General features: G+C 55.0%; 92 protein-coding genes, 7 tRNA genes, 1 pseudogene and 1 riboswitch (1 of these 101 running past the window's edge). Of the genes and pseudogenes, 13 read left to right on the forward strand and 87 right to left on the reverse strand.

What is annotated here, in order from left to right:
• From tuf to HZA73_10595, 36 genes are all read right to left on the reverse strand, one after another.
• Positions 1-129, reverse strand: a 129-nt coding sequence (tuf, locus tag HZA73_10420; protein MBI5806442.1) for an elongation factor Tu, incomplete at its 3' end; no start/stop codon positions are given.
• A gap of 136 nt (positions 130-265) precedes the next feature.
• Positions 266-341: transfer RNA gene (locus tag HZA73_10425), tRNA-Thr, on the reverse strand.
• Positions 342-686: 345 nt separating this feature from the next.
• Positions 687-3,476 carry a T9SS type A sorting domain-containing protein gene (locus HZA73_10430; GenBank protein ID MBI5806443.1) on the reverse strand — a complete coding sequence of 930 codons (2,790 nt, stop codon included), beginning with the start codon at positions 3,474-3,476 and terminating at the stop codon, positions 687-689.
• A 22-nt stretch (positions 3,477-3,498) separates the two neighbouring features.
• The gene (locus tag HZA73_10435; protein ID MBI5806444.1) at positions 3,499-4,467 is read right to left on the reverse strand and encodes a hypothetical protein; all 969 of its coding nucleotides are present in this window, start codon (positions 4,465-4,467) and stop codon (positions 3,499-3,501) included.
• 141 nt (positions 4,468-4,608) lie between these two features.
• A tRNA-Arg gene (locus HZA73_10440) sits at positions 4,609-4,685 on the reverse strand.
• Between the two features lie 138 nt (positions 4,686-4,823).
• The gene (locus tag HZA73_10445) at positions 4,824-6,017 is read right to left on the reverse strand and encodes an aminotransferase class I/II-fold pyridoxal phosphate-dependent enzyme (GenBank protein ID MBI5806445.1); all 1,194 of its coding nucleotides are present in this window, start codon (positions 6,015-6,017) and stop codon (positions 4,824-4,826) included.
• A gap of 222 nt (positions 6,018-6,239) precedes the next feature.
• Entirely contained in the window at positions 6,240-7,364 is a 1,125-nt protein-coding gene (locus HZA73_10450; protein ID MBI5806446.1) for a sodium ion-translocating decarboxylase subunit beta, read from the reverse strand.
• Positions 7,361-7,726, reverse strand: a complete 366-nt coding sequence (locus HZA73_10455; protein MBI5806447.1) for an OadG family protein — start codon at positions 7,724-7,726, stop codon at positions 7,361-7,363. The genes HZA73_10450 and HZA73_10455 overlap by 4 nt, the downstream gene beginning before the upstream one ends.
• Positions 7,727-7,738: 12 nt before the next feature.
• Positions 7,739-8,938: a 4Fe-4S binding protein gene (locus HZA73_10460; protein MBI5806448.1), complete on the reverse strand. Its 1,200-nt coding sequence runs from the start codon at positions 8,936-8,938 to the stop codon at positions 7,739-7,741.
• A 101-nt stretch (positions 8,939-9,039) separates the two neighbouring features.
• Positions 9,040-9,825: an electron transfer flavoprotein subunit beta/FixA family protein gene (locus HZA73_10465; protein ID MBI5806449.1), complete on the reverse strand. Its 786-nt coding sequence runs from the start codon at positions 9,823-9,825 to the stop codon at positions 9,040-9,042.
• 268 nt (positions 9,826-10,093) lie between these two features.
• Positions 10,094-10,219: a type II toxin-antitoxin system RelE/ParE family toxin gene (locus HZA73_10470; protein ID MBI5806450.1), complete on the reverse strand. Its 126-nt coding sequence runs from the start codon at positions 10,217-10,219 to the stop codon at positions 10,094-10,096.
• A gap of 116 nt (positions 10,220-10,335) precedes the next feature.
• Positions 10,336-10,602: a hypothetical protein gene (locus HZA73_10475; protein ID MBI5806451.1), complete on the reverse strand. Its 267-nt coding sequence runs from the start codon at positions 10,600-10,602 to the stop codon at positions 10,336-10,338.
• 69 nt (positions 10,603-10,671) lie between these two features.
• Positions 10,672-12,135 carry an MATE family efflux transporter gene (locus tag HZA73_10480; GenBank protein ID MBI5806452.1) on the reverse strand — a complete coding sequence of 488 codons (1,464 nt, stop codon included), beginning with the start codon at positions 12,133-12,135 and terminating at the stop codon, positions 10,672-10,674.
• A 73-nt stretch (positions 12,136-12,208) separates the two neighbouring features.
• Positions 12,209-13,381, reverse strand: a complete 1,173-nt coding sequence (locus HZA73_10485) for a class I SAM-dependent rRNA methyltransferase (protein ID MBI5806453.1) — start codon at positions 13,379-13,381, stop codon at positions 12,209-12,211.
• Positions 13,382-13,522: 141 nt separating this feature from the next.
• Positions 13,523-14,383, reverse strand: a complete 861-nt coding sequence (locus tag HZA73_10490) for a cation transporter (protein MBI5806454.1) — start codon at positions 14,381-14,383, stop codon at positions 13,523-13,525.
• A gap of 34 nt (positions 14,384-14,417) precedes the next feature.
• Positions 14,418-15,446, reverse strand: coding sequence for a radical SAM protein (locus HZA73_10495; GenBank protein MBI5806455.1), 1,029 nt, complete (start codon positions 15,444-15,446; stop codon positions 14,418-14,420).
• Between the two features lie 138 nt (positions 15,447-15,584).
• Entirely contained in the window at positions 15,585-17,234 is a 1,650-nt protein-coding gene (locus HZA73_10500) for a hypothetical protein (protein MBI5806456.1), read from the reverse strand.
• A gap of 56 nt (positions 17,235-17,290) precedes the next feature.
• Positions 17,291-19,129, reverse strand: coding sequence for a translational GTPase TypA (typA, locus tag HZA73_10505; protein ID MBI5806457.1), 1,839 nt, complete (start codon positions 19,127-19,129; stop codon positions 17,291-17,293).
• 150 nt (positions 19,130-19,279) lie between these two features.
• Positions 19,280-19,729: a DUF559 domain-containing protein gene (locus HZA73_10510; protein MBI5806458.1), complete on the reverse strand. Its 450-nt coding sequence runs from the start codon at positions 19,727-19,729 to the stop codon at positions 19,280-19,282.
• Positions 19,730-19,838: 109 nt separating this feature from the next.
• A complete protein-coding gene (locus HZA73_10515) occupies positions 19,839-20,825 on the reverse strand; it encodes a HEAT repeat domain-containing protein (GenBank protein MBI5806459.1) in 987 nt (328 codons plus the stop codon).
• Between the two features lie 104 nt (positions 20,826-20,929).
• Positions 20,930-22,159, reverse strand: a complete 1,230-nt coding sequence (locus HZA73_10520; protein ID MBI5806460.1) for a lipoprotein-releasing ABC transporter permease subunit — start codon at positions 22,157-22,159, stop codon at positions 20,930-20,932.
• A 45-nt stretch (positions 22,160-22,204) separates the two neighbouring features.
• The gene (gene lysS / locus HZA73_10525) at positions 22,205-23,677 is read right to left on the reverse strand and encodes a lysine--tRNA ligase (protein ID MBI5806461.1); all 1,473 of its coding nucleotides are present in this window, start codon (positions 23,675-23,677) and stop codon (positions 22,205-22,207) included.
• A gap of 34 nt (positions 23,678-23,711) precedes the next feature.
• Positions 23,712-24,485, reverse strand: coding sequence for a nucleoside phosphorylase (locus tag HZA73_10530; protein MBI5806462.1), 774 nt, complete (start codon positions 24,483-24,485; stop codon positions 23,712-23,714).
• A gap of 59 nt (positions 24,486-24,544) precedes the next feature.
• The gene (locus HZA73_10535) at positions 24,545-25,639 is read right to left on the reverse strand and encodes a M23 family metallopeptidase (GenBank protein ID MBI5806463.1); all 1,095 of its coding nucleotides are present in this window, start codon (positions 25,637-25,639) and stop codon (positions 24,545-24,547) included.
• Between the two features lie 137 nt (positions 25,640-25,776).
• On the reverse strand, positions 25,777-26,226 hold the full coding sequence (locus HZA73_10540; GenBank protein MBI5806464.1) for a hypothetical protein: 450 nt from the start codon (positions 26,224-26,226) through the stop codon (positions 25,777-25,779).
• A 184-nt stretch (positions 26,227-26,410) separates the two neighbouring features.
• The gene (locus HZA73_10545; protein ID MBI5806465.1) at positions 26,411-28,915 is read right to left on the reverse strand and encodes an NTP transferase domain-containing protein; all 2,505 of its coding nucleotides are present in this window, start codon (positions 28,913-28,915) and stop codon (positions 26,411-26,413) included.
• Positions 28,912-30,165, reverse strand: a complete 1,254-nt coding sequence (locus tag HZA73_10550; GenBank protein MBI5806466.1) for a hypothetical protein — start codon at positions 30,163-30,165, stop codon at positions 28,912-28,914. The genes HZA73_10545 and HZA73_10550 overlap by 4 nt, the downstream gene beginning before the upstream one ends.
• A 166-nt stretch (positions 30,166-30,331) precedes the next feature.
• Entirely contained in the window at positions 30,332-32,314 is a 1,983-nt protein-coding gene (locus HZA73_10555) for an OmpA family protein (GenBank protein MBI5806467.1), read from the reverse strand.
• 99 nt (positions 32,315-32,413) lie between these two features.
• The gene (locus tag HZA73_10560) at positions 32,414-33,394 is read right to left on the reverse strand and encodes an RluA family pseudouridine synthase (protein ID MBI5806468.1); all 981 of its coding nucleotides are present in this window, start codon (positions 33,392-33,394) and stop codon (positions 32,414-32,416) included.
• A gap of 66 nt (positions 33,395-33,460) precedes the next feature.
• Complete coding sequence (locus HZA73_10565) at positions 33,461-36,811, reverse strand: hypothetical protein (GenBank protein MBI5806469.1); 3,351 nt, start codon at positions 36,809-36,811, stop codon at positions 33,461-33,463.
• Between the two features lie 182 nt (positions 36,812-36,993).
• Complete coding sequence (murI, locus tag HZA73_10570; protein MBI5806470.1) at positions 36,994-37,818, reverse strand: glutamate racemase; 825 nt, start codon at positions 37,816-37,818, stop codon at positions 36,994-36,996.
• A 51-nt stretch (positions 37,819-37,869) separates the two neighbouring features.
• Entirely contained in the window at positions 37,870-38,670 is an 801-nt protein-coding gene (locus HZA73_10575) for a GNAT family N-acetyltransferase (GenBank protein ID MBI5806471.1), read from the reverse strand.
• Between the two features lie 525 nt (positions 38,671-39,195).
• Positions 39,196-40,389: an N-acetylmuramoyl-L-alanine amidase gene (locus HZA73_10580; protein MBI5806472.1), complete on the reverse strand. Its 1,194-nt coding sequence runs from the start codon at positions 40,387-40,389 to the stop codon at positions 39,196-39,198.
• Between the two features lie 22 nt (positions 40,390-40,411).
• A complete protein-coding gene (locus tag HZA73_10585) occupies positions 40,412-41,479 on the reverse strand; it encodes a glycosyltransferase family 4 protein (GenBank protein ID MBI5806473.1) in 1,068 nt (355 codons plus the stop codon).
• A complete protein-coding gene (locus HZA73_10590) occupies positions 41,476-42,453 on the reverse strand; it encodes a GNAT family N-acetyltransferase (GenBank protein ID MBI5806474.1) in 978 nt (325 codons plus the stop codon). The genes HZA73_10585 and HZA73_10590 overlap by 4 nt, the downstream gene beginning before the upstream one ends.
• A gap of 294 nt (positions 42,454-42,747) precedes the next feature.
• Positions 42,748-43,020 (reverse strand): zinc-ribbon domain containing protein, encoded by a 273-nt coding sequence (locus HZA73_10595; protein MBI5806475.1) that lies wholly within the window; start codon positions 43,018-43,020, stop codon positions 42,748-42,750.
• Between the two features lie 388 nt (positions 43,021-43,408).
• A riboswitch (cobalamin riboswitch) is annotated at positions 43,409-43,649 on the forward strand.
• 192 nt (positions 43,650-43,841) lie between these two features.
• Between HZA73_10595 and HZA73_10600 the strand changes: the two genes are divergently transcribed.
• The 8 genes from HZA73_10600 (at position 43,842) to HZA73_10635 (ending at position 51,899) form a co-directional block, all read left to right on the forward strand.
• Positions 43,842-44,732, forward strand: coding sequence for a cobalamin-binding protein (locus tag HZA73_10600; GenBank protein MBI5806476.1), 891 nt, complete (start codon positions 43,842-43,844; stop codon positions 44,730-44,732).
• Positions 44,722-45,690 carry an iron ABC transporter permease gene (locus tag HZA73_10605; protein ID MBI5806477.1) on the forward strand — a complete coding sequence of 323 codons (969 nt, stop codon included), beginning with the start codon at positions 44,722-44,724 and terminating at the stop codon, positions 45,688-45,690. The genes HZA73_10600 and HZA73_10605 overlap by 11 nt, the downstream gene beginning before the upstream one ends.
• Complete coding sequence (locus tag HZA73_10610; GenBank protein ID MBI5806478.1) at positions 45,687-46,457, forward strand: heme ABC transporter ATP-binding protein; 771 nt, start codon at positions 45,687-45,689, stop codon at positions 46,455-46,457. Before HZA73_10605 ends, HZA73_10610 begins: the two co-directional genes overlap by 4 nt.
• Positions 46,458-46,473: 16 nt before the next feature.
• Positions 46,474-46,641 (forward strand): YezD family protein, encoded by a 168-nt coding sequence (locus tag HZA73_10615; GenBank protein MBI5806479.1) that lies wholly within the window; start codon positions 46,474-46,476, stop codon positions 46,639-46,641.
• Positions 46,642-46,783: 142 nt separating this feature from the next.
• Positions 46,784-48,682, forward strand: a complete 1,899-nt coding sequence (locus HZA73_10620) for a TonB-dependent receptor (protein ID MBI5806480.1) — start codon at positions 46,784-46,786, stop codon at positions 48,680-48,682.
• 99 nt (positions 48,683-48,781) lie between these two features.
• On the forward strand, positions 48,782-49,411 hold the full coding sequence (locus HZA73_10625) for a phosphoribosylglycinamide formyltransferase (GenBank protein MBI5806481.1): 630 nt from the start codon (positions 48,782-48,784) through the stop codon (positions 49,409-49,411).
• On the forward strand, positions 49,408-50,970 hold the full coding sequence (gene lnt / locus HZA73_10630) for an apolipoprotein N-acyltransferase (GenBank protein MBI5806482.1): 1,563 nt from the start codon (positions 49,408-49,410) through the stop codon (positions 50,968-50,970). The genes HZA73_10625 and lnt overlap by 4 nt, the downstream gene beginning before the upstream one ends.
• A 122-nt stretch (positions 50,971-51,092) precedes the next feature.
• Entirely contained in the window at positions 51,093-51,899 is an 807-nt protein-coding gene (locus HZA73_10635; protein ID MBI5806483.1) for a TonB family protein, read from the forward strand.
• A gap of 221 nt (positions 51,900-52,120) precedes the next feature.
• Here the strand turns inward: HZA73_10635 and HZA73_10640 are convergent.
• The 16 genes and pseudogenes from HZA73_10640 to HZA73_10715 form a co-directional block, all read right to left on the reverse strand.
• Positions 52,121-52,365: pseudogene (locus HZA73_10640) on the reverse strand (GIY-YIG nuclease family protein).
• A gap of 89 nt (positions 52,366-52,454) precedes the next feature.
• Positions 52,455-52,548, reverse strand: a tRNA-Ser gene (locus HZA73_10645).
• A gap of 104 nt (positions 52,549-52,652) precedes the next feature.
• Positions 52,653-52,740 (reverse strand) — tRNA-Ser (locus tag HZA73_10650).
• Positions 52,741-52,814: 74 nt separating this feature from the next.
• Positions 52,815-55,628, reverse strand: coding sequence for a PD-(D/E)XK nuclease family protein (locus tag HZA73_10655; GenBank protein ID MBI5806484.1), 2,814 nt, complete (start codon positions 55,626-55,628; stop codon positions 52,815-52,817).
• The gene (locus HZA73_10660) at positions 55,625-58,810 is read right to left on the reverse strand and encodes a UvrD-helicase domain-containing protein (GenBank protein MBI5806485.1); all 3,186 of its coding nucleotides are present in this window, start codon (positions 58,808-58,810) and stop codon (positions 55,625-55,627) included. Before HZA73_10660 ends, HZA73_10655 begins: the two co-directional genes overlap by 4 nt.
• Before the next feature lie 248 nt (positions 58,811-59,058).
• Positions 59,059-59,559 carry a flavin reductase gene (locus tag HZA73_10665; protein ID MBI5806486.1) on the reverse strand — a complete coding sequence of 167 codons (501 nt, stop codon included), beginning with the start codon at positions 59,557-59,559 and terminating at the stop codon, positions 59,059-59,061.
• Positions 59,560-59,608: 49 nt separating this feature from the next.
• Positions 59,609-59,974: a hypothetical protein gene (locus HZA73_10670; protein ID MBI5806487.1), complete on the reverse strand. Its 366-nt coding sequence runs from the start codon at positions 59,972-59,974 to the stop codon at positions 59,609-59,611.
• A gap of 10 nt (positions 59,975-59,984) precedes the next feature.
• Positions 59,985-60,839 (reverse strand): 2-oxoacid:ferredoxin oxidoreductase subunit beta, encoded by an 855-nt coding sequence (locus HZA73_10675; protein MBI5806488.1) that lies wholly within the window; start codon positions 60,837-60,839, stop codon positions 59,985-59,987.
• A gap of 35 nt (positions 60,840-60,874) precedes the next feature.
• Positions 60,875-61,246, reverse strand: coding sequence for a GxxExxY protein (locus HZA73_10680; GenBank protein MBI5806489.1), 372 nt, complete (start codon positions 61,244-61,246; stop codon positions 60,875-60,877).
• Positions 61,247-61,288: 42 nt separating this feature from the next.
• Positions 61,289-63,070: a 2-oxoacid:acceptor oxidoreductase subunit alpha gene (locus tag HZA73_10685; GenBank protein ID MBI5806490.1), complete on the reverse strand. Its 1,782-nt coding sequence runs from the start codon at positions 63,068-63,070 to the stop codon at positions 61,289-61,291.
• A gap of 64 nt (positions 63,071-63,134) precedes the next feature.
• Positions 63,135-64,448, reverse strand: a complete 1,314-nt coding sequence (locus HZA73_10690) for a T9SS type A sorting domain-containing protein (protein MBI5806491.1) — start codon at positions 64,446-64,448, stop codon at positions 63,135-63,137.
• Positions 64,449-64,486: 38 nt separating this feature from the next.
• Entirely contained in the window at positions 64,487-66,850 is a 2,364-nt protein-coding gene (locus tag HZA73_10695; protein MBI5806492.1) for a T9SS type A sorting domain-containing protein, read from the reverse strand.
• A 400-nt stretch (positions 66,851-67,250) separates the two neighbouring features.
• Positions 67,251-68,078, reverse strand: coding sequence for an MBL fold metallo-hydrolase (locus tag HZA73_10700; GenBank protein MBI5806493.1), 828 nt, complete (start codon positions 68,076-68,078; stop codon positions 67,251-67,253).
• A 136-nt stretch (positions 68,079-68,214) separates the two neighbouring features.
• Positions 68,215-69,381: an HD domain-containing protein gene (locus tag HZA73_10705; protein ID MBI5806494.1), complete on the reverse strand. Its 1,167-nt coding sequence runs from the start codon at positions 69,379-69,381 to the stop codon at positions 68,215-68,217.
• A 174-nt stretch (positions 69,382-69,555) separates the two neighbouring features.
• On the reverse strand, positions 69,556-69,756 hold the full coding sequence (locus tag HZA73_10710; GenBank protein MBI5806495.1) for a rubredoxin: 201 nt from the start codon (positions 69,754-69,756) through the stop codon (positions 69,556-69,558).
• A gap of 35 nt (positions 69,757-69,791) precedes the next feature.
• On the reverse strand, positions 69,792-70,970 hold the full coding sequence (locus HZA73_10715) for a PD40 domain-containing protein (protein ID MBI5806496.1): 1,179 nt from the start codon (positions 70,968-70,970) through the stop codon (positions 69,792-69,794).
• Positions 70,971-71,123: 153 nt separating this feature from the next.
• Here HZA73_10715 and HZA73_10720 point away from each other — a divergent pair, with 153 nt between their 5' ends.
• The 3 genes from HZA73_10720 to HZA73_10730 all read left to right on the forward strand — a co-directional run bounded on the left by HZA73_10720 (position 71,124) and on the right by HZA73_10730 (position 73,620).
• Positions 71,124-71,852: a UDP-2,3-diacylglucosamine diphosphatase gene (locus HZA73_10720; GenBank protein ID MBI5806497.1), complete on the forward strand. Its 729-nt coding sequence runs from the start codon at positions 71,124-71,126 to the stop codon at positions 71,850-71,852.
• Positions 71,853-71,895: 43 nt separating this feature from the next.
• The gene (gene eno, locus HZA73_10725; GenBank protein ID MBI5806498.1) at positions 71,896-73,167 is read left to right on the forward strand and encodes a phosphopyruvate hydratase; all 1,272 of its coding nucleotides are present in this window, start codon (positions 71,896-71,898) and stop codon (positions 73,165-73,167) included.
• A gap of 126 nt (positions 73,168-73,293) precedes the next feature.
• Positions 73,294-73,620 (forward strand): septum formation initiator family protein, encoded by a 327-nt coding sequence (locus tag HZA73_10730; GenBank protein MBI5806499.1) that lies wholly within the window; start codon positions 73,294-73,296, stop codon positions 73,618-73,620.
• A 90-nt stretch (positions 73,621-73,710) separates the two neighbouring features.
• On the opposite strand, the gene HZA73_10735 is transcribed toward HZA73_10730, so the two are convergent.
• Together HZA73_10735 and HZA73_10740 are read right to left on the reverse strand one after the other, a co-directional pair.
• The gene (locus HZA73_10735) at positions 73,711-73,947 is read right to left on the reverse strand and encodes a hypothetical protein (protein ID MBI5806500.1); all 237 of its coding nucleotides are present in this window, start codon (positions 73,945-73,947) and stop codon (positions 73,711-73,713) included.
• Between the two features lie 10 nt (positions 73,948-73,957).
• Positions 73,958-74,791 carry a HAMP domain-containing protein gene (locus tag HZA73_10740; protein MBI5806501.1) on the reverse strand — a complete coding sequence of 278 codons (834 nt, stop codon included), beginning with the start codon at positions 74,789-74,791 and terminating at the stop codon, positions 73,958-73,960.
• Between the two features lie 129 nt (positions 74,792-74,920).
• On the opposite strand from HZA73_10740, the gene HZA73_10745 reads away from it, so the two are divergent.
• Together HZA73_10745 and HZA73_10750 are read left to right on the forward strand one after the other, a co-directional pair.
• Positions 74,921-74,997 (forward strand) — tRNA-Met (locus HZA73_10745).
• Between the two features lie 116 nt (positions 74,998-75,113).
• A tRNA-Met gene (locus tag HZA73_10750) sits at positions 75,114-75,190 on the forward strand.
• A gap of 152 nt (positions 75,191-75,342) precedes the next feature.
• On the opposite strand, the gene HZA73_10755 is transcribed toward HZA73_10750, so the two are convergent.
• The 33 genes from HZA73_10755 to HZA73_10915 form a co-directional block, all read right to left on the reverse strand.
• Positions 75,343-77,157, reverse strand: a complete 1,815-nt coding sequence (locus tag HZA73_10755) for a peptidylprolyl isomerase (GenBank protein ID MBI5806502.1) — start codon at positions 77,155-77,157, stop codon at positions 75,343-75,345.
• 167 nt (positions 77,158-77,324) lie between these two features.
• Entirely contained in the window at positions 77,325-78,731 is a 1,407-nt protein-coding gene (locus HZA73_10760; protein ID MBI5806503.1) for an aminopeptidase, read from the reverse strand.
• Positions 78,732-78,977: 246 nt separating this feature from the next.
• Complete coding sequence (locus HZA73_10765) at positions 78,978-80,495, reverse strand: hypothetical protein (GenBank protein ID MBI5806504.1); 1,518 nt, start codon at positions 80,493-80,495, stop codon at positions 78,978-78,980.
• A 191-nt stretch (positions 80,496-80,686) separates the two neighbouring features.
• Positions 80,687-83,962, reverse strand: coding sequence for a hypothetical protein (locus tag HZA73_10770; GenBank protein ID MBI5806505.1), 3,276 nt, complete (start codon positions 83,960-83,962; stop codon positions 80,687-80,689).
• 14 nt (positions 83,963-83,976) lie between these two features.
• Complete coding sequence (locus HZA73_10775) at positions 83,977-85,152, reverse strand: MFS transporter (protein MBI5806506.1); 1,176 nt, start codon at positions 85,150-85,152, stop codon at positions 83,977-83,979.
• A gap of 469 nt (positions 85,153-85,621) precedes the next feature.
• On the reverse strand, positions 85,622-86,272 hold the full coding sequence (locus HZA73_10780; protein MBI5806507.1) for a DUF4159 domain-containing protein: 651 nt from the start codon (positions 86,270-86,272) through the stop codon (positions 85,622-85,624).
• 97 nt (positions 86,273-86,369) lie between these two features.
• The gene (gene clpP, locus HZA73_10785; protein MBI5806508.1) at positions 86,370-86,981 is read right to left on the reverse strand and encodes an ATP-dependent Clp endopeptidase proteolytic subunit ClpP; all 612 of its coding nucleotides are present in this window, start codon (positions 86,979-86,981) and stop codon (positions 86,370-86,372) included.
• A 78-nt stretch (positions 86,982-87,059) separates the two neighbouring features.
• Entirely contained in the window at positions 87,060-88,370 is a 1,311-nt protein-coding gene (gene tig, locus HZA73_10790) for a trigger factor (GenBank protein MBI5806509.1), read from the reverse strand.
• Between the two features lie 143 nt (positions 88,371-88,513).
• Positions 88,514-88,600 (reverse strand) — tRNA-Leu (locus HZA73_10795).
• 58 nt (positions 88,601-88,658) lie between these two features.
• Positions 88,659-90,068, reverse strand: coding sequence for an HD domain-containing protein (locus HZA73_10800; GenBank protein ID MBI5806510.1), 1,410 nt, complete (start codon positions 90,066-90,068; stop codon positions 88,659-88,661).
• Positions 90,069-90,155: 87 nt separating this feature from the next.
• Complete coding sequence (locus HZA73_10805) at positions 90,156-91,631, reverse strand: DUF4070 domain-containing protein (GenBank protein MBI5806511.1); 1,476 nt, start codon at positions 91,629-91,631, stop codon at positions 90,156-90,158.
• 156 nt (positions 91,632-91,787) lie between these two features.
• Complete coding sequence (locus HZA73_10810; GenBank protein MBI5806512.1) at positions 91,788-93,038, reverse strand: MFS transporter; 1,251 nt, start codon at positions 93,036-93,038, stop codon at positions 91,788-91,790.
• A 27-nt stretch (positions 93,039-93,065) separates the two neighbouring features.
• Entirely contained in the window at positions 93,066-95,090 is a 2,025-nt protein-coding gene (locus tag HZA73_10815) for a carbohydrate binding family 9 domain-containing protein (protein ID MBI5806513.1), read from the reverse strand.
• An 87-nt stretch (positions 95,091-95,177) separates the two neighbouring features.
• Positions 95,178-96,128 carry a methyltransferase domain-containing protein gene (locus HZA73_10820; GenBank protein ID MBI5806514.1) on the reverse strand — a complete coding sequence of 317 codons (951 nt, stop codon included), beginning with the start codon at positions 96,126-96,128 and terminating at the stop codon, positions 95,178-95,180.
• The gene (locus HZA73_10825; protein ID MBI5806515.1) at positions 96,125-97,909 is read right to left on the reverse strand and encodes a YgiQ family radical SAM protein; all 1,785 of its coding nucleotides are present in this window, start codon (positions 97,907-97,909) and stop codon (positions 96,125-96,127) included. The genes HZA73_10820 and HZA73_10825 overlap by 4 nt, the downstream gene beginning before the upstream one ends.
• Before the next feature lie 81 nt (positions 97,910-97,990).
• Positions 97,991-98,461: a C_GCAxxG_C_C family protein gene (locus tag HZA73_10830; protein MBI5806516.1), complete on the reverse strand. Its 471-nt coding sequence runs from the start codon at positions 98,459-98,461 to the stop codon at positions 97,991-97,993.
• Positions 98,462-98,465: 4 nt separating this feature from the next.
• Positions 98,466-98,828, reverse strand: coding sequence for a hypothetical protein (locus HZA73_10835; GenBank protein MBI5806517.1), 363 nt, complete (start codon positions 98,826-98,828; stop codon positions 98,466-98,468).
• A 54-nt stretch (positions 98,829-98,882) separates the two neighbouring features.
• Complete coding sequence (locus HZA73_10840; protein MBI5806518.1) at positions 98,883-100,118, reverse strand: Nramp family divalent metal transporter; 1,236 nt, start codon at positions 100,116-100,118, stop codon at positions 98,883-98,885.
• Between the two features lies 1 nt (position 100,119).
• Positions 100,120-101,343, reverse strand: coding sequence for a magnesium transporter (locus HZA73_10845; protein ID MBI5806519.1), 1,224 nt, complete (start codon positions 101,341-101,343; stop codon positions 100,120-100,122).
• Positions 101,340-101,966 (reverse strand): hypothetical protein, encoded by a 627-nt coding sequence (locus HZA73_10850; GenBank protein ID MBI5806520.1) that lies wholly within the window; start codon positions 101,964-101,966, stop codon positions 101,340-101,342. The genes HZA73_10845 and HZA73_10850 overlap by 4 nt, the downstream gene beginning before the upstream one ends.
• Before the next feature lie 178 nt (positions 101,967-102,144).
• Positions 102,145-102,651 carry a zinc ribbon domain-containing protein gene (locus tag HZA73_10855; GenBank protein ID MBI5806521.1) on the reverse strand — a complete coding sequence of 169 codons (507 nt, stop codon included), beginning with the start codon at positions 102,649-102,651 and terminating at the stop codon, positions 102,145-102,147.
• On the reverse strand, positions 102,648-102,950 hold the full coding sequence (locus tag HZA73_10860; protein ID MBI5806522.1) for a hypothetical protein: 303 nt from the start codon (positions 102,948-102,950) through the stop codon (positions 102,648-102,650). Before HZA73_10860 ends, HZA73_10855 begins: the two co-directional genes overlap by 4 nt.
• Positions 102,951-102,976: 26 nt before the next feature.
• Positions 102,977-103,528, reverse strand: coding sequence for a transposase (locus HZA73_10865; GenBank protein MBI5806523.1), 552 nt, complete (start codon positions 103,526-103,528; stop codon positions 102,977-102,979).
• A gap of 4 nt (positions 103,529-103,532) precedes the next feature.
• The gene (gene amrA / locus HZA73_10870) at positions 103,533-104,087 is read right to left on the reverse strand and encodes an AmmeMemoRadiSam system protein A (GenBank protein MBI5806524.1); all 555 of its coding nucleotides are present in this window, start codon (positions 104,085-104,087) and stop codon (positions 103,533-103,535) included.
• Positions 104,088-104,149: 62 nt separating this feature from the next.
• Positions 104,150-104,983 carry an AmmeMemoRadiSam system protein B gene (amrB, locus tag HZA73_10875; protein ID MBI5806525.1) on the reverse strand — a complete coding sequence of 278 codons (834 nt, stop codon included), beginning with the start codon at positions 104,981-104,983 and terminating at the stop codon, positions 104,150-104,152.
• 37 nt (positions 104,984-105,020) lie between these two features.
• Positions 105,021-105,971 (reverse strand): UbiA family prenyltransferase, encoded by a 951-nt coding sequence (locus HZA73_10880; protein ID MBI5806526.1) that lies wholly within the window; start codon positions 105,969-105,971, stop codon positions 105,021-105,023.
• A gap of 174 nt (positions 105,972-106,145) precedes the next feature.
• Positions 106,146-106,352 carry a hypothetical protein gene (locus HZA73_10885; protein ID MBI5806527.1) on the reverse strand — a complete coding sequence of 69 codons (207 nt, stop codon included), beginning with the start codon at positions 106,350-106,352 and terminating at the stop codon, positions 106,146-106,148.
• 9 nt (positions 106,353-106,361) lie between these two features.
• Entirely contained in the window at positions 106,362-108,344 is a 1,983-nt protein-coding gene (locus tag HZA73_10890; protein ID MBI5806528.1) for a choice-of-anchor J domain-containing protein, read from the reverse strand.
• A gap of 54 nt (positions 108,345-108,398) precedes the next feature.
• Positions 108,399-109,913, reverse strand: a complete 1,515-nt coding sequence (locus tag HZA73_10895) for a hypothetical protein (GenBank protein ID MBI5806529.1) — start codon at positions 109,911-109,913, stop codon at positions 108,399-108,401.
• Complete coding sequence (locus tag HZA73_10900; protein ID MBI5806530.1) at positions 109,910-111,997, reverse strand: hypothetical protein; 2,088 nt, start codon at positions 111,995-111,997, stop codon at positions 109,910-109,912. The genes HZA73_10895 and HZA73_10900 overlap by 4 nt, the downstream gene beginning before the upstream one ends.
• Positions 111,994-112,569 carry a TlpA family protein disulfide reductase gene (locus tag HZA73_10905; GenBank protein ID MBI5806531.1) on the reverse strand — a complete coding sequence of 192 codons (576 nt, stop codon included), beginning with the start codon at positions 112,567-112,569 and terminating at the stop codon, positions 111,994-111,996. The genes HZA73_10900 and HZA73_10905 overlap by 4 nt, the downstream gene beginning before the upstream one ends.
• A gap of 23 nt (positions 112,570-112,592) precedes the next feature.
• Positions 112,593-114,806: a T9SS type A sorting domain-containing protein gene (locus HZA73_10910; protein MBI5806532.1), complete on the reverse strand. Its 2,214-nt coding sequence runs from the start codon at positions 114,804-114,806 to the stop codon at positions 112,593-112,595.
• Positions 114,807-114,863: 57 nt separating this feature from the next.
• Positions 114,864-115,343: the 3' portion of a T9SS type A sorting domain-containing protein gene (locus HZA73_10915; GenBank protein ID MBI5806533.1), read on the reverse strand. 1,785 nt of this gene lie beyond the right edge of the window; 480 of the gene's 2,265 nt are visible here — the last part of the coding sequence; its start codon lies beyond the right edge, outside the window; the stop codon is at positions 114,864-114,866.

Below are 115,343 nucleotides of genomic sequence, written 5' to 3' on the forward strand. Positions count from 1 at the left end.
CTGGGCCAGACCCTGCTCCGACAGGTACTTCGTGATCGCGCTGGTCAGGGTCGTCTTGCCGTGGTCCACGTGACCGATCGTCCCGATATTCACGTGAGGCTTCTTACGCTCAAATTTTGCTTTGGCCATGATGGTTTCTCCTATGATGATCTTTGGATTATTTTCTTTTCCCACTAAAACTTGTCCTGAGTTAGCCATGGCGGATCGAAGGAAACGCTAAATGTCAGTTTAGCGCTTTTCGTGCGTTTCGTGGGCGGTAATTATCTGGAGCCCACCACCAGGATTGAACTGGTGACCTCGTCCTTACCAAGGACGCGCTCTACCGACTGAGCTAGGTGGGCTTTTATCCGTAAAAACAATAATAGACCCCTGCCCCCAAGGCTTTAATTTTTTACTTGGGGGCTAATTTTGAGGCAAAGAATATCTATTATATCAAAAAATCTGTAAAAGTCAATACAAAAATTGGATTTACCACCATTTTTTCTACCGGCTAAACCGCCAAAACCGTACCTGAGTCATCTGGAACTTTATGTATCTCCCGTTCCCCGTTCTGAAACAACCATCTGTTCCCTATCATCTAACCCCAATGATCCGTTCCCTGTTATCTATTCCCAAGTCTTGGTGCGCCTGGCCCGAGTCGAACGGGCGACCTGCGCCGGATACGCACTATTCAACTATTTACAGCGTTATTTTACAACAACCAGTTTCTTTATCGCCTGGTAATCTCCAGCATTTAATTTATAGAAATATACGCCACTGGCAGCTTTGGCGGCATCCCAAGCAATTGTATAATGACCCGGCTTCTGATTACCCATTTCGAATTGTTTTACCACCTGACCTGAAATATTATAAATATTTAGTTTCACGTTGGATGATTTTGGCAATTGGTATTTAAATGATGTGAGCCTATTCGTCGGGTTAGGATAACTTGGCGAAAGGGCATACTGCAAAGGTATGTTATTAATAATATGCTGTTCGACATTTTTGGGTTCTTTCTCGTTTCCTCCAGTTACACCATTGTTAACATAAGGAAAAGAAAAACTGGGGTAATTATAAATATCCAAATGTTCAACGGCCTCAGCAGTAAACGTGCTACCCAACTCTACATTAAAACCGCCGAGTAGATCTATATACCCGCTTGTTTTTTCCGTTGTGAATTTTATGCGACTACTGCCAGTAATATTAGTATTACTTGCCGAAACATAATTAACACCATATAATTCATCATATACTGTTTGATAGTTATTTATTGTTGTGTCAATAGCTGATTGATAGTAAGGAACAATCTTATAAAACCTACCTTCACCCGGGTTCAGTGTAACTGTCAAGCTATACGATGTATCGCGCGAAGGGAATATTTTACCGTTACCCCACGCATAAGTGCAATTGCAGAAAGTGTCAGCTTCTGCAGTATCGGCAATTATGTGTTTCAAACGGAATGGATAGGGATAGTTGAATTTTAATGATATGCTGCTTGTATCGATAACTGTTGCACAGTTTGTTGTTCTTCTGTTAACAAGCATGAAATACTTCTCATTATTGTCTGTAAAAAGACCTACATCCATATACAAAGTACTGCCTGGGGCTTTCACGGCCTTAATAAAACCATTTGGATATTGGATCTCAGAGCCATTTCTCAGGCTATCAATACCATAAACAATGTCACTTGTTCCGCGTTTTAGAATACCACCGATTTTCTTCAATAAGAGATGCGCTGTATCAACTGCATACATCTGTGGAGTACAATACCAGCCACCACTATCAGGATTATATTGTTTTAAACCTTTCACTACAACATTAGCAGTGCTATCACTGCCCCAGTATTCATAGGTTAAGCCTTTTGCCCCATAGCATAATGCTTCGTAAATCTGTAGTTTTACTTCTTCACTCGTCGGGAAACGTGCCCCACCAATGTCACCAGTCTGAACCCAACCATATGTCTGTATACTGTTAATAAAATTTCTCTGTCTACTTTTACATAAAGTTCTCGCAGACTGTAATTGAAAAGATATTTGTCTTACAATCCACTGATAGTCCTCTTCGGTGCTTACTCCGGCAGTATTAACTCCAATATTATGCAAAGAGTCTCGTGGATTTATGCCAAACGGCATTATATGTGTAGCCAAATTTGGTGTATAGGCAGAATCATCGTTTGCATTTAAAAAATATCTGTAGCTGTGTACTTTATAAATATTCGTGTCCGGTGGGTAACCAATTTTTTCACACATATAGGGATAGTTTCTCCACACCATGTTTGAATAATTAATTCCGCCAAGGCTGTCCACAAAAAATTTATTGATACGATTATATGTACCATACGAATACGCTCGGATTTCATCAGAAATATAAATACCACCATAAGCAGTGATTGACGAACCTGCCATTTGTTTAATTTTTTCTTTCATCCTATTTAACGTAGCATAAATAGTATTATCATTAAGGCGTAAAGCCCGACCGAAAGTATCTTCAACACAAATTCTATCTACTACAATTTTGGTATCGCCAATCCATGACAATGAATAACGAAAGGCATGATGCGTAAATGGTCTTTCATAGTATTGATTTCCCATACTCCAACCATCAATATCATAAACAATCGCACTATCTTTTTGGAATCGAACAGTTTTTTCCACAAAAGCATTTAATGGCAAGCTATCCAAAGTTAAAATACTATACCAATGTGTTGTATCTGTATGATTTATATGCACGTACGGCACTAACAACGTGTCGGCTTGGTCATCAATAACTTCTACATTTAAAGTACAAACGACAGCCGTCCCATTTTGTGCACCAGACAATCTCATTAGCCTAAACGTAGCATAGTATGGCATAAAAACACTTTGGGCCCCAAAATTAACTGTATTCCCACATTGAGGTATTTCTTGTTCCTTAATATCATGGTCGAACCATGTAGTATCACGGCACGGATATTCATATTTATATGCTGGATACCTAGCTTTTACTCCATTAATTACACGGCAAGCTTGTGATTGTCCTGGTTCGATGTACTGGGCATTAAAATACACACCCGACACACTGTCGGAAGCTCCTTCGACATTTGTATCTCTGACTGCGGTGGGGCATTTTACATAATAGTAGTTTGGGGCCGTTAAATTATTGTCTGCGTCTTGGGTGTCAACTTCACATTCATATATATTAGAATGACCTGCACCAATTATGGGTAAAATAATACCAGTAACTGGATCTTTTAGTGAATTGATCATAACCTTAATACTACATGAAGCTGCTTCCTGAAATACTTGCCCTATTGTTGATTCTTCGTAATTGACCCATATAGAATTGAATCCATGATGTTTTGCTGTATCAGGATGCTCATGCCAATCTGGATCATAACCTACACCAGGGCTACCTAAGCCACATGGAAAAAAAAATGTGCCAATATAAAATGTCGTATCTTGTGCACTACATAAAGTTGTAATGCACCAGCAAGAAAGAAGAAATATTATTCTTTTCATTATCACACCTAACTATCTTCTTTTATGGTGTTTTGGTTGCATTTGTGTCCAAACCCTTCCAATAACCATTGGTGTAACACCATAAATGTTTATCGGCAGAATCATAATATATCCAGCCATTACTTGGGCTCGTCGGCTTTGTCGATCTAGGTGTTAATTTTAAAATATCAGTAATTGTCGTTACACCGCTGGTATCTACAGAGAATCTTGCTTTACCCCCAGAGTGCAATCTAAAACTTATGGCATTAACATCAGCATTCCACGTAGGATATGTGCCTGCACCTTTAAAATTGATCTCACCACCTTCAGTTGAAGTATTTTGTGGGTCAAGAATTAATGTATCAAATTGGGCTGAGCCGTTTACCTCAAGTTTAGAAGATGGTGTTGCTGTCCCTATACCAACCTTACCATCGCTCAGAATATTAAATCTTTCAAAACCAGGATTGAATATTCTAAATCTATTTTGATAAACATCCAAGCACCATGATTTATAGGAAGTACTTGAACTATCAAACAATATTTGTCCACCTTCAATTCCAGCATAAGTAGAATCTTCTGCGGTTAGCCTTAAAACACGCGTTCTGACATCGCCTTTCACGTCAAGCTTATAAAGTGGTATTGGTTCTCCAAGACCAACCCTACCACTTGTTGTAATACTCATACCATGTGTAAATGAAACGCCATTGTTACCGGTATAGCCAATATAAAAATTATTTGGTTCAGAGCCAAAACCATAGCCTCTTTTTTGGATAAACCAAAAGACACCGGGGTATAATAAATCATTCAGCCGTAATTCAACGGCACTAGTAGTTCCACTACCATTTAAACGCATCACACAACCATCAGTAGTATTTGAATCAACTACATCTAATTTTACAATTTGCGATTTTGTCCCAATACCAACACGCCCATTAGCATTTACATTGAGCTGGGTATATGCAATAGTGCTGAAGAAGTAACTTATTGTTAAGAGCATCATTATTTTTTTCATTTTAACCTCATTATTATAAATTGTTAATTTTCTTTTTTTATTATACTATATTGTGCGTCAATTGTCAAATATTATATTTTTGTGAACGACCGGTATAAAAAAGTCTTCTCTTTATTGTAAAAGAGAAGACTTTTTTATACTTGGTGCGCCTGGCCCGAGTCGAACGGGCGACCTGCGGATTCGAAGTCCGACGCTCTATCCAGCTGAGCTACAGGCGCACTTGAATTGCTACCTTGATGCCGGGCTTCCTTGCGTCCAGTCCTGAGCGGCTCGACTTAGCTCGCAGAAGTCCTGTCGAAGGAAGCTACAGGCGCGGCTCAATTTACAGTTTACAATTTGCAATTTAAATTTTGCAATCAGCAATTGGAGAGAGCCTGGTCCAGATCCTCGATCACATCCTGGGGGTCCTCTATGCCCACCGCGATCCGCACAAAACCCGGGGTCATCCCCAGCGCCGCCAGGTCGGCCTCGGAATAGGACAGGTGGGTGGTGGAGGCCGGGTGGGTGACCAGGGTGTCCACGCTGCCCAGGCTGACCGCCAGCTTGCAGAGTTTGAGGTTGTTCTGGAACTTCCGGCCAGCCTCGCGCCCGCCCTTGATGTCGATGGCCAGCACCCCGCCGTAACCGCCGCTCATCTGCTTCTTGGCCACGGCGTGGGAAGGACAGGACTCCAGGCCGGGATAGCAGGTCTTTTCCACCTTGGGATGCTTCTCCAGGAACCGGGCGATGATCATGGCATTCTGGGAATGGCGCTCCACACGCAGGGGCAGGGTTTGCAGGCCCCGGGACATCAGCCAGGCGGTGAAGGGCGCCATGCTGCCGCCCAGGTTCTTGTAGGCGATGGGCTTCATCTTGTCGATCTCGGCCTTGGAGGCCACCACCACTCCGCCGGTGGTGTCGCCGTGACCGCAGATGTACTTGGTGGCCGAGTGCATCACGATGTCGGCTCCCATCTGGATCGGCTTCTGCAGACAGGGGGTGGCGAAGGTGTTGTCCACCGCTACGGTTATCTGGCGGGCCTTGGCCGCCTTGATGGTCTCGGCCAGGTCAACTATATCTAAAGTGGGATTGGCCGGAGTCTCCAGGTAGACCAGCTTGGTCCGGTCGTTGATCTTCTTGTCCAGCAGGTTGTGGATGTCGTTGGCCGGGACGTAGATGATCTCGATATTCATCTTGGGCAGCAGGTCCTTGAACAGCCCGAAGGTGCCGCCGTAGATGGGGGCCGAGGAGATGATGTTGTCTCCGGGGCGGCAGTAAGTGAAGACGATGGCCGCGATGGCCGCCATGCCCGAGGCGAAGGAAAGGCCGTCGTCGGTGCCTTCCAGCAGGGCCAGCCGCTTTTCAAAATCCTGGCAGGTGGGGTTGCCCAGCCGGGAATAAACGAAGCCCGGCTCCTGGCCGGACATCACCGCCGCGCCGTGCTCGGCCGAATTGAAGACGAACTCCGAGGACTGGTAGATCGGCATGGAGACCGGCTTGATCTTGCTCAGGTCCTGCATCCCGCCCCCGTGCACCGCCAGGGTGTTGAACCGTACTTTTCCGTGAGACATTTTTTCGCCCTTCTATGAATTTGTTTTAAAAAAAGATTGCATCCGTAAGGAAACCAGCCATTGCGCCGAAGCGAAGCATGGCAGTAAAATGCAGGAATTATTTTTTGGGCAAATGACACTATTTCATGTTAAACTGAACATTTCCCAAAATAATCTTTCTGATCTGCGTGAATCAGCGTCTGTAAAAGTTTCGTTTCATCCCGACCAGTGGAGGATATCAGATTACTTTAACAGGGAGATCAGCACCCCGGCCGCCATGGCCGTGCCCAGCACCCCGGCCACGTTTGGTCCCATGGCATGCATCAAAAGAAAGTTGTGCTTGTTCTCCCGCTGCCCCTCCACCTGTGTCACCCGGGCCGCCATCGGAACCGCCGAGACCCCGGCCGAGCCGATCAGGGGGTTGATCTTTCCTCCGCTGAGGACGTAGAACAGTTTCCCCAGCAGCATCCCCCCGAAGGTGCTGAACCCGAAGGCGATCAGCCCCAGGGCCACGATCTTCAGGGTTGATAGGCTGAGGAAATTGGCGGCTTCCATGGTGGACCCCACCGAGGCCCCCAGCAGGATGGTGACTATGTTGCACATTTCATTCTGCAGGGTCTTGGAAAGCCGCTCGGTCACCCCGCTCTCCCGGATGATGTTCCCCAGCATCATGGTCCCGATCAGGGCTATGGCCTGGGGCAGCAGCAGGGCGGTGATGATGGAAATGGCGATGGGAAACGCGATCCGCTCCCGGTGGCTGACCTGCCGCAGCTGCTTCATCTCGGTGGTCCGTTCCTTTTTGGTGGTCATCAGCCGCATGATGGGCGGCTGGATCAGAGGAACCAGCGACATGTAGGTGTAAGCCGCCACCGCGATCGGGCCCAGCAGGTGCGGGGCCAGCTTGCCGGCGGTGAAGATGGCGGTGGGGCCGTCGGCCCCGCCGATGATGCCGATGGCGGCCGCCTCGGGCAAACTGAAACCCAGCGACACCGCGATCAGCAGGGCGGCGAACACTCCGAACTGGGCGGCCGCACCCAGCAGGAAAGTGATGGGATTGGCCAGCAGCGGCCCGAAATCCGTCAAAGCGCCTATGACCATGAACATCATGGTGGGCAGCACCTCGGTATTGACCCCCACGTTGTAGACCATGGTCAGCAGGCCCTCGGTCCCCACCACGTTGGACAGCGGCAGGTTGGCCAAAAAGGCCCCGAAACCGATGGGCAGCAGCAGCAGCGGTTCGAAGCCCTTGAAGATCGCCAGGTACACCAGCACCAGCGAGACCAGGATCATGATGCCGCTGCCCAGGGAGAGATTCGCCATCCCGGACATCTGGACCAGCTTTGACAGATGTTCAAAAATGATGCTCATTTCAGGTTGCTCCTCTGGGCCGCTTCCTGCAGGGAGACTATCCTCCACGAGCTTTCCGGGCCGGAGGCATTCCTGTCCGGCTGGGAGATGGCTACGGATCCGGGTTCAACGCCAAGCTCCGACGTCAATGCTCCCATTACTATGGCAGTCAGCTCCTCCTCTTCCCCGTTCTCATTCACGTGGACTGCCGGGATCTCAGGCGAAGGACCACCCAGGAGATGGACCACCGGCTTGTCGTTCCGGCCAGCTGCGGTGCCCACTACATATATCACCCCGGCCATTATGGCCAGGGCGATGAAGACTATGCTCTGGGAAATCACGCAGACGGTCAGGGCTCCGCCCATTCCGGTAAAATCTGCCATTTTTCCTTTCTTTTATTTGCCGCAGGTTTCCTGCAACTTTTTAGTAAGGGCCGGCACCACTTCAAAAACATCGCCCACGATCCCGAAATTGGCCACCTTGAAGATGGGGGCGTCGGGGTCCTTGTTGATGGCGATGATGCAGTCGGATGACTGCATGCCCACCAGGTGCTGGATGGCACCGCTGATGCCGCAGGCCACGTAGAGCTTGGGAGCCACCGTCTTCCCGGTCTGCCCCACCTGGTGGGAATAGGGGATCCATCCGGAATCCACCGCCGCCCGGGAAGCGCCCACCGCCCCGCCCAGGGATTTGGCCAAGTTCTCTATCAGCTTGAAGTTCTCCGGGCCCTTCATCCCCCGGCCGCCGGAGACGATGATGTCGGCCTCGGTCAGCTTGACCATGCTGGTGATCTCCTCCACCACTTTCAGCACCGAGGTGCGGGAAGCCGGCATCTTCTGGTTATAGGGTACATTGATCACCTTGCCCTGCCGGGTACTGTCGGGAACAGCCTCCTTCATCACCTTGTGGCGGACGGTGGCCATCTGGGGCCGGTGGTTGGGGCAGATGATGGTGGCCATGATGTTCCCGCCGAAGGCCGGCCGGGTCTGGAGCAGTATCCTCTTCTCCTCATCGATGGCCAAAGCTGTGCAGTCGGCGGTCAGCCCGGTGTGGGCCTTGATGGCCACCCGGGGGATCAGGGCCCGGCCGATGGTGGAAGCCCCGCAGAGCACTATCTCCGGTTTATGCTGGTTTATCAGATCGGCCAGAATGGCGGCGTAGGGCTCGTCGCAGAAGTTCTCCAGCAAGGGATGGGACACCGCATAGACCTTGTCGGCCCCGCGCCAGACCAGCTCCCGGCAGGCCTGCTCGATGTCTTTGCCTAAGATCACGGCCGAAAGTTCCGCGCCCAACGTGTCGGCCAGCTTGCGCCCCTCGCCCAGCAGCTCGTAGGCTATGCTCTGGACCGCCCCGGCCTTCTGCTCGGCAAAGACCCAGACCCCTTGGTAGCCGCTGATGTCGGCCTGCTCCGCCTGGTCCTTGCGAAGCATGATGGCGTCGAACCCGCAGGAGGCCACGCAAGCCCCGCACAGGGTGCACTTGTCGTCGTCGATGACGGCCAGGTTGTCCTTCAGGCTGATGGCCCCGTAGGGGCAAGATGACAGGCAGGCTCCGCAGCCCACGCATTTGTCCTGGATGATCTCTATATCGCTCACTTTTTACTCCTGTATGAATATGGAAGACAGAATATTGAATTCACAATATGGCATTCTGTATCCCGTCTCCAGTATTCTGTATTCAGTATTTAGAATTCTGGTCAGATGATCTGCTGTTCCTTAAGCCCGTTGACCACTACGGCCACCGCTTCGTTGACATCGCCCTGCAGTAGTACTCCCCCGGTCCGGGCCGGCGGGGTGAAGATCTTGACCACATTGGTGGGCGAGCCGTTAAGCCCGATGTTCTTCTCGTCGGCCCCGATGTCGGCCGCCTTCCAGATTGTGGTCTGGTAGGACTTGGCCCGCATCTTGCCTTTAAGCGAGGGCAGCCGGGGCTCGTTGATCTCCTTGACCACGGTGAACACCACCGGCAGGCTGGTCTCCACCACGTCGTAACCGTCCTCGGTCATCCGCCAGACTTTGGCTTTCTTATCGTCTATCTCCTCGATTTTTTTGACGTAGGTCACCTGGGGGATATCCAGGAACTCGGCCACCCCTGGACCGACCTGGGCGGTGTCGCCGTCGATGGCCTGCTTGCCGCAAAGGATCACCCCGTAATCCCCGATCTTTTTGATTCCCATGGACAGAGCGTAGCTGGTGGCCCAGGTGTCGGCCCCGGCAAAGGCCCGGTCGGAGAGCAGCACCGCTTCGTCCGCCCCCATGGACACCGCCTCCTTGAGGGCCTCTATCACCTGGGGCGGCCCCATGGAGATGACGGTGACCCTGCCCCCCAGTTTCTCCCGGATCCTCAAGGCCTCTTCGATGGCGTACATGTCGAAGGGGTTGATGATGGACGGCACGCCCTCCCGGATCAGGGTGTTGGTGGCCGGGTCTATCCGGACATCGGTGGTGTCCGGCACCTGTTTGATGCAGACTATGATGTTCATTTTCTACCTGTAATGTTGATTGCTGATTTACCTGCTCCCGCAAAATACGCAAAAAAAGCAAAAAAAGTTTTTCCTTTTTCCCCAAGGGAGACAGAGCAGAACCAGTTCCATATTTTCGATTATTTTGCGTGTTTCGCGGGTATCCCTTCGTAACTAAAAAAGAAGATTACACAATAAACATTGTGTAATCTTAAGAACAGAATTTTTATTTTACCATAAAATTTTATGAGTGTCAAATCAAATGAACCCATCCTGACAACCATTTTCTTTACCGGTAAATGTCCTTCCGATGCCTTACCGCCCAAATAATAACTTCTTTTTCTTTTTGGTCAATCGAATAAACAACCCGGTAATTCCCCTGTCGTATCCTGCATATACCATCTTTTCCAGACAACTTTTAAAAACCAGGCGGGAAGGGATTGGTTTTCAATGTTTCAATTTGTTTTGCAATCCGCTCTACCTCATTATCCGGCAGGTTATCAAGGTCTTTAAAAACCTTTTTATGGAACCTTATTTTGAACAACTGCTTTTCGTCCGGCGTTTTTTAAGATACGCATTGAACGACGTTTCCGCCACCAAGTGTCCTTCATTTTTCCTTTCGACCGCCAGCCTCAGATCCCCGGCATCATCGGCAATTTCCTCCAGCTTTTCCCTGATGGCCTGGGTTACCAGGTAGCTTAGCTTTATGCCGCTTTTTTCGCAATACCCGGCCAACTTTCCCTTAAGCTCAGCCGGAATCCGGACCCCCAGCATCACCTGTGTTTCTCCTGTTTTCATGGTTTTCCCCTTTGTTAACATTTGTTAACAAATTATAACATTAGTTAACGCTTTTGTCAATAGCCGGCCTCACTCCACCGCCGGCGATTCCGGGTGAATGATCAGCGACGGGGCCAGCGGCTCTATCACCCGCATCCCCTTCCATTTGCCTCCCCGGAACCGGAAATAGAAGGCCAGGCCCAGTATCACCACATAGGCCGAGGCGATGGTCCAGGCGGTATATATCCCGGCCCCAAAGACGGCCAGGGCCAGGTAGCTGGGGACAACCAGGGCAAAAAGGGACAGGATCAGCAGCATGTACATCACGAATTTGGTGTCTCCGGCCCCCTTGATGGCCGAGGAAAAGATGATGTTGAAGCCGTCGAACAGCGAATAGACCGCCACGAAGCGCAGCAGGACGATGGTGGTCCGGCGGATGGCCTCGAACCGGGCGGGATCGGCATGGGCGGCATAGGGCATCAGGAAGACTTGGGGCCAGAAGAAATACAGCAGGGCCACCGCCGTCATGTAGACGAAGGTCATGTGGAACCCGGAATAGACGCTGTACTGGGCGGTCTCCGGGTCGTCCTGGCCCAGGTACTGGCCCACCAGCACCGAGGCGGTGATGCCGAACCCGATCATCGGCATGAAGGCCAGGGTGTTGACGTTGAAAGCGATGTTGGTGGCCGCCAGGTTGTCGCTGCCCAGCCGTCCCACCAGCAGGATGAAAAAGGTGAAGCCGCTCATGTCCAAAAAGAACTGGACCCCGTTGGGGAAACCGTATTTGAGCAGGGCGGAGAGCTTGGTCCGGTCCAGCCGCCAGCCGCTTAAGGTATGGAAGACCCGGTTGTATACCGGCCGGAAGATCAGCACCGAATAAGCGATGACGGAGAACACCGCCGAGAAGACCGTGGCCCAGGCGGCCCCGGCCATGCCCATCTCGGGGAAACCGCCGTGGCCGAAGATCATCAGATAATCGAAGACCACGTTGACCGCGGTGGCTCCCAGGTTGATCCACATCACCGGCATGGTCTTTCCCAGCCCGGAATAGAACCCGGACAGAGCCGAGGACACCAGGGCCGGAAAGGCCCCGGCGCAGAGGATGGCAAAATATGTGGTCTCGTACCTTTGCACCAGCGGGTCGTGCCCCACCGCTTGGAAGATGGCTCCGGCCCAGGGGATCAGCAGCATCACCGCCACCGACCCGGCCGCCGCCACATAGACCGCCTGCCAGATCACCGGGCCGATCTGCTTGTTCTGTTTGGCCCCGTAATACTGGGCCACGAAGGTGCCGGCGTAACCCACCGTTCCCAGGAAGATGGTCATCACCGCAAAGTTCAGCATCCCGGCCGGCATGGCCGCCGCCAGGGCCTCCGGCGAATACCAGGCCAGGTACATCCGGTCCACGAAATGCTGGACCGCCCAGGAGCCGGTGGACAGGATCAGGGGAAAGGCGATAAGAAGCACCTGGCGGTATCCGCCGGGTGCCTGCCAACGGGTTTTTAGATAACCCTGGGGATTTTTAAAAAATGAAACGATCTCCGGTGTCCTCATGTAAAAAAGTTCAAAGCGCTGGACCTCTCCCTTTCTCCCTCTCCTAAGGCATTAGAAGAGGGACGGGGTGAGGTCACTCCACCACCATGATGGCGCACTTCAGATACTGGGTCTCCCGGCAGGCTAAAAGCACCGGGTGGTCCTTGGACTGGTGCCGGAACTCCAGCAGTTTCAGGGTCCGGTTAGCATCCCGGGCCGCGTCCACCAGCATCACCTTGAACTGCTCGTCGTCCACGTGGTAGGAGCAGGAGCAGGAAAGCAGGATCCCGCCGGGGGAAAGCAGTTTCATGGCCCTTAAGTTTATCTCCTTGTAGCCCTTTAGGGCCGACTCGATAGATTTCTTGTTCTTGGCGAAGGCCGGCGGATCCAGGATTACCACGTCGTATTTTTCCCCGCTCTCCACCCGCTCCTTTAAGGTGTGCAGCACGTCGGCCGACTCGAACTGGCAGAGGCCGGAAAGATTGTTCAGCCCGGCGCTTTTGATGGCCTGCTCGATCGCCCGGTCCGAGATGTCCAGCCCCAGGACGGATTTGGCCCCGGCGGCCGCGGCGTTAAGGGCAAAGCCCCCGGTGTGGCAGAAACAGTCCAGCACGCTCTTGCCCTTGACATACTGGCGCAAGGCCAGCCGGTTGTCGCGCTGGTCGTAGAACCACCCTGTCTTCTGGCCGTGCTTGATGTTGACGGCGAATTTTAGCCCGTTCTCCTCTATCACCACCTCGGGCTTAAGCGCCCCCAGCAGCACGCTCTCGGTCTCCCTTAAGCCTTCCAGCACCCGGGAGTAGCTGTCGCTCCGCTCGTAGATGCAGGCCGGGTGCAGCACTTCGGTCAGTGCTTCGACAATGAGATCGCGCCGGATGTCCATGCCCAAGGACATGATCTCCATCACCAGCTGGTCGCCGTAGCGGTCGACCAGCAGGCCGGGCAGGCCGTCGGACTCGCCGTACAACAGGCGGTAGTCCGAGCTTCCGGGATAAACGGACTGCCTGAGCCGGGCGGCGGCGGAGATCTTGGTGACCATCAACTCCAGGTCCAGCTCCAGGGCGCCCCTGGCATACAGCCGGACGGCGATCAGCGATTTGGGATTGTAGAACCCGGAGCCAACTATGTAGCCCCGGCTGTCGTAGACCTGGGCGGTCTGCCCCGGCGTCAGGTTGTCCGGCAGTTTGTCTATCTCGTTGGAGAATACCCATGGATGCCCGGACTTGATCCGACGTTCCTGGTTTTTGCGTAAAGTGATCTTTTGCATTTCTTCTTTCTTTGCCGGGACATGGAATGCCATGTCCTTGCGTTGGGGCAATACACCTGTCCGACGTAGCCGCTAACGGTGGCGTAGTAGGATGAATTGCCCTTTCTTATAGGGAGCGGACAGCTGCCTGCCCTTACTTTATTAGTGCTGGGGCGGCTCCACGTGGATGGTCAGACTGACCTCGGGCAGCTCCTGGCCCAGTTCTTCCTCCAGATGGTCCGTCAGGTTATGGGCCTCCTCCACCGTTTTTTCGCCCTTCACCGAAAGGTGGAACTCGGCAAAGACCCGGCTGCCGCTGCGCCTGGTCTTGATGTCGTGATAATCCACGAACAGCTGGTCGTGCCGCTTCAGCACCTCGATGATCCGGGCCTCCTCCTCCGGGCAGGACTGGTCCATCAATCCGGTGGAGGACTTTTTCATCAGTTCGATGGCCATCTTGATCAGCAGACCGGACACGGCCAGGGCCAGGACCGAATCCAGAAAATGCCAGCCGGTAAACTTGGCCAGAAACAGCCCGGCCGCCACCGCCGCAGAGGAAAGCACATCGGAAAGCAGGTGTTTGGAATCCCCCTCCAGGGCCAGGGACCCGAATTTGCGGGCGGTTCGAAAAAGCAGCCAGGAAAGCAGGCCGTTCAGGGAGGTGGCGGCCAGGGAGATGATCAGCGCAAAGTTGATGTTGGTAAGCTCCGCCGGGTTGATCAGCCGGCCCACCGCCTTTTCCGCTATCATCACCGCGGCCACCAGGATCAGTATCCCTTCTATCAGGCTGGAGATGTTCTCCACCTTCTGGTGTCCATAATTGTGGGTGCGGTCGGCCGGTTCCCCGGAAAGGTAGACGGCGTAGATCATCATCCCCGAAGCCAACAGATTTACGATGGATTCCAAGGCGTCGGAAAGCAGGGCCACCGAGCCCGAGAGATAATAGGCCGCCAACTTCAGCACGAAAATTACCAGGCCGCCGGCCAGTGTCATCCAGGCCACGTTCTTTTTGGTGATGCTCATAAAGGCTCGTTATGGATGTTTCACGATATTTTGTCTACCCTTTGTTGGAAGGGAAAGCATGACAACCTTGCTGCTTCATGGCCGCTATGGCCGTTTCAAAAGAATCCTTAAGGGCATTGCCCTTTTTCCCCAGGCAAAACGGACAGGCGTGGAAATCGCCCCGGGAGTCTATATACAGGTAGCGGTCCCCGGCCCCAAAACAGCCGGTCCGGCGCTGATAATAGCCGGGATAGGAAACGATGGGATGCAGCAGACGGGCTGAGCCCGAATTGGTGTTTATATAAAATGAATCCAGCAGATCCGTTTCCGGCTTGGTAAGCTCCACCTCCTGCCCAATAAAGCGGCCGGCCTGTCTGGGTTCCAGGATCCTGATGAAATCAACCTGCCATTCTTTGGACAGAGCCAAATATCTGTCAAGATTCTCCTGGGTGACGAAGGACCTGGTGGCGCAAAGCGAAAGGCTGACCGCCAGTCCGGCCCTGCGGCAGTTGGCGGCCGCTTCCTTGGCCCAGTAAAATGACTGTTGATGGTTCCTGAAAGTATTGTGCTGAACCGGGTCCCAATGGTCCAGGCTGATATTGGCCCCGGTCAATCCGGCTTTTGACAAAGCCTCCGCTTTTTCGGCGGTCAAACCGAAACCGGAAGTAAGGATCCAAATATCCATGTCCCGGCCGTATCTATTCGTCAGATGAAGCAGGTCATCAAAACGGATCAACGGCTCTCCCCCGCTCAGCTGGACATGGCGGATGCCCTGTCCCCGGATCTTGTCCATAATGGTTACCAGATCCGCCGGCGACAGGTGCTCCCCGGCGACCAGGTTGTCCCATTCGTAGCAATGCCGGCACTGCAGGGGACAGCGGCTGGTGATGGCGAATATCACCGTCTGCAGGGGTATCCCCTCCGGCCGATCCGGCAGATAGCGTCCCAACTCGTTATCTATATACTTGTCAAAGGCGGCGGAGGGCCAGCCCGGCGCGTCGGACTCCCAAAAATAGCGGCCTTGGGAATGGACATACCGGCTGCCCTTGGGCGAATCAAGGATCGCCCGCCTTCTTTTCAGCATCCGGGCAAGCAGGGACAAGGCGCGTAACGGGTTCGGTTCGCGGCGGAGAATGCGCTTCAACATCCCCCACAACAGGCCGCACAGGACATTATTGTTTTTCGAAGTTGAGCTTATCAGCATAATGTATTGGTTGCCGGACTAATTCTTGATCCCTTGCAGCCCTGAGCTCAGCAATTCCAGGGAGAACCGGTTCAATCTGCCCGGCTGAAGAAAAGCCTCCAGATACTTGCGGTCCGGCCTGCCTTTGGGATCCTGCAGTATCTTGTAATGGCCTTTGCTGTGCAAGAATACCGACCGGCTCATGCCCGCTTCCGCCGGGGCGGCGAAGGTCAGCACCGCCTCATCGCCGATCTGGGGCTGGGAATAATATTTCCCGTCATCTGCAGCCAATAGCGGGGCGACATCTATTCCCTTGTCCGTGATGGCCTGCGTAATGGGAACCACTGTTGTCTTTACATCCGTATTGGAAGAAAAATCGATCCCGGCGTAATCCAGTTCCCAGAACAGGGTCCCGGCTTCCAGTTTTACTTCCAGCGGCCCGGGATCGGCGCCAGAGATGTCCAGCGCCAGCACATCCTCCCGGTAGGCCATGGGACCCGGCAGGTTGAACTGGTCCACCCGTTCCCAAACCCCGTTCTTTTTAAGAAACACCTGCAGAAATACTCCCTGGGCGGCCATCCAACTGCTGATCGAATCCCCGGAAACCTTTAACTGCCTGTCCTCCCACTTGTGGTAATAGCTGCCGAACAGTTCGTGAAAACGCTTGAAGGTGTAGTCTATCCAAAGATTGTTCTTGGCTCTAAGCAGCAGTTTGGCGCTACCAGCCCCGGCCGGGCGGTCAAAAGTAAGAACTACACCGTCGGTCTCAGTTTGACTCTCGATGGCCCCTTCTCCGCTGTAGCTAATGGTATCCTGGTTTGACAATTCCAGGCGCACATCCTTGCCCCTGAGATTCACTGCCTGGACCGGAGCTTGGATTTTGCTCATCGTCTGGCAGGCCCCGTTCTTGTCCATTACGACTTTTGTGTCCCGTGGATGATCGACCACCACCAGCTCGGCCAGGTTGGTGTGCTGTATCTCCTTTACCTTATTGGCGATCTTGATCCGGTACTGGCCGTCAGTGGGTTGCAGGCCGCCCAGTGCCAGGTAATCGTGCCGCTCCAGCGAAGGATAGGTGGCTCCGCTGTATATCTCGCCGATGAATTTGTATTGGCCGTTTTCGTAAGCATAGATAAAAGGACAGGATTCACCTTTAGCAGATAATGCGATCAGCACAAAAATACAGAGTCCTATCCCGGCTCCTGCAACAATACTTGACGCTATATCTATCTCGCTGACCGAATATAAGACCTTCCTGACATCGCTGAACTTAAAACTGATGTTCCCCAAACTATCCTTATCATATTTTGTAACGTATATATCCACCATGTTGGGATCGGGAATATTAACATGGGTCGAAGACCCGTCACGGTTCGTCACCAGATAATAACCGACAAAATTATCAGCCGTACCTATCGCCTTTGCCGAGAACACACTATCTTTGGCCGTAACCCATGAAAGATGAAGGATGTCATCATTGGTGTGCAGGTAAACGCTTTTTCCCTGATTAATAACCATGCTTTGCACCTCACTGTCCACCTCGTTTCGTCTTACATAACTTGGATTGCCTGTGCATCCCAGGGTCAGGTTCAGCAGGGCCGCCACCAATACCAGGGCCAAGGCATTGAAGACCGGCCGGGATATCTTGGACCCGGCTAAGGAAACGGTTTGTTTCTTCTCGTCGTTCATGGCTTCTCCTATATTTGTTGGGGCAATTCATGAATTGCCCTTACGGTTATCGCCCGTTACTCCATTTCCTCCGGCTTCACCCTTCTGGCCCTTCTGCGGTCTATGTCGGCCAGGATCTTCTTGCGCAGCCGGATGGACTTGGGGGTCACCTCCACCAGCTCGTCGTCGGCAATGAACTCCAGCGCCTCCTCCAGGGTCATGATCTTGGGCGGGGTCAGCCGGATGGCCTCCTCCGAGCCGGAGGACCGCTGGTTGCCAAGCTTTTTTTGCTTGGTCAGGTTGACCACCAGGTCGTTCTCCTTGGGCCGCTCGCCCACTATCATGCCCTCGTAGACCCTGTCGCCCGGCCCCACGAACATCATCCCCCGCTCCTGGATGCCGTCCAGAGAATAGGAGGCGGCCACCCCGGTCTCCATGGCCACCAGCACCCCGTTCTGGGTGGTGTTGATCTCGCCCTTGTAGGGCTGGTAGCTTTCGAAATTGTGGTGCATGATCCCGGTGCCCCGGGTGTCGGTCAAAAACTGGCCCCTGAATCCTATCAGTCCCCGGGCCGGTATGATGAATTCCAGCCGGGTGCGGCCCTTGCCGTCGGCCTTCATGTTCTGCATCTCGGCCTTGCGTCCGCCCAGCCGCTCCATCACCGGGCCCACGTAGGCGTCGTCCACATCTATCACCAGGTATTCAAATGGCTCGCACAGCTTGCCCTCGATCTCCCGCATGATCACCTCGGGCCGGGAGACCGCCAGCTCGTAGCCCTCGCGCCGCATGGTCTCTATCAGGATGGAGAGGTGCAGCTCGCCCCGCCCCGAGACCTTCATGGAATCGGGCGAGCCGGTGTCGTCGATCTTGAGTCCCACGTTGGATTTCAGCTCACGGTACAGCCGGTCCCGCAGCTGGCGGGAGGTCACGTACTGGCCCTCCTGCCCGGCAAAGGGGCTGGTGTTGACCGAGAACAGCATGGCGATGGTGGGCAGGTCTATGTCCACATAGTGCAAAGCCTCGGGCTTCTCGGGGTCGGCTATGGTCTCGCCGATGTCCACGTCCTCGAAGCCCGCCATGGCCACGATGTCGCCGGAGCCGGCCTCCTCGATCTCGATCCGTTTCAGGCCTTCAAAACCGTAGAGCTTGGTGATCTTGCCGGTCTCGATGCTGCCGTCGCGCCTGATCCTGGAGGCCTTGCCCGCCACCCTGATGGAGCCGTGCAGGATGCGGCCGATGGCCATCCGGCCCACGTAATCATTGTAGTCGATGGAGGTCACCAGCATCTGGAAAGGCTCTCCGGGATTGCCCTGGGGCTCCGGCACCTTGTCCACTATGGTGTCCAACAGCGGCAGGATGTTCTTCTGGGGATGCTGCAGGTCGTTGGTGGCGGTGCCGTTCTTGCCCGAGGAATAGACCACCGGAAAATCCAGCTGCTCGTCGCTGGCGTCCAGCGAGACGAACAGATCGAAGATCTGGTCAAGCGCCCAGTGGGGCCGGGACTCGGTCCGGTCCACCTTGTTGATCACCACGATGGGCTTGAGGTTCAGCTTCAGCGACTTGGAAAGCACGAAGCGGGTCTGGGGCATGGGGCCGTCCACCGCGTCCACCAGTAGCAGCACTCCGTCCACCATGGAAAGCACCCGCTCCACCTCGGAGCCGAAGTCGGCATGGCCCGGTGTGTCCACGATGTTGATCTTGTATCCCCGGTAATGAATGGAGGCGTTCTTGGAGAAGATGGTGATCCCCCGCTCCCGTTCCAGGGGGTTGGAGTCCATCACCAGTTCCGGCACTTCTTCGTTGTCGCGGAATGTGCCGCTCTGCCGGAGCAGGGCGTCCACCAGGGTGGTCTTGCCGTGGTCCACGTGGGCAATGATGGCTATGTTCCGGATCATTTTGTCGTTGTTATTTGACATGGGTTCCAATTACATTTATATTGTGGTTTTTTGTTTATAAAGCCCCATGGGCATAGCCCGTGGTACCAAGACCTAAGTTACCCCGCCGTGAGCTGGGCTGTTCGCTATATTTTATCGGCGACATCCGCCGAAGCATCTTTTCTATCGCATTCATCCACCCCGATAAATCGGGGTGGTGTTCTGCGTAGGCGGATAAAATAATGCCCGTTGCCTGGTTAATATTTCCCTGACATATATTTTCAATTTTTGAATGACCAGATCGATGTTGTTGATCACTTCTTGGTTTGAGAACCGGATAATCCTCAATCCGTTTTTCTTTAAAGCATTTTCTCTCATGTTGTCGTAGTCTTTCTGGGTTTCATGGATCCCGCCGTCTATCTCCACCACCAGCCTCTGGTCGCCGCAATAAAAGTCGGCAATGAATCCATCTATGACCTGCTGACGGTGGAAATGCATACCATCGATTTTGTTGGCCCTGACTGCATTCCAAAAACAGCATTCGGCCAAGGTCATATTGCGACGCAACGCCTTGGCCAGGGCCAGCTTTTCCGGGTTCACTCTCTGAAAACGGGTTACGCTTTGTTTAGGTTTAATTGGCATAGCAAGGGGTAATGTGTGATATTATTTTGACCTCTCTCCTGCCTCTCCCCTGGAAGGGGAGAGATCACAGTATTCCCTCCCCTCCCAGGGGAGGGATAAAAGGGAGAGGTCACTTTTGGGGCTCCCCGGTTATCTTGTACCTCCCGCCCTCTTTCTTCTCTATCTTAAAACCCTGCTTCAGCAAGGCCTCATAGGCCGCCAGGCGCACGTAATCGTCCTCGTCCTCCAGGGCTTTCTTCAGGGATTTCACCGCCTTCTTGTCGTTCCAGCCGTCCAGGCCCCGGGCGGCGCAGGCCCTTATCTCGAAATCATCGTCCTTCAGCGATTTCAGCAGGTGCTTGAAAACCTGTTCCTGGCGGATGGGGGCGATGACCTTCAGGAGATTGATCTTCACTATCCGGGCCTTGGATCTTTTGTGAACCATCAGGCTGTCCAAGTGCAGGGACAGGGAGTCCGGGGAATAGTTCTGCAGATTCTGAAAGGCCAGCGAGGAAAGATTGGAGTCTCCCAATATTTTGATCAGGGCCGGCTCGGCCGGATAATAGACGGTTCCCAAAAGTTCCGACAAAGCGCTTTCCCTTATCCCTGCCGGTTCCTGCCCCAGCAGGGCAGCCCATTTGGCCGGGCGCTGTTTGGGTTTGGCTTTTTTGGCATTACTGTATCCGGTAATGGCCTTGGCATAAGCAGGCAGTGCGGTATCGGACAGGATCACTGCGCCCTGCTTGCCGCCGAAAAGGCTGTAACAGCTTTTGGGGTTGATCTTGTTCTTGGACAGATAGCTGGCGGATGAAGTGCCTTGCGACAAGAAGAACAAAACCTTTTGCCCTTCGGTCAAAATGCGCTTGGCGCTCTTATACTCGTCGGTCTGCAGGAGGTAAATGATCCTGTCCTTGGCCTTGGGATTTAACGGGCCTTTTAGGGACTGTTCCCATTCCACCTTATAAAGGTAATCGCTGGTGATCACGCTGTCCCGGGACTTGGCGTTGACCTTGGCTGCTATCGGCCGGATCTCTTTGACTGTGCCGTAAACTATCAGCTTGACCCGGTCGATCTTCTCGCCCAGCAGGTACTCCTGGTTCAGCGCAGCATTGCACATAGAAGAGAAGTGAAGTATGAAACCGAGCGTTATAAAATATATTTTGGCTCTGTGGTTTTGCATACTAAAGTATTTTGTTTTTGATTTTTGATTTTTTATTTGTTTCATTCGTACCTGATCGCCTCTATCGGATCCAGCCGCGAAGCCTTGTAGGCCGGATAAAGGGCCGCCAGGAAAGTTATCAGTATGGTGGAAACCGAGACCAGGACAAAATCCCCGGCCTGCATCTGCACCGGCAGTTTGTTGATGAAATAAACGTCTGCCGGCAGGGTCACGAACTGGTATTTGGCCAAAAGCAGGCACAGAGAGTATCCCAGCCCCATGCCCAGGACTGTGCCGATGCCGCCCACCAGCAGCCCCTGGAACATGAATATCTTCATGATGCTTCTGGAGGTGGCCCCCATGGATTTAAGTATCCCGATCTCCCGGGTCTTCTCGATCACGGTCATGATCAGACTGCTGATGATGTTCAGCGCCGCCACGATGATGATCAGGGCCAGGATCAGGAACATGGCCGTCTTCTCCAGCTTTAGGGCCGAGAACAGGCTCCAGTTCAGGTGGATCCAGTCATTATAGCGGTATTGCGGGCCCAGCAGTGTTGTGATCTTCTTGCCAACCTCAGGGGCCTGATAGATGTCCTTGATCCTGACCTCGATCCCGGTGACCGCCGGGCCCATCTCCAGAAAACTTTGGGCCTGGTCCAGCCCGATGTATCCCATGGTGGAGTTGTACTCGTACATCCCGGCGTCGAAGATGCCGGTCAAAATGAAGCGCCTGGTCTTGGGGATCAGCCCGAAGGGAGTGGCTTTCATGGACTGGGACGAGGTTACCGTCAGGGTGTCGCCCAGATAGGCCCCCAGCCGGTCAGCCAGGTCCAAACCAAGGATGATCCCCGGCAGGCCGGAGGACATGGTATCGAACTTCAGCTCCCCGGCCACCATGTTCCTGGAAATGTCGGTGACACCGTGCTCCAGCTCCGGGTCCACCCCCCTCAGCACCAGCCCGTCCACTTTGTCCCGTTTGGCCACCATGCACTTGGTGTAGATGAAGGGTGAACTGCTGATCACTTCGGGCAGTGCGTTGATCTTAGGCACCAGTTCCCGGTATCCGGTGATGGACTGGTTCTGGTATTTCAGGATTATGACGTGGGCGGTGGTGCCCAGGATCTTGTTGCGCAGCTCGGTCTGGGCCCCGTTCATCACCGAAAGCACCGTCAGCAGGGCGGCCACGCCCACCGTCACCCCGGCAAACGACAGCACGCTCATCACCGAGATGAACCCGGTCCGCCGTTTGGCCTTGAAATACCTTTTGGCTATGAAAAACTCGTAGGACATTTAACCGACTGTAAATTGTAAACTGTGAATTGTTAATTGTCCGGGTCACTCCGGTTTCATGGTCGGGAAGAATACCACCTCGCGCACCGTCTCCGAGTTGCTGACGATGGCAAAGAACCTGTCTATCCCCACCCCAAACCCGCCGCAGGGGGGCATGCCGTGTTCCAAAGCTTCCACAAAGTCGGCGTCGTACATCTGGGCCTCGGCGTCGCCCTTTTCCCTTAGCCTGGCCTGCTCCTCGAACCTGATCCGCTGGTCCAGCGGGTCGTTCAGCTCCGAGAAGGCGTTGCCGATCTCGGCCCCGGCGAAGATGGGCTGGAAGCGCTGGGTGTAATTGGGGCGATCGGCGTGCTTCTTGGCTAGGGGCGAGATGTCCAGGGGATGATCTATCAGGAAACAGGGCTGGATCAGGCTGGGCCGGATCATCTTCTTGTAGAGCTGGTCTATCAGCCGGCCCCGGCCCAGCTTGGGGTCGGGCTTGATGCCGTGCTTCTCCAGCTCCGGTTTAAGTGACTCGGCGGTGGGGAATTTGTCCAGGTCTATCCCGGCCTTGTCTATCAGCAGCTGGCGGTAATCGTAGCGGGGCCAGGGACGGTTGAAGTTCAATACTTGGTCCTGGTATTTTATCTCCAGCGTCCCAAATGTCTCTTTTATGATATGGCAGTACATCTCCTCAGTGAAGTCCATCAGCGTCTGGTAATCCACGTAGGCCCAGTAGAACTCCATTAAGGTGAACTCCTGCAGATGCTGGGTGCTCATCCCCTCGTTGCGGAAAACCCGCCCTATCTCGTAGACCTTGGGGTAACCGCCCACGATCAGGCGCTTAAGGTGCAGTTCCAGCGAGATCCGCAGGAACAGGTCCAGGTCCAAAGTGTTGTGATGGGTGATGAAGGGCTGGGCGTCGGCCCCGCCGGGAACCAGCTCCATCACCGGGGTCTCCACTTCCATGAAGCCCCTGGAGTCCAGAAAATCCCGCAGGGATTTGACGAATTTTGTCCTTTTGATGAACAGCTCCTTAACCTCGGGGTTGGCTATCAGGTCCAGGTAGCGTTTGCGGAACCGGGTGTCCACGTTCTGCAGGCCGTGGTATTTTTCCGGCAGGGGCAGCAGCGATTTGGAGAGCAGGGTCAGCTTCTGGGCCTGGACGGTGAACTCGCCGGTGTGGGTCTTGAACACCGGGCCCTGGACGCCCACGAAGTCGCCGATGTCGTACAGCTTGAAGGCCTGGTAGGCTTCGGCCCCCACTATGTCCAGCTTGGCGTAGCACTGGATCTTGCCGCTGGGATCGGACAGCTGGAAGAACGAGGCCTTGCCGTGCCCCCGCACCGCGGTGATCCGCCCGGCGATGTCCACCGTTTCCTGGGAAACGATGAACTGATCGGCGTCCTTTAGTATCTGGGCGGCGGTATGAGTGGCCTGGTATTTGGCGGGATAGGGGTTGATCCCCAACTTGCGGAGTTCTTCCAGTTTGTGAAGCCGCTCGGCCCGCTCCGGCACCTGTTCAAAATGTTCGGACATATATTTATTCCTTTTAAATTGTTTTCTCGATCAACTAATCAAGCAGCGCCGTTAAAGCCACCTTGTATATCGTCTCCAACCCACGGTCGGTCTTTTTCAAATGGAATTTCGGTTTCCATTGCATCTCAGCCAAAGAATCGCTGATGGTGAACAAGGCGCTCAATTCCACCTTGCGGTATTGCGCCACAGCGAACAAGGCGGAGGCCTCCATCTCCACCGTGGCCACCCCCTCTTTCTGATACTGCCTGGCCTCGGCCACCGTTTCCCGGTAAGGGGCATCAATGGTCCAGCTGGTCCCGGTCGTATATTTGAATTTCAGTCCATCCAGCGTCTTTTTTATCTTAGAGGTCAGTTCCCTGGAAGCGCAGGAATATTTTGCCGGCTTCAGGTAATGGTAGGACGTTCCTTCGTCCCTGATGGCCCTGTCGCAAACGATCAGGTCGCCGATCTTGATATTCTTCTGCAAAGTCCCGGCGGTGCCAATGGAGATGAACTTTTTAACGCCCCAGGCTATTAATTCTTCCACCCGCGTCACTACCGCCGGAGCGCCAAACCCAAAGCCGCCGATCACGGCCACCCGGCCACCGGTCTCATCCAGCAAAAGCATGCCCCGGCACATTTCATCGGTCTTGGTGGTCTTGTGCTTTTCCAGGATGTGTTTCATCAAGCTCGGCTGGTAGCAAAGGATGATCCCGTCCGGTATTTTGAAACTTGGCCCCCTTCCCCTCTTTTTTTGATAGGCAATGAAGTCACGGGGGGCGAACATCGCTTCCTGGGCGTGCTTATTTTTTAGATTTGGAAACGCCATGTTGTATTCTCATGTTATTCGGATATTTTCAAGGATCCTCACTGCCTTTACTTTCAATTCTATCCGGCATGCACCATTGAATTGTTTTCCTCGATGAAAGGCACCGGTTCTCCACAAATGTCCTTCAGATTATTGAACCGGCAAGGCAACCCCCGGCCAGTCAATATGCTTGGTCCATTCATTAACTGAAAGTGAAGATGCGGGGCATCGGAATTGCCTGAGTTACCCAATCGTCCGATAATTTGCCCTTGTTTTACAGCCTGGCCATTTTTTACTGTTAAGCTTCCGGGGATCAAATGGGCATAGCAAGAATATTCATTCCCTTTATGCTTAAGTACTATATAATTGCCGGCCAACGCAGCGACAAAGCCACATTTTTCGCGGAGTCTGTCCCATTCATGTTTCGGCAGACGGGAACCAAATCCCCGGGGGTTTTCAGGAATATCGTTAAAGCAATCTACCACCTTGCCGCCAGCAACGGCATGGATGTTCTTTCCGTAACCTGGATAATCTTTGTTGGCTGTTTTCTTTTTTGAACAGAACTTGAAGTCTTTGGTGATCTGAATAAAGTCCATGGCAAATTCCTGGCCATAGCACTGGCGATGTATATAAATATTGTCGTAATTGTTGATAGCCAACCATGCCCCCTTCAGCGGGAATATATATCTGTTTTTATTCTCATACTTAACGATCGGGATCCTGGAAACCGCCTTTTTCTCTTTACCTGCTTGAAGATAATGTACCGACACAACGCATTCATCAACAGGTGATTGATTGAGAATTCTAAAATGTTCTTGTAGAATGCCGGTTTCCTGACCTGGCTTTAAAATTGTTTCATTGGACATGTTATCATTGTCCCATAATTTTTCAGTCCCTAAGATTAGTTGAGATATTTGAGCCGGGGAACTGCTAATGCGAGCCACTCTTTCCACAAGCTTTTTTGTCAAAGATTTCAGACATCCTGAGGTATAGACCATCTGTTTTACAATTTTGCCCTTTATCTTAATATCAAATACTATTTTGTTTGTCACAATAGTATCTGGTGTCGTATTCTTGATCCTTATCGCTCGCACTAAAAAGTCAGACTCAATATTCGTGTTGACCTTCCGGCAGATATTGATCATGAAATCCTTGGGAAGAAAAGTTATCTTCATTACATATCCCTTTTCTCATGTTTTTTATTTAATTATCCACGGCGAGAATACGACTGCCAGCGACAGAGGTGAGGTCAACAAAAAACACCGGACTTAAACTTATGTTCGGTGTCTTTCAGCCTACCTTTCACTATACCTCAGTATCCAGGCAAACCTTCGACCCCGGTTATCCTCCACTTGTCCCGGTGCTTGAACTTGACCGCCAATACCTGGGGATTGCCGAACGAACCCAGCAAAAACCCCTGTTCCCCGCCCCGGGCCACCACTACTATCACCTTGATGGCGTCCACCGCGGTGTCTTCCTGAACCAGTACCTTTTGGTCATCCATCACCACTTTTACTTTTTCAAACTCCATAAAGAACATTGTCAGCGCGGTGTCGGCCTTGGCCTTGGTCATGGCGCCCTGGCTGAACTCCTCATCGATGTTGGACATGATGAAGGTCCGGTCCTTTTTAAGGAACGCCTTGACCGTCTTTTCCATGGCGGACTTGATCCTGGCCTGCGGGCTGAAAAAATTATTGTAGATCGTCAATCCCATCACAACCAACAGGACAACCGCCAGCGTCAGGATTATTTTGTGTTTCATGGTCATTTTGGGGAAATGGATTATTGCGTTTGGATCACCAGAGAACCTATCAGGTGTTATACGTCGTAACATTACCCGGGCGAGGCACGCCTCGCCCCTACAGTATACCACGACTAAATTCCATCAAATCCGTGTAAATCGTTCGGCTGAGCCTGCCGAAGCCCGTGTCCCAATTAAAGCCCCGTCAGCCCAGTCTGGCCGTTATCTTGCTCAAATACTCCTCAGCCATCTTCTCCGCCTGCTCCCGGCTGTCCGCTTCGGCGTTGACGTGGAACAGCTCCCGGTAGGGATCCGGTATCACCTGCACCCAGTCGCGACCAAAGAAGAGCTTCAGCCCGTCTATCATCTCCCGTTCCTGGTGCGCTTTGGTGTCCTCTATCAGCGCCCTCAGCACCTCGCCTTTCTTGCTCCAGGGGCAGGCGATGTTCTTCCTGGCCAAAAAGCTTTGGGGGATCTCGGAAGAAAGGTCCTCTATCTTTGCCTGGGAAAGGGCCATCATCTCCAGGATCTTGCAGACCGTCAGCATGGCGTCAAAGGCCGGCTGGAACTCGGGGAAGATGAAGCCCGCCCGGCGGCTGGCGATGAATCCGACCTCTTCCCCGGAAGCCATCTCCATCAGCGACCGGTTGTCTATCCGGCTGCGCAGCACCTTGACTCCGTATTTTTGGGCCAGCTCATCCACCACCCGGGAGGCGGTCACCGGCACCGCTATGGATCTGATGGCCCGGCCCTTCATCACCAAAAGCGAGACGGCCAGCAGGGCTTCGTCCCCGCTCAGTATCCGGCCCCGGCCGTCCACCAGGAACACCCGCTCGGCCCCGCTGTCCAGCAGAAAGCCGATGTCGGCCTTGAGAGATTTCACCGCCTCGGCCAGCCCGGCCTGGGACTGCTCGAAATCCTCCTTGGTCTTGGTGATCTTGGCCGGGTTGAGCTGGGCGTTAAGGGCCACGACCTCCAGGCCCAGTTCGCCCAGGATGGAGGGAAAGATGGTGGATGCCGCCCCGCAGGCATAGTCTATCACTATCTTGAAGCCGGCCGTTTTGATGGCCTGGGTGTTGATGTAGGAAAGCAATCCTTCGCGGTAGCTTTCGATGGTCCTCTCGGGAAACTCCAGCAGTCCGGTGTCGTTGGGCTCGGCCCGCTTGAAATCCTCGCGCAGGAACAGCCTCTCCAGGCTTTTCACCTTGGCGGGCGGCAGGTCCTTGCCATCCCCGTCAAAGAATATGATATCCACGAATTTTGAATCGAAGGGCGATTTGCGGGCGTGAATGCCGCCCATCTCCTTGCCTGATTTCAGCTGGTAGCGCAGCAGGGGAATGGGCATGGACCTCAGGTCCTCGGCGTTGACCCCGGAGGAAAGCAGTCCGGCCAGCAGGGCCCGGTTTATCATCCGGCTGGCGGGGTGCCCGTCCCGGCTGGTAGCCGCCAGGGCCCCCTGGCCCAAAAGGGCCCCGTAGGCCGCCCCCAGCTTGGCCGCGAACTCCGGCGTCATCTCGGTGTTGGCCAGCCCGGTCACCCGCGGCCCGGCAAAGAATTCCTTCAGCCAGCGGTCGCCCCAGATCAGGCTGGAGGTCAGGATGGAGTCCTCGTCCACCACCTTGCCCGGCCAGATCTTGATGTTCTCCAGCACCTGGGCCCGGGCCCCGATCTGCACCTGGCTGCTGATGATGGCATTCTGTTCTATTCCCGCGCCCTCGGAGATCCTTGCCCCGTCGCAGATGATGGCCCCGTCCACCCTGGCACTGTCCCCGATGGTGCTGTCCGCCCAGACGATGGAGTGTTCGATGAAGGCGTTCCGCCCTATCTGACAGTTGTCGCCGATCACCACATCGTGGAGATGGGTGCCTTCGCCTACTTTGACGTTCCTGCCCAGGATCACGGCCCCGGAAAGATTGGTGTTCCTGGCCTGGATGCTGGAGCCCTTGCCCACCCAGATGTCCTTGCCGATCAGGTTCAGCCGGTCGCCGTCCACATCCACCTTGACATTGCCCTTAAGCGCATCCCAGTGGGCCTGGCGGTATTCCGCGATGTTGCCCACATCCCGCCAGTAGCCCGAGGCCACGTGGCCGTACAGCGGCAGGTTATTTTGAAGCAGCACCGGGAAAAGGTTCTGGGAGAAGTCAAATTCCTTAGCCTTTGGTATCAGGTCAAAGATCTCCGGCTGGAACATGTAGATCCCGGTGTTGATGGTGTCCGAGAAGACCTGGCCCCAGGTGGGCTTTTCCAGGAAACGCACGATCCGCCCGTCCGGCTCGGTGATCACGATCCCGTATTCCAGCGGGTTCTGGACCCGGGTCAGGGTGATGGTGGCCAGGGCCTTCCTGTCGGTATGGGTCTTGATTATCTCGCTTAGGTCAAAATCGGTCAGCAGGTCGCCGGAGATCACTATGAACGGCTCCTGCAGCAGGTCCCGGGCCATGCCCACCGCCCCGGCCGTTCCGTAGTCGGCGTCGGGCCTCAGGTATTCTATCTTCACCCCGTGACCGGACCCGTCCCCGAAATAGCCGGAGATGGCCTGGGCCTGGTGGAACAGCACGGCCACTATCTCGGTGATGCCGTGTCCGGCCAAAAGCCGGATGATGTGCTCCATCATCGGGCGGTTTACCATCGGCACCATGGGCTTGGGCAGGGTGCAGGTCAGGGGGCGCAGCCGCGTCCCGAAACCTCCGGCCATTATCACCGCTTTCATCTGCTTTGCTCCCCTGATGATTTGTTCCGGTCGGACTGTGATTCGGTGAATATTTTCCCCAGCAATTTTTCCTGCAAAAGGTCAAGCTGCTGCCCCCGGCGGTTCATCACCGTCCGGGCGGTGGCCAGGGCCTTGTCCAGCTGGTGTTCCCAATGCTTTTCGCTGCACCCCCAGCTGAAGGGCGGCAGATATTTTTTTACCTGGCCGCCGAAGACGTTGCAGGCCGTCCCGATCACCGCCCCGGTGTTGATCAGGGTGCCTATGGCGGTCTTGCTGTGGTCCCCGATGTAACAGCCGGCCTTGATCTGCTTGGAATCCACGTACTTCCCGTTGGCCCAGACCGTGATGCTGCCGTAATTGTTCTTGAGGTCGGAGTTGCAGGTCTGGGCCCCCAGGTTGACCCAGGACCCCAGATAGGCGTGGCCCAGAAAGCCGTCGTGGTGCTTGTTGCTGTAGTGCATGATCACGGATCCCTCCAGCTCGCCCGCGATCTTGCAATGGTGTCCGATGGACACCCCGGGCCGGATCCGGGCCCCGTCGATCACCGACTCCGGGCCGATGTAGCATGGCCCCTGGATGTAGCTGGGCGGGTTGATCCTGGCTTTGGGGTCGATGATTATCGGCCCCATGGTTGCGTCCAGCACCACCCCCGGCAGGACCTGGGCCCCCTTGCCGATCTTGACATCCTTGCGCTTGCCGACCAGGTGGACCCCCTTGTCCAGCTTGACGCCGCCGTCCTTGAAAAGATCAAAGTCCTCCGTTATGGCCCGGCTGTTGTAATTTACCAGTTCCCACAGATGGTTGAATATCTCGTCCTTGGTCTCAAAGCTCCGCATCTTTTTGGCCAGGGAACCTATGAAGGCCGCCGTGGGCTGGTTCTTCTTGACCAGTTCCAAAAGATTCTTATCGAATATCTTAAAGGCTTCCACTGTTTGCCCGGATAGAAATACGGTGTCGGTTTCGGCCTTGTTCAGCCAGTTCACGGTCCGGGCGGTAAGCCTGGCCCGGCCGTTTATCAGAAGCAAGGGAAGACCGGCCTGGGCTATCTCCTGGCCTTCCAGCCCGGCGGCCGTTAAGACCTCCTGTCTCTCGGGCAACACCCAATAAAACGCCTTCTTGGCGCCCAGCCTCAGGAGGGATGAGTGCCTCAGGCAATAGCCCCCCACAAGCAGACCCCAGGCGGGCCGCAGACAGGTCAGGGGATAGAGGCCTTTATAGCCCTCGTCCTCGAAAAAAGCTATTTGTTTCATCGGCGGAAACCCTGTAAATAGTTGGAATTACCCTTTATAACCTTTAATCATACCGCAAATACCGTGTGATTGTCAAACAAAAAAGCGGCGCTTACACTTGTAAGCGCCGCTTTGTAACCACAGATTCTATAGAAATCTCTTTCGTGTCCTTTCGTGGGATAGTGCCCTATTGCTGGCTCATCACCACGAACTCTATCCTCCGGTTCTCGGCCCGGCCCTTGACCGTCTTGTTGCTGGCCAGCGGCAGGGATTCCCCGTAGCCCTTGGCGGTCAGCCGGTCCCCGGCGATGCCCTGGTTGTTGATCAGGTAATTGCGCACCGACACCGCCCTGGCCTCCGAGAGCCTCTGGTTCTTGGCGTCGCTGCCCCGGCTGTCGGTATGCCCGCCGATCTCCACCTTGATGGTGGGGTTGTCCTTGAGCATCTTGGCGGCTTCGTCAAGGATGCTGTAGGAAGACGGAATGATGTCGGCCCGGTTGGTCTTGAATTTGATGCCGTTCAGCACCACCTTTTCGCCCTTCTTGGGAATCAGCCTCAGGGAGAAATTCTGGATGAATGTCTGCTTGTCATTTACTGGCACCGGCGCGGTCTCGGCATTGTAGCCGTCGGCCTGGACCTGAACCATGTAGATGTTGGGCGGCAGGTTGATGGAGTATATTCCGGTCAACAGATCGCTGACCACCGGGGTTCCCACCATTACCTTGTCCGGCCCGAAGATGCTGACGGTGGCCCCCATGGCGTTGCCGGTCTTGCTGTCGGTGATCTTGCCGGTGATGTTGCCCTTGGGATATTCCTTGCGGCGCAGGCCGAAATCCACCACCATGGTCTGGCCCTGGATGATGGTCACCGCCTTCTCCTGCCACAGGAAGGAGTCTCCGGCCGTGGCCCGGATCCGGTAAGTGCCGGCCGGTACGTTGATGGAATAACTGCCGTCCGGTTTCAGCAGGATGGGCGCGCCGCCGTTGATGGCGGGCGAGGTCAGGGTGGCCTCCAGCATGGAATCGGTTCCGGCGATCATCACCTTGCCGGCGAGGACGGTGGCCGTCGGCGGGGCCTGCTTCTTGGCAGATCCCGAGGTCACCGAGAACCCGAACACGGCGTTCCAGTTGGGAGAAGTGGAGCCGTTGAACATCTTGAACTCGCAGCCGCCGTCCATGGTAAAACCGCCGGGTGTGTTGAAGCGGATGCCGGGAGTGATGCGTGCGGGGCTGCCCCAGGTAAAGGTCTGGCTTTTAGCCTTTTCCCCCGAAGCCTCAATTAAAAATGTGACATAGGGTCCGGCGGCCACTTCCAGGCCGGCCCCCCACAATACCTGATTTTCCCTGGTCACAGTGCCGGGAACTGCCGGATGGACCTTACTATTTGGGTCTGCTAAATAAGCAGAATCGGTGGTGTTCCAAACATACACCAGTAAAGTGTCGTTGATGACATATCCTGGCTTGGCCTTGCCCGCCTTCAGGAAACCCAGATTCCCATGAAGCGAGGCCGGGCCAAGGGTCAGTGTGCCCAGGAACTTGGCACCGAAATCGGGGTTGTGGGCATTGAGTTCGGCAAAGCCGTGGGCCACCAGATTAGAATCGGGATGTTCGGGCTGTTCAGTATTGTCTGTATAAATATATGAGGTAGTAGTGGGAAAGCCAATTGAAACAAAAGGTTCTGCGCCTACCGCATATGAGAACGGCGCTCCGCCATACTCCTTGGACTGATATGAAAATTTGGTTTTTATCAGGAGGTCTTTCACCCAAAACATTGCCAGATCGTAATTAAGGCTGTCGTAACGCAAGGTGGTCCCGGCCACGTTGGAATGCTTGTCATATACCGCATAGACTCTCGGCCCGATGGAGAATTCAAAAAGATCCAACGGAGAATATGTGATCATCAGCCTCAGGGTTCCCCGGTAATGTTTGTCCAATTCTCCGTTAACGCTGGCACTGTCTCCCTGGAAATAAAGATCTCCCTTCTTTAAATCCCGCCCATTAAAATCTGACTGCAAAAAGCCCACCGACAACATCCCTTTGCCCATGGTGCGGGCCGAGGAGACCTTGAACAGTCCGCAGCCGCCGTCAAAGGACGGGGGACGGTAAGCCTGGGCCAGACCGGCCCCGGTCAGCATTGCCAGCAATAAAACCAACCACTTGTTGCTTTTCATTTTTAAGCCTCCAGAAATTTTGGATTTTCAAAATTCCGTAAATATTAAATATATCAGGAATATTGTGGTTTTGTCAAGCAATAAAAGTTTTTTTGACCATCATTGTTCCAGTAATCTTAAAACTTTTTCCATATCTCCGGGTAACGGGGCTTTGAATTCCAGGTATTTGCCGGTGTTGGGATGAATAAACCCCAGCACCGCAGCGTGCAGGGACTGACGGTCAATAACGTCGAGAAGTTTCTGGGCCAGGCCGTAATCATTCAACGCGAACCGTGAGAACAGGGAACGCACCCGGCCGCCATAATCGGGGTCCCCCAATACCGGGTGCTCCAAATGCTGCAGGTGGACCCTTATCTGGTGGGTGCGGCCTGTCTCTAATTTCAATTCCACCAGCGAGGCGATCCGGTATTCCTTAATAACCTTATAATGGGTCACTGCCGGCCGGCCCCTGAGCTTGGTGACATCCATTTTCTTCCGGTCAAAAGCTGATCTTCCTATTGGAGCCGAAATCGTACCCTGGGGTTCCCTGAAAACTCCCCAAACCACAGCCCGGTAGCGGCGCACTATCTGGCGGGCCTCCAGCTGGCGGGCCAGATGGGTATGGGCCTGATCGGTCTTGGCTACCAATAAAAGACCGGAGGTCTCCTTGTCCAGCCGGTGCACTATGCCGGGCCGCTCCCGCCCCCCCACCTGGGAAAGGTTTTGGGCATGGAACAGCAGGGCGTTGACCATGGTGCCATGGCGGTTGCCGGCAGCCGGGTGGACCACCATTCCGGCCGGCTTGTTGATCACCATCAGGTCCTGGTCCTCGTATACCACCTCCAAAGGGATGTCTTCAGCCAACAGCTCCCGCCGGGGGGCGGCCAACTGGTCCTTTTTGATCTCGATCTCGTCGCCGGGTTTCACCAGGTAACCGGGAGGTTTTTGTTTTCCGTCCACCAGCACCCGGCCGGATTCGATGAACTTCTGCAGCTGGTTGCGGGAATAGTTCATTCCCTGGCAGCTTAGATAACGGTCCAGCCGCACCCGGCTTTGGGCGGAGGAAACGGTTACGGTTATTATCTGAAGCTCATCCGGCATGGAAACAATTCAATTTACAATTCACTATTCAATATTTACGATTCACGGCATAGCAGCCATTATCCCTCATTGTTCCACCCAGCAATGCTTGTACAACTCGGAACCAAAGGGCCGGGGCCGGAACCCGTGGACGGTGTTCCTGACTGCGGTGGATTTTACGGTGTGATACAGGAATACCCAGGGAGCCTCCTGCACTATCATCTCCTCTATCTTGCGGTAGCGCAGCAGCCTTTGGCCGGGATCGCGGATGGTAACGGCTTCGTCCAGCATTTCGTCTATGATCGGCGACTTGAAGAAGGCCACGTTGCCGGCCCGGCCTGTGTTCTTGGAATGGAACAGGGGATAAAGAAAATTGTCGGGGTCGCCGTTGTCCGAGTTCCAGCCGTTGAAGGACAATTGGGACTGGCAGCTGTAGGTCTTCTCCAGCAGGGCCTTCCAGCTTAAGGGGTTGATCTTGATGTTTATTCCCGCCTCCCGGCAGTTCTGGCGGACGATCTCGGCCCGCTGCATCTGGGCCTTGCTGTCCCGGATATCCAGCAGGTATTCCCCGGGCAGACCCCCGGCGTATCCGGCTTCGGCCAGCAGTTTTTTGGCCAATACTGGATCGTAACCGTAGCCCGCTAAATTTTGGTTGAAGGCCCACAGCTCCGGAGGAAAGACCCCCTTGGCCGCCACCGCGTCCCCGGCCAGTTCAGTGGTCTCTATCAGCGCTTTCTGGTCAACCGCATAGTTCAGGGCCTGGCGAACCCGTTTGTCGGCGAAGGGCGAGACCCGGGAAACATTGATGCACAGGTACTGGACGTTGAGCTGGGGCAGGCTGACCACCTTCAGGTTGCGGTCCTGGGAAAGAGCCCGGCGCTGCAGGCTGTTGACATTGGTGATATTCAGCCGGCCCGCTGCCAGGGCCTCGGTCTTCTGTTCATCTTTGAGGTCTATGGAATATTTTATCCCCGACAGCGATATCCGGCGCTCGTGGTAATGGGGATTGGGCTCCAGCTCCAGCGACTTTCCGGTGTCCCATGATTTTAAGATGAACGGCCCCGAGCCCACCGGATGGCGGGAGAAATCCTGCGACCCGTCCTCCACCAATTCCCTGGGAACTATGGCGGCCATGGTGCAGGCCAGATTGGAAAGGAACGGCATGAAGGGATACTGGAGCACGATCTTGATGGCATAGTGGTCTATGACCTGAAGCCCGGAAACTTCCCGTGCCTTGCCCTGGCTGTATTCCGAAGCGCCCTTGATCATATCCACAAAAGGCTGGTTGGGGGATTTTATCTTCGGGCTTAACAGCCGCTCCAGGGAGTACTTCACGTCCGGAGCTATCAGTTCCCGCCCGTGGCTGAATTTTATGCCCCGACGGAGGTAAAAGGTCCAGCTTAAACCGTCAGGGGAGATCTTCCAGCGCCAGGCAATAGCAGGGACCACTTCGGACCCTCCCCCGAACTGGACCAGTCCCTCGAATATCTGGGCCGCCACTTCGTTGGAAGTAGCGTCGGTCATCATGGCCGGATCCAGGGTGATGGGATCGGAACTGATGTCGGCCTTTAACCGGCCCCCAATATAATTTTTAAGCCCGGCCGATTCTATTTCCGCCCGGCCCAATGAACCCATCCGTTCGAACCAGGCCAGGGAATCCCGGCCCTTAATCAGGAACCCCGAAAAACCCTGGAGCTTGGCTGACACCTCCCGATAGCTTTGGCTGTAATGGCTATAGCGGTCGAAGATTTCCTGGTGGCGCGACTGCTGACGGTCAATGCCCAAGCCGGCCTCGGCCACTATCTGCTCCATCCGCGCGCCGGAATCCCGGGCCAGGTCCAGTGATATTCTGGCCTGGGAAACCGATTCCAGGCTGGTGGCCATGATCTTCTGGGTCTGCCGGATGGTATCGCTGGTCTGGGAGAACTGATCGGTGACCTGCTTCAGCAGGGGGCCTATCCTGGCCGAGTCGGCGGCCGCCTGCTGTGACAGGGCCTGGGCCTGGGCCACTATGCCCACAAAAGCTCCGCCCTCCTGGCCCATCTCGGCCACTTCCACAGCGGCGTAGAACGAAAGCAGTTTTATCTGCTCGGTAAAATCCTTGATGGCGGCGCCGGTCTGGGATATCTCTCCCAGTTTGCCGGACATGCCTTCCCGGTCGGCCTCAAACTCGTCCAGCCAGGTCTTGACCCGGGCCAGATCGTCAAATGATCCGGTGAGCCCCTGGTTCATCTCTTCAAAATCCTGGCGGTTGCTGCCAATGGTCTGACTCATCCCGTCCAGGCCTGACTTGATGAGATTGATGTTCTCGAACAAAGCCTCCAGATTGTGCCACAGGGTTCCGGCCAGTTCTTCCTCGGCCCCCAGAGCCGTTTTCTGCTCGTCCATGGTGGACTGCAGGTCCCGCCACCGTTCGGAGGCCGCCTGCAGTTTGGCTTTGAGCATCATCCAGTTGTTCCGGGCCTCGTGCAGGGCGGCCGGATTGCCGGCGGTTTCCCACAAACCCAGGGCTTCGTCCATCTGATTCTTGGCAAATTCCACCTGTCCCATTTCGCCGGTCTCGGTGGCCAGCGCCAGGGCCGCCACTTCCTGGGAGACCGACAGCCCTTCGGCACTCTGGGTGATGTTCTTCAGGCCGCCCACCAATTTATTCTCCAGCTCCCGCTGTTCCTTGGCCATCAGACCTATCCGGTCAAAAGCCTCCACCATTCCCTGGTTGGACTGATAAAGGGAACTCAGTTTGTCCTTCACCTTTTCTGCCCCCGATTTCAGCCCGTCCACCAGATGCCGGGATTCCAGCACCCCGGAGGACATCTGCTGGATCTTGTCCTTGACCCCCGTCGTCAGGGTGGGAACCAGGGAGGCCGTCTTCTCCATCTCTCCGGCCAGACGGCTCATATTCTCGGCTATCACCCCGAATCCTTTTCCCTTGCCGCCGGCGTGGAAGGCCCGGATCTCGGCGTTGCGCACCAATTGTTTTATCTTTACCGATAGACCGGCCATCAGACCGGCCAGTTTTTCCAGTTCGGCCGTGGTGGTAAAAAGGTCCTTCAGTTCCACCGCCGAGCGCTGGTAGCTTTGGTCCACCAATTCAAAGGAATCCAAAGCTCCTTTCAGCTGCTGCCCGGCCCTGGCTATCACCTGCTTGTACTCCTGGCTGTTCCCGGTAACCAGGGCCGAGGAATTGGCGATGGCATCCATCCCCTCAAAGGCCTCGGCCATGGCCGCCCCAAAATCATGGATATTGGCCAGGTGCCCCCGCTCCTCTGCGGCCAGGGCGCTGATGTTCATCGACAGATCCGGCAGTATCTTCAGGAACTCTTCTATCTTTTTAAGCACATCAATCAGGTCGTCAGACGGCCTCCACCGGGCTTCGACCGGCTCCGGAATGTCCTGGATTGTCGAGGATGTTTTTGAGTTGGAATTGAATAGTTTCATATCAGCCTGATGATAAAAGTTTTTAGAGATGCCTTCCCACCCACTAAAACCCACGAAAAACCACGAAATAAATCTACTGGCTGGTTGTTTTGGAGGATGAGAAATATATTCCAGTACAATCTGAAAGGGATCATCCCTGAAAATATTTCGTGGATTTCGTGGGCAGGAAATAACCAGTGAGATCAAAGATCAACTTTCTCCGAAGCTATCTTCTGCCCCATGAATATCTCGCCCAGGTGGTCAAAATGTTCGCAGACATCGGTGGTCAGGTAGCGGCAGTTCCCGTTCCTGGAGACCTTGGATTCATGTTCCGGGTGCCGGACCAGATAGTCCTTGAGGCTCGGCGCTACCAGCTCATCCTGGGAAAGTATCCTGACTTCAGAGGGCAGCAGGGCCTTGAGCTGGGGAAGGATCAGGGGATAATGGGTGCAGGCCAGCAAAAGGGTGTCTATGTTTGGGCTTTGGGATCTGGTCTGCTCCCAGTATTTTTGGATGTAGTATTTCAGTCCGTCTCCCTCCAGCTCCCCGGCCTCCACCAGCGGCACCAGCATGGGGCAGGCCTGCTGGATCAGGTTGACCCCCGGGGCGTGCTTGGCGATCTCGATGGCAAAACTGTCGGAGCGGACCGTGCCCTGGGTGGCCCACAGCGCCACCTGATTGGTCTTGGTATAGTTGTGGATGACCTCCACCGTGGGGCGGATCACACCCAGCACCCGGCGTTCGGGATAGTGTTTGGGCAGATACTGCTGCTGGATGCTGCGCAGGGCCTTGGCGCTGGCGGTATTGCAGGCGATCAGCACCAGAGGGCAGCCCTGCCGGAACAGGTAATCCACCCCTTCAGTGGCGAATTTTAAGACCGCCTCAAAGGAGCGGTTGCCGTAAGGGGTGCGGGCGTTGTCGCCCAGATAGACGTAGTCGTACAGCGGCAGCAGTTGGCGGATCTGCTTGAAGATGGTCAGCCCGCCGAAGCCGGAGTCGAAGATGCCTATGGGGAAAGATTGGGGCATGGGATTTGATTTGTGTGTTTATTTTGATAACGTGTTTATGATCTTATTCTTTTATCCCAGGTTGCCCGCGATCCGGCCGAACATTTTTTCCGGCTGCCAGCCAAACCTTTGGCCCCGGACCATCCGCTTGGCCCGCTTGGTTTCCTTAAAACCATTCTCCAGCATGAAGGTCATACCCCGGCCATTGCCGGCCGGCAGCACGTTCTTGTTGGAACGCGACAATTTCAGCTTAATAAGATCCAGGCCTGCCTGTTCGTTGTCCGCCATCACCAGTCCCTCGCCCAGGTCGGGAATATAGTAGCCGTCTATCTTCCCGTTGCGTTGGTGGACATAGGCGCTGTCCAGATTGGGTTCCAGCAGGCGCTCCCGCGTTTCCCCGGACAGGGTCCGGTCCAGCTCCAGTATGCCGGCCCGGTGTTCCACCCGGCAAACCATAATATCATCGGAAGAATTCCCGCTTTTCAGCGGGGCCTCTCTTTCGTAAAAGACATAATCCTCCTGGTCGGCAAAACCGGCCTTTTGATAGACCGGGCGGCCCAGGTCGGTGGCGATCAGTGAAACCGTTTTACATCCCTGTTCCCGGGTGATGTCCAGCAAATGACCGGTGATGGCGCCGCCGATGCCCTGTTTCCTGTTTTCGGAGTTCACAATGATGTGGGCCAGCCAGGCCGTGTTTTTAAGAATAATGGCCGCGCCAATGCCGGCGATCTTATCGTTGACCGTTGTTTTTACCGGAAAGCAGAACGGGGAATCCAGGTAGAACTTGAAGGCCGGAACGATGTCGCCCCATCCCTCGGGTTGCAAGGGGCTGAGAAAGACCAGATCTTGATTTGTAATTTTTTCGAATTGCATAATTTACACTCGGCAAGCAAACCTGCATTCATTTAATGCTTATAACAGAACCTCTCTCCGAGGCGGGGAGAGGAAGGAGAGGGGTCAGCCCGCCGAAGCCGGAGTCGAAGATGCCTATGAAAGAAGATTGGGACATGGGATTTGATTTGTGTGTTTATTTATTTTGCATACTCTGATCACATCCGATTTGACCCAAAACAAGCCCGATCACCGGTAAATCAGACCCAGTATCTGCCATATCAGACCCGATATTTGGTTTATCGAGTCCGTTTTGCCCAACATCAGACCCGTTCAGAGCCATATCGGACCCGTTTACCCTCTTATCAGACCCGATATTTGTCCTATCGGGTCCGTTCAAACCTTTATTGGGCCAGATAATAATATATTGATTTTCGTGCGCTTTCGTTTTCCTTCGGCTCGGCTCACTCCTACGGCGTACAGGCAGGACAAGATTTCGTGGGCAGATAAGGGCAATTCACGTGTCCGACGTAGCCGACAAAGATGGCGCAGTATGATGAATTGCCCCTACTGCCCCAATTCCTTCTTGTACTTTTGGGCAAAGGCTTCCAGGCCGTCGGCGATCCCCCGGGCGATCTTCTTCAGGTTGTCCGGCTTTTTTAAAAGCTTTTCCTCGTCCCGGTGGGAGATGAACGAGGTCTCCACCAGGATGGCCGGCATGTAGGCGCCGTTTAGCACGTAAAACCCGGCCTGGTTGATCCCCCGGTTGGGCACGGCGGGCATTTTTTTGGTCAGCGATTCCTGCACCAGTTCGGCCAGGTCGCTGGACTCGGTCAGGAACTCGTTCTGCACCATGTCCCATAATATAAACTGGACGTCGTCCTGGTTGGCCACGTTCTTCTGGGGCTGCTCGAAGTCGATGGCCGAGTTTTCCATGGCCGCAGTGGCCCGGGCATCGTCGGTCTTGGCCAGGGATAGGAAGTAGGTTTCCGAGCCCCGCATGGTCTTGAGCTTCACTTTTTTTCGCGGGGCCGCGTTGCAGTGGATGCTGATGAAGACGTCGGCCGCCTCCTGGTTGGCCAGCTTGGTGCGGTCGCCCAGCGGAATGAAGGTATCGTCGCTGCGGGTCATCACCACTATCAGGTTGTGTTCCTGCTCCAGGATGGCCTTCAGCATCAGGCCCACCTCCAGGTTGACGTCCTTTTCACACAAACCGGTGGGACCAACCGCACCGGGGTCCTTGCCGCCGTGTCCGGGATCCACCACCACCTTCTGGATGCCCTGCTTTTCCGGGATCTGATTGCGGCGCCGGGCTTCGGGGATCTTGATCTGCTCCGGGCTGATCCCGCCCAGGCTCAACTTGCGGCCTCCCTGATCCCAGATGATGCTCCGGCCCCACAAGGGGATCAGAAACCGGGTGAAAAGTTCCATCGGTACGTAGAGCTCACCCTGATAAAGCCGGACCGGATTGAACAGATTGTAGGATTTTCCGTCGGCCAGAAAAAAGGTGTTGTCGGCCGAAAAACGCAGGGTGTGCCCCGGCAGTTTCAGGTCGGCGTTGCCGGTCAGCTCGGACCAGCTGGCTTGGGCGTTCCAGTTGGCCGACAGGTCGGCCAAGCTAATATATTCTTCCTTGTCGAAGGTCACCGTCTCGGTGATCCTGGCGCTGCCCCGCCCGTCGATTATGGTCAGCTGATTGGGAGCCAGGGAGGCCCAGCCCAGCAGGGGACATAAAAGGATTATTATTATCCGCTTCTTCAAATACTGATCCTATTGCTGTTGATTATTTATCGCCTGTGATCCCGGCAAATCTTTCTTCTATCACCGCCATATTGTTTTTCCAAAGGGCTTTCTGCCTTATGACCAACGCATTCCTCCGGCTGATGGCTTCGGCGTCCGGCGGACGGCTGATCAGCCCCTTCAATAAGCGGGCCAGGAAAGCGTGATCCCCGGCCGGAAAGAGATATCCGTTTTCCCGGTCTGTTATCCACTCCCGGTTGCCGGGAATGTCGGTTACCACTGGAAGGCAGCCGCAGGCCATGGCCTCCAGCAGGGAGACCGATGTGCTGTCGGATATTGAGTTGGAGACATAGATATCGGTATTTTGCAAAAGGCCTGTCACCTCCTTGTGCCCCAGGGAGCCAAGGAAATCCACGGATCCCGCAACATTGGCCTGCCTGGCTAAACCGGCCAGTACTGCGGCCTGGCTTCCTGTTCCGGCCACCGTTAAACTGATGCGGCTGATTTCTGGCCCCAGCAGTGGCAGGGCCCTGATCAGGGTGGCCACATCGTATACCGGCTCCAACTGCCTGATGCTGGTTATCCGTATTTTTTTATCCGGGGTCCAGCCGTTTTTGCGGGAAGCGATGATTTCTTCCTCAATGCCCATCGGGACATTCAGAATGCGCCCTGGTTCCACTCCCAATTCCTGTAAGGCTCCGAAAAGGTTGTTCCCGTCGCAGGTCACCGCCCGGCACCGGGAAAGGACATACCGCGCCCGCCAAAGGTGCAACGGAGATTTTTGAGCTGAGATCAGGATGTCCGAGCCCCAGATGGAGACGGCCAGCGGCGACAATCCGGCCAAAGCCGAGACCCAGCCGTAGTTCGGCAGAAAATGGGCGTTGACCAGGTCCGGGCGCAACGCGCCGGCCAGGCGCCTGACCTGGGGCATGACGCTGAGATATCTCAAGGGACGCGGCAGGGGCGGGGCTTTCAGCTGATGCACCTCGGCCCGGGTCGGCCCGGCTTTCTCCAGCGACAACAGGTGCACCTGGTGCCCCCGCTCCACAAAATAGTCGGCCCAGCGCAGAAAGTGACGATTGCCTGCATCGCCCAGCAACAGTATCTTCATCCCGTTACTCCGCGCTTTATTTTTTGCAGCAGGTTTATCCAGCCTGCTTGACGCAGATAAGAATGGTATTCTTTGGGACGGCCTCCCCAGGCTTGTTTGAAACCTACAAGACCTTCAGCTCCCGGCGGCGAGGCTCCCAGGTTGACCTGCCTGATCCCGCGACCGGCGGCCATGGTGAAGATGTCCCCATATAATGCATCTCCGGGCCGGTACCTGGCCTGAGCGCCGTATGAAGCACCATCCCAATAATGAACAGTTTTAGAATCAATAAAGCTCAGGGCAAATCCAAGTATCTGGTTCTCCCTGACAGCCAGCCTCCACCACAGCCTGCCGCCCGGGCTTATGGAATGGAAAATGCTGCGGTAAAGTTCCAGTGGATATCGGGTCGCCTGTCCCAGACGCCGGTCCCTGTCCTTGATGATCTGATGGCAGATGCTTATCTCACCCTCGTTACGCAGAGGTCTGATCTCCACCCCATGCTTCCTGGCTTGAACCGCTCCCCGCTTGCGCAAGTGAAACGGGTCTTGGGCATATTCTCCCATCTCTACGATGTGGGTCTGAAGCACTGTATCTTCAAATCCGTACAGTCCCCAATCAATCAATCCGTTGAAATCCACAATGTTCTGCCTGGCCACCAAAGGTCCTGACATTGCCAGAACTGCCGTCCTGGCAAAAGCATCAAGCTGTCCTGCGCCAATATCTGCCAGAGCCAATATGCCGCCGTAAGTCCCGAACGGAAGCGATAAATTCTGCCGGATCCCCGATCGGACCGAGGTCACGAAGGGCAGGCCGGCCTGAAACTCGCCTTGTCCGTTGACGCTCACAGCAAAAAAAGGCTTGTAGCCCCTCATTCCCCGGCAGCAGGCGTCTATCCAATCCAAACCGTGATAGAATGAAGAATGCGGAGATCCCTGCAACAGGAGATTCCAAGCTTTCTCGCTCAAATGAGAACGGTCAATTATCTCCGTCGCCATAATTCTTTGCGGTATGCTTCAGCTAAGTTTCTGTTGATGCTTATGGGGGAGGATTTGCTGATGGATATCCCTTCTTTGAGCTTCATTGCTGTTTTCAATTGACTGCGGTCATTGTGGATCGGTAAAATCCGTAATTTAACTTTTAATTATATCCTAACCTGTTGTAATGTCAATAGAAAAATGCCCTGGGCACACCGAAAAATAAGTTCGGAGCATCCAGGGACAAAGTAAGAACCCCTCCGGTTGGGACGGAGGGGTTCTTGATTACCGTATATTAATGTACAGTAATTACGATTAGCGCTTCTTGTTGAAGCAGTCCGAGCAAAGCACCGGACGGTCGCCGGTGGGCTTGAAGGGGACTTCGGCTTCGTTGCCGCACTCGGCGCAGGTCACCTTGAACAACTGGCGCGGTCCGCGCTTGGAGTTCTTGTTAGCCTGACGGCAATCCGGGCAACGCTGGGGCTCGTTCTGGAAGCCCTTCTGTTGGTAGAATTCCTGCTCGCCGGCAGTAAAGGTGAATGGCTTGCTGCAGTCTTTGCAGGATAGGGTCTTGTCCGTGAAACTCATGTTTCTCCTTGGAATTTTGGTTTTTTGTCTGGAGGGATAAAAAAAACCGTTTTGGTTTAACAACCGAAACGGGATTCTACTTCTCCAAACGTTCTATTGTTACTGTTGCAATAATAACACAATAACCGCAACTTGTCAAGGGGTAAGTGAAAATATTTTAATATTTCTTGCCTAGGGGCCTTTTGCCCGAATTCTCCTAAATTGACAGGATTAACATAATTGGCTGGATTTTTTCCTAATGCCCGAATATGTTATTCTGATTTTTTTATCGTGTAAATCCGCTTACGCTATCTATTAGACTTCCTCGAGTGCCATAGCTTTAGCGGAGGCACTCCTGTCTGACCCCGGGTCAAAAAAATCAATTGTTGACAGCGGCATGGGTTTTGGAATATAATCCCATCTTCAAGGTGCCCCATCTTTTTTGGGGATAATCGGGAATCCCGTGAAAACCGGGAGCTGCCCCGCAACTGTGAACCTTTTTTGCCACAAAGACACAAAGGCACAAAGACAATTTACTTTATGCTGTGTGTCACTTGGGCAAAGTGCCAAAGTTTATGCCACTGTTTTACGACGGGAAGGCGCTTTGGTAAAGGCAAGCCAGGAGACCGGCCTTGAAAAGGGAACTGGGACTGGATTACTGAGATTTATTCACTAATCCCAAAAATCTATCCCCTGTTCCCAGCTAGTACTCCGGCTTCGCGGGAAGGCCGGGCTGAATGTAGCATTTGTTAAAAGATTGCCAGCCCGTTCTTCCGGCCAAAAAGCCGGGGGAACGGGTTTTTGTTTTTAAGAACAGATCAATAATCAAGGACACCGACTGCATGAAGCGATCACTTTATTACATATTCCTGTTGCTCCTCCTGGGCTGCAGCACCCAGCCCCGGCCGCACAATGAGGGGGCGCTGGTAGTTACCGACGACCTGGGCCGGACCGTCAGCCTGAGCAAGGCCCCTTTAAGAATCATCTCCTTTGCCCCCAGCCTGACGGAGATGGTCTACGCCCTGGGCGGAGGGGACCGGCTGACGGGGATCACCGCCTGGTGCAACTGGCCGCCCCAAGCCAAAGAGAAGACCGTGGTGGGCGACATGATGAGCCCCAACTTTGAGCGGATGGTCTCGCTTAAACCGGACCTGGCCCTGATGATCGGCAGCCGGCCCAGCCCGCTGCTTAAGAAGTTTGAAGCCCTGAACATTCCGGTGCTCTGCTTTAAGGACGAGACCGTGGCCGACATCCAAAGGGCGGTAAAAATGCTGGGCATGATATTGGATTGTCCGAGCCGGGCGGATTCCTTGAACCGGGAAATGGATCTTCAGCTGGCTGTAATCAAAGCCGCGGTGGATCAGGTGCCTATGAATCAAAGGCCGAAGGTCTTCGCCGAGCTGGGTTCCTCCCCCCTGTTCGCCGCCGGAGACTCCAGTTTCATCGGCCAGATGATAGCCCTGGCCGGGGGCATCAATGTCAACGGAAGCATCCCCTCATCATACGCCGCAGTCAATCCCGAGCTGGTGGTCAAAGGCGACCCCGACATCATAATCGTGCTCCACCCCCAGACCGGCAAAGAACAGATCAGGCAACGGGTGGGCTGGCAGAACATCTCCGCCGTCAAAAGCGGAAAGATCTACCCCGGACTGGACCAGGACGTGATCCTGCGCCCCGGCCCCCGTTTCACGGAAGGATTGAAGATACTTCATGGGATATTCTATGCGCCGTAACATCAAAGCCTGGTATTACCTGGCGCCCTTAAGCCTTATGACCGGCCTGCTGGGACTTGCTTCCGGGCCGGCCGGTTTTGGGCTGTTAAGCGACCCGCAGGTGATGGCCATCCGCCTACCCCGGGTGCTGCTGGGGATGCTGGCCGGAGCCGGGCTGGCCTCATCCGGTGCGGCCCTGCAGGCCGCCCTGGGCAACCCGCTGGCCGAACCTTATCTGTTGGGCGTCTCCGGAGGCGCGGCTTTTGGGGCGGCTTTGGCCCTGCTGATGGGACTTTCGGCCGGGTTGGGCGGAGCTCTGGGACTGCCCTTGTTCTCGCTGGCCTTCGGCCTTTTAGCCCTCTATGTAGTCTACAGTTTGAGCAAGGTTGGGTCCAGGCTGCCGGCGGAGACGGTGATCCTCTCCGGAATAATAGTCAACGCCTTCTTCTCGGCCCTGATCATGCTGCTTTTGGCTCTGGCCGGGCGCCAGCTGCAGGAGATGATCTATCTTTTGATGGGCAACCTTGGGATGATCTTCGGCACCCAAAGCCTCTATCTGTTGTGGGTCTGTGCCGCCATTATTGTATTTTGTACCGGCTACCTCTGGAACCAGGGGCGCAACCTGGACCTTCTTTCTTTGGGGGAACAGCCTGCCCAAAGCCTGGGGCTTAAGGTGGAGAAGTTGAAAGTGCGGATACTTTTGGCCTCGGCCCTGATGGTGGCGGCGGTGGTCTCGCTGGCCGGAGTGATCGGCTTCGTGGGGCTGGTGGTCCCCCACCTGGCCCGGATGATCGCCGGTCCCAAGAATTCCAGGCTGCTTCCCCTGTCGGTGGTGCTGGGAGCAGATCTCTTAGTGCTGGCAGACGCCCTGGCCCGGACCATCGCCCCCCAGGAGATCCCGGTGGGAGTGATCACCTCGCTTTTGGGCGTGCCGTTCTTCATTTACCTGCTGCGGCGCAAAAAGAGGAACGGGTTATGATACAAGTAAAAGGCCTTTCATATAGCTATGGCCCGTTAAAGGCATTGAATGATGTCAGTTTTTCCCTGCCAAAGGGAAAGGTGGTGGGCCTGCTGGGCCCCAACGGGTCCGGCAAAAGCACCCTCTGCCTGAGCTTAGGCGGAATGCTGGATAAAAAAGGATCTTCAGGAGAAATAAATATATCCGGCCAAGACCTGGAAAGTTTTGCCCCGGAAGAGCTGGCCCTGAAGATGGCCGTGGTCTTCCAGGACAATTTGTTCTCCTTTGACTTCACCGCTTACGAGATCGTGCTGATGGGCCGCAGCCCCTACTTAAGGCCACTCCAGCCCGAAGGACCGGAAGACCACCGGATCGCCGAACAAGCCATGCGAGAATGCGACTGTTTTGAGTTTAAAGACCGGCCCATCAGGAGCCTTTCCGGCGGCGAGCGCCAGCGGGTGGTGCTGGCCCGGGCTTTGGCTCAGACTACATCGGTCCTGTTGCTGGACGAGCCCACCAACCACCTGGACCTGAAGCACCAGAAACAGATCCTGTCTCTGGTTAGGGAACTGGCCGAGTCCAAAGGAGTGTTGTCGGTGGTGGTTCTGCACGACCTGAACCTGGCCGGACAGTTCTGCGACCACCTGTTGCTGCTGGACCAAGGCCGATTGGTAACGCAGGGAACTCCGGAGGAAGTGCTGACGCCGGAGAACTTGAACCCGGTCTACCAGATCAATGTCCATAAGATATCCCATCCTGTGACCGGACGCCCCCAGATAATAATTTAACTGTTGAAAAAATAATATGCCGGAAAAAAATAAAAATTTCTCTGATACAAAAATACTGGATGAAATACTCGCCGCTATACATAACATCAACTATGGCGAGATACTGATAACCATTCATGACTCCAAAATCGTTCAGATAGAAAAGAGGGAGAAAAGAAGATTTATTCCGAAAGGAGGGACTTGAGTATGTGAGATATTTTACCTCATCCGGAAACAAAAGCGACCGCAACAAACGGAGCTCGAATTACATCCGTTCGCTATTTCAAATACAAATCACGGCCTACTGGACTACCAGTGGTAAAAACCCAATAAGGAGCGTTCTTTCCATGTTGTTCTCACTGATTACAATTATATTAATATCCTCAGCTAGCCCCGACAGCGCTGCCATTGCCCCGGCCATTGCTGACAGCACGGCCGATTCGATAGCCGTTTTGGACAGCACAGCCGCCGTTAAGACCAAAGAGATGAAGGATTCCCTGGCGGTCTATATGCTTAAGGGAATGGTGGTCACCGCCACCCGGACCCCGCTGGCCGAGCGTTCGGCCCCGGCCTCGGTGTCGGTGATCGAGCCCGAACCCCTGACCCCGAATGTGGACGCAGCCAACCGACTATCCCAGACCGCCGGAGCGTCCCTGGGCGGCAACGGCGGCCTGGGCAGCGCCCTGGCGCTTTCCATCCGGGGGGCGGCCACCAACCAGGTGCTTTACCTGCTGGACGGTTTGCCGGTCAATTCGGCCCAGAACGGGTCTTACGACCTCAACCGGATATTGAGCCAGGCCGAAAGGATCGAGATCGTGCGGGGGCCAGCCTCCAGCCTTTACGGGGCCAATGCCGCGGCCGGGGTGGTCAACATCATCACCCGGGATTCCAAACAACTAAAGCCGTATTCCAAGATAAATTTTGAAAAAGGCGGCTACGGTTCCCAGGTTTGGGAGGCCATGGTCTCAAGACCTTTGACCCAATGGGCCTCCATCTCCATGGGCGCCACCTGGAAGAAGACCGGCGGACAACGGGTCAATTCCGACTACGATGGAACAAATTACTTCCTGGACCTGTTCGCCCAACCATACTCCAAGATCGAGACAAAGCTGCGTTATCAGGAGTATAAGTCCCAGAACGGTGTGCCGGGCTCGCTGCTTGATCCTTCCTATACCGACCGGCAGAAGGATTGGGGAAAGGATCTAAGTATAAAGGTCAGCTACGACCAGAACAGCTTTGTGGCCGTCTCCCGCAATTCCATCGAGAACATGAGTTATTCCTCTGTTGACAGCCGCAACTACACCCTCCAGACCAATGTGGACGGCCAATATCAGCATTCATGGATGCCCCAGATGACCACCACGGCGGGGGCCGGTTACCAGATGGTGGAAAGCGACATCTCCAATGTGGGAACGCCGGAAGTTCATCATCAAGCCGCCTTCCTGATCCAACAGATGGAGCCGTTAAAAGGCTTTTTGCTGGTGGGCAGTGTCAGGTACGACAAGGATTTTGCCTACCCGGCCCAGACCTCGCCCTCTGTTTCGCTTAACTACGGCTTTTTTGAAGGCTTGAATTTTTACGCCAGCTACGGCCGGGCATTTCGGGCCCCGACCCTGAACGAGCTTTACTGGAAGGACGACACCTGGATGATGTACGGCAATCCGGATCTCAAGCCCGAGAGATCCAGCCAGCTCGAAGCCGGGATAAAGACGGAGATTATGGAGATTTCGGCTTCCCTGTCCGTCTTCCAAAGGAACACGCTTGACCTTATCATCTGGGATTATGATCCTTTGACCTGGGTGTCCAAAACCACCAATCTGGGCAAGACCATATCCCAGGGAGTTGAACTGCAGGCCGGCCGCACTCTTTTTAACCTGGTCACTTTGGGCCTGAACTATACCTATTGTTTGACGGTTCAGGACACCGTGGGCCGGCCCGGTCTTCCCTTTAAGCCACAGCATATCGCCAACGGTTCCATCACCATCAACGATATTCAGATCGTGCCCGACCTGAAGCTGGGCTGGAAGTTCTGGTCCCAGTATTCCGACATCCAATGGGACAATATGTACAACCAGATCCTTCCCCGTTACATAGTCAGCAACCAGGTACTTTCACTAAAGATCGCCGACGCCCGGGTCTATTACAAGGTGGAAAATCTGTTCAACGCCAATTACCAGACCCGCTACGGCTATCCCATGCCCCGCCGCACCCAGTCGTTCGGGGTAACCCTGGAGCTGTGGGATTAAAAGCTTTTTAAATTTTGATCTTTGGAGCCCGGCTTATATTTAAGCCGGGCTTCAATATTTAGTTTGACTTATCCCCCTGCTTTGTATAAAATTAAACCCATGGAACAGAAATTAAAGATAGCCTGCCTGGTCTCGGGCGGGGGCACCAACCTTCAGGCCATCATCGACAACATCGAAGCCGGAAAACTGAAGGCGGAAATTGCCGCCGTGATCTCCAACATCCCCGGGGCCGGAGCCTTGGAACGGGCTAAAAAACACGGCCTGCCGGCTTTTGTGATCAATCACAAGGACTTTGCATCCCGCGAGCTGTTCGACCGGGAACTGGCCGCCATCATCGACCGGCAGGGGGCGACCCTGGTCTGTCTCTGCGGGTTCATGAGGATCTTCAGCCCCTTCTTCGTGGAGCATTATCCCGGCCGGGTCATCAACATCCACCCCGCCCTGCTGCCCGACTTCGGCGGCAAGGGTTTTTACGGCCACAGGGTCCACGAGGCGGTGCTGGCTGCGGGCAGGACTGTATCCGGCTGTACCGTCCACTTCGTGGACAGAGAAGTGGACCACGGCCCCATCATCCTCCAGCGCACCGTGCCGGTCCTTGTTGACGATACCCCGGAGACCCTGGCCGAAAGGGTTTTGAATGAAGAACACAAAGCCTATTCCCAGGCTATCGAGCTCTTTGCCCAGAACCGGCTGGAGATAAAGGACAGAAAGGTCCTGATAAAACCATGATCCAAAAACGATCCCTGCAATTCATGTTAGCAGGTCTCACCAGCCTGCTTTTATTTTCGACCTTCCCCCTGTTGACGATCTGGCCCCTGGCCTTCGTCTGCCTGATCCCCCTGATGTCCGCGGTCAAAGGGCTTTCGGCCAGAAAGACCTTCCTGCTCTCCTGGCTTTCGGGAACGCTCTTTTACATCGGCCTGCTGCACTGGATAGTCTTCAACCCGGCGGTGGAGGGCTGGGTAAAACCCCTGCTCTATCTGGGGGTAGTGCTGATCGGCTTCTACCTCTCGCTCTATTTTGCCCTAAGCTTTGCCCTGGCCAAATGGCTGGCCGCCAGGACCAGGATGCCCTTCTGGGCCTGGCTGGCAATATGCATCCCTACGCTTGATCTTCTGCGCAGCCAGGGGCTTTTGGGATTTCCCTGGGGCAGCCTGGGATACGCGCTTGTCCCCTGGACAAACGGGATCCAGATGGCCTCGCTGACCGGAGTTTACGGCCTGACCTGCTGGACGGTGCTTATAAACGGCCTGCTCTTTGGTCTGGGATCAAGAATATGGGGCCAGCGGGCCGGTTTGCCAGAAACATTAAGAAAGCCCAAAACGATTGCAATGGCCCTGGGTTTGGTTTTGCTGCTGGTGCTGCCCCCCTGGCTGGGAAGCATAGCCGTCCGCTCGGTGGAAAAACTGTCTTTAACCTCTCCCCGGTTGAATACCGTTTTGATCCAGGGCAACATCCAGCAGGGTATGCGCTGGGACCGGGAATTCCAGCGTTTCAACTTTGAGGAATACAAAAGACTGACACTGGACGCCTCTGCCCAAAAGGTTGGCCTGGTGGTCTGGCCGGAAACGGCCCTGCCGTTCTACCTGCGATTTCAACCCCATTACGGCAACCAGATGCGGCAGCTGGCGGATCAGACAAATTCCCTGATCCTGACCGGGACCCCGGATATGGCCGTGGATGAAAGCCAAAAGGAACTGTATTACAACGCCGCCTTCCTCTTTGCCCCTGGCCGGGGGTTGTTGGGCAGTTACGCCAAGAGCCGGCTGGTGCCCTTCGGCGAAAGGTTTCCATTAAAGGACAGGATCCCGTTTTTAAAGAACGTCAATTTCGGCGAGGGGGAGTGGACCGCGGGCTCCGACACCATTGTGTTTGAAACGCCGGAGGCCGCCCTGTCCTGCCTGATCTGCTTCGAGTCCATCTTCCCGGAAATATCCCGGCATCAGGTGAACAAAGGCTCAATACTTCTGGTCAATATTACCAACGACGGCTGGTTCGGGCGCTCCGGGGCCGCCATGCAGCACGCCCAGATGGCCGTCCTGCGGGCGGTGGAGAACCGCCGGGCCGTGGCCCGCTGCGCCAACTCAGGAATATCCATGTTCATCCTGCCTACGGGAAAAGTGATCCAGCCCACCCCGCTTTATCAACAGACGGTGACGGTGGAGTCCCTTCCGTTATTGGGCATCAGGACCTTTTACAGCCGTTTCGGGGATTTGTTCCAGTATGGTCTGATCCTGCTGATCGCCATTGGAGTTTTGATCCCATTGGTCAAAAAAACGCGGTCTTAATATTTCCCGACACAAGACATCAGGACGCCGGCAAGTTTGCCGGCGTCTTTTTTTGTTTTTAGGGGAATAAAACCCCGCTTTCTCCTGTATATTTTACAGAACTAAAAAGAGGAGCAAGCACCATGAAGAACATATTCTGGCTGTTACCGCTGGCTGGAGCCCTGCTGGGGTTCGCCGCAAGTTACCTGGCCCTTTACCTGAAGCTCAAACTGGCCCCCGTTCCCGGCTACACCAGGGCCACCTACCGGGCCATCGAAACCTTTGACCTGAAGTCGGCCCTTTTCAGCACCGCGCTTCTGATGGTCCTGGCCATGGGAGCGGCCGGCGGTTATCCGGTCATCCGGAACCTGCTGCAGCCGGAGCCGGCGGAGCCGGAAGGCGGGACGAAGGTTATCATCCCGATGCTCAGGGACTCCCTGATCCGGATGATCCCCCAGCCCAAGTCGGTTGACCCCAATAAGAATGCGGAACCCCAGGATCTGGGCCTGATCAAGCGCCCGGCCCTTGCCAGCCGGATAGTTTTGGTGGATGACAACGCTTCCGACACCACCGAGTTTGACGACCGGACCAACAATGACATAGTGAACTCCTTTTCCAACCGGAACAGTCCGGCCACCGACAGCCTGATCAAGAACGCAGTCATCGACAGCAACTCCGATCTGCCCAAGCCCGGAGATTATGTGGCCTATAGCATATCGCCCGCCCCCCTGAATGTACTCCGGCCGGTCTACCCCTCCATCTGCCGGACCATGGGGGCCGAGGGCAAGGTCACGCTCCATGTGCTGGTGGACAAAGGCGGCCAGGTGGCCAAGGTCAGGGTGCTTAAAAGCTCGGGCAACGAGGCCCTGGACGAGGCGGCCATGGAGGCATTAAAAGCCTCCACCTTTTCCCGGCCCTGCAGGGAGATAAGCCGGTGGCGGTCTGGCTGAGCTACCCGGTGGTTTTCAGTCTGGAGTGAACGGCTTTGATCTTTGAGAAAAATAAAAAACGGGACGCTTATAGCGTCCCGTTTTTATATTTAGCAGTTTGGCCCCTCAGACGAAGTCTCTCACTTATGTTGCTTCTATATGGCGTAGTCTGGCGGAGGGGCATCCGACTACGCGCCATTTGTTCATAATTTTTAACCTGCTTCGTCGGATAAAGGGATTTATTATGGAAGTATCTGTTTCCGGATAAACGCCCGGCCCGAGCCTCCTTTAAGATATCTTTCAAACAAGAAAGCCCGCTTTGCATCGTCAAAACAACAATACCAGACAATGCGGAACGGGCCTTTATCTTTAGTATATATTGACTCACCTTGATTATGCTGGGTCAATCTCTTGTCAAGATTATGGTACATCCAATGTAAATCCTATCCTTGGATAGATTCTGCAAAACATAAACATATTGCGACATAACTCACAAAATCCCATAACTTCAATAAACCGTTCATCTGGCCTGCCAGACGAAGTCTCTTACTTGCCCGGCCATTATATGACGTAGTCTGGCGGAGGGGCAGGGATTTGAACCCTGGATACAGCTTTAAGGCCGTATAACGGTTTAGCAAACCGTCGCCTTCGGCCACTCGGCCACCCCTCCGCAACCATGTAATTTTAACATCTGGCCACTTCATTGTCAACCTGAAAATGGCAGCCGGCCTCCGGGCCGATAGCAGAATCCTTTGTCCAATGCTCAACGAGATCTGGCGGAAGCGAGAGGATTCGAACCCCTGGTGCCTTTCAGCACAACGGTTTTCAAGACCGCCGCCATCGACCACTCGGCCACGCTTCCGGTTAAGGAATAATTTTAGCACCTAAATTTTATGGTGTCAACCTAAATCTTGGAAGCAGGTATATCTAAAATTTTCATCTTTGCCCCTCCCTTATCCACTGCCTTCCGCACAACACCTTGTACGGACACCAGACGCACTCCTGCCGGGGCTTCCAGGTATCCCCGAACGGCAGGACCGGGTCCCGGATCTCCCTGATCAAGGCAGTGATCGCCTCCCGGTAGGCCGAGAACGTGGCCAACCGGTCATCCCGTTCCTTAAAAAGCGGCTGGGATTTGAAACCGGGTTCGGCCAGCAGCAAAAGCTCGGTGTTAAGGCCGGAGACCTCAATTCCAGGGTTCTTGGCCAGATACAACATCAGGTAGAAAGGCAGCTGCACCGAACGCAACCGGCGGGCCCATTCCCGTCGGTCGTCCAATTCAAATCCTGAGGACGGGAATTTCCCCTGCCCGGTCTTGTAGTCCACGATCACAGTCTGGCCGCCCCTCAGGTCTATCCGGTCCAGCTTGCCGGTCAGCGGCACCGGGCCCAGACCCGGAAGGTCCACTGGGAGATTCACTTCCTCTTCGCAGGCCAGCACCTTAAAAGGCTGGAGCTTGTCCCGGTGATGGCCCAGCAGCTGCCGCATCCTGGCTTTGACCTGGGATTTGATCAGGAAGATGTTCCCGTCCTGGGCCGGGCCGTACTGGTCCAAGAATACTGATTCCACCGTGCCGTCCATCTCTCCGAAATGCTGGTCGGAATGCCGGTATTCGTGGCCCATCTTCCCCTTAAAGAACCTGTCCAGGACCAGATGCACCAGGGTCCCCACCTCGCTGGCCTCAACGTCCTGGGCCGCCTGTTCCTTTTCCTTGATCCGCATCAGGTACCGGTAGCAGAACCGCAGGCCGCAGTTAAGGTAGCAGTCCAGCATGGTGGCGCTGTATACCAGCCGGGAGGCGATCTCCGTCATCTCGGCCGTCTTGATGATTGGCTGCGGCGGTTGCTGGAAAAAGCTGGATCTGAAATGAACCAGCTGATCTCCTACCAGCCCAGGTTTCCTCTCCTTTTGCTCCTGCTCCCAGACCAGTTGTTCTATGAACCGGCTGCGCTGGGCGCCCTCCCCCTGGCCGTAGCACAATACGGCCTCCTTGGCCCCGCGGATCAGGTTTATGAAATGATACTGTTCTATCAGCTCCCGGTCCTTGCGGGTGGGCAGCTTCAGTTCCAGCCTTAAGGCCTGGGGCAAAATGGTGTCCACGCCGTCCCCCGCCGGGATCACCCCCTCGTTGGCGTCCAGCACTATCACCCGGGAAAAATTCAGGTTGCGGGTCTCCAGAAAACCCAGCACCTGAAGTCCCTGGTAAGAGTCCCCGGAGAATGGCACCTTCACCTGGGCCGCGAAGTGCTCCAGCAGTCCGAAGTAGGTCCGGATGTTCCCGAATGACTCCCCTGATAGAAGCGAAGCCTTCATGGCCTGCAGCACCCCGGTCATCTGATAAAAGAAACGGTCGGCATAGGGATGCTGGTTGACCGGACTGCGCCCGGCCACGCCGGTGACCAGGGCCTCCATCTTGGCGGCGAGATCGGCCACCGAGGTTATCTTCTCAAACGGCTTCAGCACCAGACCGTGGATCCAGGACAAATGGGCGTAAAGCTTGTCAAGCTCGTATCCCTGCTCCAGCAGGCCGGCCAGCCGCCGGCTCAGCTTTTTCTTCAGCCCGGGGTCACTTTCAATCCAGGCCGGGGAGACCAGCCTCCGCGAACTCCGGTTGAGCTCCTCCTCCAAGCCGTGCAGCAGGATCCGGGTGGGATATGAGGCTTCGCCAAAACTTAAGTTCTTGACGTAAGGATGCAGCATCAGGCTCAGGTAATGGGGCAGGAAGTAGTTCTCCCCGTCCCGGCCCTCGTGGGCCTGGGCCAAAACCTGCACCAGCCCGTAGAGCGGCGTACGCTTAAGAGGATAGCCCATGGAGATGTTCCAATCTCCGTCCAGCCGGGGCAGCAGGTGCTGGATGACCGGAAAGACAGTGTCCTCGCGGGGCAGGGCTAAAACGGTCCGGGAGAGATCGTCTCCGGGGTTGATCACCTGGTTGGCCGCCATCACCTGGCCGTGGCTGTCTCCGGCCGCCAGGTAACTTATGACCGGGTGGCCGGGACTGCCGGGGATGATCTCGGGCTTTACCCCCAATTGTCCCAGTGTCCGCTCCATCCCCGGCCCTTCCCGCAGCACTAGAACCGTGTTTTCCCGTTTAAGCAGTTCCTTGAATATCCTCTGCTCTGTCTTGGACAGGGCGTAGAACCCGGCCAGCACCACTATGGAATGGCCGGACAGGTCGGTCCCCTGGATATTCCGGGCCAGCCAGTTATAGGTGCTGGCCCGGGTGGCCAGCCCCTGTTCTGAAAGCTCCCGGTAAAAATCCCCGTACCACTGCCCCAGGTGGTTGAGCTGGCGGCCGAAGGATTCCGGCATAGGTTCCAAGGCCAGAGCCTGGACCGATTCCAGGTCCTTGGGCTCGATCTCCTCGATCTTAAGCTCCTCAAAATCGGCGAACAAGGTAAAACCCCAGGTCAGAAAATCCTCTATCGAAAGCCTGTCCTTTCCGCCCGGCAGCCGGCACTCGGGATGCATCCTGTAAATCAGGGCGGCCCCGTCGGCTGCCTCTATCCGGCGGCCGGCAAAACCCAGCCTCAATGCCTCATCGTTGATCCAGTCGTCGATGGAAGAACCCCGCGGAGCCATGATGGTCTGCCCCCGCTGGGTTGCCAGCTGCCGGGCCAGGGCCATTACCGGACGGCGGTTGGGGAATACCACCAGGGCCTGCTCCGACCCCCGGCCGGTGGCATTGATCAGGCTGCTGACGAAATCCACCACTCCGGCCCCCTGGGGAAGCAAAAATGATCTGCTCATAGCCGCACCTCCAGCACTGTGCCGTCCCGGTAGACTATCAGCCCGCCGAGGGCTTTGCCGGGAAAGGCCTGTCCCAGGGTCCGCAGGTAACCGGACATCTGTACCTGGTGGGCCTGGCTGCCGGCCAAAATCTCCCGGCCGGTCTTGAAATCCAGCACTGTCACCGTTTCCGGGTCGCAGACCACCCGGTCCATCCGCACCAGCCGCCCGGCGGAGTCAACGAACTCGGCCTCGCGGTGAACGGTGCGCCCGGGCTTAAGGGTGAACCAGGGAAGTATCTCCGGCTGGCTCAATAAGAACAGCAGATCCTCTGCCAGATTCGTTAGGCCGGTCCCGGCAGGCATAGGCCCATGTCGCAGGAGCAGTTCTTTGACCAGCTGCCGGGGATCCGGGGGCAGGAACTCGATGTCCTCCAGTACCCGGTGCAGGTACTCGCCCAGCCTGGCCTCCTGATACCGGGAGGCCGTCCAGGCCGGCTTTGATCCTTTCTCCAAAGGCAGGGGGGCGCAGCCGGTCCTTGGTGTAAGCGGTTCCTTGGACTTGGCAACCGCAGGACCATTGGCCTTGCTGCCTTTTTTTCCGGCCGGAAACAGCCCGGCGTAAGCAGCGGTCTGACCGTCATCTTTCGGCTGGGGAAAGCTGACCAGGTTGTACAGTTCGGACACGGCCCTGGTGCAGGCCACATAAAGACAGTTCAGTTCCTGGGCTTCGTACTTCAGGTCGAATTCGGCCTTGAGCGGCCCCAGGTCCTGGGGATATCCGGCGGTGCATGCGGCGATGGGTTCGGTAAGGCCGTACATCACTATCCGGCCTTCATTCTTCCGGAAATACATGTCCGCCCGCTTCTTTCCGGTCTGGCGGAAGAGATTGACCACCAGCGGAAAGCCCAGCCCCTTGGCCTTGTAATAGGTCATGATCCTTACCGCCGGCAATTCTCCCGGCAATTCCATCTGGAATTGGCTGTCATCGCCGTTCCGGATTGCTTCCAGAAAATCGCTTAAGGATGACGAGCCTTCCGCCTCCTGCCGGTTGACGGCCTCTAAAAGCCGCATCAGCGAGCCGGCCTCATCCGGAAAGTTGTCAAAGGCCTTCAGACGTTCCATGGCCAGACAGACCAGGTCATAGGCCGGCAGGAACCCGGCCAGCTGGAAAGGTTCCCGGAAATATCTTTCCCACAGCGGCAGAAAGTCCCGGTCCTCCTGGCACGAAGTGTAAAGATTGCCGGCGCCGGCCGAACGCTGTCCGGCCGCCACCAGCAGGGCATCGGCCCGGGCCCTGTCCCAGGCCAGCCCGTCGGCTGAAGCCGCCCGCAAAAGAAGCTCTCCCCGGACCACCCCGGCCCAGGCCAGATTGTCTATCGGCGAATCCAGCCAGCCCAGCAATTCCAGCAGTTCGGCCACCACCCGCCGCCGCCGGATGTCCTGGCCCGAGGAGCTGGTGGCCTGGATCCCGGCCTGGGTCAGCCAGTCCAGCGCCTGCTCCAGCTCGTCATTGCTGCCGGCCAGCACCGCGATGTCCTGGGGCCTGTGGCCCCGCTTAAGGGCGTCCCCGACTATCTCCAGCAGGGCCACCCGCAGCGGCTCTTCCAGCTGTCCCCCTTCCTCTTCCGGGCCGGGCTGGGAAGGGACCGGAAAATGCCGGACCTCCACATAGCCCTGGTCCAGTTTTTCGGCGATGGGTTCCTGTTCATAGCTGGTGAGGCCGGTCTGATCGGCCGAATAGTCACCTCTCTTTATCAGCCTGGCCAGATTGGTCTTGAAGGTTTCGGCCGTATAATTCACGATCACCTGGCCGCTCCGGAAGTTATTGGGCAGGCTTTCCAGTTTGGCGCTTTCAGCCACGCTGGCCGGCAGCATCCAGCGGGGCAGTTCCCCCAGGATCTCCTGCTTGATCTGCTTCATGGTCCGGTAGTCGGCTTGGCGGAACATATAGATGGCCTGCTTAAGGTCGCCCACCAGGAAGGCCGAGCCGTCGGAGGCCATGGCCTCCTCCAGCAGCGGTTGAAGGCTTCTCCACTGGGCCGGATCGGTGTCCTGAAACTCGTCAACTAAATAATGATGGATCCTGGCCCCCAGTTTCAGGTATATCTCGGGAATGTTCTGCCGGCTGATGAAAGAAGAAAGCTGCTGGCAGATGTCGTCGAGATGATAGGTTCCCTGGCGAAGCTTGGCTTCCATCAGGAATTTTTTGAAATGCCCGTAGGGCAGGCCATAGGGGGAGTATTTGTCCACGGCCCTGGCCTCCGCCAGCCGGGCGACTATTTCTCCGGTCCGTCCCCAGATCGCCATGGACCTTTGGTAAACATCCGCCTGTTCGCCCCTGGCCTTGCCTTTGAGCAGGGGCGTGTGTTTGGAATGAAAGCTTTCCCTCTTCAGTATGTCATCGATCCGTCTCTCCAGGATCAGCTCCGGCAGTTTGGCATCCGGAGGCCGGACGCTTAGCCCGTGGCTGATCCCGGTCTGCTCGACCTCATCATATATCTCCTGCAGTTCTTTAAGACAGCTTTCGATGTCCTCGGTCCGGCCGGGAAATTCGAATCGGCCGGTCTCCTTGGCCTCCACTTTCAGGAAGGCCTGGAACTTTTCCCTCATCCGCGGCTGGGGATCCCAGGCAAAGGCCCCCCCTCCCTCGTTCAGCTGTTTCAGAAATTCGCCCATGGCTCCGGTCAATTCCCGGTCCCGGCCCGGGCCTGTCCTGGCCGACAGCAGGGCCAGGGCAAAGTCCAACAGCTGGCCATAGCTCATGGCCACCTTAAAATCCGGCCTGAAGCCCAGTTCCCGGGCCGAGGCCCTGGCCAGCCGGTTGGTGAAGCTGTCTATGGTCTGGACCTGGAAATCGGAATAGCCGGTGATGATCTGCCCCACCATATCCCCGGCCAGGACCTTGATCTCCTGATCTTCGATCCCCAGCAGGGGCCGGATCTGGGCCAGCTTTTCGGAATCGGCCGACAGGGCCAGTTCCTTAAGCCAGGCCAGTATCCGCTCCTTCATCTCCCGGGCTGCATTCTTGGTGAAGGTGATGGCCAGCAGGTTGGCTGGACGGCGGTGGGCTATGTCTGCCGATAGCAGATACTCAACGTAGCGACGGGCCAAAGCGTGGGTCTTGCCCGAGCCGGCAGAAGCTTCGATCAGAAGCCATTGCGGGAATTCATGGCGAGGTGTAATTTCGTTCTTTCGGGGCATTGTTGTTTCAGCGGTTCTGGTTGAAGGCATTTGCCGGTATTGTCACATGTGCGAATCCCTTTAAGGATACACGGAAGGCCCGATAAAATCAAGCCAAATTTAAGAACATCTGACCATATTGTCTTAAGTTCAAAAACCGGCCAGTCGCAAGGCTTATGAAAAAAAAAACGGGGTTGATTCCCAACCCCGTTTAAAATCCATGATCATAGAATGTAAATGATCCAGCCCTTGCATCCATTCCGGCCCTCCTAACCCTTCCAAATGCTCCCGATCTCACCCACGTACATCCTATGGTAATCCTTTTTGGGATAGTTCTTTTCGATCCCCGGAACCAAAAACTTCTTGGGATCAAGGTCGTCAAAGTATATTTTTTTGCATTCCAGCACCAGCCGGGCTTCCTTGAAATAAACATTGCCCTTGGGGGTGAAAACCGGTGTCAGCCCGGCCTCTTTGACCTTGTCGCCGTCCCGGCCGGATCTGGTGCCGCAAATTTTGAGAGCCGTGCGGCATTTTTTCCCGAAGAACGACAGTGTGAAGTCTTCGTGTTTGTTGGCAAACTTGTAGGTGTGGCGGGTGGGACGAACAAAAACGAAGGCCACCGGCTTGCTCCATAGCGTCCCTAGTGCCCCCCAGCCGCAGGTCATGGTATTGTAGTCCCCCTTTTTTCCAGCGGTGAGCAGGAACCATTCGTCCTCCATCAGAGTGAAGGGATTGACCTTGAGTTTTTTGGGATCAAGTTTTTTTAGCATATTCTCTGTTCAATTTAGCGTTTGGTGTTTTATGTTTGCTATTGATTGTTTATAGTTGTCCCGCCAGCCAATCCAGGGCCTTTTCCCGATCGCCGAATATTTCTATGTGCCGCCCGGTTAATTTGATCAGGGAGTGGACTATCACCCGCTTGATGCCTGTGACCCCCACAGTGGCGCTGGCCTTGATGTACGGAGTGGAAGCCTTGGAAAATTCCTTCATGGCATCCACCGCCTGGGTGGTGTAATGGGCCTGGGTTACATCGGTCAAAAGCCTTACTGATTTGGAAGGCTCCCGGGATATGATCCTTTGGGCCTCCTGAAAGGCTGCAATATTTTCGTCAACGCTTTTGGAATGGCTGACGTCCAATACCAATATCCGCACCCCCCGGTACAGCATAAAATCCACTTTGTCCATAAACTCCTCTTTATTTGAACTGTTCGGCCAGGGCTTTCCTTTGATTCAGATCGGCCGTCTGCTTGACCAGCGGGCCGGGTTTCAGTTGGGGCAGCAGGTTTTCCAGGGGAAGCCTGTCATTCTTATAGATGACTCCCAAAGGTATCCTGTCCCCCCACTCCAGTGCCCTGGCAAAGGCTTTTTGCCGGTCGGCCGGATCGTATTCCGGCTCCAGTTGGTAGACCCGTTCTTTATACCATTGAAAGGTGTTAAGCTTGTTGAAGGTGACGCAGGGCTGGAGGATGTCCACCAGGGCAAAGCCGGGGTGCTTGATGGCCTGGGCGATCAGTTCCGCCAGCCTGTCGGAATCCCCGGCAAAGCCCCGGGCTACGAAACTGCAGTCGGCGGCAATGGCCAAAGCCAGCGGATGCTCCGGAGCGTTGTAATTACCGAAGGGGGTGGTGCCGGTGACAAGACCCGGCTCCGAGGTGGGCGAGGTCTGGCCCTTGGTCAGCCCGTAGATCTGGTTGTCGTGGACCAGGTAGGTGATGTTAGGATTGCGCCGCATGGCATGGACGAAGTGGTTGCCGCCCTCGGCGTAGCCGTCCCCGTCCCCGCCCTCGGCGATGACGTGGAACCCGTGGTTGGCCAGCCTGATGCCGGTGGCCACGGGGAGGGTCCGCCCGTGCAGGCCGTTGAACAGGTTGCATTTCAGGTAGTGTGGCAGCTTGGGGGCCTGGCCGATGCCCGAGGAGAACATCACCTGGTGGGGCGCGATGTCCAAGGAAGCCAAGGCTTGCTTGACCGCCTTGTGGATCGAGAAATTGTAGCAGCCCGGGCACCAGGCGACATCGTCCTCGCTTTTATAAATGTTTATATCCAGCATATTTTACTTTCTAATGAAACCAGGAAAAAAGGAATTCATTTATTAATAACACGCTTAACCTCGATGGTTGGTTTGTTAAAATTTATTAACAGACCATGTTGTAGCTTAGCTGCTTTCAAATATGATCTAACCACTGCAAAATGCACATCTTCAAGATTTTTAATGGCTTTTAATTCTACAATTATTGTTTTTTCAACCAACAAATCCAGCCGGTGCAACCCGATCTCAGTGCCTTCAAAAACAACCGGTATCTCTTTTTGTTGTTCTACAAAAATGCCCTTCTTTTTTAGCAATATGATCAGGCCGTTCTCATAAATGGATTCCAGAAAACCCGGTCCCAAAGTTTTATGAACTTCAATGGCAGAACCAATAATTTGATCAGTCAAATTCTCATGTTCTAGTGCCATAAACCAATCCCATTCATTTCTTCCTGACTTCCTTATAAATGTTTATCCTATGGTGTTGTAGGTGTCCACTATATACTGCGCCGTCAGCGGGCGGCCGTCGAATTTCCTTATCGCCCCGTCGGCCTTGATCCCGGCCTCGCCCAGCAGCAGTTTCTCAAACTGCCCGGTGGCGTTCTGCTCAACTGCGATGATCTTTTTGAAACCCGACAGTAGTGCCACCGTTTCCTTGGGCAACGGGTAGACCTGCGGGAAATGCACTGCCGCCACCTTCTCCCCCTTTTCCTGCAACTTTTCGACCGCCTCCCTCACCGCGTGCTTAGAAGAGCCAAAGCCCACCAGGGCTGTTTCCCTGGACTCCCCGAACACTTCGGGACGGAGCGAATCTTCCTTAAGCCCTTTGAGCTTGGCCAGGCGCTTGGCTGTCATCTGCAGGCGAACCGAAGCGCTTTCGGCAATGTGCCCTTCCTCGGTATGCTCGTCGCTGTCCCAGTACTGCACCTCTTGGGTATCACCGGGTATAAGACGGTCGGAGACCCCGTCCGGGGAAAGGTGGTACCGCTTGTAGGAACCGGAAGCCTGATCCCAGGAAGCCAGGAGTTTGCCCCGGTCAATGGATATTTTATCAAGGTCCAGGCCGTCCACTGTCCAGAAGGAGTCGTTCAGGTTCTGATCGCCCAGGACTATTACCGGGGTCTGGTATCTGTCGGCCAGGTTGAAAGCCTGCTGCATGGCGTAGACGGTCTCTTCGGCGTCGCCGGGGGCCAGAATGGCCCGGGCAAACTCGCCGTGGCCACCGTAGAGGGCGAACAAAAGGTCCCCCTGCTCGGTGCGGGTGGGAAAGCCGGTGGCCGGGCCGGGCCGCTGGGCAATGAAGACCACCATCGGTACCTCGGTCATCCCAGCCAGCGAGAGACCTTCGGTCATCAGGGCAAAGCCGCCGCCCGAGGTGCAGGTCATGGCCCGCACTCCGGCCACTGAGGCCCCGATGGCCATGTTGACGGCCGAGATCTCGTCCTCGGCCTGTTCCACCAGCAGCCCCGTAACTTCCTTTTGCTTGGCGGCGCAGTATTCCATGATCCCGGTGGAAGGCGACATGGGATAGGCCGACAGGAACTGCAGGCCCGAGACCAAACTGCCGAACCCGGCCGCTTCGCTGCCGGTCATCAGCATCTTGCCGGGGCTTGTGGAAGCTTTCCGGTGCAAAGTACAGTAGGGGCAGACGCCCTTGAACTCCCGCTCGGCATGATCGTACCCGGCCCGGGCCGCCCGGATGTTGGCCTCTACTATAAGATCTCCCTTGCGGTCAAACAGGTCGCCCAAAGTGTCGGCCAGCACGTCAAAATCGTACTCCATCAGGCTGAAGCACACCCCGCAGGCCGCGGCGTTGACCATGATCTTGCTCTGGGCCGCTTCCAGGGCCAGTTTCTCCAGTGGCACCGGGAACAGGTTCAGCTTTTTATCATCGCGGACGCTGAGCTCAGTCGAAGTGCCGCCCTCGTGGGCGCTGAGCCCTGTCGAAGCGCCCGCATCTGATATTTTTTCATCGTAGACCACCACCCCGCCCTCCACCATTCCGGGCGAATGGATGTCAATCGATTCCCGGTTGAGGGCGATCAGGATGTTGGCCCTTTCCGACAGACTGCCCACCGGCTGGTCGGAGATCCGCAAGACAGCGAAGTTGTGCCCGCCCCGGATCCGGGACATCAGGTCCTGGTAGCAATAGACAAAGTAGCCCTGGCGGGTCAGCGCCTTGGCCAAAGTGTAGGAGATGGTCTGCATCCCCTGTCCGGCCGCGCCGGCTATGGTGATGGTGAGATCGATCATATTATAAGATCAGCCACGTGAATCTAACCCGGCTTGCCTGACGGCCAGAGTAAAACACTTTTGCTCACTTTAAGACCGTAATTTTACCGCAATATTTTTTCTCGTCAATTAAGACACTGTAAAAATACACACCGTTGGGCACTTTTCTGCCACGATTGCCGCAACCATCCCAGGAGATGGTATGACTGCCGGTATTCTGGGGTTTATAAGATATCGTTTTGATCCTTTTCCCCGAAACGTCATAGATTTGTATATTTATTGCTTCTGTTCTTGCTGTTTGCACCCTCCAGGTGGTTTTGCTTTTAAATGGATTGGGGCCGATATTATATATGCGTGGAGATTTTTCCCGGCTGCAGTTGCCGTTGTACTCTTCCGTTATCCCGCTGCTTCCATAATATTCAAATATTTTTATGCCAGGCGCAGCTCCTGCATTATTCATATATATATACTCATCATCTATCGTTAAAGTCATCCACCCTTCTGTGCTTTTATAATGGCCAATATTAACTGGCAGGGCAGGATTGCTGACATCCAATACTATCAATCCATAAACACAATCTGCAAGATACACTGTGTTACCCAGGCTTTTCACGCCATAATTTTCGTCAATTGAAACTGCATAAGTACCCACCAGATACATTGAATCCGGCCGCGCTATATTAACAATTTTTAAACCCTTAGGCCCGTCAGCCACAAAGGCAAAGCTATCATCAACACATACATAATACGCTTCGCCGTTGGTGTTATAATATCCAGCCATTACTGGCAGAGCGGGATTGGTTACATCCACTGCGATCAGCCCGCCGGATCCGTTAGCCAAATAGGCATAATTATCTTTTACAACCACCCACCAAGTATAACCGGAACATGATATTGATCCGGCCAGACAAGGATTGGTTGAATCGCTGATATCTATTATCTGAAGACTGCTGAGATCGGCTACATAAGCATAATTGCCAGACAAAACCACCGAAAGGGCGTAATTATCTGTGTCGTAATACCCTATTTCCTGAGGATCGTAATAATCATTAAGGTCTATGATCCTCAAGCCCTGGTCCCCGTCTGCCACATAGGCCAGGCCGCCCCGCACCGCCACGTCCTGGGCCAGGGAGGTCATGAACTTGACAATTTCAGCCGGGTTCGCCGGATCGCTGACATCCAATACCCGCAAACCCATGTCATGATCCGCCACATAAAGAAGATCTCCGACAATGCAGCTGTTCCATGCCAAGCTTGGCAGATCATAATATCCGATAGTTCTGACATTGAGCGAATCGGCCATGGCGGTTGAGACCCCCAGGATTAGCAATGCTGCCAGAATAACTGCACTGGGAGATATTGTTTTTCCTATGCTTTTGGGAAATATCCTACGTTTCATTCTATCACCTTCAGATGTTTTGTTTTTTTTGGGGGGGTCTACCTTAACACTATTATCTTTTTTATCGCTTTAAAATCGTTTATTTCCATCCGGCAGATGTAAATTCCGGCGGCAGCTCTTTTGCCAAGATAATCTTTTCCGTCCCATTTTACGGAATAGTACCCGGCCTGCTTAATGGAGTTTTCCAGCACTTTCACCTGCTGCCCTTGAATGTTATAGATTTTCAAGCAGGCCATTCCGGGCCGCGGGATCTGGTAATCTATCCTGGTTGACCCTGTCATCGGATTGGGATGATTCTGACTGAGCGCATACTTTGCCGGAAGTTCGGAGGTTCTGCTGTCTTGTCCGGCACCGGTAGCAGAGTAATATATCCTCGTTTTGGGCGAAAAAAGGCTCCTCTCTTTGCCGTCATCAGCATAGGCCCTCCACCAGTAATTCCCCGGGACCAGCGGGATAGGCACCTGCCAGCTGGTGTCAGCGGCCGAGCTGTCCGTTTCGGCGTATATCTGGGTGAGCAGGGAATCGCTGTATATCTTATAGCCGTAATGAACCGCATCCCCGTCGGGATCGCCGGACCGGCTGACATGCAGAACCGGCAGGGGATCGGCAATCGTCTCATCGCAAGGCTCCAGCGCAGACGGCCGGGCTGGGGCGGCGTTAGCAACATTATAGCCGCTGACCTTGATATCGTCGATATGCCATCCGCTGTAATTGTGCACTGAAATATCTGTATCCATCCTGAATCCCAGCCGGATAGAACCGGAATATCCGGCCAGACTGATCGTTTTCTTGACCCATCCCCCGGAATTTCCGGTGATTTTATCTCCCAACTGCTTCCAGGTCAGGCCGTTATTGGTTGATATCTCCACATAGCCGATATCGTATCCGTTTTCCAAGGAATGGGAATGCCAGAACTCGGTACTTGTAAAGCTGTCCACAGTCATCACCCCAGAGACCAGACGGCAGTTCATGTTATCCAAATAATCCCAGGTCCCCTCGTTCCCGCAATACCAGCTGTGGCTGGGGGAGTTATATGAATTGGCCGTGATGTGCCATAGGTCTCCGTCCCCGGAATGGGTCCAGTTGCCGGTGCCGTTCTCGGTGCTGTCTTCAAACACATAACCATCCGTTTGGTTCCCGAGGCGTACCGCCAGCCCCTCGGAATACAAGTAACTATCGTAATCGGATATAAAAGTCAGGTAAAACTGGGCTTGGTGGCCCGGAGGACAGGCGGCATCAACCTTGAATTCATATTTTTCTATCTGGTTCGATTTTACCTGCCGGGGGGCAAAATCGCCGAAATCGGCGGAGGCCTGGATGATATCTATATAGGCGTCGTCGCTGGATAGGTAGGCCTTTATCTGGCTGGCGGCATAATCCATGGAATGGTTTTTAACGCTGTCGGCAAAGCAGACTGATTCTCCCGGCTCGATTGATCCGTTGCCGTTCTCATCTATCAGTTCCATGCCCCCGGTCTGTCCCACAAAGTAACCGGCGGCCAGCCCGGCCAGCATGCAGGCTCTGATGTTTTCGGCGATCTGCTCCTGTATGATCGCCGTGTCCGGCTGAAAAAAATCCTCACCCACCTCTACGCATACGGGGTAGGCTTTGGGCTTTGTTGACCGTTCCCCGTAATGCCAGTCCTCGGCGCATCCGTTAATTGACTGGGCTGATATCTCCCAGATGACGCCGTAGGTATACCCGTTATAAAGGCTCATTTCCCGGGCCAGGTCATAGAGTTTAAGGGAATCGGGGGTCTGGATGTTTTCATAGTTCCAGGGGATGATGTATTGATTTGCAGCGCTGTGAAAATTCAGGATGCTTTTAAAAAAGCCTTTGTCCTGGGTAAAGTTGACCATGGCCTGCACTTCCGGTTCCGAGGCGGCGTAAGGTCCGCGATAGTCTTCGCGCTCAGTAAGAACGCCTGACCCTTCATCGTCATATCCCCACATGTATGGATAGTTGCGGTTCAGATCCACCCCGAAAGTGCCATCGCCATTGTCCCTTCTGTTCTTTCTCCAAAGTCCGTCGCTTGATGAATCGGCGTTAAAAATATACCCGTCGGGATTTATGATCGGGACGAACCATAACTGCCGGTTATCGACCATGTACCTGGCCGCCGGATCGTTGTTATAGTTCTCGCAAAGGTATCTGGCGAATCCCAAACAGACGCTGCAACCTATGGGCTCCCGGCCATGATGCACGCCCGTAATCAATACCCCGGGGCAACCATTGTCAAGCCCGGGGTCCTTTGACAGACTAAAGGCGGTTATCTTCCGGCTCTGATGGCTGGCTCCTATGGATTCGGGCTGGGAAACCAGGGACGGATAAAGCGCCGCCAGATTGTAGGCCTCGGCCTGGGCCTCTTGGTAAGTGTAGTATGGCCCAAGATCCAGCTTCATTTTTGCATTTTTTAGGTCTTCATAATACTTTGCCGCATCAGATATAATAATCTCTATGGCAATGCCTTTAGAACTTAGCTCGGAGGCAATATCTTTGTCGAGCAAACACACCAGACCCTTGTTGGGATCATACGATATTATATCTAATTCATAATTGCGGCATAAGCGTTTTAATGCTTGGAGGTCGTTTGTTTTAATCAATACCTTTTGCAGGGTTGCATATGCTGGGTTTGAAATAAATTGAAATGAAAATAAAAATAAAAAACATACTGCCATATTAATTTTGAACTTCTTCATTTATGCTCCCTTCAAAATAATTTTATGCCAAATTTATTTTGTGTCACCGGGCTTATACCTGCCAACAGAATAGCCCCGGCCTTAAGGCCGGGGCTATTGTAAATCAGACCTCCAGTTTTTCGCCTTCCCGGGCCCCAAAGATGTGGATCTTGGTGTTGGCCTTCATCTCCCCTATTATCTGCTCCAACTGCCGGTCGCTGCGTTCCGGGTCATGATGGTGGAAGCCCAGCGACTTTACACCGGCGTCCTCGGCCAGCTTGATCACTTCCAGGAAGGTGGAATGCCCCCAGCCCCGGGTCCGTTTCATATCATCCTCGGTGTACTGGGCGTCGTGGATCAGCAGGTCGGCACCGGCGCAGAAATCCACGAACTTTTTGTACTCGGTCTGCGGCTTGTCTATGTTCAGCTCGTTGTCGGTCAAAAAACAGAAGGTCTTTCCCTGGTCGTGGATCTTGACCCCGTAGGTGGGCACCGGGTGGTTGTTGCGAATGATGTCGCAGTGCATCTCGCCCAGGTTAAAGCCCTCGTCGTCGTCCACCACCTGGTAATTGATGTTGGACTGGACCTCCTGCAGCTTGGCCGGAAAGACGTAGCCGTCCATCTGGTCGTAGAGGGTGGAATACAGGCGGCCGAAGCTTTCCTTGGCCCCCAGAAAGCGGATCTTGAAACGGGACATATAGATCGGCAGAAAGAAAGGCAGACCCTGGATGTGGTCCCAGTGGACGTGGGTCACGAAGATCGGAATCTCGGGCACTTCTTTTTCCTTTAAAAGATTCAGTCCCAGCTTGCGGATGCCGGTGCCGCAGTCGATGATCAGCCTTTGGCCCTTGCTGGTGACCACCTCCACGCAGGTGGTGTTGCCGCCGAAATCAACGGTGTCATGCCCCGGCGCCGGGATCGAGCCCCTCACTCCGTAATGGGTGATCTGCATAACTTTGCCTTTAAGGTGTTTCTGGTTCCGTTTGCCGTTTACTTGTCCTGAGCCTACTGTTTACGTGCCCTGAGCCGCCGGGCTGAGCGTGCCGAAGCCCTGTCGAAGGGCTGTTTACTTTTTACAGTTCATTGTATCAGACTTCCTTGTACTTCTCGTAGACCTCCATCACCTGGTCCATTCCCTTGACAAAGGCCTCCGTCACCGCCGGGTCGAAATGTGTGCCGGAGGTCTCGGTGATGATCTGCATGGTCTCAGGCAGGGACATGGCCGGCTTGTAGACCCGCTTGTTGGACAGGGCGTCAAAGACGTCGGCCAGGGCCACTATCCGGCCCTCCAGCGGGATCTCCTGGCCCTTGAACTTGTTGGGGTAGCCTGTGCCGTCCCACTTTTCGTGATGGGTCATGGCCACGGTCTGGGAAAGCTGCAGCATCGGCACCGCCGAGTCCTTGAGTATCTCTGCCCCGATGATGGTGTGGGACTCCATGATCTTCCTCTCCAGCACGTTCAGGTGGCCGGGCTTCAGCAGGATGGCGTCGGGGATGCCCACCTTGCCCACGTCGTGCATGGGACTGGCCAGGCGAATGGCCTCCACCATTTCCTGGGGCAGATCCATCATCTTGGCGATGATGGCGGAATAGTGGCTCATCCGGTGGATGTGGCCTCCGGTCTCCTTGTCCCGGTACTCGGCCGCCAGGCCCAGCCGCATGATGGTGTCCAGATGGGCTTCCTTGATCTCCTTGTTCAACTGGGCGTTCTTGACGGCCACCGCCGCCTGGGAGGCCACCGAGAGCATCAGCTCCTCGGAGTCCTTGTTGAAGGGAATTATCTTCCCGTTTTCGTCCTTGGCGTTGATCAGCTGCAGTACCCCGATCACCCCGCCCTGAGCGTCCTTCATCGGCAGCTGCAGCATGGAGGTGGTGCGGTAACTGACCCTCTGGTCGAACGACCTGTCAAAATGGTATTCGGCCGAATCGGGGATGGCGTAGGCATCCGGGATGTTGACCAAGGTCCCGGTGTTGGCCACATAGCCGGAGAGGGATTTGTTGGAGATGGGCACCGGAAATGGCTTGAACAGCATCTCCTCGGCCTTCTTGCCCTCCCGGGCGGCCAGGGTATCGTTCTGGCTGACCACGAAATTCAGGTGGTCGCCTTCCTTGATGTACAGGCTGCCGGCGTCGCAGTTGGCGAAAGCCCGTGACTCGCTTACGATCAACTCCAGCAGTTTCTCCAGCTCCCGCACCGAGGAAAGGGCGATGCCGATCCTGACCAGTTTATCGAAGGCGCTGCTGCACTGTTCCATATTCTGCCTTATTTGGTGGTTTTTGATCAACCGTCGAGTTAGATCCTGATTTACCTTGTATATAACTTTTTTGACAGGATTTGCAGGATTTTATTTATTGGGGATCTGATCCCGACCCTACCTGAAAAGGTTTGATCCGAGGAATAATGTAAATGCCGTCTGACGGGTCCAAGCTCACAGCATGTTCCGGGGCACAAACTCCTCGTCCTCAAAATCCTCGTCTATCCCTTCAAAGACCTCCTTGCCGGCTCCGCACTCGGGGCAGATCCAGTCCAGGGGCAGATATTCAAAATAGGTTCCCGGCCTGACATCGCCGTCCGGATCCCCCAGGTTGGGATCATAGACATAGCCGCAGATTGAACATCGCCATTCCATTTTTGCCTCCCATTTTTATTGTTGTCGGAATTATTTTATTGCCCCTGGGCCAGGGCCTGGATGATCCGGTCGGCCGGGATCAGCCGGTCCAGATGCAGCAGGTAGACCTCGCGGTCGCCGTCGCGCTGGGAATCGAACAGTATCGTCTTTTGGTCCGGGAAAATGCCGAAAACCATATCCTCGGCCGGATTGACGGTCAGCCGGATATTTTCATCTTCACGGCGGTCGTAAAGGTAGATCTCATCATTACCCTGGCGGGAGGAAGTATACAGCAGATATCTAACATCCGGAGTTAGAATGGTGGGGATCCCGCCCCGGAACGACGGGCATCTGACCGGCCTGGGCTCCCCCCCGGCCAGGGGCCATAATTTCAGTACCTTCTGGTTTTCCTGGGCCTGCTGGTATAACACCTGGCCGGATACGATGTCAAAGAATTCTTTGTCCCCCTTTTCCTGCGGGTCGGGGCGAACCAATTGGGGCCGGGCATTCTTTGCCAGGGACAGCCTCCAAAGCGCCCAAAAGGTGCCGCTGTCGCTTAAAAAATACATCTCGCTTCCATCCGGGGCGAACCGGGGCATCTGCTCATTGAATTTGTTGAAGGTCAGCCTCCGGTCATTTTTAGTCTGCAGGTCAAAAAGATAGATCTCATCATTGCCGTCACGATCGGAAACGTAGGCCAGGCTCTTTCCGTCCGGGCTGAAGGACGGCATAAAATCAAGGCCCTGGTAGTTGGTGATCCGTTTCTGGTTTTGGCCGTCGGCATCCATAACATAAATCTCCGGGTTGCCGTCCCGCTTGCTGGAAAATGCTATCTTACTCCCGTCGGGGGACAGTGCCGGCAGGGCGTCGTTGCCCGGCGAAAATGTCAGCCGGGTCACTTCATAGGGTTCCATTCCCAGATACACCGCCACCCTTTGGCGGAGGAAGGTATCCTGGGCCGCCGTGTAATCCAACCGGCTCAGTATCCCGTACTCCTTGCAGGCCGGTCCGGCCGAATCGGCCAGGCAGTACGCTTTGGCCAGATAGTAATGGCCCCTGGGATCCTTGGGGGAATCCTGCACGGCTTGGGAGAATTGTTCTATGGCCTTGCCCAGATCGCCGATCTCCAGGAACTGCCTTCCTTTGTTGATGGCCGCATTGTGGCCGCAGCTTAAGGCTGTCAGTGCCAGGAACAGGCATGCGGCATGCACTGCAAGTCTTTTTGTTCTGATCATTTTTTATCTGTCTATTTTAAGCATCATCTGGTTAAAAGTCAATAAAAAATTCAGTTGCCTTTTATTTTTGCATGTGATATAGTTTTAAGGTATTTAAGCCTGCAGGTCCCTGCCAAAACTTTAAACAATTTAAGATACCACGACTGCATTTTTATGTCAATACCCTTTTACTTTTTATCTGACGTTCACCTGGGAGCGAGCAGCCCTGAACTGGAACGGTTGAAACTGACAAGGCTGAAGGAGCTTTTTGCCAGGATCAAGGATCAGCCAGGACCCTTATACATATTGGGCGATCTGTTCGATTTCTGGTTTGAATACCGGACTGTGATCCAGTCCGAACATTTTGAAGTATTGTCGGAAATGCTGGAGCTGCGGAAGTCCGGGGTCAGCATCACCCTGCTGGCCGGCAACCACGATTACTGGACCGGGCCTTTCCTGGAAGAACAACTGGGGATAAAGACCGTCAAGGACGACCTGACCATTGAACTGGACGGCCAAAAAGTGCTGCTTTGCCACGGCGACGGACTGGATCAGATGGACTGGGGCTACCGGGCGCTGAAGGCGGTGCTGAGGAATCCCCTCAGCATCCGGGCTTTCAGCCTGATCCATCCCGGCCTGGCCGTCTCCTTTGCCCATTGGTTCTCTAGATTTTCCCGCAACCACCTGACCAAGCATAAATATGTGGACCAGGCGCCGCTGGAGCGCCAAGCCGCCAGGTTTTTTGCCCTGGGCTACCGGGCGGTGGTGTTCGGCCACACCCACCAGCCGGCGTTGAAGGACATGGGGGGCCATGTCTTCCTGAACCTGGGTGATTTCTTTAAGAATTTCACCTATGCCGTTTACCGGGACGGAAAATTCAAACTGGAAAAGGTCATTGACTAGATCAACAAATACTCATTAAAAGATAACTGGAGATAGCGCCACCATGTCAAACATCACCAAACTCTGGGCCCGGCAGATAATAGACTCCCGGGGCAACCCCACCGTGGAGGTGGACTGTCACCTGGCGGACGGAAGTTTTGGCCGGGCCGCGGTGCCGTCGGGGGCTTCCACCGGCCAGCACGAAGCGCTGGAGCTCCGGGACGGCGACCCCAAAATGTTCGTCGGCAAAGGGGTCAAAAAAGCGGTGGACAACGTCAACAAGCTAATCGCCCCGGCTGTGACGGGAATGGACGCCCGGGACCAGGTGAAAATTGACCGGACCATGCTGGAACTGGACGGCACCCCGGCCAAGTCCAAACTGGGGGCCAATGCCGTGCTGGGCGTTTCCCTGGCCGCGGCCCACGCCGCCGCCGCCTGTTCCGGCCTGCTGCTTTACCGTTATCTGGGCGGGGCCAACGCCAAGACCCTGCCGGTGCCGATGATGAATTTCTTGAACGGCGGCAAGCACGCCGGCTGGAACATTGAGATGCAGGAGTTCATGATAGTCCCGGCCGGAGCCAAGACCTTCGGCCAGGCCGTTCAGATGGCCAGCGAGACCTTTGCCGCCCTCACCAAGATCCTGCATAAGAAGGGTTACCCGGTGACGGTGGGCGACGAGGGCGGTTTTGCCCCGCCCCTGAAAGCCAACGAAGAGGCCCTGCAGCTTTTAGTAGAGGCCATTGAGCAGGCTGGATACAAACCGGGCCAGGAAATATTTTTGGCCATGGACCCGGCTTCCACCGAGTTCTTCAAGGACGGATTCTACCAGGTGGGCGGCAAGAAGCTGAGCTCGGCCGAGATGGTGGAGCTCTACGCCTCCTTCGCCTCCAAATACCCCCTGATCTCGCTGGAGGATGGGCTGGCTGAGGACGACTGGGACGGCTGGAAGCTGTTGACCGAGAGGCTGGGCAAAAAGATACAGCTGGTGGGGGACGACCTGTTCGTCACCAATGTCCAACGCTTGCAGCTGGGGCTGGAGCGAGGCGTGGCCAATTCCATTTTGATCAAACTGAACCAGATCGGTTCACTGACCGAGACCCTGGACTGCATCGCCCTGGCCCGCAACCACCATTACACGGCTGTGGTATCACACCGCTCGGGCGAGACCGAGGACACCACCATCGCCCAGGTGGCGGTGGCCACTAATGCCGGACAGATCAAGACCGGCTCCATCTCCCGCAGCGAGCGGGTGGCCAAATACAACCAGCTGATGAGGATCGAAGAGGAACTGGGCGGGTCCGCAGTCTACCCCGGACAGTCCGCTTTTAAACAATAAATTGTACCTGCCGCAAAGGCGCGGAAGCACAAAGTATATCAACACCAGATTATATTTAAGTAATTTTAATCTTCTTGGTATCTTGGTATCTTTGTGTCTTTGTGGCTGAACAGCTACTATCAGTAAATGAACCGTTCGGCAAAAAATAAAAAAATCCGCCATAAGCTGGCGCTGGCTTTGATCATGGGGATCACCGGAGTGGTGGTGGTTTCCTTTGGCCTGGGGAATTACGGCTGGATCAAGACCATCAAAATGCACAAACGGCAGGCCTCGCTTAAAAGACAGATAATGGTCAACCTGGCCCATAACGAGATCCTGAAGCGGGAGATCCGGCTGGTCCAGGAGAACCGGCTGATAATTGAGTCTCTGGTGCGCGAGAACCTGGGAATGGTGAAACCCGGCGAGATCTCCTACCGCTTTTATTCTTCCGACTCCCTGAACCGGAAACGCTGAAATTTCCCGGTGGCCGGGAAATTTTCCTGTGAAGGCAAAAAAGGGCTTTCCCGAAATAATCGGGAAAGCCCTTTTGACAATAGCAGGAGATTAGGCCGCCTGAAGGGTGGAGATCTTCTCCGACAGCTCTTTGGCCTTGTTCTTGTCTATCAACAGCCCGGCCGAGATCATCACCCAGCGCGAAAGATCGGGCAGGTGGTTTTTTTCCAGGTAATCGAAGATCACCCCGTTCATATGGCGCTTGGTCTGGCGGTCCAAAAAGATCTTGGAGGCCGGACCCAGATAGGGGGTGGTGGTCTCTAAAACTTTTTGCGCTAATGGTGTCACTGGCGTCACCTTACTTCTCGCTTTCGTTTGGGTTTTCGTCCTGGTTCATCATGATCTTAAGACTGGCCTCCATCCGGGAGAATGATTCCGCCAGATCGCCGATCTCGTCTTTGCGTTTGACGTCAAGATTGATGTTCATGTTGCCCATGCTGATTTGGTTGGCTGTCTGGTTGAGCTTGTTGATGTCCCGGATGATGGTCTGGGAGAAAAGCAGCACGATGACCCCGGCCAGGATGATGGCGATCCCTATCAGATAATAAATGGAATTTTGGATGACCTTTAAACGGGCGACCACATCCTTGCTGTCCATGTCTATGCCCACCAGGCCTGCCGGATTGCCCAATGAATCCCGGATCGGGGAATACCCGGAAAGCACCACCCCCCACTGGTCGGTCGTCATCTCATAATCGGCGCTGGTCTTCTCAAATCCTTCCAGCAGCTGGGGAAACTGCAGGCCTTCCTCATAGAACTGGCCGATCCTGACGGTGTCTTCGCCGGTGCCGTAATCTGCGTCCACCACAAATTCCGGCCCCTGCTGGGTCCGGCGCATGGTATAGATGTATTTGATGCCCGGATTGTTCCCCTGTACGGCGCGCAATTGCTCCAGGATCTTCCGGAACTCCGGCGTGTTCTCGTCCCCCGGTTTAAGCCCGGCATGGACATTGCCGTCGATGACCGCCGACACTGCCGCCGCCGTGGACATCAGCTCGTTCCGGAGCTGGTCCTTGAGGGCCTTCTTGGTGGCCCTGAAGGTATAGAAGAAAACCATCCCGGAAATGACGACTATCAGCAATACAAAACTCAAGGTCAGCTTGGTCTGAAGGCTGTGAAAGATTTTGGACATAGGTCTCCTGCGGTTGATATGTACCGTAATTATAAATTACCTACCCCCCGGCTGTCAAGCCCCAGATAGAATTACCTTGACATTAGGCCCCAAAGTTTGGTATCATTGGATTTTATAGTGGAAATACGTCGCGGGGTGGAGCAGCCTGGTAGCTCGTTGGGCTCATAACCCAAAGGTCAGAGGTTCAAATCCTCTCCCCGCTACCATTACATTGGGCCTTAGGGACGAGGCCATCGGCCCAAGCAGACATACTTGGGCTTTTACTTTGGATAGACCACAAGAACCAAAAGCTGAAAAGCGTGACCCCGGTTCTTGATCAAGTGGCGGCTTAGCTCAGTTGGTTAGAGCAGCGGAATCATAATCCGCGTGTCCGGGGTTCAAATCCCTGAGCCGCTACCAGAACATCTTCAAGCCAGACGAAAGTCTGGCTTTTTTGTTTTTGAGTTTGTATGGCCACAAAAAACCGCCCCGCAAAATTGTCCGCCATAATCCCGCCAAAACGGGACGAAGAAGGACAGCGGGGCGGTTTTTTATTTGGCAGATACCGGAGGCTAGATCCCCGAAACCCGGTAATCCTTGATCTTCAGCCCGCTCTGGAAATAGTTGTACCACTGCTGCATGGCCTGGCGCTGTTTGGTCTGCAGCAGCTGCTGGGAGATCTGGGGGGCCTGCTGGCTGAGCAGGGCCTGGTCGGGCATGATGTGCTTTTCCACCCGGATCAGATATACCCCGTATTCGGTGGCCACCGGGATGCCGACTATCCCCAGAGGCTGGTTGAAGGCCGCTCCGGAGAATTCGTTGCGGGAGCCCACACCCGGCACCATGTCATCGCGGGTGATCAGGGCGGTGGTGTCGAACCTGGCCCCGGCGGCGGCGGCGGCCTGCGGCATGGTCTGCCCGGCATCGATGGAAGATTTTATCTGCTGGGCCAGGGCCTTGGCCTGGTCCATGGCCCGTTCTCTGATGATGGTCATCTTAATGCGCTGTTCCACGTCGGCCAGGGGCTGGATGCCCTCCTTGCGTTTCTCCAGCACCCGGACCACTACCAGCGCTCCTTCGTTCTCCATCACCTGGCTCACCGATCCGGCCTTTTCGTCAAAGGCAAAGTTGAGGGCCTCGGGGAAGGAGCCCAGTCCCGGAATGTAGGAACCCCGGGGCAGAAAGCCGGTGGGTGTGGCCTGCAATCCTTCGGCCTGGGCCGCCTTTTCAAAATCCTCAGTTTTGGCCCTTTCCGCCAAGGCCTCGGCCTTGGTGCGCAGCTGGGACAGGGTCTCCTCGCCCGGTTGCTTGCGCAGCAGGATGTGGCGGGCCCTTACCTTGAGCTTTCCGGCTTCGGTCTTTCTTTCCTCCACCTTGACTATGTGCCAGCCAAAACTGCTCTGGAATGGCTTTGAGATCTGCCTGGGCGAAAGTTTGAAGGCCACCTCGGCAAAAGCCGGGTCCATGGTCTCCTTCTCGAAGAATCCCAGATCGCCGCCGTTGACGGCCGAGCCCGGATCCTCGGAGTATTCCATGGCCAGGGTGTCAAAGTTGGCGCCGGGTCTCGCCGCTTGGGCATAAATGTCGTCTATCTTCAGTTTAAGCTCGGCCAGGTCCTTTTCGGCGGGCTCCTTGATCAAAGCCACGAAGGAGATCTTCACCCGCTCCGGAGCCTTGAAATCGTCCTGATGCGACTTGTAATAGGCCGCTATCTCGGCGGCGGCCACTTCCTGCTGGGCGTTGAAGAACCTGCCCGGATCAACAGCAATGAAGCTGGCCTTGACCTTTTCATTCTGGTCCTGGAAGGCTTTGATGATCTCCTGATCGGTCACCCGCACCCCGGCCAGCACCTGCAGGTTCAGCTTCTGCTGGGGCAGCTGTTCCCGCAGCTGATTCTCGTAATTGACCAGCCAGGCCAGGTTCTGGGGGTTGGAGATTATTGACTGGTATTTTTGCATGTCGAACTGGCCGTTGGTCATAAGCTGGGGATCCTGCATCAGCTCGTTGGGAGGCCGGTTCTTGATGATGCCAACGATCTCCTCGTCATATACCCTGATCCCGTACTGGCGGTAGGCCCGCTGCAGGACCATCGAGCCCAGCAGCGACTGCCAGGCCTCCTGCTCCAGCTGGCGGAAGGTGGCCTCGTCGGGATCGGCTCCGAACCGGCTGCGGTACTGCTCCCGGCTTTGGCTCAGGGCCTGCTGGTACTGGCGGGTGGAGATCTCCTGCCCGCCCACTTCGCCGATTATGCCCCGGGCCAGCTTGTCCTGCCTTTTTCCCAGGCTGCCGCCGGTGCCCATGATGACATAGACGAATCCCACCACGAAGGTGACCACCACTACCCACATGATAGCCTTCATTTTGCGGCGCATCATTTGCATGACCATAACGATTTTTCTCCCTGCTGCTTATTTGTACTTGGATTTTTTGTAAAAGTTAGAGGTCAGGGACGGCCGGTTTGTTTTGACCCTGACCTTTAATTATAGCTTAAATGGAAAGGGGATTCAAGGGAATTTTAGTCTATGGCTGTCTGCCGGTCGCAAAGGCAAACAGGTCAGCCGTTGACCAGAAACGCCTTGTACCCCAGATACGAAGCATGCAGGTCGGCCACCGAGACCAGCTCGAACGGAGAGTGCATGGATAACAGCCCCGGGCCGCAGTCCAGCACGTTCATTCCGTACTTGGCCAGGTACTTGGCCACCGTTCCGCCGCCGCCCTCGTCCACCTTGCCCAGCACCGCCGCCTGCCAGGGCACCCCGGCCTGGTTGAATACTTTGCGGACATGGCCCACGAACTCGGCGTTGGCGTCGCTGGCCCCGCCCTTGCCGCCGTGGCCGGTGTACTTGGTGATGGCTATCCCAAAGCCGGCCCGGCAGGCGTTGGACATCTCGTGCACCCCCTTGAAGTTCGGCTCCACCGCCGCGCTGACGTCGCCCGACAGGCAATGGCTGTTGGCCAGGCACTTGCGCAGGCTGCTTTCGGAGTACTTCGGTTCGGCCAGGGCCATCAGGTCGCCCAGGAAATTGACGATGAAATTGGACTGCATCCCCGTGTTGCCCTCGGAGCCTATCTCCTCCTTGTCCACGCAGATGGCCACCGCGGTCCGCTCCGGGACTTTTACGTCGAAGATGGCCCGGACCGAGGTATAGGAGCAGATCTTGTCGTCCTGGCCGTAGCCGCCCAGAAAGCTCTTGTCGAAGCCCACAAAGCGGGCCGGGGTCAGCGGCACGGCTTCCAGCTCGGCGCTGACGAAATCCTCTTCCTCCATCTTGTACAGCTTGTGCAGGTGCTCCATCACCGCGGCCTTGACCCTCTGCTTGACGTCCTGGTCGGCCACCGGGATCCCGCCGCAGATCAAGAGCATCTCCTCGCCCTTGATTACCTCGCCGGCCTTGCGCTCGGACTGATCCTTCTTGTTGAGGTGGGGCAGAATGTCGGGGATCACCAGACAGGGATCGTCCGGATCCTTTCCCAGGGCGATGTCCACGTAAGTGCCGTCCCGGCGGACCACCCGGCCGAACAGCCCCAGCGGTACGTTGACCCACTGGTATTTCTTGACCCCGCCGTAATAGTGGGTCCGCAGCAGGGCCATCTGCAGCTCCTCGTCCTGATAGAGCGGGTTCTGCTTCAGGTCCACCCGGGGGGCGTCCAGGTGCGAGGCGATCAAGTTGGCGCCTTGCTCCAGGGGCTTTTTGCCCAGCACCGCCAGCACTATGTTCTTGCTATGATTGAGGGCGTAGACCCGGGCCCCGGCCTGCCATTTTTTCTGCTTTTCCAGCGGAACGAAACCGTGCTTTTGGGCCAGCCTGGTCAGGAAATCCACCGCCATCCTTTCGGTGCGGCCCTCGTCCAGAAATACCGAGTAATCCTTGGCCAGGGCAAAGAAATTCTTCTTGTCGCTTTCCTTGGCTGTCTCCCAGATCGACTTAGGGTTCATTAAAAGCTTGTGCTCTTTGGCCATGATGGTTCCTTAATTTTTATATTTTAAAAGTATTAATGTACAAAGTAGTAAAGTAGTAAAGTAGTAAAGCCTGATATATTGTTGGTTCAGAAGCTATAGAACATGGTTTTCTTTGGAACTCATCCCCTCTGTCCCCTTCTCTTGGATAAATTAGGACTATCTTAGAGTAAGAGAAGGGGAAGCGAAGGGGTTGAGTTTAGGTTTACGGCTATCCCTATTCTCCCCCGGCAGAGGAAGAACAATCTTTCATTTTTGGGTTGTTTTGCCCCGCCCCAATTCCTCGCGCATCAGCTCGGCCCAGGAGGTGGCTGGATATTTGATGACCCCTTCCTCCCAGCACTTTATGGCTTCCTTGGGAACGGATAACTTATCCCTTAACAGCAGGCCCCTTTGGTAGCAGGCTTCGGCCGCCAGCAAGGAATCTTGGGATGTGCTGAACAGCCTGCCCCAGTACTCGGCCGCTTTTTTGTGGTCCCCTTCGCTTAAAGACATCCCGGCCAGACCGTAAAGGGACAGGTCGGACAATTGTCCCGAGGTGTCGCTTTGGATCACCTTTTTATATGACGTTTCCGCCTGGGGATACCTGAACTGGTTCTGATATTTGAACCCCTTGGCCCATTCCTGTAAAAGATTTATTTTATCAGTTTTATGGTCACTAATCAAGAGTAATCGTGACAGGGCGTCGTTGACCACATCGTTATCCGAACCCAGCAAGGATGCCTGCCGGTAGAATGCCAGAGCGCCATCAAAGTCACAGTTCATCAGGGACTGCTCCCCGGAATGGAACAGGGCCGGTTGGCGTACATTTACGGGTTTGGCGGAATCGCTGAGCGCAGAGTAAATTGCCTTGGCGCTGTCGGGCAGGTCCAGGGCGATGAAGCAGCGGGCCTTTAGGAACTGGCCTTCGGTTTTCAGGGAATCGGACCAGGTTCTTTGCTTGCTTTTGACGATCTCCAGCGCTTCATCAGGCTTATGGCTTTGCTCTAGCAACAGCCGGGACAGCTCCAGCCCGGCCCGGCCGTCATTCATACTGCGGTAGACCTGTTCGGCCTTATCGGTTTGGCCGTTCTCTGCCAGCAATCCGGCCAGACGGTGTTGCCAGTAATTCTTGTCCGGGGGTTCTTGGGAGATGTATTCAGTTACGATATCAATGGCCAGGTTAGAGGAAAGGCCGGGGGCATTCAAAAGCCGCCGCAGGATCGTTCCCGAGACATTTTTGTCTTTGATCTTTTTACAGTGATCCCAGGCCTGCTTAAGATCGGAGCCTTTAAGATAAAGACCGGCCAATAGAGCCTGCCAGTCGTCGCTCTTGGACTCACCGGCATCCTCCAGCAGTTTGGCGGTGGGCAGGAAGCCGAACACCGGGGCGATCTCCTCTATCTTAAGCCGGGCAATATCGGGCAGGGTTTCAAAAGTTACGGCCCATTCGGGCAAGGCCTGGGGGTAGCTTAATTGGGCCGAGTAGATCTCGGCCAGCTCCCGGGCAAAGGCCTTTTTGTCTTTTAAAGTTTTGCGGCTCCAAAGATAGAGCTTCAAATGCTCGTCCTTGGCCCCGCTGTTCTGTAATATTGTGGCCGCCTGCCGGAAGATGTTTTGGTCCTTGACCGGGTTCAAGGCTGTCTGGTATTTTTCCAGCGCGGTGGAATGCTGGCCGGATTTGGCCAATGCCGCGGCCTCCTGCCACAGCTTTTGGTCAGGCTTTTGGGCCTGAATTGAAGCGGCGGAGAAAAACAAAAGTAATATTAATGGTATTTTGGGGAACATGATTCTATCGTGTAATTGCTTAAATAAAAGGTGGACTGATTTGTCTGCCTGGCACGGAAGCTTTCTCGCAGTGACACCCTCTGTACCCAGTTTATTGTTCCTCTGTGTCTCTGTGCCGGAAGCCTGCCCTGAGCATGACATTGAATTTCACAAGCGAAGGGTTTACCCTGAGTATATCGAAGGGTGGCAATTCACCGTCCCAGCGACCTATAATACTTCTCCAGCAATTCCCTGTATTCCAGCGGATACGGCTGGTTTCTCCAGTCCGGCAGATTCTTCCAGGCCGGGTCGCCCTGGTTGGGCTTTGCCGGCCGGCCCGGCACCTGGTATTCTCCCGGCTGGGCCTGCCGCTGGGGCGAAGTGTCCTGCTCCTTTAACGAATGCCCGGCCGAGAGCATCCGGGCCAGTATCCTCTCCTGCCGATCTATGGTCTGTCGGTCAACTTTATTCTTCTTCAGGTCCTCCACCACCTTCTCCATTTCCTGCGCCATGTCGTCCAGATTTCCGGCCCGGTCCGGCCGGCCCCCGTATTTCTGGTTGAACTCCTCCATCCCCTGGCGCACCGCCTCCTGTTCGGCGGCCAGCCGGGCCATCTGGCTGCGGGCTTGCTGGGACATCCCGCCCTGCTCCCCGCCCGGCATGGGCATCAGCCCCTGGCTGGCCTGGTTGATGTTCTGCTGCATCCCGGACATGCCCTCCAGATCGCCCAGCATGTCGCCGGACCCCGAGGACCCGCCGCTTTTGGAAGAAGACTGGATCAAGGCCGCGGCCGACTGGTTCAAGAGCCCCTGAGCCGCCTTGCCGCTGATCCCGGCCTGCTGGCCCCGGCCTTCGGAAAGGGACCGGGCGGAATTCTCCATCTGCCTGCCGGCCTCCTGCAGGGCCTGGGCCGCCTGAGGCGAAAGAAGGAAGTTCTTCCTGGTCAGTTCGTCCAATTTCTGTTTGACCCGTGCAGATTGTCTCTGCAAGACCTGCTGTCTCCAGGCCAGTTCGGCCGGGTCGTCCGAACTATTTTGGATCCTCTGGTTGAGCTGTTCCTGCTGCTGGGAAAGCTTTATCAGTTCCTTAGCCTTGTCCCGCATTGCTTTTGAGGCCGCCTTGCTGCGCTGGGAGCCCATGGTGTTCTTGGCGCTCTGCAGTCCGGCCGATAGTTCGGTCAGATCTGTCAACGCTTCCTGCTGAAGTTCCTGGGCTTCCCGGTTCTGGTTGGATTCCATTTTCTGCCCGGCCTGGCGCATCTTTTGGGAGGTCTTCTGTTCTTGAGCCTTCTGCATGGCCTGCTGCATCTTCTGCGAGGCCTCGCGGTTCCCCTCGTTCATCTGCTTGGCCAGTTCGTTCATCTGCTGAAGTGAGGTTTCCAGGTCCCTGGCCAGCTGTTCCTGCCGCTGTTTGAGGTTGCTTGAGGCTTCTTTGCCGGGATCTTTTGCCAGACTGTCCTTGACGGCCTTCTGCTCCGCCGCCATCCTGTCCGTTTCCTGTTTGAGCAGGGACAGCATCCGCTCCTGCTTGAGTTCCTTGAGCGAGGCGATGGCCGCATCCAGCTTTTGCTGGAACTCCTCCTGGGACAGCTTGAAATTCTCCAGGGCCTGCTCTATCTGTTTCCGGTCCATGTTCTGCAAAGCCTGCTGCATCTGCTCCATCGACTTGCGCATCTCCTCGCTGGCCACCTGGTCAAACAGCTCTTTCAGCTCGGCCAGTTTTTCCACGGTCTGGGGATCGAACTTAAAGCCCTGGGCCTGCTGTTTCACGTCCTGGCGGGCCTGCTCGGCGGTCTGCTCCATCCGGCTGACCAGCTCCTCCTGCTTCTTCAAAGCCTCTTCCACCGCAGCCTTCTGCTGCCAGTCCATCTTGCGGTTCTCCTTCACCGCCTGGCTTAAGCGCTCCATCTCCTGTTTTAGGGACTGGTTCTGCTTTTGGGCCTGGTCCAGGTTCTGCTGGTAGGCCGAGTCGGCCTGGGCCGCCGACTTAAAGAATTCCTCTTTGGTGGGCACCCGGAATTTCTGGATATTGGACTTTGAGTTTTTGGGGCCGCTGACCGCATCGTTGTCCCAGACCTCGGCCCAGTAAAGCACCGAGTCTCCCGGCAGCAGGAAGGACTCGGAACTGTTCCATGTAAATAACACCTGGGTGTCGGAAACGGCAGAAGATATTTTTATTTGGTAAAGCTTCTCGAATTGAGTATCCTGGATATGAAGCACGGCCCGGCTTAAGCCGTAATCATCGGAGAACCTGAGCCGGATCTCCGCCAACATCCCTTCGGGCAGGGGGCTGTCATCGGCCGGGGCCAGGATCTCGGCGGCGGGCCGCGAATCCTCCAACGCGGTGATGGCATATTCCAGGCCATGCAACAGAGTGTCCCCTGTCCCGCCTTTGGCCCAAAGATGATATCGTGAATCTTTTTGAACCTTGAAACTCAGCTTGAACAAACTATCCTTGATATCCTGGGCCTTGCTTACCAAACCGTCGTCGTGGATCATCCCGGCCGATTGCAGGGGCTGGCTGGCCCGGGCTGTCAGCGATACTTTGGTTCCCCTGGGCGCGGTGATGCTGCCGTCGTTCTCCTGGGAATAGGAACGGATTCCGGTGTAGGCCGGGGGGAATATCTCCAGTCTGAGATAGCTCAGGGTCAGGGGCTGGTAGACCTGAACTGAATATTCTGCGCTCTGCCTGCGGCCCTGAATGATGCGGTAGCCAAAGGCTTCGTTTCCATTCTCCACTCTTGCGGACAAACGTCCGCTCCCGGCATCCTGGAATTTTATTCTCTGAGACTTATTGTGCTCTTGGACCAACAGGTCAAACCTCGAACTGTCCGGGTTGGCCAAAGACAATTCCGCAGTAAAAGTTTCTCCTCTGGCCAGCAGGGCATGGCCGGGCAGGATCTGGATCCCATCCCAGTCGCCGCAGATGCCGTTGGGATCATGGAACCTTTGCCAGGTTAGTTTGCAGGAATCGGGCCAGACCAGCAGGGTCAGGGCCAGCACCGCGGACAAAGCCAGTGCTGCTCCTTTGATCTTCGGTGACGGTCCGGGGAATATTTTCTTGTGGTCAAGCTGGTCCAGCTCTCTTGCCATCTTGTCCTGCAAGGCCTGCAACAGGTCCGGGGAATAACCTTCTATGGACAGTTGGGCATCCTCCCACTGCAGGGCGGTGGAAAGCTCCTGGCGCATTTCCGGGACCCTGGCTTCGATCATGGCGGCGATCGTTTTTGGGGAGGCCGGTTTGAACAGGTGATAGAGCAGGTAGATAACGTCGGCTGCGGCCAGAAACAGCGAAGACCGGGCTGCAAAAGATCTGGCACTGGAAGGCAGGATCAGCAGCACATCCAGGCAATGCCACAGAAGCGCCCAGCCCAGGGAAAGGGCCACGGCAAATATCCCCGATCTCAGCAGACCGGCTGTTTTAAAGCGGCTGGTGGCGGCCTGTAATCCGCTCTTTACCGGCCCTATGTTGTCAGTGGTGGATTTCATTCAAGTTGTTTTGTTTATTCCTTGCCCTTCAATAGCAGCAGCATCAAGGGAACCGCCATCAGCACTAAGGAACCGGCTTGGACCGCCCGGTTGATGTTAAAGGTCTGGGCAATGAACCCGAACAACGGGGCCGCCGCCGCAATCCCCAGCTGGCTGGCAAAACTATTGGCGGAGATGATCGTGGCCCTTTGGCCGGATGATATCTCTTTGTTCAACAGATGGTCTATCACCGGGTTCTTCAGTCCGAAGCAGATCGATGGCAGGGTGAACAAGACCACCGTACCCCAGCCTCCGGCAAAGGTGGCGGCCAGCGTCAGGATGGGGGATATCAACGTTATGATGATCAAAGATACTTTGTCTCCCAGCCGCTTGGCAAAATTGTGCGAAAGATAATGCCCCAGCGATGAAAGCCCGTAGGTAAGCGCTGAGATATAACCGAAATGCTGTATGGGTATCAATTTGAATTTGAAGTACAATGGATTCAGGTAATGTATCGTTTCCCCCAGCGACATCATGACCAGGGAAGCCGAGATCAGCACTAGTAACTGTTTGTTCCCGGAAATGGTCCTGAACGCGTCTTTCATATGCTTTAAAATGTTCCGATGTTCCACCCTTTGATACCGGGGTTCCGTCAAAAAAAAACATCCCGCCAAGGCCATTGTTACCGGAACAAATGTCCAGAGTACTGGAAGTTGCAGTGAATCTTTGGCCAGGTATCCCCCGATTATCGAGCCGGCCGAAGCGCCCAAAGGCCAAAGGGCGTAATTGATACCGATTATCTTTTTATAATCCTGTTCCCTGCCTTCTTCCTTTAATGTGTCATAGATAATAGCGCTTTCCGTCCCGCTGGAAAGGCTGCGGGCCAGGGCGTTAAAAACAGCATAACCAACGAACATCGGCATGGACCTGGCAAAATAGAGGAAGGCCAAACCCGACAGATCGGCCACCCGGCTGAGAATGAGCGTCCTTTTACGGCCGAACAGGTCGGCCACTGCGCCGGTGGGAACTTCGAACAAAACCAGGCAGATGGCTTCGATGGAAAATACCAGGGCCACATTGGTGGCGGTGTATAATTTACTTTGGAAATACAAGGCCAGCACCGGCAGAAAGAACAGCATCCCGCCTATGGCCGTAGTGGCATACATGATGGGAATGTTGCGCGATTTGATTTGGATCTGTTCGTCTTTCATGGTTTGCAGTAAATGAATATCTAACTTGCTCAGGAAAAGTAGAATGTATGTAACAGATATGGCAAAAATCCTGATTTAGCCCGATTAAATTCTTTTCTTTTTGTACCGCCAAAAAGCAAATAACCAAAAGAAAAAGCTCGTCGCAAAGAACTATCCGGGCCACGCTTACGCCCTGCCTACGTATAGCTTCGGCGGGCAAGCAGGGCTTCAGCGGGCCCGCGCTGCGCTTCTCGTTGCCAGCGGGCTTGTCTGAACTCGGGCTTTGGCCATGCCCTCAAACACGCCAGACAAGCTTTTAACCGCCGTCAACTGCGATGCTCACTGATGGTTCTTAACGCGACATACCGGGGTTGGCACCTTTTGTTCTCCATGTCTCCTGCGCTGATTGGATTTTCATTTAGGATTTTAGGGTATTAACCTCCGTAAATCATGTTAATCCTGTCTGGTTAGTTCCATGGTTGTCCAGGACTCACGGCCTGGTCAGCGCGTACCACAATATATTTATCCCCACCTTGACCGCCTGTTCCCTGGTCTCGGGCGGGTCGTTGTGGTCGTTGGTCCAGCCATCTGAAATATTTGTGTTGAAAGTGTAAAAGACCACCAGCCGCCCCTGGTAAAATAATCCGTAGGCTTTGGGCCGCCCCTTTTCGTGTTCGTGGATCTTGGGCAGTCCGGCGGAGAGGTCGTAGTAGCAGGTGAACAACGGATGATCCGGCGGAAGTTCCTGCAGTTCAGATTCCGGGAACACCCGCTTCAGCTCCCGGCGGAAGGAAACATCCATCCCGTAGTCGTCGTCGGCGTAGAGAAAGCCGCCCGAGGTCAAAAACAGCCTCAGCCGCTCCACTTCGCGGGCGGTAAACTTTATCTCCCCGTGCCCGGTGATGAACAGGAAGGGGTGCATGAACAGGTCGTCATCGGCGGCCGAAAACGAGACCTTCCCTGCATTGACGCTGACCCCGGTGCTGGCCGAGAACTCTTTCAGCAGATTGGTCTCCTCCTCGGGATCGTTGTACCAGTCGCCGCCTCCGCCGTATTTCAGGCGGGCGATGTCTATCGGCCCGGCAAACAGACAGCCCGCCAAAAGCACGATGAAAAGGGATATGAAAATGGTAATGCGCATAGATAAGTATTTTACAACGCTGGATGCTTAAAAGCAAGGACAAAACAAAGCCGCCCCGCTGGACAGCGGGACGGCTTTTGTGAAATATTGGAGCAGGTTACTTTTTATCCTCGTTCTTCAGGGCATGGACCCTGGTCTTCATGATATCGTCTATGATCCCGTACTCCTTGGCCTCGTCGGACGACATCCAGAAGTTCCGATCGGTGTCCTTGGCGATCCTCTCCACCGACTGCCCGGTATGGTGGGCCAGTATGCCGTTGAGCTTCTCCCGGATCAAAAGGATCTCCTTGGCGTGGATGTCGATGTCGGTGGCCTGGCCCTGGACCCCGCCCAGCGGCTGGTGGATCATGATCCGGGAATTGGGCAGGGCAAAGCGCTTGCCCTTGGCCCCTGCGGCCAGAAGCAGGGCCCCCATGCTGGCAGCCATCCCCATGCAGATGGTGACCACGTCGGACTTGATGTACTGGATGGTGTCGTAGATGGCCATGCCCGAGGTGACCGACCCACCGGGGGAGTTGATGTAGAACTGGATGTCTTTTTCCGGGTCCTCGGCCTCCAGGAACAGAAGCTGGGCGATGATCAGGTTGGCCACCACGTCGTCGATGGGCGAGCCGATGAAGATGATCCGGTCCTTTAGCAGCCGGGAATAGATGTCGTAGGCCCGTTCGCCGCGGCCACTCTGCTCGATCACAAATGGGACTAAGCTCATTGTTTTTCCTCTTTTAAATTCCCGTTTTCGCGGGTATGAGGTTATTGGAAATTTTCGTGTCTTTAGTGGGTGGGTGTTCTACTTGGGCCCCTCGATGAATTCTTCCTTGACCGCGGCCGCTTCGGCCACCAGTTTGCCGGCCTTGGTCACCGCTATCCGGTCCTTCAGGTCGTCCAGCCGGTCCTGGCTGGAGCTGAAGGTGGCCTTGATCTCCTCGGTTGTTTTCCGGTAATAGCGGGCCAGGTCGGCAAAGGCTTCTTCCAGCTCTGCCTCTGAAGCCACTATCTTCTCCTGCCGGGCCACCTCAGCCAGCAGCAGCTCCTCCTTTATCTTCCACTCGGCTATGGGCTGGTACTGTTCCTTCAGCTTGGCGTCATCGGGACAGTCCTGGCATTCCTTGCCGTCCTGGTGCTTATGCTGGTGGTGGTGGCGCTCCTTGGCATCGGCCACCATCTTCTCCAGTTCACTCTTGACCAGCGACTGGGGCAGTTCCATCGGGTTGTCCTCTATCATTTTCTGCAGCACCTGGACCCTCACCCCCTCGGCGGCCTCGGAGTTGGAGCGGGACTCCAGCCCGTTCTTGATCTTTTCCTTCAGCTCGGCCAGTGTCTGGTACTCGCTGACCTTTTTGGCAAATTCGTCATCCAGCACCGGCAGGTGCTTTTCCCGCACCTCCTTGACCGTGACCTTGAACACCGCTTCCTTGCCGGCCAATCCGCCGCCCTGGTAATCGTCGGGGTACTTGACGGTGATATCCTTTATGACCCCGGCTTTGGTCCCGACCAGGTTCTTGTTGAACTCCGGCAGTACCTGGGGCGTGCCCAGATCCACCGGATAGTTCTGGCCCTTGGATTTTTCTGGGTTGTCCAGGCCGGAAACCGGAACGAAATCTATGATCAGCCGGTCGCCGTCCTTGGCCGGGTTATCGGTCTGTTTGTATTCGGCATACAGCCCCTGCAGGTACTCTATCTCCCGGTCCACATCCAGGCCGGATATCTTGCGCAGACGCTTGGTGGCCGGCAAGCCCTTATACTGCTTTATGGTCACCGGGGGCAGCACTTCAAAAGTGGCCTTGAACTTGATGCTCCGGTCGGAAGTGAAGTCCAGGTCCGAGATCTCGGCCCGGTTGATGGGCACGATCTTGTGGTCCACCAGGGCCTTTTCGTAGGATTCCGGCACCAGCCGCTCGATGGCCTCGGCCTCGATACCCTTGCCGAAACGGGCCTCCAGCACGGTGCGCGGGACCTTGCCCGGGCGGAACCCGGGGATCTTGGCATTGCGGCTGTAATCCAGATAAAGTTCTTCGATGGCGGCCCTGACCTGCTCGCCCGGCACCTCGATCTCAAAAACGCGCTGCCAAACCTTTGGTTCCTTTAACTCGACCTTCAAAATATCTCCTTTATGATTATTCTGTGTCATCCTGAGCCCGGCTCCATCATTGGCTGGAAGAAGGATTTCTTTGAAATTAACCGGATTCTTCGAGGGCCGAAGCCGGTAAGTATTTCTCAGAATGACATTATAGTTACGCAGATTGGTGCGAAGGGGGGGATTTGAACCCCCATGCCTTTTACGGCACCAGATCCTAAGTCTGGCGCGTCTGCCAGTTCCGCCACCCTCGCAAACCTTGAAAAAACCGGGGGATACAGAAAGTAATTATAACAAATATAACCGCCAGCGTCAAGGTTGGCCGGCCAGCCGCCGGGCTTCTTTTAAAAGAAAGGTTTTGCGGTTGTTTTTGGGATTCTCCAGCACCATTTCAAAAAGCTGTTTCAATATCCGCCCCATTTCCGGCCCCGGGGCAAGGTCCAGTTCCTTCATCAGGTCGTTCCCGTCAATTTTCAGGTCCTTGAGGGAAAAGGCCGGTTTTTTGCCGAGTTCCTCTTTGACGGCCTGTTTGAAGGATTCCAGGTAACCCGTATCGCCCTCCATGCCCTGGGCCAGGATGTCGGCCCGGCGCAGCCCGATCAGGTCTTCCAGGCCCTCCAGGCCGGTCTTGGATATCAGCCGCCTTAATCCCTTGCCGGTCTCCGGCACGGCGAACATGTGTTTGGCGATAAGCCCGGTGACCCGGGAGGTGATCTGACCGGAGTATTTCAACCGGGCCAGGATCTCTCCGGCCATTTTTGCCCCCAGTTTGTCGTGGCCGTAAAAATGGGCCCCGCCTTCCACGATCTCCCGGCATTGGGGCTTGGCCGCGTCATGCAGCAGGGCCGCCAAACGCAGTTCCAGAGTTTTGGGAGCGAAGTCCGCGGTTTTGATGGAGTGTTCAAAAACTTTGTAGCGGTGAAAGCCTCCTGGCTGGGTGACATCCACCCCCTGTTCCAGCTCGGGCAGCAATATTTTGAGCAGGCCGCTGCGCTGCATCAGCCACAGGCCGATGGATGGCTGATCGGACATCAGCATCTTGTTCAGCTCCTGCTGGATCCGCTCAGGGGAAACGGTAGTGATAAGTTTGGCGTTCTTCCTGATGGACTTGAAGGTCTTTTCCTCGACCGAGAACCCCAGCCGGGCGGCGAACTGACAGGCTCGCAGCATCCGCAGGGGGTCCTCGGCAAAGGCATTCGGCGAGACCATCCGGATCAGTTTGTCCTTGACATCCTGAAGTCCATCATATGGATCTATCAATTCCGAATTCTGCAGTTTGCAGTTTGCAGTTTGCAGTTGCAGCGCCATGGCGTTGACGGTAAAGTCCCTCCGCCCCAGATCCTGCTCCACCGGAATATTTGGGTCATACTCCACCGCAAAATCCCGGTGACCCGGTCCGGTGCTTTGCTCCCGGCGCGGCAGGGCAATGTCAAACGTCTTGAATTTGCAATCTGCAATCTGCAATTTATATTTGATCACGCCAAATGACCGTCCCACCAGTTCCACCCGGCCGAATTGCTTTAGCAGTCTGGTCAGCTCGTCCATCGGAATGCCGGTGACCAGATAATCCACCTCTTCCGGCTGGAATTGGGAAAAGCTCTCCTGGTCTATGCTGCCCGAATCATCAAGGGCAAAGCGGATGCGGTCGCGCACCGCCCCGCCCACCTCGTAAAGCCGGCCGGAGGAGTTAATGGCTTTAATTATTTCCGAAGAAAGGTACATGGGGATATTTTATATTAATTATTGGGGCTTTACAAGCAAAAAAGCCCGGTCTTTAAGACCGGGCTTTGGGCAATTCCCTTAAATCTTTCAGCAGTTGAACACTTTCCGGAAATGGTAACCGTAGATGGTCAAGGTGATGGCGGTGGGAAACAGTTTCGGCCTTTTAAACAGGGTCCAGAATACCAGTCCCCAGTACTGAAAACGCTCCCTTCCCCACACTCCCAGCACCACGATGGAACTAGCAAAGGCAGCCAGCCGGGAGAAGCTGAACCTGGGCTTCTGCACCCTCACCGGTTGGTATTCCCTCAAAAAGATCCTGAGCCTCCGGTAATAGTTCCGGGGCGAGTAAACGGTGCTGACTATCTTTTTGTAACCATCCAGCAGTTGGTCCGGGCCCATCTTGGGGATGAAATTCAGGTTAAAATCGGTGTTGTCCCCGGAGAAGGCCGTGGTCAGACGGTTCTGGTCTCTGAGCCGCCAGTAAAGTTTGGTCTTGGGAAGAACGTTTAGCAGGCTGACCATGGCGGTGGCGATCCCGCTCTGCTGAATGAACTTTATCTGGGTGTCAAAGATGCTCTTGGGGTCGCTGTCGAAGCCCACGATGAACCCGGCGTGGACCTGGATGCCGTAGCCCTGTATCTTTTTTACGCTGGCGATCAGGTCCCGGTCCCTGTTCTGGTACTTCCCGCATTCCTTCAGGCTGTCCTCGTCCGGGGTCTCTATGCCCACGAACACCTGGTCGAATCCGGCCCGGGCCATCAGAGACAGCAGTTCATCGTCGTCGGTCATCTCTATGGAGGCCTGGGTGATGAACGTGAATGGATGCTTGTGCTCCTCCATCCAGGTGATGATCCGGGGCAGCACCTCGGTCTTCAGACGGGCCTTGTTGCCCACGAAGTTGTCGTCCACTATGAAGGCCCCTCCCCTCCATCCCATCTTGTAAAGGGCCTCCAGTTCGCCGGTGATCTGCCCGGCACTCTTGGCACGGGGCACCCGGCCGTAAAGCAGTGAGATGTCGCAGAAATCGCAGTTATAGGGGCAGCCCCGGGAATACTGGAGGTTCATGGAGGAATATTTTCTGGCGTCGGCCAGTTCCCACAAGGGACGGGGCGATCTTTCCAGGTCGGCCCACTGGTCGGTGTCATAGATATGCTGGGGACAGCCTTTCTCCAGATCGGACAGGAAAAGGAGCAGGGTGATCTCCGCCTCCTTCAGCACCAGGTGGTCGATATCGGGAAAATCCTGGGGGTTGGCCGAGAACAGCGGGCCGCCGGCCACTGTTTTTACTCCGTGCTTCCTGCACAATTTCACTATCCGCCGGACCGAGGGCCGCTGGGCGTCCATGGCGCTGATCAGCACCAGATCGGCCCAAGCAATGTCCTTTTCTTTCAGTTTTTCCAGGTTGAGGTCCGCCAGCTTAAGTGTCCAGTCCTTGGGCAACAGGGCGGCCACTGTCAGTAGCCCCAGGGGCGGGACATTGGCCTTTTTAAGGATGAATTTTAAGGCATGCTTAAAACTCCAGAAGGTGTCCGGATACTCCGGGTAGACGAGGAGGGCTTTCATGGAAATGGCTTTCTTTGCCGGGAGTTACTTCGGTCAGACCGGGTTGAAGCCCTTTTATTATGGCAATATAGACCCGGAAAAGCGGTTTGTCAAGGGGTTAAGAGAAAATAAAAAACCGCCTTGATCGGCGGTTTTAAAAGATGATCAATCAGATCATCACATTATCTCTTCCAAGGTCTGCTTGGCCGGGTCAAAGTTGAAGAACCTGATGACCGAGGGCACAAAGATCAACACGAAGAAGGCCGTAAAGGTCAGGATGAAGCAGCTGGTCATCAATGGTCTTAACGGGAATATCTCGCCCAGCCAGCCGCCAGCCGCAAAAGCTATGGGAGTCAGGCTGCCGGCCATGGTTCCCAGCAGGCCGAAGACCTTGCCCCGCATCTCGGCCGGCACGGTGATCTGCATCACCGCGCTGATCAGGGCGTTGACCACCGCTATGGACATACCGATCAGAGCCGCCATCACCGACATGTATATCATGTTCATGTGCACCGGGAACAGCGCCATGCATGCCGCGCTCATCAATGCTCCCAGGTAGAAGACCAGGAATCTTTTATTGATGGGAATTTTTATGACCGATGTCATAAAATAGCCCAAAAAGGACCCCCCGGTCAGCACTCCCATCACTATGCCGTATTTAGCCGCACCCAGGTAGGGGATCTTCTGGAACATCGGCAGCACCAGGAAAAACCCGATATTGGCGAAGAAATTCAGCACCCCGAAGATCACAAAAGAATATTTGAGCCCGCTGAATTTTTTTACGAACAGCAAACCTCCCTTCATATCCTCAAAAAAACTTAGTTTGTGAGCCTGGTGCTTTACTGCCGGGATCTTCATGAATAGTATGGCCACTGCGGAAATGACATAAGATATCCCGTCGAACAGGAACATCAGCGGAGCCTTAAGCGCCTGGTACAGAAATCCGCCCCCGGCGGTACCGATGATGGCGGTGCCGTTGTAGGCCAGGCTGAACACCGAATTGGCCTGGACGATCTGCTCCGGCGGCACGATGTCCGGAATGGCCGAGCTGACAGCCGGGTTGAAAAAAGACCCGCAGATGCTTAAGACTATCCCGGCGGCGAAGACCATCCATATCTCCAGCATCCCGGCCCAGGCTGCCAGTCCCACCCCGGCTGAGGCCAGTCCCCGTAGGACATCCATAACGATCAGAAGTTTCCTGCGCTCGACCCGGTCCACCCACACCCCGGCAAAGGGCGAGATCAGCACCCGGGGCAAAGTGGAGACGGCCATCAGGGTCCCCATCAGGCCGGTGGAACCGGTCTTCTCCAGCACCCAGAAGCCCAGGGCTATGGCGTAAAAATTGTCGCCCAGCGAGGAGACCAGCTGTCCCTGCCAGAGGAGGAGGAAATTGCGGTTCCAGAGGGATGGCGTTTTTTCTTTCAGCATGTTGTTCCTGTTGAAATATTTTTATCGTTAGAATCTGATCGAATAACTGAACTTTGCCAGAAAATAGTGATCGAACTCATCCGTGATAAGGTTACGGGGATGGTTATAGACCAGATACAGCATGGATCCGGGACGCACTTCACAACCCAGCAGGATATTTGAATTGAGATCTTCCACATCCTCTAATTGAAAATATCTTTGAGCCGGGGTCCCGGAGGTGGTGCTGGTCCTGATGAACACCCGGGCAAACAGCCTGGAGGTTATCTGGCAGGATATTCTGGTGTTGGAGATCCACTGCCATTCATTGCTTCCCTGCCTGACGGCGAAAATTGAGGGGTACACCGTCAGGTTGGAAAGCGGCAAAAAGATCAGCCCCATGGTAGCCTGCCGGAAATTGTCATTGTACAGTTCTCCCGCGCCATATGACAAGGCGATCCCGGTCATACCGCCAACGTTGGTCTCGAATTCCAGGACGCCCATCTTGTTTGCAAACTCCTCCTGTCCGTACCGCTCAAAAGAACGTCCGCCGTTCAGACCGAAGCGGTATTTGCCGGTGGTAACAATATTGGTCCACAGACCCACCTCGTTATTGGTCATCCGGTCACCCAACTCCTGTTTGCGGATCCATTTGCCGCCCGCATCTAGATACTGGAATGTCCCGCTCAACGGGAATTTATGGTACCCCTCAAAGTGCGATCCCCACCGATCAATGTCCACTGTTTCTATGAATCCCTGGGATACCCAAAATTCAGGCCCGGACCGGAAGAACCTTGCTTCCCAAAAGTTCAATGCCGTTTCTGATTTGAACTCCGCCACTCCGGCCCATTCATCACCGGTAATTCCCTGATTGGCGGATCTGGCGGTCTGAACGGTCAGTTGCAGCGGACCGTAGAGAGGAAGGTTCAGGTCCAGCCCGGCTGACCGGCTGTAATTGCCTCCCTTCTGCTGATTGGTAGCCGTGATCCCGGCAAAGGCTTGCCCTAATAACGGGTGTTTGGCCCGCAGCAGGGAGAAATTCTGGCCGTTATCCTTTGTCTGGACGTCCAGGCAGAGAAGTTCGGCCCGTCCGATCTTGCCGTAAAGCTTGGCCCCGGCCTCTATCTCGTTCATCCGGCGGGTATAGAAAAGCTTGATCGGCGTATACAATATGCTGGCGCCCTCCATGAAGAACGGCCTTTTTTCGGCCAGGAAAAGCTCCTGCCCCTGCTGGTAGGAAAGATTGAACCGGAACTGGTCGGCCTCTATCTGCCCGAAATCAGGCAGGTAGGTGGCGTTAAGGTTTAGATCCGATGTAATGCCATACTTAAAATCCAAGCCGGCCCGGAATTTGAGCGAATCGGTGCCATGCTGGTACTGGGACAAGCCAAAAGGCAGCAGCTCAAAACGTTTAATTTTCGGGTCGATGGTCATTCCCGCCAGCTGGCCGTACTGGGAAACACGGCACCAGTTGTCGATCCTGGCCCAGCTGGAGGTTTCCCAGTGGGGCCGTTCCAGCCGGTAAAAGTTTATTCCCCAGGACATGGTATCGGCTTTGTTAAAACGCAGTTCTCCGAACGGAATGGCCATTTCCACCGCCCAACCGGCTGAACCAATTGACGCCCGGGCCTGCCAGCGGCAGTCCCAGTTGGCATCCACGGTCCGGCCCTCGTCAATTATCCTGCCGTCGGTTCTGGTGCTCTGAGGATTGACGGCAAAATAGTAGGCATTGCTCTTGTCATTATAAGTATCGATGGTCACTTCCAGACAGTCATCCAGATATACCTCTCCGTCCCGCTGGTTACAGGAGGCCTGTATTCTGTCAGGCTGGTCCTCATGCATGTAGGCGCCGATGTACAGGTTCTGGTCGTCGTGGCAAAGGTATATCCTGGTAGGCTGGGTAACGGCGCCGCCCGGTGTGGGCAATAAAAGATAGAACTCTCCGGTCATTCCGGCGTTCTGCCAGCATGAGTCGTCAAGCTTGCCGTCCAAAACTGGGGCCTGTTCAACCCGGACCGCCCTGAGGCTGGGGGCTTGGGCAACGGAAACTGATGCCTTAACAAGTAACAGCAACATTATTACAAGCGTTTTGACATTCATAAAGCCCACTTCCTTTTAAAGGTTTTCAATATTTTCCCAATTATAGTTATGCCAATGAAATTTCTATTTAGTCTTGCACCCCTTTATGGCAAAGAACTGCCTGGCGCAAAATACATAATAACTGCCTTCTTGAACATGCCGTTTATACAGCTTCTCCCGGCAACGGTACTTGCTTTTCAAAGACAAATATCTTTCATAATCCTTTGTATTGCCGCCGCCCGCAATAATCAATTTTTTAAGCTTTCTCATCTCCTGTCTTTTTTCATTTTTCTTTTCTTCTATTTTTAACTCTTTTCTCCAGTTTTCCATTACCATTTTTTGTTTTGGGGTTTCATACGGTGGTATGGCCATCAAGGGCTGGCTATTTATTTTCGCATCAATCTTAGTGAAACCGGCGATTTTCAACCATTGCGGTACGTACTGTGCGGCGTTATAATGACCCAAACCCAAGGCGGCATTGCCTTTGCTGCACAATATAGATATTTTATGGAAAAACAGTTCGTCTTTTATCGGCAACTCTGGTTCCGAGGTTATTGTGTGCTGCAGAGACATTGATAAATTATCCGGTTCTTTGCATAGCACTGTCCCGCCCGGTTTTAATATCCGATGCATCTCATTTACAGCTTTCTGTGGGTTAGACAGATGCATCAGCATTGTCTGGCATATCACCACATCGGCAAAATTATCAGGATACGGCAGTTTATAGGCATCTCCTGTTTTAAACTCGGTGGTACCGCCCTTGGCCCAGTTTAGCGATAGTTTTTTTGCCTCAGTTACCAGCTTGGGACTTATGTCCACCCCGCAATATTTCCCGCCTTTCCCAAAGTACTGCCAATATAATGTTCCCAGATACCCCAGGCCACAACCAACATCGACCACCGTCTGTCCGTGTTTGAACCCTGTCCACCTGGACAAAAGAGTGACGTATTCCGGCTCCCACATGAGCTTTCTCTGATCAATGATTCTACGTTTATAACGTTCTTTGGCCCATTTGTTCTTGGCTGGTTTTCTCATGATTGCCTCTTATTGCGTTTACCTGCCTGAAGTTTTCTTTCATGATCCCCAGCCCTTTTCCATCCCTCATCCTGGGTTACATCAAGGGCATACCTCTGTTTCAATTTCCCGGCAGCAGTCCGCTCAACGAAAAGCTCTTCACCGTTAAATGGGTTTTTACCAGTATGATACATGACGGCCGAGGCGGTCATGGGCAGGGGTATGAAGTCCTGTACCTGTTCCACAGCCAGGATGTGCTTCTTTAGGAAGCGCTTCAGTTCCAGCATGTCCTCCAGTCGGCAGCCGGGGTGGCTGGATATCAGATACGGCACCAGGTACTGCTCCCGCCTGCTCAAGCGCCGGAAGATCTCCAGGAATTCAACGAAGGTGCCGATGCCTGGCTTGTTCATCTGTTTCAGGACGGTGGCCGAGCAGTGCTCTGGGGCGACCTTAAGGTGCCCCCCGGTGTGCTCCTGTATCAGTTCCTTCAGATATTTGCGGTCGTGCAGCGCCAGGTCGTAGCGCACCCCGGAGGCCACGAAGACCTTCCGCATTCCCGGCACTTTCAGGGCTTCGTGCCAGAGCTTGACGCTGGGATGCTGTCCCGGCTTCAGGTTTTCGCAGATCTGCGGCGCCAGACAGCTGGGCTTCCGGCAGAATTTCTCCCGGCCATCAGCTTTGCACCCGGTGCCGTACATGTTGGCGGTCGGCCCGCCGATGTCGCTGATCACACCTTTGAACTTGGGATCCTTGGCCAGGAGTTTTATTTCATTTACGATCGATTCCTGGCTGCGCGACTGGATGACCGGGCCCTGATGAAAATACAGGGTGCAGAAGCTGCAGCCTCCGTAACAGCCCCGGTGTGAGGTGATGGAATATTTAACTGTTTCCAGGGCCGGGACCGGTTCTTTGTATGAAGGATGGGCTTGGCGCTGATATGGCAGGGAATAGACCGCGTCCAGCTCTTCGGTATCCAAAGGCATGGCCGGGGGATTTGCCAGCAGGTACCTGTCCCCGTGCTTTTGCAGCAGTTTTTTTCCAAAATGCGGATTGGCCTCGCTGGACGCAATGACAAAAGCCTGGTTGAATGCTTCCTTTGAGGAGGACACTTCCTCGAACGACGGCAGCTCGGCATATTCTGATGCTCCGAAATTCGGAAGTTCCGAATTTCGGCAAATGACCGCCGTTCCGGGTATGCTTTGTAATTCTGCATTCTGCATGCACCCTGAGCTTGTCGAAGGGTTGCATTCTGCATTCAGCAGTCCGGCTATTCTGCCTACCGCCCTCTCCCCCATCCCGTAGACCAGCAGGTCTGCTTTGGCGTCGAACAGGATCGAGCGCCGCACCGCGTCGTCCCAATAATCATAGTGGGCCAGCCGGCGCAGGGAAGCCTCTATCCCGCCCAGTACTATGGGAACATCCTTGCAGGACTGGCGGATCAGGTTGGAATAAACTATCACCGCCCGGTTGGGGCGCAGGCCGTGGCGGCCGCCGGGGGAATAGGGGTCGTCGTGCCGTAGTTTTTTGTTGGCGGTGTAATGGTGCAGCATGCTGTCTATGTTCCCGGAGGTGACCCCGAAGAACAGCCGGGGCCTCCCCAGCCGCATGACATCGGCGGGGCTGCGCCAGTCCGGCTGGGCGATGATGCCCACCTTGAAACCCTGTACCCCCAGCACCCGCCCGATCACCGCTGCGCCGAACGAAGGCTGGTCCACATAAGCGTCGCCGGTGACCAGGATCACATCGCATTGATCCCAGCCCAGGGCTTGTATTTCTTTTTTGGTTGTCGGTAAAAAAGCCATGACTAAAGAATATCATATTTATTTTTAATAAGCAAATAAAAAAGGGAGATCCTGCGATCTCCCTTTTTAAGTTTCGGTATCTCAGGCTGTTTGAGCTTTGCCCGGTGAATATTCAGAAATGATCTCCGCCGTCCGGCGGGCGGTCCAACAGACCATGGGCACACAGCGATCGTTGTGCAACTGCTCCTGGTAACGTTGGCGGTCCGGCTCGTGCTTCATGTCCAGTCCGGTCAGTTCCCGGCAGGTGGAGTGGCCGAACCTTTCCACGAATTCATTGTATAACCGGTCGGCCGCCGGATAACAGGGGTCCCGGCTTTCTTGGGCGTCATCCCGACCCAGGGCCAGACCCAGGGCCATGATTGCACCGGATAATGCCCCGCATATTCCGCCGTTGCGGGCGATCCCGCCGCCAAATCCGGTGGCTATCCGGGGTATGCATATCCCATACTCTTTTGGATCATATCCCATCTGACCGCAGACTGCCAATAGCACCGACTCGGCGCAGTTGTAGCCGTTGTTGAAATAGTGTTTGGCCTGATCTTCAATATTCATCTTTTCACCACTTCGGTTCTTCGGTTATCTGGTAGGTGCTTTGACAATAGGGGCAGTTGATGAACACCGCCCCTTCCCTGACCGCCACCGTATCTTTGGAGAGCGGGGCCCCGCATTGCCGGCACTTCATCTGCTCTGGCAAAGACTTCCCGGCCAGGTCTATCTTCTGGACGATCTCGATCTTCTGGGCCGGCTTGGGCTGGCTTTTTTTGAGCACCACCGCAATGGCGATACCGGTCCCGATCAGCGCCAGCCCGGTGATGATCCGGCTTCCCGGATCGGCGGTATATTCGGCCCGGGCCGACATCAGGAACAGCACCCCGAAGAATATCAGGATGGATGCGACGATATACCCGGCTGTTTTCACTTAAACCTCCCTTTCACCTGTTGAACCCGTTAAACATCTTCAACTGAATATTTGTCAGGTCTTCCCCATCAGCGTCAGCACCAGCAGGATCAGCGAGGCCAGCACTATCCCGGCCACCGAGATCAGAGCGGCGATGTTGTAGAATTTTGAATTTACATGGTTCCCCATCACGTCCCGGTTGTTCAACAGCAGCAGGATGAAGATCAGGATGATGGGCAGCAGGATGCCCTGCACAGTCTGGGCGAACAGCATCACTTTGATCAGGGGCAGGCCTGGGATCAGGATGGCCGCCCCGCCCAGTATCAGCAGCAGGGTGTACAGGCTGAAGAATATGGGGGCCTGGTTGAAGTTCTTGTTGATTCCGGTCTCCATCCCAAAGGCCTCGCAGATGGCGTAGGAGGTGGACAGGGGCACGATGGAGGCGGCCATCATCGAGGCCACGAACAGCCCCAGGGCAAAAAGCACCGAGGAATATTTTCCGGCGATGGGAGCCAGGGCCAGGGCGGCGTCCTCGGCGTTGTGCACAGGAATGCCGGCCTTGAACAGGGTGGCGGCGCAGGTGACAATGATGAAAAAGGAGATGAAGTTGGTGAAGAAGGTCCCCACGAACACATCCAGCTTGGCATAGTTGTAATGCTTCATGGTGATCCCCTTGTCCACGATCGAGGACTGCAGGTAGAACTGCATCCAGGGGGTGATGGTGGTGCCGATGGTGGCGATGAAGATCACCCAGTAATCCGCCTTCCAGACCAGGGTCGGCCTGATCAGGCTGCCCACCGCCCGGCCCCAGTCCGGCTTGGACATGAACCCGGCGATGACATAGGCGGCGAAGAACAAAGCCACTATCAGGAAGAACCTTTCCACAAAACGGTAGGAACCCTTGACCACCAAAAGCCAGAGGGCCAAAACCGTCACCGGAACGGAGACGTACTTGCTGACCCCCAGGATCTCCAGGCTGGCCGCGATCCCGGCGAAATTGGCGATGGTGGTGGTGAAATTGGCCACCAAAAGGACGATCATGGCAAACAGCGTCCAGCGCAGGCCGAACTCCTCCCGGATCAGGTCGGACAGCCCCTTGCCGGTGACCGCCGCCAGCCGGGCCACCATCTCCTGGAAAAAGGCCAGCACGAAGGTGATCAACAGCAGCATCCACAGCAGGGAATACCCGTAGCGGGCCCCGGCGATGGAGTAGGTGGTGATGCCTCCGGCGTCGTTGTCGGCAAAGGAGGTGATCAGGCCCGGCCCCACTATGCCGAAGATCAGCACCAATTTTATCCAGAGTTTCTTCATGTCAGATCAGGCGTTTGCGGTGGGAGCGTTTCCATTTTTCCGGGACCATCAGTTCTATCACATCGTCCACCGTGATCACACCCAGCACCTGCCGGGCCTGGTCGGTCACCGGCAGCATCACCAGGTCGTACTTGGAGAACAGGTCGGCCACCTCGCTTAAGGGAGTATCCGGGCGGACCGAGGGGGTGTCGGGAGCGATCAGGTCGTCGATCTTGGACTGGGGCTGGGCCACCACCAGGTCGCGCAGAGACAGCATCCCGGCCAGCTTTTCCCCGGCCTCGGTCACGATCAGGTTATAGGCCACTTCGGGCTCGGGCTGGTCGGCCCGGAATTTATTGAGCACCTGCTCCACCGTCAGCCCCCTGGTCACCGCCAGGTAATCGTTGTTCATGATGCCGCCGGCCGAGTCCTCCGGGTACTGCAGCAGTTCCTGGACCTCGGCCTTTTCCTCGGATTCCATCTCGTTCATGATCTGGCGGGCGGTCTCCTGGGGCAGGTCGGAGATCAGGTCGGCGGCGTCGTCCGGCTCCATCTCCTCGATGATGTCGGCGGCGTCCTGGGGCTTGATCTCCTCCACGATATCGCTCTGCATCTCCGGCTCCACCTCGGTCAGGGTCTCGGCCGCGGTCTCGTCGTCCAGCCGCTCCAAAAGATCCGCCCCCTGGGTGACCCCCAGTTCCTCCACGATGTCGGCGATGTCGGCCGGATGCATCTTGGAAAGCTTCTCAAAGCTGGATTTCAGGTCGGGGTCCAGCGGCTCCACGTCGGCCCAGGCTATCCGCCGCTGCATCTTTCCCGGCTTGGGCTGCAGCGATTCCGGCAGTCCCAGCCGGTTCAAAAGCCCGGCCAGCCCGGCGTCCACCCAGCGCACCAGGAAGCGGTCGCCCTCCTGCTCCACTTCGATATCGTTGACCCGGTATACTTTTTTCTTCCTGGTGTCCACCACCTGCTTGTCCAGGATGTGCTCGGCCAGCCGGATCTGGTCATCGGCCGGAGCCAGCTCCGGGCATTCGCCCAGGCTCCGCTTCAGGTAGATGTAACTGTGGCCCAGCGATTCCACGTCGTTCAGGGAAATGCTCCTCTCCCGTCCCTCATTGTCCAGGATCACCAGACCGGCCAGTTCGGCCTGGGTGGGCCGGGCGTTCATGACCCAGTCCACCAGTTCTCCAAGGTGCTGTTTTTTGAAATGCACCTGGCGGTGAAGATAGTGCGATAGGTATCTCATAGGTTTATCAGGTCCTTAAGCATCTCCTGGGAGATGGAAAGTTTTATCCTTTTCATTTCGTTGTCAAACTGCTCCACCAGGTCCCACATGATGATGTTTTCCATGATCTTCACGTTCAGCAGATTGGCCACCCGCACCAGCCGCCGCCCCGCCCCCAGCCGGTACAACAGGCCCTTGATGCCGGTCTCCACCCCCACCAGCCGGAGGTGCTCGTTGAAGGCCTTCAGCTTAACGTCGTTGACCCGGAGGATCTTGCGGCCTTCGTTGTCCACTATCTGCTGGTCCATCACGTTCTTCTTCAACAGCAGCTCCCTCTGGTTCAGCTTGCCGGTCTTCACTTCGCTGAAGGCGATGCCCAGGGCGATCCCGTCCTCATCCAGGCTTTTCACCTGGCGCCAGGGAATGACGGCCTCGAATTTGGCCGAGCCGAACAGGCTGATCCTCAACTTGACCGCCACCACCAGCGAGGAGACATTGGGGAATTCCTCGCCCATGGTGATGGCCAGGTCGGACACCCGCCCGATCTTGATTCCTTCCTTGTCAAAGACCCAGAGATCCAGGAAGTCCTTGGTAAAGCTGGTGGCCTGCTCGGGCAGGGAGATGTTCTTCTTGCTGTTGGGCATTTATGACCGTTCGGCGTTTAACGTTTAACGTTTGACGTTTACAGTTGACAAGTTTACAGTTTAGCGTCCATTCGTTTGTCAGACAAGCCGGCCTTCTTCAGGACAAGTTTAGTGCTTACCGTTAAGCGTATACGTATTACACTTCACACTTCACACTTCACACTTCACACTTCACGTTTCACAGTTTAGGCAGGTATTCCGCCAGCTGCTTGAAGAACCGCACCGCTTCAGGGTCCCTGAATTTTTGGCTCCACAGGTGGGCCGCCAAACCGGACTGGCACAGGCCATAGTATCCTAAAACGATCTGTCCCACCGCGATGTAACCGGTGGCCAGCTGCCCCATCCCGAACAGCAGGGCTACCGCGATCTGGGCGATGGCCGTGGTTCCCAGGATGATCTGGCCGAAGCCGAACACTATCCCCACCCCGAACTGGGCGATGGTGATGGCGCCGATGCCGAACTGCCCGATGGCGATCCAGCCCCTGGCCACCCTGAGCTTGCCGTTACGGTCCTTGCCGACCGAGACGTGTACCAAGGGCCAGCCATAGTAGGATGTTTTGGACTTCCAGTCGAAGCCCCACCCGTTCCAGCTTTGGTTGGCCGGCTGGGGAGCCCCGCAGTGGGGGCAACTCCGGGCATTGGGGCTGACCTCCTTTTTGCATTCCCGGCAGCTGGACAGGCTCATTTTTCCTTGACCTCCAATTCGGTTTGAGGCTCCTCTTTTTCCGGGAGTTCCTCCTTGGCGTCGTCTATCATCTGGCGGACCCTGGGCGGCATGGCCAGCTCCTCGGTGGGATACCGGGCCAGGATCTGGGCCAGGATCCGGGTCTGCTCCTTGGGCATCATCCGCTTGTTGATGATGATCTTCTCGGTGCCCTTGAGCTTGCACCAGCCGCCCCGGCCGTCGAACTCGTCGAATTTGATGGACAGGCCCAGCTTTTCGGCCAGCCCGGTCATGGTTTCGATTATTTGATTGTCGCGCATATTTGTCCGTTATTTGATTTCGTTTTTCATTTTTTATTTATGGTCGGTCGGTCAGGGTTTTTGTCATCCTGCGCCCAGTATAAAGGATTTTCGAGTATATATTGTCTTATTCTATCGTATGATTTATCGTTTCGGATGACATGTTCAAAATAATTACGTTGCCATATTTTGTGACCCTGCGTATTACGCAATTTATTTATTTGACGGGTCACCGCCGCCGTGTAACAACGGATGATTGTTGGCAATGATCCTGCGACGGGTTTTCCAAAACATTCGGTCGTACCCGTAGGGGCACGATGCATCGTGCCCCTACAATGATCATTATCTGTTATTATCAATATCCCGTGAATATGATTCGGCATAACCACAAATACGTCCGGCATGACATATGGCCGCAATTCACCGGTTTTAACCCATTCATTGCGTGCAATTTCTCCGTATGGGTTTAATTTCATTTGCCCATTGGTTATTTCGCCAAACAAACATTTGCGGTCACGAGCGCAGATTGTAACGTAATACGCCCCTTCCTGCGAATAATCATATTCCGGCAGGCGGATGGAACGACGGTGATTCAACATGTTATTATTTCAGGTCCTTTTCCTCTATTACCTCGGCCTCAAACACAAACAACTTCGTCTCCTTCTCCCTCCAGGCCCCGGCCGGCAGGCCCGCCTTGTGGGCGCAGAGATAATTCAAGGTCTCCTCGCCTGTCCAGCCCTCTTCGGCCGCCACCTGCGGCAAGAACACCCCGGAGCGCCCGCCCCGCTGGACTATTATCCCGTGCTGGCCGGGAATGAATTCTTCCGGAGAACCTATCTGCCTTTTCGGTGTCAGCACCGAGATCTCGTATTCCAAATGAGGCAGTTCTTCTTCGGTCACTTCGGGGAACCTTGGGTCGCCCACCGCCGCGGCCACCGCCATCTCGGCCACCGCTAGATACAGCGGCTTGATGCCCTCGATGTACCCGATGCAACCCCGTAGCTGCCCCTGTTCTTTTAAGGTGACGAACACCCCGCGCAGTTCGGTCAGTTTTGGAGTCAGAGGTGTGAATTTCGGTTTTGGCAGTCCCCTGACCTCAGCCTCGATGGACAGGTGAGCTATCCGAAAAAGCTCTTTTTTTTCTTCTGTGGTTAACATATTTTTAATTATGATCTGCCGACTGAGATCTGGGATGTTTTTTATTTTTGATTTCTGATCTTTTATTTTGTCCTGTAGAGCCCCGCAGCCAGATACCCCACCACCTGCTCCTTCTCGCCCGTTATGTCTCCCGAGGTCCGGTAATCGTAGACCACGCCCTTATCCGCCCCCAGCAGTTTGCAGGCGATCATCACGGCCACTATTGGCCCGCCTCCGCAGGCCTCGCATTTCTCGAAGGCCAGCTCCCCGGCCAGTTTTTCGGGGTCGTAGTTCTCGATCGCCCTGGCCACCTTCTGGTCCAGCTTCCTGGCCTCGGCCTGGGAGTGAAAGTGTGACAGGTCGCTGGAGGCCAACAGCATCACTCCATCGTCCCCTTTGACCGCCCGGACTATGGAGTGGGCCAGCCTTTCGCAGGAGGACAGGGAATGATCGGACATCATGATGGGAACGATCCTGAACCCGGGTTCCAAAACTGTCTGCAGGAAGGGCAGCTGGATCTCCAGCGAATGCTCCTGGGCGTGGGCCGCCGGCAGATCATTGATATGGGTCTGGTCCTGGCCGATGATCTTCTGGCAGAGACCAGCATCGATCCCCACTTTGCCCAGCGGGGTCTCCCATTCGCCGGAGGCATAGACCGCAGCACCATCGAAATAGGCGCGGTGGCTTGGACCTATCAGCACCACGGTCTTTATGCAGAGACCTTTGAGGTTCTTGTAAGCATAGGCCGCCACCGGCCCGGAATACATCAATCCCGCGTGGGGGGCCACTATCCCCAGCAGTTCGGAATCCGTAGGATATGTTTGGGCCGCCGTCAGATACTTTTCGACCTCGGCCTTAAGCTTGGCCGCCTCGCCCGGGTACCAGCTCCCGGCAATGATGGATCGACGAATATTCATTTCACGCTTCACATTTTACATTTCACAATTCACAATGTCATCCCCGGTCCGCGAACCTCGGATAATCCATGTTGAACCGCTTCTTATGATAAACCTTCAGCGCCAGGTAGGTGGCTCCCAAAAGCAGGAAGAACACCGGGAACATCATTCCCACCAGTAGCACCAGTACCAGGGAGCCGCCCTGGTAGGACAGCATGGTCCACTTCATCTTTCCGGTGATCACCGCTATCAGGAACAGCGGCAGGGCGCATAGCGCGGCGATCAGGCACAGCCTGTCGTTCAGGTAATAAGCCAGTCCCGCCGAACCGGCCATCAGGGCCAGTCCCAGCCCGATGGTGGCCGTTCCGCCCAGAAAGACCCCGGTAGTAATGTTGCCGGTGGCCTTGTCCGAATGATAGTCGGGAATGGTGGTATTGACGTAGACCGCAGCCACCGCCAGCATGTAGGGCGCCGCCGCCAGCCATATTTTTTCACTATACTGCCCAAAGACCAGCCAGCCAGTGGCAAAGGCCAGTCCGCCGTAGCCGAAACCGTTGGCCGCCATGTCCAGGAATGGTTTGGCCTTGAACTTGAACGGAGGCACCGAATACAGCAGGCCCAGGATCCCCGAGGCCAGAATGATCACCGCGAAGGTCCGGCTGAAAAAATAGACAGCCAGGGCCAGGGCCAGCACCATCAGTATCACCGCCTCGGCCCAGATGCCGGACTTGCTGACATAGCCCTCGGCCACCAGGAACAGCTTCTTGTTGATTCGGTCGGTCTCGATGTCAAATATCTGGTTGACGATGTAGACAGCTCCCATCAGCCCGCTGTACAGGGCCAGGGCCAGCCACAGCTTTCCCGGCAGCAGCCAGAGCGGCTTGGCCGGGACCCCAGACTGGAGCTGAGCCTGGTAAAAACCCGCCAGCAGCATGGTCCAGGCCGGCACCAAAAGGATGGGCCGGAGGACGAAGAAGTAATCCAGAAAATTGCTTTTTTTATTGTTCATGATGCAACTTTAGCTCAAATTGGCTCGTCAATATGATGAAAAGGGATAACGGGATTATAGCAAGGGGCACTTATGAAGTCAAGAAAAGAAGCGGGGTTTTACCGCCCGGCCAAATGCGATATCACAAAGGCCCGGTATTCAACCGGGCCTTTGTGATAAAGACCTCTATGGGGCTTATATTGATCCCGCTCGAGTAAAATTCCAGCAGTTCAATGCCTCCTGCGGCGCGGCCACTTCCAATCCGGAACGTCCGCAGTGCTTGCAGCATACCCGGTAGCGCACTTTGGACAGCAGTTTTTTGACCCGGACCAGCCTGATGTCATGCCTCTCCCCGCAGTGAGGACAGGGATGCAGATGATCCATAAAATATTCCATCGTCATGTCTGGTTCCTATCTTATTATTGTTATTTTTTTAACTGCCGAATATTCCACGGTTGAAAGCTTGTAAAAATATACTCCGTTTTGGATTTTCTTCCCGTTTTGATTATATCCGTTCCAATTGACACTATGATCCCCGGCTTCCTGTTTTCCGCTTACTAAAGTCTGGACCAAACGTCCGCAGATATCGTAAAGTTTCAGATCCACTTGCCCCGGAATTTTCAAACTGTAATTGAACGTTAACTGGCCGCCGCCGGGATTTGGGTAGCAAGGCCGCAGATAAGTCTCAATCGTCTGGTCAGGCAGACCGTGGCCACCTGCCACACCGGTGAACTCGGACAAACGTATCTCCCCGGTCTGTAAATTTTCCTTCTGACCCTGCTTTTCGGCCCATGCCACAAATGATAAATTAGCAATATTCCATCCTGGGTTTACAATAAACGCATAATTTCTGGTGGCCATGCCTCCATTAACGCTGTAAACGTCGCCAATCGAAGAGGGAAGAACATCGCGCACAAAATCGAAAATGCTGTCCTGGGGCAGGGCGCTGGCTACCGTTGGCCAGTGGGTGTGCTTGCTGGCCTCGATGATGGCAACCCTGACCGTCACCGGAATGGGCGAGGACCCTGGATAATCGGTGGTCACGTTCAATGTGCCGACGCCTCCGCTGTACGTGCCGTCCAGGGTGATCTTAAACGGAGATTTTATGGATTTACGCTTGTCGAAGCTTGCGCGGAAATCATTGTACTGGGAGGCCCCGGCTCCAGCCGTATCGGAACCGACCCATGTGATAAGCCCGTCCATCATTGATGTGGGCAGGCCGGCTGAGGCGGTATAATATGTGTAAAGGTCGGCGCAGTGGGCCACATAAAAGCTATCTCCGCTGCTGCTGGAGTGAAGCCCCAACACGCAAAGGGAATCCCCTGTCTCATCCTTCAACATCTTCCAGGCCACCTGGTGCCAGGGGCACCAGGTGCACCACAGGGCTGTGAAATCCATTCCCAGTACAGTCCGTTGCACCGAATAAGTATTGAAATTCCACACCAGAGTATCGTTATTAGGATCAGCGTCCCCTGCCAGTATTGTATTGTAAGTGGCAGTATATATATTTGCATTGCCGAGGATCGGAGAGTAGGAAGCAAAAGCAACTGATTGCTGGGCTCCGGCCGCCAGGCCGGTGACAAATTTTGAATCAGCGTACACTTCCGTCCCCGACGAATCAATACTGCAGATGACCTCAAAGGTCTCAGCCCCGGTGCCGTTGTTGGCCACGATGGCCTCTGGCGCGGCCGGTCCTGGCATCGAGGCTCCGGGTGACGTCACCCTGACCACACCTACATCGTGCAAAGGTCTTTTTCCGACCTTGACCTCGTCGATGCCAAGATTGGAAGCCCCGTAATCGCTCTTGGCCCGGAACCTGATCTGGATGTTCTGTCCGGCATATGTGCTAAGGGAAAAGCCCCTGAACGACCAGGCATCAATGTCCCCGGCAATGGAGGCAATGTTGCTCCAGTTCCCGCCCCCATTGGTTGTTACTTGGACGAAAAGGGAATCAAAATTGTAGCCCGGGGTTGAATATGAGTGGTTCCATACATAGAAACTCAAGCTGCAATCATCGGCCGGATTGGGAAGGGTGACCTCCGGGGAGATGATATCGCCCATCACTCCCACCGGGTAGTCCCAGGAATCGAACTCGGCAAAGTTCAGTGTGCCGTCACAGCCGCTGTCCGGGGACACCCCGATACCCATATCCAGTGACCCATGCTGCCAGGCACCGGATCCAGAGGATGGGTTGATCATCCAGCCGCCGTTGGGCGGCCAGGTATTGAAGGAATTTGCGGTATAGTCCCCGGCCTTGGCTCCGGCCTGATCAACGGTGCTTAGGTACACAGCAGGCCCGTAAGTTTTGCGGACACCGCCGTTGACACCGATCGCCATGGAGGAAATGGCGCCAAGCAAGGCAAGAAAGACCGCCATCAATGCTGGTCTTTTCACTACGCTTCCCTTTCTTTTATCATTGACTTAATGTTTTTCTGGTGATCCTGTTCTTTAGAACTTCCAGTTCCAAACGGCTTTAAACCCCTGGAAGGCCGGCTCCCAGCGGCAGAACCCCCCGGAGCAGACCAGGCCTCCCTTGGTTTTTCCCACAGAAAGCTTAAGCTGCTGCTTGCCCTGGTCGAGATCAGCTGTGCATCCGGCCTCGCCCCAGCTTTTTTGGCCATCGTACTCGGCCACCGGCTTGTCGGCCAGGTCGGCCGAGGCAAAGACATTAAGCCATTCCAAAGGCACCCAGCCCAGTTCGGCCAGGACTTCGTAATAATCAAAGTCTTCGGTTTGGTAAATATTGTTATAGCGGTTGCCCCCGGCTTTTAAGGACAAAGTCTGATCCGTGCTGTATCTCCAGACGATCCCGGCCGAAGCCCCCTGGTATTTTTTAACGATGATATCGGGCTGCAGATTATCCTCCAGCCTGATTCGTCCCTCGGCGTTAAATGTGATGGTCTCGTACGCCTCCCAGCGTCCATCGATGAAAAGATCCTGCCACTTCAGGGCGCCGGAGTATAACCGGCCGTCTGATGTTTCCACATTATCAGGCTGATCATTTGTTTTGGCCCAGGAATAGTTGCCCCGAAGTTCCAGTAAAGCCCAGGGGGTGGCCGTCAGGTCGGCCTGAAAACCGTATTCATCCCGGCCGTTGTTCAAAAGCCGGCCCTCCCGGTTGCAAGGCGGCGGAGCATTGATGCCGGCTTCGAAGTCCCGGTAGTCTTTGAAATCCATCATCACGCCCACCCCGCTGAACGATGCTGACAAACTGCCGTAAAAGGCGTGGCCGTTGACGTCGTTTATACCGATCCATCCGGCGGTGGGAGAAAATTCACCATAGGTGCGCCGGCTACCGTATTCGCCGTAGTATTCCAAGGGGCCTATGTTCCCGGACAGGCTTCCGCTGTATTGCTCGTCCACCGTCTGGCCCAGGGAGGGATCGGAGGCCGGCCCGGCCGCATTGGCTCTAAGGTAAACCAAACCCGGTGTGATGAAAGACAGACTGGCAAATTTGATCTCGGCGCCCATATATGTTTTGGAGGTATCCAGTTCCCTGGTATTCTCCTTGATCCGGCCGAACAGCAGGCGGGCATCGCCCCAATTTTCCAGCGAAGCGGCGACCAGTGCCCCGTCCAGATACCGGTCTATCTTGGCGGCCTGCTCGTTGGCGCAGTTCAGCACCAGCCCCCGCCCCAATGTGGCGTAATAGGTGCCGATCCGGGCTGTCAGCATATCGGTTCTAAGCTGGAGATAACGTTTGGAAAAGCCGGAGAACAACGGATCATCGTCCCAGGTCTCCTGGTCGTAAAGGAATTTTAGCCCGGCCTCGAGCTTTAGACCATCCTTTAAACTACCTGCCAGCCGCAGGTCGCAAGATTCCTTGTAATGGAGCACATCGTAACTGTTGCCGGAATCGTTCTGTGATATCCAAATGGTTGCCTGGTTGCTACCGGAAAGGTCCCAGGCAGGGGCAGTGGAGGCCACCGTCATCAGAGCAACGGTTAAAAGCATCTTTCTCATGGCAGCACCTCCACATAAAGCTTGCGGCTCATGATGTGGGAGGGATTGTCGGCAGCCCAAAGCTTCAATATCAGCCAGTGCAGACCCTCCGGCGGCGGGTTGGTGTTGAAGTTGAAATGAACAGTCCAGTGCTGGGTGGCCCCGTCGTTGAAGGTGGCGTAGGCTGTGCCGTTTGGCCCCTGGCAACCGGTCTCGGTGCAAAGGAATCCCCAGAAAAGCGTCGAATCGGAGTTCAGCGCGGTAGGAGCCTGGGCATAGATATTCATCCGGGCTGAGAGGTTGGTCAAAAAGAAGTGGAATCCCAGCTCGGGCGGTTCGGGATCCGACAGGCTGTAACTGATGATGGTGTCCGACAGCCAGGCAGTGGAGTCAGGTGTTATCACCCGCGAAAATCCATACCCCCTGGCATCTGTAAACTTCCAGACCGTTGACCAGTTTGATGTTCCGAAGATGTTCGTGGCGTTCGTCCTCCAATGATAAGTGGTCAGCGAGTCAAGACCGGGCACTGTCCGGGCGGTGTCGGCCAAACCGTTTTGATTATATGAAGCATACCGGAAATCATTGTAAGGCGAGAGCTGAAGTCCGTAGCTGGATGCCCCGTAGCTTGAGTTCCAGGCCAGGGCCAATGAGGGATCCAGGGCGGCATTAGTTATGCCGTTGACCGGTGAGATCAGCACCGGGGGTTCGGGGGCTGGATTGGTGGTGGTGGTGAAATATCCTGTGTTCGCCCATTCAGAAGTCCCCGCAACATTGGAGGCATTGACCCGCCAGTAATATGTTACCCCGGGGGCAAGACCCAGCAGGCAGCTTGCTGTGTCGGCCAGGCCTGATAAAGAAATAAAAATACTAGCCGGATAGAATGAATTGCTGGTAGCCACCTGAAGTTCGTAGCTGTTCGCCCCGGATACAGTTTTCCAGATCAGCGCCGGGCTTTTACTGATCCCGGTATCTCCGTCCGCCGGGAACAAAAGCACCGGTTGTGCTGGCTTTAACGTGGCGGTGGTAGTGAACCTGTGCCAAACCGACCAAGGTGAGGTCCCGGCATTGTTGCTGGCGTTGACCCGCCAATAGTACGTTGTGGAATTTAAAAGCCCGCTCAGCGTTAAGCTGGTTGCAGTCAATCCGCTGGGATATTTTATCAGGTTACTGAAAAGACTGTCCGCAGCCAAATGCAGCGTATAGCTGGCCGCTCCGCTGCTGGCCAGCCAGCTCAAGGTGGGGCTTAGGCTTTGTTCAATCGCATTATTGGCTGGCAGGTTCAGAACGGGCGCGGCCGGAGGCTCCACCGCTGCGATTATACGCACCTTAGCCGCCTGCACGATCTCCCTGGTATCGTTGTTGCGGACATAGGCTATCAGCGACAGGCGCCAGGGCAGCCATCCGGAATTTCTTGCTATTCTACCCGCTTTGGATACGGAGGAAGCCGGCTGGATATCCAACTGATCACCTTTGGTGTTCGGGGTCAACGAACGGGCAACATAACGGAATACTTTACCGTATTCGTTCACCGAATCTTCAACCACCACCAAAACCAGGCCCAGGTTGGAACTCTGGGACAACGAGGCGTCGGAATCGATCTTAAGGGAATAAACTATGTCATTCTGGTCCAGTTGGGCGCTCAAACTTAGCTTTAGAGAACTGGCCACAAGTTTACGCAGATCCGCCTTTTGTTTGTAAACCTGGTATGTGGCCACTGCATCATTTGCCACTATGTCTTTCTTGTATTCGATGCCATCGCAAGAGAAAAACGGCAGGCCCATAGGACTGATGTTAGCTTCATAGCTCTGAACCAGGGTGTCAGACGCAAAAAGCCCCATGCTGTCGCCCATCGATTCAAAATTCACCGGATGCATCTCCACCAAACAAAGAGCATCACCCATTTCCGCAGCCAAGCTCTCGGCCGCAGCATCTGCTTTGGGACAGTTCGTGCATTCTTCCGAAGTGAACAGCTCCACCAGCACAGTACGCTGGTAACCCTGACCGGAATTGATAGTTGTAGGAAGCCTCTTGCCGCAGCCGTTGAGAAATAAAACGATCGTTACTATTATCCCGGCCCAAAGCAGGAAAAAGTGCCTGTTTTTCATTTATCCTCCTTGCCGGAGGTTGTGGTGGTGTCGCAGACCGACGAAGAATCGGCAGGCTGGCACCTTTTTGGCCGCGGATTCTGGCCAGCTGCGCCTTTGACCGCCTCCCCCAAGCCGGCCTCGTCCCCCGGCTTGTAGCCGGTATGCTGGTAAAGCAGTTTTCCGTCCTTGCCCACTATGAAGACTCCGGGGACGTTTGAAAGCCCGAAGGCCTGCATGGCCTCCTGCTCCGGGTCCAAAAGAATGGGAATGGTCAGGCGCTTGCCGCTGGCCACTGTTTTCACCTTGCTGGCGGTCTTGGCGTCGTCGATTGAAATTGCGAAGAAGCTGAGTCCGCTGTCCTGGTATGCCTCGTATATCTTCTGCAGCTGGACCAGCTCATCCTGGCAGGGGTGGCACCAGGTGGCCCAGAAAGCCACCAGCACCGGACCCGTTTCCAGCACTTTGGCCAGTTCCACCCTGCCCTTGCCCTCCAGAGGCTTCAGTTTGAAATTCAAGTCCCCGGCGGCGCCATTTGCGGGTGTCAGGAACAATCCTGCAATTAAGATCAGAAAAGATGAAAGTATTTTCATTAAAGGCCTCCGTTTTGATGGCACTATCTGAGTACTGTTATTTTTCTGGTGGCGGTTTGTCCCCCGGCCGTCATCCTGAAGAAATATATTCCGTTGGCCGCGGCCTGGCCCGCGTCATTCCGCAGATCCCATACCGCCTGCTGCACCCCGGCATTCCGCCGCCCTTCCTGCAGCGTGCTGACCAGACGGCCGCTGATATCGTATATCCTGGCTGAAACTTCGCCCGGCATTGGCAGGACATATTCAAAGGTTGTCAGGTTACTGCAGGGATTGGGATGTCCGGGAGCCAGTTGAAATTCGGTAATGACCCGGCCCTGGCTGGTCACCAGCACCGTTCCGTACCAGGTGATGTTTCCTTTGATATCCTTGCCGCCCAGGCGATAATAGTAATCTGTGAACGGTTCAACAGTGTTATCATTAAAACTATAGTCCTGCTCGTTGGGATTATTGGCAGCCTCTATCTCGGTTATTCTGGCAAAACCGTTTTCCGGATAAGTGGACCGTTCAATGAGCCATAAATAATTATCTGTTTCACTCCCGGTCCGCCACTTTATGGTAACTGTCCCGTTCCCAGCCAGGGCGGTAAACTCGGAAAGTTCAATTCCCAGCGGAGTGATTTCCTGCACCTTGGCAGTAGCGCTCTGCAGTACCTCCTTGGTGGCGTCATTCTGAACATAGACCACAAACTGGCAGTTTTTTTCTGTCCAAGTGTACGGTATGACCCCTCCGGTGTATACCGTGAATTTTTGGGAATCGGCCACGGTCTGGCCCTTGTCGATGGTGATGGGGATCCCGCTGTTGTCCGGGATCATGTCCCGCAATACCTGAAAATGCTCGGGGTCGCCGTTGGTACCGGTATAAAAACTGCTGTCCTCGGTAATGGCATAGCGCAAGGTAAGCGCGGCTTTGGAAGCAGATGGAAATCTGCCGGTGGCTTTTATAACCGCAGTTACCACTCCAGAATCCCCGCTGGCGCTGTACCAGCCACCCAGGGTGATGGTCAGGGGCTTGGCGATCTTCCTCTGGTTTAATATGTAAGCCCTGGCTTCGGTGTAATTGGGATGAACGATTCCACCCACCGTGACCCAGGGTACATAGGAAACCGTGTTATAGGTACGGCGGGCGCGGTTTTCCATGGTATCCGGGCCCCGTCCCAGGTAATAGGGATCATTGTTGGTCGGCCACCAGACATGGGTGCGGATCAGGGTCAGGGAGTCTTTCAGGTCACGGTATACGTCATTCATGGTGTCATTGCCGGCCACGCAGGGGTCACAGCTGGTGCAGGTGAACTGATCCACCATCACCCGGTTGGGCGAATAATAGGCCGAGGGTGTGCTTTTGGTGGTATCGTTGGCGGCATAGAGGTCCCCGGCCAGGCTGGTGTAGCCTGCAACCGTATACATCTCGCCGGAATCCGGGGTCCAGTTGGCAAATGTCAGGGTTTGGGTGGCTCCGGCCGCCAGGTTGGTAACCGGCAGGGTCTGGCTGTAAACCTGGCTGCCTCCGATGGGAGCGATGGCGCAGGTAACGTTGAAACTCTCGGTGTTCTGCCCCATGTTCTTCACCAGCACCTGGGGCGCCACCGCCGCTTTGGGGGTGATGGGTCCGGCCGGGGCTCTTACACTCATGGCGCAGACATCATGGGCCTGGGACGGCGATGATATCTTGACATTGTCTATGTACAGATTGTTTCCGGCGGCCGATTTGGCCATGAACTTTATCTTGTTGGTCCCGGCCGGAAGGGTGTACATTTTGGTGGCCCATTGGGCGGCGGTGGGAACGAACTCCGATGCTGTATATCCCCCGGTATTAAGGGGCCCCAGCCGTCCCCCGATCAGGGTTATCAATACGGTCCAGTTAGAGCCCCCGTCGGTGGAGGTGGATATCCTCAGGGTATCCTTCTCTCCCCCGCTAGTTGACGAGTAGCAGGCATAGGCATGGTCGAACTTAAGCGAGTCACTGGCCCCGGTCGGGGGCACGGTTAAAGTGATCAGATCCTCCCAGCGTCCGGCCACCGTCCAAATATAGTAAGTATTGAAAAAATCCGCCTTGGCCGAAGCCACCCCGGTTCCGTATCCGCTGCATTTGGTGGAACGCAACCAGACGGGAAATTCGTAGCTTTTCGACCAGCCGTTAGGCGGGAAAGTGGCGGGCTCGAAATCTTCCACCCAGACCCCGGCCCGCGCCGGCGCAACGGCCAGCATGATGAAAACCAGGGGCATCAATACTTTCTTCACTTTTCTTTCTCCTTTTGGCCTTATTTTTAAAAACCAAAGATGCTCGCTGTTTGTTATTTACCGGACATACTGCATTTTCTTGATAACGGTCTGGCCTTCTGCGCTCAGGCAATAAATGTAGATCCCACTGGAGACCTTTTGCCCGTTGTGGTCCCGGCCGTCCCATTTTACTCCATAACGGCCCGCAGATTGAGCAGCGTTCACAAGGGTTTTTACCAATTGCCCCTGAATGTTGTACACCTTAAGATATGCCAACCCCGGCCTTGATAATTGATAATTGATCACAGTTGATTGTTTAAAGGGGTTGGGGGCGTTCTGATCCAACCTGAAATCCTTTATCCGTTCCCTGTTGTCCGGGGCTCCCTCCACACCTCCGGCTACCAAAGACATTACATTGGATTGGTGTGTTTCGTAGCAGGTATCAATGGAGCTCACCGCGGTCACGCTGTAATAATACTCGGTGCCGCCGTAAGTGGTTGTGTCGGTGTACATGGTGTCAGCAATGATATCGGCATTGATCCTGACAAAGGGCCCGGC

The organism is candidate division TA06 bacterium (assembly GCA_016235665.1).
Lineage (GTDB): Bacteria > Edwardsbacteria > AC1 > AC1 > EtOH8 > UBA5202.

Bases quoted from the DNA above. Each gene is read 5' to 3' on its own strand.
- eno (MBI5806498.1), top strand. From the start codon at position 71,896: ATGTCAAACATCACCAAACTCTGGGCCCGGCAGATAATAGACTCCCGG.
- HZA73_10720 (MBI5806497.1), top strand. From the start codon at position 71,124: ATGTCAATACCCTTTTACTTTTTATCTGACGTTCACCTGGGAGCGAGC.
- HZA73_10830 (MBI5806516.1), bottom strand. From the start codon at position 98,461: ATGAATATTGAAGATCAGGCCAAACACTATTTCAACAACGGCTACAAC.
- HZA73_10605 (MBI5806477.1), top strand. From the start codon at position 44,722: ATGCGCCGTAACATCAAAGCCTGGTATTACCTGGCGCCCTTAAGCCTT.
- HZA73_10775 (MBI5806506.1), bottom strand. From the start codon at position 85,152: ATGAAAGACGAACAGATCCAAATCAAATCGCGCAACATTCCCATCATG.
- HZA73_10780 (MBI5806507.1), bottom strand. From the start codon at position 86,272: ATGCGCATTACCATTTTCATATCCCTTTTCATCGTGCTTTTGGCGGGC.
- HZA73_10590 (MBI5806474.1), bottom strand. From the start codon at position 42,453: ATGGCGACGGAGATAATTGACCGTTCTCATTTGAGCGAGAAAGCTTGG.
- HZA73_10705 (MBI5806494.1), bottom strand. From the start codon at position 69,381: ATGGAACAGTGCAGCAGCGCCTTCGATAAACTGGTCAGGATCGGCATC.
- HZA73_10770 (MBI5806505.1), bottom strand. From the start codon at position 83,962: ATGAAATCCACCACTGACAACATAGGGCCGGTAAAGAGCGGATTACAG.
- HZA73_10510 (MBI5806458.1), bottom strand. From the start codon at position 19,729: ATGCCAATTAAACCTAAACAAAGCGTAACCCGTTTTCAGAGAGTGAAC.
- HZA73_10880 (MBI5806526.1), bottom strand. From the start codon at position 105,971: ATGAACAATAAAAAAAGCAATTTTCTGGATTACTTCTTCGTCCTCCGG.
- HZA73_10855 (MBI5806521.1), bottom strand. From the start codon at position 102,651: ATGAGCCTGTCCAGCTGCCGGGAATGCAAAAAGGAGGTCAGCCCCAAT.
- HZA73_10445 (MBI5806445.1), bottom strand. From the start codon at position 6,017: ATGTCTCACGGAAAAGTACGGTTCAACACCCTGGCGGTGCACGGGGGC.
- amrB (MBI5806525.1), bottom strand. From the start codon at position 104,983: ATGAATATTCGTCGATCCATCATTGCCGGGAGCTGGTACCCGGGCGAG.
- HZA73_10535 (MBI5806463.1), bottom strand. From the start codon at position 25,639: ATGAAGATAACTTTTCTTCCCAAGGATTTCATGATCAATATCTGCCGG.
- HZA73_10670 (MBI5806487.1), bottom strand. From the start codon at position 59,974: ATGGACAAAGTGGATTTTATGCTGTACCGGGGGGTGCGGATATTGGTA.
- HZA73_10495 (MBI5806455.1), bottom strand. From the start codon at position 15,446: ATGCTGAAAAGAAGGCGGGCGATCCTTGATTCGCCCAAGGGCAGCCGG.
- HZA73_10530 (MBI5806462.1), bottom strand. From the start codon at position 24,485: ATGGCGTTTCCAAATCTAAAAAATAAGCACGCCCAGGAAGCGATGTTC.
- HZA73_10690 (MBI5806491.1), bottom strand. From the start codon at position 64,448: ATGAAACGTAGGATATTTCCCAAAAGCATAGGAAAAACAATATCTCCC.
- HZA73_10575 (MBI5806471.1), bottom strand. From the start codon at position 38,670: ATGCAATTCGAAAAAATTACAAATCAAGATCTGGTCTTTCTCAGCCCC.
- amrA (MBI5806524.1), bottom strand. From the start codon at position 104,087: ATGTTAACCACAGAAGAAAAAAAAGAGCTTTTTCGGATAGCTCACCTG.
- HZA73_10680 (MBI5806489.1), bottom strand. From the start codon at position 61,246: ATGGCACTAGAACATGAGAATTTGACTGATCAAATTATTGGTTCTGCC.
- HZA73_10905 (MBI5806531.1), bottom strand. From the start codon at position 112,569: ATGAAAATACTTTCATCTTTTCTGATCTTAATTGCAGGATTGTTCCTG.
- HZA73_10475 (MBI5806451.1), bottom strand. From the start codon at position 10,602: ATGAAAACAGGAGAAACACAGGTGATGCTGGGGGTCCGGATTCCGGCT.
- HZA73_10820 (MBI5806514.1), bottom strand. From the start codon at position 96,128: ATGAGAAAACCAGCCAAGAACAAATGGGCCAAAGAACGTTATAAACGT.
- HZA73_10500 (MBI5806456.1), bottom strand. From the start codon at position 17,234: ATGAACGACGAGAAGAAACAAACCGTTTCCTTAGCCGGGTCCAAGATA.
- HZA73_10865 (MBI5806523.1), bottom strand. From the start codon at position 103,528: ATGTTGAATCACCGTCGTTCCATCCGCCTGCCGGAATATGATTATTCG.
- HZA73_10755 (MBI5806502.1), bottom strand. From the start codon at position 77,157: ATGGTCATGCAAATGATGCGCCGCAAAATGAAGGCTATCATGTGGGTA.
- HZA73_10635 (MBI5806483.1), top strand. From the start codon at position 51,093: ATGAAGAACATATTCTGGCTGTTACCGCTGGCTGGAGCCCTGCTGGGG.
- HZA73_10560 (MBI5806468.1), bottom strand. From the start codon at position 33,394: ATGCCGGATGAGCTTCAGATAATAACCGTAACCGTTTCCTCCGCCCAA.
- HZA73_10585 (MBI5806473.1), bottom strand. From the start codon at position 41,479: ATGAAGATACTGTTGCTGGGCGATGCAGGCAATCGTCACTTTCTGCGC.
- HZA73_10815 (MBI5806513.1), bottom strand. From the start codon at position 95,090: ATGTTGCTGTTACTTGTTAAGGCATCAGTTTCCGTTGCCCAAGCCCCC.
- HZA73_10810 (MBI5806512.1), bottom strand. From the start codon at position 93,038: ATGCTGAAAGAAAAAACGCCATCCCTCTGGAACCGCAATTTCCTCCTC.
- HZA73_10760 (MBI5806503.1), bottom strand. From the start codon at position 78,731: ATGGCCAAAGAGCACAAGCTTTTAATGAACCCTAAGTCGATCTGGGAG.
- HZA73_10515 (MBI5806459.1), bottom strand. From the start codon at position 20,825: ATGTGCAATGCTGCGCTGAACCAGGAGTACCTGCTGGGCGAGAAGATC.
- typA (MBI5806457.1), bottom strand. From the start codon at position 19,129: ATGTCAAATAACAACGACAAAATGATCCGGAACATAGCCATCATTGCC.
- HZA73_10845 (MBI5806519.1), bottom strand. From the start codon at position 101,343: ATGAGATACCTATCGCACTATCTTCACCGCCAGGTGCATTTCAAAAAA.
- HZA73_10625 (MBI5806481.1), top strand. From the start codon at position 48,782: ATGGAACAGAAATTAAAGATAGCCTGCCTGGTCTCGGGCGGGGGCACC.
- HZA73_10480 (MBI5806452.1), bottom strand. From the start codon at position 12,135: ATGAGGACACCGGAGATCGTTTCATTTTTTAAAAATCCCCAGGGTTAT.
- HZA73_10730 (MBI5806499.1), top strand. From the start codon at position 73,294: ATGAACCGTTCGGCAAAAAATAAAAAAATCCGCCATAAGCTGGCGCTG.
- HZA73_10740 (MBI5806501.1), bottom strand. From the start codon at position 74,791: ATGTCCAAAATCTTTCACAGCCTTCAGACCAAGCTGACCTTGAGTTTT.
- HZA73_10765 (MBI5806504.1), bottom strand. From the start codon at position 80,495: ATGTTCCCCAAAATACCATTAATATTACTTTTGTTTTTCTCCGCCGCT.
- HZA73_10485 (MBI5806453.1), bottom strand. From the start codon at position 13,381: ATGCAAAAGATCACTTTACGCAAAAACCAGGAACGTCGGATCAAGTCC.
- HZA73_10895 (MBI5806529.1), bottom strand. From the start codon at position 109,913: ATGAGAAAGATGCTTTTAACCGTTGCTCTGATGACGGTGGCCTCCACT.
- murI (MBI5806470.1), bottom strand. From the start codon at position 37,818: ATGCCCCAATCTTTCCCCATAGGCATCTTCGACTCCGGCTTCGGCGGG.
- HZA73_10455 (MBI5806447.1), bottom strand. From the start codon at position 7,726: ATGGCAGATTTTACCGGAATGGGCGGAGCCCTGACCGTCTGCGTGATT.
- HZA73_10610 (MBI5806478.1), top strand. From the start codon at position 45,687: ATGATACAAGTAAAAGGCCTTTCATATAGCTATGGCCCGTTAAAGGCA.
- HZA73_10550 (MBI5806466.1), bottom strand. From the start codon at position 30,165: ATGAAACAAATAGCTTTTTTCGAGGACGAGGGCTATAAAGGCCTCTAT.
- HZA73_10700 (MBI5806493.1), bottom strand. From the start codon at position 68,078: ATGCAGATCACCCATTACGGAGTGAGGGGCTCGATCCCGGCGCCGGGG.
- HZA73_10860 (MBI5806522.1), bottom strand. From the start codon at position 102,950: ATGCGCGACAATCAAATAATCGAAACCATGACCGGGCTGGCCGAAAAG.
- HZA73_10900 (MBI5806530.1), bottom strand. From the start codon at position 111,997: ATGAAAAACAGGCACTTTTTCCTGCTTTGGGCCGGGATAATAGTAACG.
- HZA73_10540 (MBI5806464.1), bottom strand. From the start codon at position 26,226: ATGAAACACAAAATAATCCTGACGCTGGCGGTTGTCCTGTTGGTTGTG.
- HZA73_10555 (MBI5806467.1), bottom strand. From the start codon at position 32,314: ATGAAAAGCAACAAGTGGTTGGTTTTATTGCTGGCAATGCTGACCGGG.
- HZA73_10685 (MBI5806490.1), bottom strand. From the start codon at position 63,070: ATGATCGATCTCACCATCACCATAGCCGGCGCGGCCGGACAGGGGATG.
- HZA73_10430 (MBI5806443.1), bottom strand. From the start codon at position 3,476: ATGAAAAGAATAATATTTCTTCTTTCTTGCTGGTGCATTACAACTTTA.
- clpP (MBI5806508.1), bottom strand. From the start codon at position 86,981: ATGAGCTTAGTCCCATTTGTGATCGAGCAGAGTGGCCGCGGCGAACGG.
- HZA73_10565 (MBI5806469.1), bottom strand. From the start codon at position 36,811: ATGAAACTATTCAATTCCAACTCAAAAACATCCTCGACAATCCAGGAC.
- HZA73_10825 (MBI5806515.1), bottom strand. From the start codon at position 97,909: ATGGCTTTTTTACCGACAACCAAAAAAGAAATACAAGCCCTGGGCTGG.
- HZA73_10850 (MBI5806520.1), bottom strand. From the start codon at position 101,966: ATGCCCAACAGCAAGAAGAACATCTCCCTGCCCGAGCAGGCCACCAGC.
- HZA73_10435 (MBI5806444.1), bottom strand. From the start codon at position 4,467: ATGAAAAAAATAATGATGCTCTTAACAATAAGTTACTTCTTCAGCACT.
- HZA73_10710 (MBI5806495.1), bottom strand. From the start codon at position 69,756: ATGGAATGGCGATGTTCAATCTGCGGCTATGTCTATGATCCCAACCTG.
- HZA73_10520 (MBI5806460.1), bottom strand. From the start codon at position 22,159: ATGTCCTACGAGTTTTTCATAGCCAAAAGGTATTTCAAGGCCAAACGG.
- HZA73_10620 (MBI5806480.1), top strand. From the start codon at position 46,784: ATGTTGTTCTCACTGATTACAATTATATTAATATCCTCAGCTAGCCCC.
- HZA73_10615 (MBI5806479.1), top strand. From the start codon at position 46,474: ATGCCGGAAAAAAATAAAAATTTCTCTGATACAAAAATACTGGATGAA.
- HZA73_10665 (MBI5806486.1), bottom strand. From the start codon at position 59,559: ATGCTAAAAAAACTTGATCCCAAAAAACTCAAGGTCAATCCCTTCACT.
- HZA73_10800 (MBI5806510.1), bottom strand. From the start codon at position 90,068: ATGTACCTTTCTTCGGAAATAATTAAAGCCATTAACTCCTCCGGCCGG.
- HZA73_10595 (MBI5806475.1), bottom strand. From the start codon at position 43,020: ATGAGTTTCACGGACAAGACCCTATCCTGCAAAGACTGCAGCAAGCCA.
- HZA73_10715 (MBI5806496.1), bottom strand. From the start codon at position 70,970: ATGATCAGAACAAAAAGACTTGCAGTGCATGCCGCATGCCTGTTCCTG.
- HZA73_10465 (MBI5806449.1), bottom strand. From the start codon at position 9,825: ATGAACATCATAGTCTGCATCAAACAGGTGCCGGACACCACCGATGTC.
- HZA73_10545 (MBI5806465.1), bottom strand. From the start codon at position 28,915: ATGAAAGCGGTGATAATGGCCGGAGGTTTCGGGACGCGGCTGCGCCCC.
- HZA73_10600 (MBI5806476.1), top strand. From the start codon at position 43,842: ATGAAGCGATCACTTTATTACATATTCCTGTTGCTCCTCCTGGGCTGC.
- HZA73_10675 (MBI5806488.1), bottom strand. From the start codon at position 60,839: ATGCTGGATATAAACATTTATAAAAGCGAGGACGATGTCGCCTGGTGC.
- lysS (MBI5806461.1), bottom strand. From the start codon at position 23,677: ATGTCCGAACATTTTGAACAGGTGCCGGAGCGGGCCGAGCGGCTTCAC.
- HZA73_10660 (MBI5806485.1), bottom strand. From the start codon at position 58,810: ATGCCCCGAAAGAACGAAATTACACCTCGCCATGAATTCCCGCAATGG.
- HZA73_10655 (MBI5806484.1), bottom strand. From the start codon at position 55,628: ATGAGCAGATCATTTTTGCTTCCCCAGGGGGCCGGAGTGGTGGATTTC.
- HZA73_10805 (MBI5806511.1), bottom strand. From the start codon at position 91,631: ATGAAAGCCCTCCTCGTCTACCCGGAGTATCCGGACACCTTCTGGAGT.
- HZA73_10490 (MBI5806454.1), bottom strand. From the start codon at position 14,383: ATGAGCATCACCAAAAAGAACGTGGCCTGGATGACACTGGCCGGCGGC.
- HZA73_10885 (MBI5806527.1), bottom strand. From the start codon at position 106,352: ATGACGATGGAATATTTTATGGATCATCTGCATCCCTGTCCTCACTGC.
- HZA73_10840 (MBI5806518.1), bottom strand. From the start codon at position 100,118: ATGAAGAAACTCTGGATAAAATTGGTGCTGATCTTCGGCATAGTGGGG.
- lnt (MBI5806482.1), top strand. From the start codon at position 49,408: ATGATCCAAAAACGATCCCTGCAATTCATGTTAGCAGGTCTCACCAGC.
- HZA73_10450 (MBI5806446.1), bottom strand. From the start codon at position 7,364: ATGAGCATCATTTTTGAACATCTGTCAAAGCTGGTCCAGATGTCCGGG.
- HZA73_10695 (MBI5806492.1), bottom strand. From the start codon at position 66,850: ATGAAGCTGGATCTTGGGCCATACTACACTTACCAAGAGGCCCAGGCC.